The organism is Nocardia aurantiaca, from assembly GCF_009708175.1.
Lineage (GTDB): Bacteria > Actinomycetota > Actinomycetes > Mycobacteriales > Mycobacteriaceae > Nocardia > Nocardia aurantiaca.
The window spans coordinates 1-113,012 of sequence record NZ_WMBB01000017.1 but is presented as its reverse complement, the minus strand read 5'-3'; the positions used below and the strand labels follow the sequence as shown (position 1 = coordinate 113,012).

Sequence of the window (113,012 nt, the reverse complement as noted above, 5' to 3'; positions counted from 1 at the left end):
CCAGTGACGCGGCCACCGCTTCGGCGGTATCGCGGCCCACGTCGGCTCCTGTGTTCGTGCGCCGTGTCCACCCGTGGGTCCAGTCGGCCAGAGGTTCGATGTCGGATTCCAGTGGGGCGTCGTACTTCTTGTGATAGGTGGCGTGGTCGCCGATCACGTTGATCACCGGCATGTGGGCGCGCCGCGCATTGTGCAGGTTGGCCAGGCCGTTGCCCAGCCCGGCACCCAGATGCAGCAGTGTGGCGGCGGGCTTTCCGGCGATGCGGGCGTAACCATCAGCGGCGCCGGTGACCACACCCTCGAACAGGCACAGCACTCCGCGCATCTGCGGCACGGTGTCCAGCGCGGCCACGAAGTGCATCTCGGAAGTGCCGGGATTGCCGAAGCACACTTCTACACCGCAGTCGACCAGCGTGGTGATCAGTGCCTGCGCGCCGTTGGTCATTTGGTCGCCCCTCCATCAAACATCACACCGGGATTCAAGATGCCGGCCGGATCGAACACATTCTTTATCTGGCGCATCAGGGCGATCTTGACCGTATCCTCCAAATCCATGAAGTGCCGGACCTTGATCCGGCCCAGGCCGTGTTCACCGGAGATCGCACCGCCCAGCTCCATCGCCGCGGCGAAGATGTCGTGCAGCAACCGGTGCCGGGCGTCGTCGTCGGTGCAGAACACCGCCAGGTGCACGTTGCCGTCGCCGGCATGCCCACACCCCACCACTCCGCCGTTGGCTGCCTGGGCGAGTTCTTGTGCCCGGGTGATGAATTCGTGCATCTGGGCCCGCGGCACCACGGTGTCGATGACGTCGTCGGCGCCGGTGGCCTTCGCGGTCCAGAAGGACTTCTCCCGCGCCTCGATCAACGCGTGGGCGGAATTGCCGTCCAATACGTACACGTCTATCGCTCCGAGCGACTCCAGTAGCTCGCCGAGCATGGCCACATCGTCGTCGAGGCGATCGTGGTCGCGGTCCTCCACTCCGATGACCAGGTGCGCCTCGGCGGCATCCCGGATGCTGTCTGGGATTCCGAGATTCAGATTCTGCGAATAGCTCAGCGCGGCCAGGGTCAGCTTGTCGATGTACTCCAGGATGTTGGGATCCACGCCGCTGTGCACCACCGCTGTTACGGCCCGCATCACGGCGGGAAGGTCGGCGAAGGGCACGAGCAGTGTGGCCGAGTGCGACAGCTTCGGATAGAGCCGCACGGTGATCTCGGTGGCCAGCGCCAGCGTGCCTTCAGAGCCGATGATCAGTTGGGTCAGGTCGTAACCGGTCGACAGCTTGGTGATCTTGCCGCCGCTGTGGATCAGCTCACCGGTGGGCAAGGCGGCTTGCAGCCCGAGCACGTTGTGGCGGGTCACCCCGTACTTGACCGCGCGCATGCCGCCGGCGTTGGTCGCGACGTTGCCACCGATGCTGGCGCTGAGCTCTCCGGGGAAGACGGTGTACATCAATCCCTCTGCGGTGACGGCAGCCTCGAGGTCCGCCAACGTCACTCCTGGCTGCACGACCGCGACGAGGTTGTCGGTATCGACCTCGAGGATCTGGGTCATCTTTTCGAAGCTGATGAGCAGCCCATCGGGGCAGGGCCGCGCTGCCGCCGACAATCCGGTTCCTGAGCCGCGGGCGGTCACCGGGATCTGCAATCGGGTGGCGGCGGCCAGCAGTGCAGCTACCTGTTCAGCGGTCTGGGGGCAGGCCACAAAGCGCGGCGCCACAGGTTCGCCGACCAGCGCCTCGTCGTGCTGGTAATCGGGTCCGATCCGATCGCCGGTCAGTAGCTGGGGCTCCCCGACGATTCCGGCGAACTCGCGCGCGGGATCGGCTCCGGCCTGTGCTGCATCGGCGTCCATCGGCGACTCCAATCCTCTGCTACACGTTTGTGCATCGGATACGTTAACGTATCCGATTGGTTTCCGGTAGGGATCTTCGGCTGCCGACATCGAAACCGCTGGCAATACCTCAGCGGCATCAATCCCCCTGGCGATGGACACCGTGCTCATGAACGGTACGGCCGAACCCGGTGACACCGCTCTGCTCCTCGGATACGGGATCGGGACTGAGCTACGCCGCGAGCATCGTCACCGTGCCGACCGGCCACTCGGCACTGTGACCCATGCACGACTGCGGGAAGGGTCATCACGCTACGATGACGTATCCGATGCCAGGGCGAATCCGACTAGAGGCGATGGGTTTTCACCTCCAATGACGACACAGGCAGCCAAGTCCCCGGCCAAACCGGCGCGAGTAACCAAACGCCGCGCGCAAACCCGCGCCCGACTGCTCGATGCGGCCTACCGCGTCTTCGCCGACCTAGGGTTCGGCCGGGTCCGTATTGAAGACGTCTGCGCCGCGGCCGGCTACACCCGGGGCGCCTTCTACTCGCAGTTCGACAGCCTCGATGAGTTGTTCTTCACCCTCTACGACGAGCGCGCCATCGTGATCGCCGACCAAGTCACCCAAGCGCTGTCCGGCGAGGCCGGTGACCCCTCTCCCGACGCAGCCATCGATCGAATCGCCAAGACCCTGCTGCTCGATCGCGACTGGCTGCTGGTGAAGACCGACTTCCTCCTGCGCGCGGCCCGCAACTCCGATGTCGCTCAACGCCTCATCACACACCGAGGACTTCTGCGCGACGTCATCGAACAACGCGTCATCGCCACGGGAATCGACATCCCAACAACGCTGGGCTCAGCGGCGCAGGCCGCTCAGGCCGTCATCGCCGCCTATGACGGCGTCACTGTCCAAATCCTGCTGGACAACGATCTCAATGCGGCGCGAGCCCACCTGAAACGACTACTCGCCGCCCTACTTCTGCCCAGCCCTCACCAATAAGCTCACCATGTGGGACGGGGATCTGAGATGAGTGGGCCTGATGACGCCCAGCCGGACCGGTCTGCGCAATCTGTGGAACCAACGCGCTGGTGCGAGCCTTCCCTCGCGCCGGCGGCAGCTCCGTGAACGATCAGAACAAGGTGTCACGAACCCGCCCAGCTCGGCCCCACCGGTTGCCGCCTGCCGCGAGTACGCGACACCCTGTTCTAACCCCAGCGGGCCCGACCGACGCGAAGGCGAACCAGCGCCGTTACGCTGCGTCGGCGCGTAGCGCCTTCGGGACCGAGGAGCTATCACCGGGCGGGTACCTCCACGGCAACGCATTACGGGTGAACGCGATGAACAGCACTGACACGAAGACGACGGCGCAGGCAGCCTCGACAATCTGAAAGATCGCGAACTCGGCACCGCGTGGCATCTCCAAAACTGCGACTACCACAGAGAATGCCACCGCCGGCCCTCGGAACGCCGGCTTCGTCGCCCACGCGGCCAGCGGCGCGATCGCCCACAGCAGATACCAGGGTTGCACCACAGACGACAGCAGCACGATTGCACCCACCGACAGGCCGAGCGCGCCGATCGGGTGCAGGCGCCCGGTCCACGTGGCCACCAGCATGCGCAGGCTCAGGAACGCGGCTGCCGCCATCGCGAGCGGGCGCGTGAGGCTCAGCAACGCGGTGGTGTGATCACCCAAACCCAGGAGTACGCCGCCGAACCCGGTGATGATGCCCAGAGCCGTCGGAAGCGACAGCCAACTGCGTACCGCATTGGCCGTGCCGAGGGTGTAGATCCAGCCGAAACCGAGGCCACTACCCCAGCAGACCAACAGGGTGGTCAGCGCGGCGATCACACCGAGCGCTATCGCGACACGAATCACAGGCCCGATGCGCCTGCCCCACTGCCGAGCCAGCCCCATGCCGACGAACCCCAGCGCGATGATCGCCGGAGCCTTGACCATGGCCGCGAGCGTGATGAGCACTGCACCGAACCCCAGCAGCGCCCAGGCGCGCCTGTCCAACAACGGAGGTGAACCCGTCTCCATGCCAATGCCAGCGGGGAGCGCGCGCAGACAGTACTCCAGCCCGACCAGCATGAGTCCGAGCATCAGAGTGTCGTTGTGCACCCCGGCGACCAGATGGAACAGCACCAGCGGATTGGCCGCGCCGAGCCACAATGCGCTCACCGGCGCCACCCCGCAGCGGCGCGCCAATCGCGGCAACGCCCACACGATCAACGCCATCCCGCCGAGTTCGAGCAGCCGATGCGACCAGACCCCGAGCAGGATGTTGTCACCGGTGATCGCAGCGATCCCGCGGCCGATCCAGAGAAACAGCGGGCCGTATGGGGCGGGCGTCTCACGCCAGATGTTGGGCACGTTGTTGGTGAGCACATTGTCCAGGCCGAGCCCGGTTGCCGGACCCACCACGTAGGGGTCCATGCCGCGCTGCGCGATTTCGCTTTGTGCCAGATAGGAATACACGTCGTTGGAGAACATCGGCGGGGCGATGATCAGTGAAGTGACCCATAGCAACAGAGTGCGGTCGAGCTGAGAGCGGCTGATTCGGTGCGCGGGAGCCTTACCGGTGCCGCCGACCACGAATCTGCCCAGCAGCAGCCAGGCCAACACCACCGCGACCGTGCCGATCATGCACATTGCCAGCATGGATGTCGGCATCCGCGCGAACAATCCCGTCACCCGCACTCCCGACACCGGGTTCTGATGCACCGGCTGGGCGCCCACACCCAGCGCGCTGATCGCCATCAACACTGTTCCAGTGGCGCCGAGCATCTGGATCCGCCCGAACTGCACGGCTTCCGGGCGATCGAGCCCCGGTGTCACTGTTCGAAGTCCTGTTCAGTGCTGGCGCGCGGATTCTGTTGCAGCTGAACGGGACTGTGAATCATCGGTGTGTCTCGAACTCCTCGGCGGTACGGTTCTTTCAGCTCGTACTCGTCTTCAGCACGGGGGTTGCGGGATGGTCGGGGATTCGTCGTTGCCGGAGCGCGGTGTTCTGACCGCCGACGAGACGCGCTGGAAGATCGCGGTACGCCGCGCCCAGGTGATCGGCCCTCTCGCGGCATCGGACAAGGTGAGCCTCGCGGCCGCAGATCGAGCAGCCGCGGAGCTGGGGGTGACGCAGCGGCAGGTGTATGCGATGGTGGCGCGCTGGCGTGCGGGAGAAGGGGTGGCCTCGGATCTGTTGCCGCGCCGTTCATCCGGTGGCCGCGGTGGTGCTCGGTTGCCGGAGGAAGTGGAGGCGATCGTGCGCCGGGTGCTGCGCACGCGGTATCTGAGCAGGCAGAAGCGTTCGGTGGCGGTGATCTGCCGCGAGATTGGTCGCGAGTGCCGGATCGCGGGAGTACGGGCTCCCTCACGGGCGGCGGTCACCCGCCGGGTCCGCCGCTTGGAGCCGGTCAAGGCCACCGCCGCGCGCCAGGGCCGCGACGCAGCGCGCTCGCTGCGGGCCGTCGGTGGTGCGCCGGCGCCGGTGGAGGGGCTGCTCGAGCGCGTGCAGATCGACCACACGCCTGCGGATGTGATCGTGGTCGACGAGTTTCACCGGCTGCCGATCGGACGCCCGTATGTGACGGCGGCGACCGACGAGGCCACACGGTGCGTGCCGGGGTTCGTGGTCACCTTGGAGGCGCCGTCGGCGACCTCGGTCGGATTGTGCTTGGCGCACATGGCGATCGACAAACGCCCGTGGCTCGAACGCCTCGACGTGCAGGCTTCGTGGCCGATGAGCGGCAAACCCGCCGGGCTGTATGTCGACAATGCCGCGGAGTTCAAGAGCGAGGCCCTGCGCCGCGGTTGTGAGCAGCACGGCATCACCATCGACTACCGGCCGCCGGGGCAGCCGCATTTCGGTGGGGTGGTGGAACGGCTGATCGGCACCCTGATGACGATGCTGCACGAGCTGCCCGGCACCACCTTCTCCAACATCGGCGAGCGTGGCGACTACGACAGCGACGCCAAAGCCGTTCTCACCCTGAGGGAATTGCAGCGATGGATGGCGTTGGCGGTGGCCTGCTACCACGGGCAACCCCACGAAGGTTTGGGCGGGCGCACCCCGGCGGGAGTATGGGTGGAACGCGCCGCTGCTCAGGGCGTCCCGGTGACGGTGACCAACGAGACGGCGTTCGTGGTCGACTTCCTGCCGGTGATCCGCCGCAGCCTGACCCGGACCGGGTTCACCGTCGATCACGTGCAGTACTACGCCGACGTGCTGCGGCCGTTGATCGCCAGGCGCGGGCGCCTTGGCAGGTTCGTGTTGCGGCGCGATCCGCGCGATATCTCCCGGATCTGGGCGCTGCACCCCGACACCGGCGACTACCTCGAGATCCCGTATCGCACCTGGTCGCGTCCGGCGATCAGCGTGTGGGAACACCGCAGCGCGGTGGCGCGGCTGCGGGAGCAGGGCCGCGCCGAGATCGACGAGAACGCCCTGTTCGCGATGGTCGAGCAGATGCGGGCCATCACCGACACCGCGACCAAGTCCAGCCGCGCCGCGCGCCGCAACACCGCGCGCCACAGCCAGGTTCGCGCACGCACCCGCGCCCCGGCGCCACCGCCTCCGCCAGCCGAGACCGGCCCGGTGGCGGCGGTGCGGCCGTTCGAGGTGATCGAGCAATGGTGATCGGCGAACCGGTCGATTTGTCGCACCTGCATCCCTCGGCGCAGCCGCTCGCGCTGCTGCCGGCCGTCGAGCGGGTGCGGCACGTGCGGGCGGACCGGTGGATCGGCTACACCCGCGCCGGCGAGGCCCTGACCCGCCTGGACGAGCTGCTGGATATGCCGTCCAAGCAGCGGATGCCGAACCTGCTGCTGATCGGGCCGACCAACAACGGCAAGTCGATGATCATCGAGAAGTTCCGCCGCGACCACCCCGCGATCTCCCACGACGAGCGCGAGGAGATCCCGGTGCTGACGGTGCAGATGCCCTCGGAGCCGAGCGTGCTGCGCTTCTATGTGGCGCTGTTGTCGGCGATGGGCGCCCCGGTGCGGCCACGCGGAGCACGGCTGGCCGATGTCGAGCAGCTGGTGCTGCGGTTGTGCCGCACATGCGGGGTGCGGATGCTGGTCATCGACGAGCTGCACAACGTGCTCGGCGGGCGTGGCAACGTCCAGCGCGAGTTCTTGAACCTGCTGCGGTTCCTGGGCAACAGCCTGCGGATCCCGTTGGTGGGCGTGGGAATCCGCGACGCCTACCTGGCGATCCGCTCCGACGACCAGCTCGAGAACCGCTTCGCGCCCTTCGCACTGCCGCGATGGGAACCCGGCGGTGAGGCGTGCGCGCTGCTGGCCAGCTTCGCGGCCGCGTTCCCACTGCGCCGGCCCTCGCCGATCGCGACCGAGGAAATGGCCTCTTATCTGCTGACCCGCTGCGAGGGCACGATCGGCGAGCTCGCCGCCCTGCTCACCGCGGCCGCGGTCGCGGCGATCGAGTCCGGAGAGGAAGAGATCAACCAGCGCACCCTGCTGCTGGCCGGATACGCGGGCCCAACCGAGCGCCGGCGGGCCTTCGAACGCGAACTGGCATGAGCGCACCGGCCCGGTGGCCGGTGCACCCGCCGCCGGGTGAGCTGGAGTCGCTGTCGTCGTGGCTGGAACGTCTCGGGCGCCTCTACGAGGTGCCGGTGACCGAGCTGTTGGGCCCGAATCTCGGTGTGGTCAAGGCAGTTTCGGACCTGGACGAGGACCCACCGCCGGAGATCTTCCCCGCGTTGTCGCAGGCCAGCGGAGTCGAGGTCGGGCGGTTGCGGGCGATGACGTTGCCGGGGCAGGTGCCGTGGCTGTTCGACCGGTTCCCGCTGCCCGCCCGCGACGGAGAGGAGGCGTTCTATACCTATGTGCGTCAGGACTCGGTGCTGCTCGCGCCGGGCGAGGCCCCGCATTTCGAGGTGACGCGGCGACGGGCCTGGCGGGGGCCGTGGATTCCCGCGACCCGGCTGCGCCGATCCTGCCCGCTGTGCACGGCCGCACCCGTACCGCGCTGGTCCTGGACGTGGGATCTGCCGCTGACCATCGGCTGCACGATCCACCACACACGGCTGCTCTCGCCGGAGGAACGGTTGCACGCCGAGCTGTCGGAGACCGCCGTCGTAACGGAACCGATCGGCGAACCCGTTGCTGCACTGGACAACTACACCCACCAGGCCCTCACCACGGGGATGGTCGCCCTGCCGGGACGGCGCGTGCACGCGGGGGTGTGGTTTCGCCTGCTGCGCTGTCTGCTCGACGAGCTCACCTTGTCCACCGCGGCCCTGCGCAAGCACTCCGCGGCCACGCTCACCCACGTCTGGGAGGCCGCCGACCTGACTTACCGTGCTGGCCTGCGGATCTGGCAGCCCTACGAATGGTTGCCCTGGCAGCGGCAACATGACCTGCTGACCGCCGCCGCGCTCGTCGTGGACCTGGCCGCACGCGGGCGCCTGCACCCGCGCGGCACCCTCGGTGCTCTGCTGACTGCGCCCGGACCCGAGCAGGTCTACCCCGGCGATGTGCCCTACCAGCCCAGACCGTCGCGACCTCGGCCCCCTGGCCTCGCTGACCTGCGTCGGCCGGTCGAATTCGCGGTCCTGGTCGCCGAACTCGAGGACGCGGTGCGCACCGACGCCGAGACCGCCCGCCAAGTGCTGGGATTCCTGATCCACAACGACCCGAGCCCGGCCAACTTCGACCGGGAACGCGAACTGCTCATCGCCACCGGCATGCCGCCCCATTTCGTGCAGACCCGCACCGAGATCGAACGCCTGCTGGCTCTCTACGGCTATGAATCCGCCGAAATCGACTCCGCGCTCACCGATTTCACCCGCGAACGACGCGGACTCCACGGCCCGGCCGCGCAGCTGTTTAGCCCCGACGACCTCGTGCAACTATGTGCCCGCCTGAACCGATGAGCCCACCCGTCGACGAAACACCAAGACAAGGGATCTGGCGGTACCAGGTGTCACGCCGAGGCGGCCGCCGGGAGCTCGGTGGGCCCGGAGCGGGGCCGGGTACCGACGCTCGCTTTGTCGAGGTGGCCGTAGAGGGTGCCGCGTTTGACCCCGAGCATGTCGGCGATCTGGGCGACGGTGTGGCCGCCCTCGTCGTAGAGGCGCTGGGCGAGCTTGGCTTGGTCGGCGGTCAGTTTCGGCCGGCGCCCGCCCACGCGGCCGCGGGCACGCGCGGCCGCCAGGCCGTCGGCGGTGTTGGCCAGGATCAGCTCGCGCTGGTATTCGGCGAGCACGGCCAGCATCCCGAACATCGCGCGCCCTTCGGCGGTGGCGGTGTTGATGCCCTGCTCGATCACATGCAACCCCACGCCCCGATCCCGTAGTTCGGCACCGAGATTCACCAGATGCTGCAGCGAGCGCCCCAACCGGTCCAGGCGGGTGACGACCAAGGTGTCGCCCTCGCGCAGCAGCTGCATCACCAGATCGAAGCGCGGGCGCGAGGATTTCGCGCCGCTGGCGATGTCGAGATGGATGTCGCGCTCGGCCACCCCGGCCGCGCGCAAGGCGTCGGTTTGGTGGTCGGGATTCTGGTCGGGGGTGGAGACCCGGGCGTAGCCGATCAACATATGTCGAAAACTACTCGACGGCAGGGTTTTCCGGCGTTGATTTCCGACACGGCATTCCGACGCGATTCGGGCAATTTTCGGGATGAGTGTCGAGTTTGTCGGCAGACGATCGTTTACCGACACTGGTCGGCGACTTCGTGGCGAGCGATCAGCGGCAGAATAGTGCGTTCCGACAGCCTCTAGCGGCGCACGTGGGATGGCACCGGATGATCTGGATCCAGTGCGGGGAGGCCGTCGATGCTGCGTCCGTTGTCTCCGGCGATCCGTCCCGCGAATTTCTCTTCGGGCTGTCTGGCGTGGTGGGTGTCGAGGACCGGCCGTTCGCCGATGAGCTCGTAATACGGGACGGAGTATCCACACGCGTCGGCGATGCGCTCGAGGTGGACGACGATGACTGCGCGGATACCCGGATGGGTGAGTCCGAAATTCGTTCGTAGGTCTATGAATTCCGGGTCATCGGGTCGTACTACGCGCCCTGAGCCGAACAGTCGCAGGATCCGAGAGTTGCGGCTGAACGAGCAGAACATGATCGTGATGCGGCCGTTCTCGCGCAGGTGCGAGATCGTCTCCACGCCGCTGCCGAACAGATCGAGGTAAGCGACGGTGTGATCGTCGAGTACTGCAAAGGTGTCCTGATATCCCTTGGGCGACAGATTGACCCGTCCGCCCTGTGAAGGTGCAGTGGCGACGAAGAACATCGCTTGCGCTTCGATGAACTGCCGCAAGGGGCCATCCAGATGCGAGAACTGCTTGGCCATGGGCTCCCCTCCCAGTCGTGTTACTTGCTCAGCCTAACGGCGTCATGTCCATCCACCAGAGTTAAAACTCACCTGAAGTGAGAACGCGGAACGCGGCGAGCGAACCTCCTTACGCTGCGGCCCGACATGTGGTCGGGACGCCCTGGTTACGTCAGATCAAGCAATCAGCGGCAAAAGAGTGCGTTCGGTTGTCCAGCTCGGATAGGGCGGCTACGAAAGCTGGAGTACTCCGCGGCTGCCATCAACAGCGATGGTGGTACCCAAGGGAGCCGAGATAGCTGCCAGGTTCTGCAGAACATCGATCGCGGCGGCCCCATCGAGAATTTGCGCGGTGTTGTGCCCGTCCCGAGCCGTCGGGATGATCGTGGCTGTGCCGTCGAAGTCGTATTCGACCAGCAGCCCTTCCATGTGGCGGTTGTGCATGACCGGCCAGTCGAACACGAGATTGCCCAGGCTGTAGAAGATCGGCCGCCCTCGATAGACCTCTACCGGCTGAATCGAATGTGGGCCGTGCCCAATCACGATGTCGGCGCCTGCTCGGACAGCTGCGTGCGCAACGGTGTACTGGTAGTTGGCAACGACTGTGCCGGGAACGCCCCAATGCACGGAGACGACAACATGGTCGTTCTCGTTGCGGGCCTTCTCGACGTCGGCCACCAGTGCATCCAGTTCGTCGCTGAAGGGTGTGGTGATCACCGTGGGAGCGGCTCCGGGAACCTCGGCCACCCGAGGGTCAGGAATGTAGGAGGTCACCGCCCGCATGGGCACAATGCCGGGCCTGCTCGCGGTGGCCGCATGCTCGAACGGCCAGCAGATCGAGGAATACGCCAGGAAGGCAACGGACTTGCCCTCCCTCTGTACCACCGCAGGTCGGCGAGCTGCGGAGAGATCGTGTCCGGCACCGCAGTGTGCAATCCCGGCCCGATCGAGCACCTCCAAGCTCGCGACCGCCGCCGAGGCCGGGAAGGTCACGTTGTTCGCGCACGAGACGACATCGATGCCGGCCCAGGTCAGTGCATCCACCATCGCGGGATCGGCGTACGTCCAGTTCGGCTTGTGCGGGATCAGCGGGCCTTGCCCGCACAGCGGCCCTTCCAAGTTGACAAACCGAAAGTCGGCCTTGGCCAGCACATCTCGAATTCCAACGAAAGCACCAGCTGGATCGGTGCGCAGCTGGATGTTGACATCGCCCCCGAAGATCCCCTTCACAGCTACACCCCACCATACCGATACCCAACTCGCATCCGATGCACGGCATTCGGCATTTCAGGACGTTCTCTACCTCCAACAGCGGCATGCGGTTAGCCAGGACGACGACGACGGCGGCCGCGCTGAAGCGCACACTGCACATCACTGAATGCGGCCTCGAACATCGACAACTGGAGATTCCCGCAGGTCGGAGACCGTCGAATCTGTAACAGTTGCCGTGTACGCGCCAATGTCAACCTGTCGGGGGTTCGCAATACACTCCCGGGCCATGCGAATCGGCTACGGGCGAGTCTCCACCCGCGATCAACATCCCGAAGCCCAACACGACGCGCTCACCGCGGCCGGCTGTGAGGAGATCTTCATCGACAAGGCCTCCGGCAAGCTCGCCTCCCGCCCCGAGCTGACCAAGGCGCTGCTGGTCGCCAACCGACCCAACGACCAACTGGTGGTGACCAAGCTCGACCGGCTCGGCCGCTCCCTCGAGCAACTGGTCGAACTGTCGAAGACCTTGCAGGAACGGAGCGTGGACCTGGGAGTCCTGGATCAGGGCATCGACACGACAGGCACGTCGCCTGCTAGAGCTTTCGGATGATCCGGCAAGGATTTCCCGCAGCGAAGACCTGCGCGGGAAGGTTTCTCGTCACGACACTGCCGGCACCGACGACTGTATTCGAGCCGATCGCGACACCGGGGCAGACGATGACGCCGCCGCCCAGCCACACGTTGTCGCCGATGGCGATCGGAGTTGCTGTCTCCCAGCGCTGACGGCGCAGTTCATGGTCTTCCATCGGATGCAGGGCGGTCAGCAACTGCGCACGCGGACCGATGGATACATCATCGCCGATGACGACGGGAGCGCAGTCCATCACGATCGCGTCGTAGTTCAGGAAACTGTTGCGGCCCATTGTGATCAGATGGCCATAGTCACACTGGAACCTCGGCATGATCCACGAGCCCTCGCCGATAGCACCGAGCAACTCCGCAAGGATCGCACGGCGTTCGGAATCCTCGCCTGATCGAGTCGCGTTGAATCGGTCCAGCAACGCCTGACACGCACGGCGCTCAGCCACCAGCTCCGGATCGTTGTCCCGATACAACTCGCCCCGAAGCATGCGCGCTTTGTCCATCCCCATGACGCGATCCTGCCCGACTGGCCACACCCCTACCCCGACTACCTGAATACCGGCCCCTGCCAGTCCGGGACCCCAAGCCGGTGCAAACCAAAGATGTTCGACGACAATGGCATTCGGCCCAGCCCACGTCGGGTAGTGCTCGGCCGAGGGCGTCGGAGACCTGCTGATCCCTGTCAGAGCTTCTGCTGACCCCACGCCAGCCGCAGCACGCCGTTGCCGAACCACAGCGCGAACATCACGAGACCGGCGACCGGAGTCCACGCCAGGCCCAGCAGCACCGAGGCCGCCCCGAACCAGACGACCTCCAAAGCCACCCGCCGCCAACCGGTCTGCGGGAATCGGGGATCCTTGGCCGCACCGAACAGCGCCCATACCACGATGAACACCGCCGGGGCCGCCAGCCCCAGCACGATGCGCGCCGCGATCGGCGCCGGCACGGTGAATCCCCACCACGCCGCAGCGCCCAGAACACACAGTTCCAGCAGGAACATCAACAACAGGTTCGCGCCCTCGAACACCCTCATCGCCAGACCAACTTCAATACCGCAGGAGTCAACAACACGCGGATCACGGTGGCGTCCAACACCAGTGCCGCGATCATGCCGTAGGCAATGTATTTCATGAGCACCAGATCCGAGAACCCGAACGCACCGGTGACCACGATCAGAATCGCCGCGGCCGAGGTGATGACACCGCCGGTGTGGGCGATGCCGTAGCGGATCGCCTCGGGCGCGGCGGCTCCCGCCGCCCGCGCCTCGGCCATCCGCGACTGCAGGAACACCTCGTAGTCGGTCGAGAGACCGAACAGGACCGTCACGATCAGCACCAGGACCGCGAACATGAGCGGGCCCGGGGTGAAGTCGAACAGGCCCGCGCCGTGACCCTCCACGAAGATCCAGGTCAGCACACCGAGCGTCGCACCCAGGCTGAGCGCGCTCATGACGACCGCCTTGATCGCCAGCACCAATGACCGGAATGCCGCATACATCAACGCGACCGCCGCCGCGATCAGAATCGCCACCAGCAACGGCAGGCCCTTGATCAAGCCCTGGATCGAATCACGTTCCAGGGCAGGCACACCCGCGACCATCACGTGCACGCCATCGGGCTCGGGGATCGATCGCAGCGCCGCCATCACACTGTCGGCATCGCGCTTGTCGACCAGCCCGCTGGCCAGCACTGTCACCTGATCCTTGGTCGGCGCGGCCGGATCGAACGGCCCCGTCATCTTCGGACCGACAATCTGGTTGGCCTCGTAGCGAATATCGGACAGCTGCTGCGGATTCGCACCCACCACCACCAGCTTCAGCGGCTCGGTGCGGAATTGCGGGAACCTGCGATCGAAGTCCTGCTGGGCCACCCGCGCCGGATTGTCCGAGGACAGATACCGCTCGCTCAAACCCCCGAACTCGATGTGGCGGAACGGCAGAATCAATGGCAGCAGCATCAACACCACCGGCGCGATCACCAGCCACGGCTTGCGCATGGCGAACAGCGCCAGCCGCGAGAAGAATCCGGCATCGATCTGCTCGGCGGTACGGATACTGGCCAGCCGATGCCAGCCCCATAGATCGATGCGCCGCCCCACGATCGACAGCACCGCCGGCAACGCCGTCACCGACAGCACCGCCGCCAACAGCACCGAGGAGATGCCGCCCAGCGGCACCGAGCGCAGGACCCCGTTCGGGTAGATGAACAACGCGCCCAGGCTCACCGCGATGATCGCCGCCGAGAACAACACCGTGCGCCCGGCCGTGGCGACCGTGCGGGCGGTCGCCTCCTCCACGCTGCGGCCCGCCGCCAGTTCCTCACGGAACCGGGTCACCGCGAACAACCCGTAGTCGATCGCCAGCCCCAAGCTCACCAGCGTGACCACCGCCGAGGCGAACACATTGACCTGCAGATGATTGGTCAGCAGCCGCATGATGCCCTGGCTTCCCAGGATCGTCATGCCGCCGATCAGCACCGGCAGCAGCGCCCCCACCACCCCGCCGAACACGAAATACAGCAGGATCGCCACCAGCGGCAGCGCGATCAGCTCCGCACGGCGGATATCGTCCTGCATCCCGGTGTTGATGCCCTCGACCACCGGCTGCAATCCGGCCAGCTGCACCGTCGTCCCACCCGGTCCGGAACCGGTTGTGCCCGCATGGAATTCGTCCTTGATGGCCAGGTAGTTGTTCACCGTGTCGGTGCCGCCGTCCCCACGTAGCCCGATGCTGGCGAATGCGTGGGTGCGGGAGGCGTCGGCGAACCGGCCCATCAGCGCGTCGTCCCAATACGAGTCGATCTTCAGTATCCGGTCGGCGTGCTGGGTGCGCAGCCGATTCAATTCCGCCGCGACCGCATTACGCACCGGCTCGTCATCGACGGTCGATCCGGGCGGGGCGGTGTAGATGGCGATCAGATCCGCGTCGGTGTCGCGGCCGAAGGTGGAATCGGCCAGCTTCGACGCCGCCACCGACTGACTCGAATCGTCGAACCAGCCCTCCTGTGTGAGGTGATCACCCAGGTCCCGCCCGTAGAACCCGGACACGAGCACAACCAGCCCGAACATGGCGAACACCGCATACCGGAAGCGGTGGATCGAACGCCCCCACCGCGGGGATCCGGCCTCGCGCATCACCCGCAGGCCGCGGTCTTGTAGTCGGCCGAGCGCAGAATGCCGCACAGGTCGGTGCGCGAGATCTTCCAGCGCCCGTCCTTGTACACGAAATGCACCACCGTGGTACGCACATCGGAGCCGGTTCCGTCCTTGTCCAGGCTCAGCGTCGCGGTCAGGGTGCCGTCGTGGTTGTCGAAGACCGGGTCCTTGACCCCGTACACCGCGCGCGGATGGTCGCGCAGCGCCTTGTACATGTCCGGGATGGCGTCCTTGAACGCCTCGCCGTCCTCGATCAGCGCGGTCCGGTCACTGTCGGGCAGATTCGGGTCCAGCGCGCTCTTGATCTGCGCGTCCAGCTCGGCCGCGGACGGGATGGTCGGCCGGTTGGCGCTGCTCTGCGCGGCCGCGGCCGCCGAGGACGAACTCAGGGCCGCGTAGGCCGAGGAACGTGCCTGGGCCACCTTGGACTCGTCGTCGGAGCCACCGCCACACGCGGCGATCGACGCGCCGACCACGGTCAACAGGAGCACGGCGGCGGTCGGTCGTCGAAATCGCATCAACATCCTCGAAGGTCGAACTGCGGTTGTGTGCCGTTAGTTTGTCATGCGCTGCGCCCGAGGGGGATTGCTGTGTCACAGCAGCGCGTTCACATGCCGTCGATGACCGCGGCCAAACGGCTCAACAACGCCCGCACCGTCGTGGCCTCGCGCGGTTGCGCGGTCGGCACCGGCGTGGCCTGTGGAATCAGATCCCGCACCAGCGCCACCACACTGCGCTCGTCGTCGAGATCGATATCGGTGACCGGCGCCACGGCCACCGCCTCGATGTCCTCGGGCGCGGGCACGGTGGTCGCGAGATCGGGCCGATAGATCTCGAGGGTCAATGTCGCCCTGTGGGTCCGGAAGGCGAACGACCGCCCGTCCGCGGTGACCCCGAACCCGTGCGCGTAACGACCCATGGTCACGTCTTCGACGATGAAGCCCGAAGTGTGGTCGGCTACCAACTGATCTCCCAGATACGGCACGCTTTTGCTTTCCACGGTAACCGCCTGGACCGACAGTGCCACCGAAAGCCCATGTCACATCATGGAAATCGGTCCCGGAGACACGTGGCACGCCGTCGCGAAGACCCCCACTTGTCGGTCGCTGTGGCCGATCATGGTCAGATAAGAGAGCACGCATGATTTCGCTCGTCAGTTCGGTCAGTAAGGGAGTTCGCTGCATGCGCCGTCGCGGCTGGATCCGGTCGGCCCTCGCGGGGGTGGCGGCGGTGACCCTGCTGGCCGGGTGTTCCTCGCAGGAGGACAACGCCGACAACGCCACCCGGGACCCGGCGACCCCGGCCGCCGCTCCCAGCGCCGCGGCCGCGCCCACCGGACAGGTGAGCCCCAGCGCGCCGATCTCCCTGCTGCTCGACGAACCCGCCACCGGTGTGCTGGCCGCGGTCGTGGATTCCGGTGCCACCCTGCAACTCATCGACAAGGGCGTCACCCGCCCGGTCGCCCTGCCCGGCAAGGCCGCCGCACTGTCGCTGGGCAAGCCCGGGGAGATCCTGGTCGCGGTGCCCGGCAAGATCCTGCGCGTCGACGCCGCCTCCGGCGCGGTCACCGCGATCACGGTCGACGGCGACGTGCACTCGGCGGCGTCGCGCGCCGACGGGTCGCTGGTAGTGGGCCTGGCCAACGGCAAGGTGCTGCTGCTCGACGCGGACGGCACCGTGCGCCACACCATTTCGGGTCTGTCCTCCGCTGATGTGGTGGATGCCGCCGACGGCGCGGTGGTCGTGCTGGATCGTCGCCAGACCGCCGTCGTGCAGCTCGACCTCGCCTCCAACAAGCTCGGGCTGTCCCTGCGCGCCGGCGACGGAGCCACCAACATGATCGGCGACCACTTCGGCCGCCGCATCGTCACCGACACCGCCGGAGGGGAACTGCTGGTCTACACCGCCGATCCCTTGGTCCTGCACCAGCGTTTCCCGGTAGGCTCTTCGCCCTACGCACTCGCCTACGATCAGCGGTCCGAGACCGTGTGGGTGACGCTGACAGGCAGCAACGAAGTCGTCGGCTACGACCTGTCGACGGGTATACCGGTAGAGGTAGGGCGCTACCCGACGGTGCGCCAGCCCAACGCGGTAACCATCGACAGCCGCACCGGTGAGATGTTCGTGGGATCCGCGACCGGTGACGGTCTGCAACGGATCGGCGCGGACCAGCGGAAGAGAGGGCAGTGATGGCACGGGCCTCACGATCGGCGCACCAATCGCGCACATTACCGGAAGGCTGGGAGGAATCCAGCGACGAATGGGAATACGTGCCCCTGCGGTTGCCTCCCGGCGTCAGCAGGGTCACCGCGTCCATGCGGCTCGCCATTCACGCCGAATACGGCGGCTGGGAGCTGTCGCGGGTACGTGCCTACACCGACGGCAGTCGTCGAGTGTTACTGCGCCGCCGCAAGAGTTCCCTGCTATCCCCGACACCCGAGGCGGTGATGTAACCCCCCATGTATGAGCGTCTGTACCGTCTGCTGCTGAAGGTGATGTTCCTGCTGCCGCCGGAACGCATTCACCACCTGGCTTTCGCCGCCATGAAGCTCGCGACCCGGTTCGCCCCGGGCCGTGCGCTGACCGGCAAGCTGCTCGTGGCCGACGACCCGATCCTGCGCACCCGCGTGTTCGGCGTGGACTTCCCCGCGCCCCTGGGTCTGGCCGCCGGCTTCGACAAGAACGCCGACGGCGTCGACACGTGGGGCTCGCTCGGTTTCGGTTACGCCGAAATCGGCACTGTCACCGCCCAGGCCCAGCCTGGCAACCCCGCCCCCCGGCTGTTCCGCCTCCCCGCGGACCGGGCGCTCATCAACCGCATGGGCTTCAACAACTTCGGCGCGGCCGCCGCCGCCGAACACCTGGCCCACCGCCTGCCCGGAGGCGTCCCGATCGGCGCCAACATCGGCAAGACCAAGGTCGTCGAACCCGAGGACGCCGCAACCGATTACGCCCTCTCGGCGAAGCTGCTGGGCCCGCTGGCCGACTTCATCGTCGTCAATGTCAGCTCCCCCAACACCCCAGGCCTGCGCGACCTGCAAGCGGTGACCTCCCTGCGCCCGATTCTGCAGGCCGTCCTCGACACCGTCTCGGTCCCCGTCCTGGTCAAGATCGCCCCCGATCTTTCCGACGAGGACATCGACGCTGTCGCCGACCTCGCCGTCGAACTCGGCCTGGCCGGCATCGTCGCCACCAACACCACAATCCGCCGCGACGGCCTGCGCACCCCCGCCTCCGAAGTGGAACCCATTGGCGCAGGGGGCCTCTCCGGCGCCCCGGTAGCCGACCGCTCCCTCGAGGTTCTGCGCCGCCTCTACGCCCGCGTAGGCGACAAGCTCGTCCTGATCTCGGTCGGCGGCATCGAAACCGCCGACCAGGCCTGGGAACGCATCCTCGCCGGCGCCTCCCTCCTCCAGGGCTATACCGGCTTCATCTACGGCGGCCCGTTGTGGGCCAAGCACATCCACCGGGGCCTCGCCGCGAAACTGCGCGCTCACGGCTATTCCAATCTCTCCGAAGCCGTCGGCGCAGAACACACGACCCGCGCCTGACCGCTCCGGTTCATTCCGTATGTCCGGCCGTGACGTTGCCTCCGGTGGGAATGCGGATGCTCGGCCACCGCGCCGATTCCCGTTCCCGCGATCACGCGGCATACACCCCGGCCGATTCGGGCTGTGCGCGGTGCGGTCGATGACCGAGGTGCAAGCGGTCGAGCAGGCCGCACTCACCGCTGAACCGGCGCCCTGGACACCGAACCGCTGAGCGAGCGCGCCACGCTGTACATGGCTGCCGAGGCGAATTCGCCGGATTTCGTTCGGGCATCCGAGTCCGCATGGCGACGGTCGGTCACCTGGCGTGCGCGGGCCAGGATGGGCTCCGTCGCCCGGGCGATCGATGATTTCGGCCACCGGCGTGGCCGGTGTACCGCGCGACACAGTCGTAAAGATCTGGTTACGATGAGTGAGCCGCGCCACAGACGGCGCGTGGCCATCGCGTGATCGGGTTGGTCGTTCTCTCGGACGTCGGGGTGCGCGCGGTGGGCGCGCGGCGGGTGGCGGGGCGCAGCGAGAGGCAATCGGGAAAAGGGTTATGACGACTGACATCAGCTATGCGCACGCATCTGGGAAGACCGTTTATACGATTCCGCAGGCGTTTCAGGAGACCGTGACGCTGCGGCCGGGACAGGTGGCGTTGCGCACGGTCGGCGGGACACAGCAGCTCACGTGGCGCGAGTACGGGGAGCGGGTGCGTTCGATCGCGGCGGGGTTGGCCGGGCTGGGGGTGGGGCGCGGCGACACCGTGGGGATCATGCTGACCAACCGGCCGGAGTTCAATCTGGTCGATACCGCGGCGTTGCACGTGGGTGCGACACCGTTCTCGATCTACAACACCAGTTCGCCGGAGCAGATCGCGCATCTGTTCACCAATGCGGAGAACAAGGTGGTGATCACCGAACCGGGGTTCCTGGACGTGGTGCGCGCAGCCGGCGTGGAGCTGGAACACATTGTGCTGGTGGAGGGTTCGGCGGCGGGCACGCTGACCCTGGCCGAGGTGGAGGCCGCGCCGAAGCAGGATTTCGACTTCGACGCCGCCTGGCAGGCGGTGCAGCCCGACGATGTGGCGACGCTGATCTACACCTCCGGCACCACCGGCCCCTCCAAGGGTGTGGAACTCACCCACAAGAATGTCGTCGCCCAGATCGTGGGCCTGGTCGAGGGGCCGCTGACCGTCGGCCTCGACGACCGCTCGGTGTCCTACCTCCCGGCCGCCCATGTGGCCGACCGCATTTCGGGTCACTGCGCCAATCTGTTCACCGGTGTGCAGGTGACCTGTGTGCCCGATCCGCGTGAGATCGCCGCGGCCCTGCCCGACGCCCGCCCGACCGCGTTCTTCGGTGTGCCGCGCGTATGGCAGAAGATCAAGGCCGGAATCGACGCCAAGCTCGCCACCGAGGCCAGCCCGGTCAAGAAGGCCCTGGCCAACTGGGCGCTCGGTGTCGGTGCGCAGGCCGCCCGCGCCGACCTCGCGGGCACCGGCCGCGGCCCGCTGCTGGATGTGCAGCACAAGCTGGCCGACGCGTTGGTGCTGTCGAAGCTGCGCCACGCCCTGGGTTTCGACGAGCTGCGCGTCGCAGCCTCCGGCGCGGCCGCCATCCCGCCGGAAACGCTGGAATACCTGCTGGGCCTGGGCTTCACGGTGACCGAGGTGTGGGGCATGTCGGAAACCTCCGGTGTCGGCACCTACACCCCGCTGGCCAAACCCAAGCCGGGCACCGTCGGCGTCCCCCTGAAGGGCGTGGAGATTCGCCTGGCCGAGGACGGGGAGCTGCTCATTCGCGGCGGCATCGTCACTCGCGGCTACCGCAAGATGCCCGACAAGACCGCCGAGGCCATCGACGCCGACGGCTGGCTGCACACTGGCGACGTCGCCACCATCGACGGCGACGGCTATGTCAGCATCGTCGACCGCAAGAAGGAACTCATCATCAACGAGGCGGGAAAGAACCTGTCTCCCACCAATATCGAGAACTCCGTCAAGGCGGCGTCCTCACTGGTCGGCCAGGTGGTCGCGATCGGTGACGCCAAGCCCTACATCGCGGCGCTCATCGTCCTGGACCCCGACACCGCCGTGGTGCGGGCCAAGGCGCTGGGCACTCCGGATGCCGAGCTGAAGACCCTGGCCGCGCACCCGGAGATCGTCGCCGAGATCAAGGCCGCGGTCGCCGGAGCCAACGCCAAGCTCTCGCGCGTCGAGCAGATCAAGCGGTTCACCATCCTGGATCTGGGCTGGGAGCCCGGCGGTGATGAACTCACCCCCACCCTCAAGCTCAAGCGCAACCCGATCGCGGCCAAGTACGGCGCCGAGATCGCCTCGCTGTATCTGACCCCGCCGCCGGACGGCGTGGTCAACATGAGCTGATCCGGGGACGCGCGGCCACCGCGCGAACACGGATTAGACGTGGGCCTGGGCGAACAGTCCAGGCCCACAGCCGTTCTCATGGACCGTGCCACCGCACCGCCGCCGATCGCGTCACCCGAGCCAGCTGATCGCTCATCGCCTCGGCCATCCGCTCCGTCTGGGTGGGCTGTGGTCGGCGGTGCGGTATTCCACCTGAATGGTCGGCCGGTCACCGGTATTTCACGCCGGCTCGACGGGAAGGCTGCGCTCGCCCAGAAGGCTGGTGTCGCAACGGATCCGCGTGTCGTTCCCGCTGGCGTAGTGTCCGGCGACGGCGGCGAACGCCGCTTTGGGTTCCCATGCCATGTCCGGATAGGTGTCGCCGTGGCGGCCCTCCAGGACCTTGACGATGCCGAGGCTGGCGAGGTCGAGGTCGTCGCGGGGATCACCGCCGGGGCGGTGCGGGTGGCTGTGCAACGCGAACAGGAATACGAAGGCGCTGTCGACGCCTTCGGTATCGAAGATCTCGAGCAGCTCGCTCAGATATGCGGCCTGCCCAGCCTCGTCCCGGGCGTAGTGCCCGTTCAGCCGGATCGGGTCGCCGGTAGTGGCGTCGTATTCGACGATCTCATTGCTGCGCGGCGCCAGATCGGCGGCGCCCCGCCAAGTGGCCGTGCCGAAACCGGTGATCGCCAGCGGCTTTCCCTGCGCGACCAGGTCGCGCACGCCCGCACGGAACTGGTCGGCCACCTCGGCGGAGCGGATGAGCTCGATCGACATGATGTCGAACGGTGTCCAGTCGATCCGCTCGAAAGGTATGGCGCAGTAGGTCAGTTTGCCTCGGAAGGCTTCGCGGACCGCGGCCACCGCCTCCGCGAGGAAGTCGTCGAGGCGAGCGATCAGCTCGGCGAGTCGCTCGCTGCGAGCATCGGGGTTCCCGAGCAGGAACTCGAGCCGCTCCCAGACGGTGTCGCCGGGCAGGAATTCCCGGTTCATCAAGCTCAGTTCGACGCCGGTGACGAACACGACCTCGGCCCCTGTCTGCCGCAGCCGCTCGGCCCGTCGCGCGCACTCGGCGAACAGTGACAGGATCTCCGCGGTTGTCAGTTCCAAGGGATAGGGCGAGTACCACACCTCGAGCCCCAGCTCGGCGGCGCACCGGGCTGCCAATTCCAGCCGGTCGGCGTCGCCGCCGACGATGTGGACGGCAGTGCAATGCAGATCGTCCCGGATGATGGCCAGCTCCCGCCGGACCACCTCCGGGTCGAGGTCCTCCCGTGACGCCCGCCCGTTCCGGACGAAACCGGCGTCATACGTCATCCCCTTGCCGCGCATGTGCGTGATCCCTTTGTTGATCGGTTCGGTCGACGCCAGACTAGAGACAAACATGCGTGCACGCAATATTGCGTAAGTGCACATTTTTCGTGGCACGATCAGATCATGGCAACGAGACCGGCGGGATTGCGCGAGCGCAAGAAGCAGGCCACCCGCGAGGCACTGCGGGAAGCGGCGCTGCGGCTGGCCTTGGAACAGGGGCCGGACAACGTGCGGGTCGAGGACATCGCCGAGGCGGCCGGCGTCTCACCACGGACCTACAACAACTACTTCTCCAGCCGCGAGCAGGCGATCGTCGCCGCTATCACCACCGAACGGGAAGCGCGAGTCGAAGCGGCGGTAGCGGCTCGGCCGCCGGAGGTTCGCCTCGCGGACGCCGTCATTGACGCGATCGTGACCCAGTACACCGACCCGGGTGAAATCCCTCGCGAGGCCCTAACATTGATCACCGCGCACCCCTCGCTGCGCGAGGCCTTCCTCCGTGCCAGCAGCGCGATCTCGAAACCACTCGCCAACGCGATCGCCGACCGCCTCGGCGCTTTCGACGGACCGACCGCCCCCGTGCTCGCGGCCAGCGTGGCCGCCGCCGTCCGCGTCGCACTCGAACAATGGCTACAGCCGGCGGGCGTCGCGCCCGCCACCGCAGGCCTCGTGGTCGTGTCCGGCTCGCTGCCCGACATGCTCCGTGCCGCGCTCGCCCCGCTCGTCCCGGCACTCGACGCGGCCGAGAACCGACCGTCGCAACACCCCAGACATCAGTGAGGGATGTCTTCTGCCCCCAGATAATGGGCTGTTATCACGGCAAGACAGGGTCACCGCGTATTTCTTGCCAGATCCGCCGCTGTTGGCGTTGGTCGCGCCCGTGGACTGGCTCGGCGGCGAATCCTGTCGTGGCGGTGCGGCTATTACCACCGGAACTCTCGGGACGCCGGTTGTGCTACCCGGACATGATTGCGGCCCCGAACCAATCGCCCAGGGCCGCAATCATTTCCGGGTAAACGCCTACTTCTGCTCGTGGGTGCCGATGATGGTGGCGCGCCCGATGGCGTTCATGAACAGGTTGAATCCCAGGTAGGCGGGCGAGGAGTTCTCGTCCACGTCGAGCCGCTCGACACCGACCGCGTGCACTACCACGAAGTACCGGTGCGCGCCGTGCCCGGCGGGCGGGAAGGCGCCCGTGTACTCGTGCAGCCCAGCGTCATTGCGCAGGTGGATGGCTCCGGCGGGCAACGTGCCGCCCTTGCTGGCCTGCCCGGTCTCGAGGCTGGTGGTGGTGGCCGGGACATTGGCGAGGACCCAGTGCCAGAAGCCCGAGGCGGTCGGGGCGTCCGGGTCGTACATGGTGACCGCGAAGCTCTTGGTCTCGGCCGGGAATCCCGACCAGCTCAGCTGCGGGGAGATATCCCGTCCGCCCGCGCCGCCGAGCGCGCTGACCTGATCCAGATGCAGGGGCTTGCCGTCGCTGATATCGGTGGAGGTCAGGGTGAACTCGGGCAGCTGCGGCAGCGCGGCGTACGGATTGTAGGAGTAGTCGGGCACGAGCAGTCCTTTCGAATCGTCAGCTGTGCAACAGGAAGTGTTCCAGTACGCGGGTGCCGAATTCGAGTGATTCCACCGGAACCCGCTCGTCGACCCCGTGGAACAACGCGGAGAAGTCCAGTTCGGGTGGCAGCCGCAGCGGCGCGAAGCCGAAGCAGCGAATCCCCAACTTGGCGAAGGCCTTCGCGTCGGTGCCGCCGGAGAGCATGTAGGGCACGGTGCGCCCGGCCGGATCGTGGGCCAGGATGGCGTCGTTCATGGCATCGACGAGATGACCGTCGAAGGTGGTCTCGTAGGAGTCGAGCTTGGTGATCCATTCGCGCTCCACATCCGGGCCGATGAGCGCGTCCACCTCCCGCTCGAACTCGGCCTGTCGCCCCGGCACCACGCGGCAGTCGACGACGGCCTCGGCGGTCTGCGGAATCACATTGGCCTTGTAGCCCGCCCGCAGCATGGTCGGGTTCGCGGTGTCGCGCAGGGTCGCGCCGATGATGCGGGAGATGGTGCCCAGCTTGGCGAGCTGTCCTTCGATATCCGGTGAGGCGGGATCGAATTCGAGCCCGGACTCCTCGGCGACGGCGGCCAGGAATTCGGCGACCGAGTCGGAGACCACCAGTGGGAAGGTGTGGGTGCCCAGTCGCGCCACCGCCTGCGACAGGATGGTCACCGCGTTGTCCTCGTGCAGGAACGAGCCGTGCCCGGCACGGGCCTTGGCGCGCAACCGCATCCAGCCCAGGCCCTTCTCCGCGGTCTCGACCAGATACAACCGCCGCTCGCTGCCGTCGGGGCGCGGCACGGTCAGCGAGAACCCGCCGACCTCCCCGACCGCCTCGGTGACGCCCTCGAACAGGTCGGGCCGATTCTCGACCAGCCACTGGCAGCCCCACCGTCCGCCGTTCTCCTCGTCGGCCACGAACGCCCACACGATGTCGCGCGGCGGCACCGTGCCCTCGATCTTGAACTGGCGGGCCACGGCCAGCATCATGCCGACCATGTCCTTCATGTCGATGGCGCCGCGACCCCACACATATCCGTCGCGCACGGCACCGGAGAACGGATGCACACTCCAGTCGGCGGCCTCGGCGGGCACCACGTCCAGATGCCCGTGCATCATCAGCGCCCCGCGCGAGGAGTCCGCGCCCCGCAATCGTGCGAACACGTTGCCGCGCCCCGGCGCACCCGACTCGACGTATTCGGTGGTGTACCCGGCGTCCTCGAGTTGTTCGGCCACCCACTGAGCGCATTCGCGCTCGCCCTTGGTGGTTTCCGGTTCACCGGTATTGGAGGTGTCGAACCGGATCAGCTTGCTGACCAGGTCCACCACTTCCGACACGGCACGAGAGGTGTGGGTTTCGGCGGTTTCGGACACGTCACCTTTCCTACCACTTCCCCGGCGCACCGTCCCCCACCGCCGCCCGCACCGCTCCCGCCGCCGCAGGTCGACCGATAGCGCGGAATTGGAATCACCCTTCGCGCAAGGGTTCCCGTACCCACCGGACGTGCCCGTTGCCGTTCCCAGTCGGACTCGTCCGACGTTCGCGACCATTCGCACGAGCCGGGTCGTCGAGTTGCGCGCGCCGATGCCCGGTCGCCGAGACGAACGATCGGAGAGCCGGGGCGCGCTCAGCGCAGGAAGCGGATCGTGTTGGTCAGCGTGGCCAGCAGCGAATCCAGGCGCTGGTCGGCGATGCGGCGATCGAGGACCTCGAGGTCCAGACGAGTGGAGGTGGCCCACAGTTCGCCGATGCGGGCCTGGACATCGACATCGGTGGCGGCGAGCACCCACAGCAGCGGCGGCCACAGTCGAGCGGCCTGGGCCAGGGCGGGCAGCGTGATGAGGGTCGGGGTGTCGAGCCGGGCCAGGCGTAGGCCCGCGCGGCGGCGCACCTCGGCGGGGGTGCGGGCGAGGGGTTCGAGGACGCCGCGCCACACGGCCAGATCGCTGCTGCCGTCGACGGCGTCGACCAGGACCTCGGCGATCTCCGGCAGCACCGGGTTGAGCGCCAGGCGGGTCAGGGTATCGGGACTGAGCCGCCCGAAGAAGCGCAGCATGTCGTCGGTGGCGTCGGCGGCGATATAGGTGGCGATCAGGTCGGCCACCGCCGAGGGCGGGGCCACGTCGAAGAGGATCTCACCCACCGCGGCGATCACATCGGGGGTGCAGCGCGCGAACACCGACAGCGCGGCCAGCCGTAATTCCTTGGAGCCGTTGATGACCGCGCCCAGCAGCCGCGGCAGCCGCTGACTGCTGCCCGCGAGCAGCTGCCGCATCACCGCGCTGAGGGACTCCGCCGAGTACGCGTAGGCGGCCGAGTGGATGAGCCCCTCGTCATCGGGCACACCCTCCTCGACCGCCTGGATCAGTTCTGGTGTCGCATAGGCGAGGAACGGCCCGGCGGTGATGTAGTCGCGCCGGTTGAGCAGCTCGTTCAGGATCGCCACCACCGGCGCGGGCGGGGCGTCGTCGGCGAGCTGTCCGACGGTGCGCGGATCCAGATATGGCGCGCAGTCCGCCGCATAACCGACATTCAGCCGCAGCAGCGCCTCGATCGCTTTGGCCGGATACTTCACCCCGATCGCGCCGGCCGCGCGCCCGGTCATGGTGGGCGGCACCAGTCTCTGCACGATCGGAATCGAGATGCTCAGCGGGATGAGGGGGACCAGCCGGGCCATGCGCTCGAATACCGGCGCATGCCGGTCGAAGAGGTTTTCTGCCATGCGTTGTTGCAGCTCGTGCAGCCGATGCGGGCCGAGCCGTTCGAGGTGGGCGAGCCGTTCCGCCGGCACATGCATTGTCCGGGCCAGCAGGACGAGCTGGGCTCGCGTCACCAGTTCGGTCATAAGCCCGGCCGCACCGTGCACGCGTGGCAAACCGCGAATTCGACTGTGGCGGACATATTTTCCCCGTTTCCCCGGGCGACCTGCGCTCGGCCTCCGGATGTCGACCGCCCATCATAGAGGTGACTACCGGGCGAAAAGTGCAAAAAGTGCAGAGTCCCTGTACACCGTTAGGATGCGGCCATGAGTCAACCCGCGGGGTGGTACCCCGAGCGTCCCGGTTCACCTGTGCTCCGCTGGTGGGACGGCAGCCAATGGACGAATCACACTCAGCCCCAGCAGCAACCGGCCCCGCCCGCCCAGCAACCGAACCAGCCGCAGTCCGACCCGTACGCCCAACAGGCGCAGCGCGCGAACCAGCCCCACCACCCGAACCAGGCGCAGTACGCCCAGCAGTCACAGCCGTATCAGGTCCAGCAGCAGTTCGCACCGCAGCATCCCCAGCAGGCCTACGCCCAACAACCACAACAGACCTACGGCCAGCGCCCGCCGCACCAGCAGCCGGGGCAGGCCTACGGCCGGCAGCAGTTCGCCCCGCACAGCGAGGCCAGCCCCTGGGAGCTCGAGGTCGGCAGCGCCGGCAACCCGGCCGACATCCAGCGCCAGGTGCAGCAGCAGGCCGGGATCGCGCCCAGCCAATCCGGCGGCGGCACGGTGTTCACCGAGCCGGTCCTGGTGGTGAACCAGAAGGTAAAGTTGATCGAAATGGTCAACGAGTACAGCGTCTTCGACCAGCACGGCCGTCAGATCGGCGCGGTCGCGGAGGTCGGGCAGAGCGCGCTGAAGAAAGCCGTGCGCTTCCTGTCCAGCTACGACCAGTTCATGACCCACAAGCTGGAGATCCGCGACGCGCACGGCCAGTGCCTCATGCGAATCACCCGCCCGGCCAAGGTTTTCAAGTCCAAGTTCCTGCTCGAGCAGGGCAATGGCGCGCCGATCGGTGAGATCGTCCAGGAGAATATGATCGGCAAGATCAATTTCGCCTTCGTGGTCAACGGCCAGCAGATCGGCGGGATCCGCGCCGAGAACTGGCGGGCCTGGAATTTCGCCATCCACGACCACACCGGTCAGGAGGTCGCCCGCATCACCAAGACGTGGGAGGGCCTGCTCGAGACCATGTTCACCACCGCCGACAACTATGTCGTGCAGATCCACCGCCAGCTGCCCCAGCCGCTGCTGGCCATGGTGGTGGCCTCCGGTCTGGCCATCGACACCGCCCTGAAGCAGGACCAGCGCGGCTGGAACTGACCGCGCAAGCGACGCGCAAGCCGACGCGAGGGCCCGGCAATCGGCCGCCACCACAGTGATTCCCATGAACGAGACACGAGATGTGGTGGTGGTCGGGGCCGGACCGGTCGGGCTCATGCTGGCGTGCTAGCTGCGTCTAACGGGCGTGGACGCCCGGCCGCTTCCTCACCGTCGAACTCGACGGCCCGCCCGCCGACCGCACCAGCCCGGTCACCGCGCAGGAACTCGAGGACAGCTTCGAACGCGTCACCGGTGTGAAAGTCCAGATCTCCCAGGTGCTTTCGGCCACGCGGTTCACCGACAACACGCGCCAGGTCCCCGGCTACCGCAACAGCCGGGTGCTGCCGGCCGGCGACCGAGCGCCGTCGGCGCCGCCCAGCAGGGCGTCGGGGGACATCCTCCGTCGCCCCATCACCTTGTGGTTCGGGGTGGACGCTGGTATTTGATCGGATGGGATCCCGAGCGCCGGGATTGGCGGATTTTTCGTGCCGATCGGATGGTGCTGCGCGTTCCCCACGGGCCGCGCTTCAGCCCCCGGCACGTGCCTGGTGGCGACGTCGCCGCGTTCCTGTCCGCTCGGTTCAAAGGCTCCGACAGCACGAACGCCTGGCCTTGTCGCGGTGAGGCGGTCCTCGACCTCCCCGCCGCACAGGTTGCCCCGTTCGCCGGCGACGGAGTCGTCGAGGCACTCGGTCCCGCCCGAACCAGACTGGTGGCCGGTTCCTGGTCCTGGGCCGCGCTCGCCGCGACGCTGGCGCGTTTCGACACCGAGATCGAGGTCATCGGCCCGGACTCATTCCGTGATGCCTTCGCCGCTTTGTCCCGGCGCGCAGAGCGCGCCGCACGCCTGAAGACATAGCCTTCTTCCAGGCGTCGGAAGTACTCGCGTGGCGACAGTCTCAGCTCGGAGCCCGAAAGCGCGACGGCTACCGTGACTCGAAAATCCCGGGGGCCGTGGCCTTTCCGTACTATTGCCTGAGCTGCAAGGTTATGGTCAGTGTCGTCAACCGCTCACCCAGCCCGAGATCGGCGATGCGCTGCTCGATCGCATGGCGCTCCGATGCCGGCTGCGCCGACCACAGCTCCCCGATCCGCGACTGTGCATCCGGTTCGGCGGTGGCGAGGACCTTCAGCAGCGGTGGCCACAGGTGCGCGATCGTCGCCAGAGTCGGCAGGTGGGTCAGGGTCGGGGTGTCGAAATGTGAGATCGCCCCGCCGATTCGGCGTGAGATGCTCGCCTCGGTGCGCTCGGCCAGCTCCAGCAGACCCCGCCACACCGCGGCCTCGCTGCTGCTGTTCGCCGCACCCGCGACCGCGTCGATGGACTCCGGCTCGGAGATGATCGGATTGGCGGCCAGCAGATCCAGCGCCGACGGGCTCAGCTGCCCGATGAACCGCAGCGTCTCCGGCACCGCCTCGGCGGCGATGAAGGTCTGGGTCAGCTCGGCGATCTCGTCGGCCGAGCCCATATCGAACAGGATGTCGCCGATCGCCACGATCACATCGGTGTCACAGCGCGCGAATACCGACAGCGCCGCCAGCCGCAGCTCCTTGGACCCCTGCAGAATCGTGCGCACCAGCGTGGGAATCCGCCGCCCGTCGCCGGTGAGCAGATGCCGGACGATGACGCTGATGTTCTCCCCCGAATAGGAGTAGGACGCCGACCGGATCAGTCCCTCGTCGTCGTGCACGTCCTCCTCGACCGCGCGCACCAATTCCGGTGTCGCATAGGCCAGGAACGGGCCCGCGGTGATGTAGTCCCCGCGCCGCAGCAGCTCATTGATGATCTTCATGACCGGTTCGGTCGGCGCGATGTCGGCGAGCTGCCCGACGGCGTGCGGATCCATGTACGGCGCGGCCGCGGCGGCATAGCCGGGGTCGAGCATGGTCACCGCCTCGGCGGCCTTCTTCGGATGGTCCACCCCGATCGCGCCCGCCGCCCGCCCGGCCATTACCGGCGGCACCAACTTCTGCACCAGCGGCATCGAAATGCTCAACGGAATGATCGGCACCAGCATCGACAGCCGCGAGAAGATCGCAGCGTGCTCAGCGAACATCACCTTCGCCATGCGCTCCTGTAATTCGTGCAGGTGGGCCGCACCCAGCTTCTCGAGCGGCGCGAGCCTGTCCTCGGGCACGTGCAGGGTTCGCGACAGCAGGGTGATCTGCGCGCGGGTCACCAGATCGCTCATCGGCCCTATCCCAGCGTGTTGCCGAACATGATCTTCTTGGCGGCGGTGCGCAACGGCCATGGCAGGGCGCTGACGGTCTTGTCGACCGCCTCCACCATGGCGATGTTCTCGGTGCGCCGGGCCTGCTGGAAGACTGTCAGCAGATCGGCGATCTCGGCTTCGTTCAGCAGATCGAGCGCGGCCAGCGGCCCACCCAATTCCCGCTCCAGTTCGGCTCTGGCGCCCATTGATTCGTCCCCATTCTCCGGAATGATCCGGATCACCCCAGTATCCGTCTACCAATCTCTACCAGATCGCTGGTGGTGCGCCAGAGCGGTAAGGGGGCGAGTTCGGTCAATTGAGGTCGGCCGCAATCAAATCGGCGGCACGCAGAGCGAAGGCCATGATCGTGACCTGCGGATTGACGCCCAGCGACGTCGGGACAACCGACCCGTCGGCGATATACAGACCGGTCGTGCCGAAAACTCGATGCTCGAAATCCACCACCGCCTCGCGCGCATCCCGACCCATGCGGGCGGTTCCCAGCGGATGCGGGCCCATCATACGGAACTGACGCGGACTCAACCGGATCTCGGCGACGGTGCGAGCTTGATCGAGAGTGCGGATCGGCGGGGTCCCCGCGATCGGCAGCGCCACCGACTCCGCGCCGCCGCGCAGGAACAGCTCGGCCAGGCTCGCGCACGCATGCTGCAACGCGGCCTGCACACGCGGCGTCAGGTGATAGCGGATCAGGGTCCGCCCGCCCGGCCCGTGATGCACGCTGCCGGTGCCGGTATCGCGCACCATCGCACCGAATTGCTCGGTGCAGGACCAGCGATTCATCCACTCGGTGAGTCGCGCACCGTGGAAGGGCAGCGCGCCGGCCGCGAACTGCGGTGGGATGGACACGCCTTCGAAGGTGACCAGTGGATCGCCCAGCCCTTCCACCTGATACCCCTGCGGAATACCGGACCACGGCGATCCGGGTGTGGGCATCATGGCCACCGCGCCGAGGGACGGATGCACCGACAGGTGGTGGCCCAGCGCGGGCAGGGTGATGCCATTGCGGCGCAACAGCAGCGGCGTCATGAGCGTCCCGGTCGCGATCACCACCGCGCGGGAGCGGATCTCCAGGGTCCGCGGGGCGCCGTGCTCGTCCTGGCCCTCGGCCAGCACACCGGTCGCGCGACCGCCCGACAACAGGATTCGGGTGACGGTCAGGTTCGTGTACAGCTGCGCGCCGCCCTTCAACGCCCGCGGCACCCAGCTGACATTGCTCGAGCGCTTGGCGTCGGTCGGGCAGCCGTGCACGCACTGGCCCTGCCCATCGCAGCCGATCGCATTGCGAGGCAGCGGACCGTGCGCCGCGCCCAGGGCGTCCGCGCCCGCGGCGACGATCTGCGCGACGCGGCCCAGGTACCGGGGATCGGCGGTGCTGATCCCCAATTCGGCGGCGACCTCGTCCAGATACGGCGTGAACGCCTCGGGGGTGAAGTCACTCGGGAAGCCCAGATCCAGCCATTCCCGCAGCACCGCGTCGGGGGTGCGGAAGGCGGTGCCGGAATTGATGGCGGTCGTCCCGCCCACCAGCCGCCCGGTGCTCACGCCCAGCACGGTGTTGCCGAGCGCGAGGTTGTATCCGCCGTCGCGCCAATACTTCTGGGTGCGCTCCCCCAGATCCCCGCGGAACTGCGCGCGACCGGCATAGTCGCCCTCCTCGACCATGATCACGCCCAGGCCCTGCTCGGTGAGCCGGGCCGCGGCCGCCGCACCGCCCGCGCCGGTGCCGATCACCACGACATCGCAGTCGATCGCCTCCCGCCGCGACAGGCCGGTCGGGGTGGCGACATTGGCCATCCATCCGGGCCGCTGCTCGAGCACGGGTTCGTCATAGCGTGGCGCGCCGATCGCGTCCAGATAGCGGCGGTCGCCGAAATGCGCTATCCGCAGCGGAGTCTCGACGGCATCGACGGCGTGCCGTAGCGCCGCCCCGTGCCGGGCATCCTCCACCAGCGCTTGACGCTGCGGAACCGTCAGCGCCGCAACGCGTTTGCCGTGCTTGGCGCGCGCCGCCGCATCGAGACCGCGCAACGCCGCCCGCAGCCCGGATCGCATGAGCGGGGTCATATTGCCGATATAGGCGTCGACCCGATCGATCGTGCCGGTGTCGACCGGCGGCACCGACCCGCCGGGCTCGATGAGGACCTCGGCCAGCGCCGCGAGAGTCTCGCGATGGCCCGGGCCGAGGATCCCCTCCGGACTGCTGCCGTCGGCCAGGTCGGCACGCAGCGACACCCACGGCTGGAACGAGCGCAGAAAACTCGGATAGTCGTTGGCGAAGAACTGCATTCGCCCCCGCGCGACGTGCTCACCCTCGCACGAGAGGGTGGTGGCCAGAGTGGTGAGGCCGGCGTGCGCGCCGCGCAGCCGGCGCACGTCCTTGCGTCCGCTCAGCCGCCAGGCGCGGCCCTCGTCGTCGCGGAACTCGAGTTCGTAGCTCATCAGCCGTTTGGTGACCGGCAGCGCGATCAGGGTGCCGATCACCGCCGCGCCCTCGGCCCACGGCAGGGCGCGGATGGTGCCGGTGATGCGGGCGCGTCCATTGGTGACGAATCCGCGCGCGTGCCCGGATTCGCAGCGCAGATCCATGGCGACGTGATGCGCCTGCCCGGCGGCGTCGTAGAGTTCGCCGCGCATGGTCTCGAAGAAGGTCAAAGGCATGGCGGTCTCTCTCAGACGATCGGGGACACCGACGCAACCGGGTGCGGGACAAGGAATTCCAGCGCTCCGCCATGTGGGCTGCGCAGCTCGAAGGCATTGCCGTTGATCGGCGCGACATGCACGCGGACGGCGGCGGTCTTGGAGTTGAGGCAGTAGCTGGTGGCGCGCGCCGGATTGCGGTAGGCCAGGCACACCATCTGCTCGGGCTCGGCGTGCATGCGCAGTTCCGCGGTGCCGTGGCGGCCGCGCATGCGCAGCGTCCACGCCGGGAATTCCAGCCGGGGGCGCTGCCGCCACAGGTCGACGATGCGATCGAAGCGGAATTCCTCGTCACCGCGGCGGATGACCAGCATGGACAGCAACGGCGACGCGCGGCCCGCGAGCCGGGTGCGCCCCGAGGCGGCCTCCACCACGGCGAAGGGTTCGCCGTCGCGGGCATCGGTGAAAACGCATTGGCCCCAGGCGTATTCGGGGCTGTGCTCCCGGCCCCAGTTGTGGCCCTGCATCCCGTGCCAGCCGGTGAGATCCCAGCGCTCGCTCTGCAACTCCAGCCAACCCGTGCAGGTCAGCACCGGAAAGGGTGTCACCAGTTTATTACTCGGCACGGGGGCATCGAGCAACCGGTCGGTCGGCAGCAGCGACATGGGCTCGCCGAGACCCGCCACCGTGCTGAAACTCAGATCCCAGGCGACAGTCTGCGCGGCATCGGACAGCGTGCCGCCCGTCGTGCCGCCGCGCCCGGTCAACGACAGGGTCAACGGGCCGACGGCGATGTCCTGCCCGATCGAGTGCGTCTCGAATCGCGCCGCGTCCAACGGGATATCGGCACACCACGCGTGCGTGCGCCGCCCGTCGAAGACGCTGCACCATGCCTGCGCCAGCGCGGTCCCGTCGCTCGAGGTGAGCACGGTCGCCTTGATCCACACCGCCCGCGGCGACCGCGGGTCGTTGGCGCGGACGAACCACGATTCGACGTGATCGGCGCCCGCCCGCAGCCGCGGAGCGTTCTGTGCGATGGCGGTCATCACTTGGTGTTTCACCGATCCATGCCCTTCAGAGTTTCGGCTGCCGGCTGAGCATGCCCAGCAGCAGTTGACCGGCGCGCCCGTACCCGCGCAGGCGGGCCGCCGCCTGCGGCGCGATCGCGCTCGAGGCCAGCGCCCGCATGGCGTCCTCGAGCTCCGGCCCGTACGGATACCACCAGGGCCGCTTCGGCCCGAATACCGGACCGCGCGGCAGATCCACGACCTGCACCCAGCTCGCGTCGAGCAGCGCGTCCACCCCGTGCGAGCGCCCGAATCCCGACAGACCGACGCCGCCCCACGGCAGCTCCGGCGTCGAATACATCGTGGCCGCAACATCATTGACCGACACCGCGCCCGCGCGCAGCCGCCGTGCCAGCGCCCGGGCCCGCCCGGCATCTGCGGAGAAGACGCTGGCGGTCAGTCCGTACTCGGTCGCATTGTGCAGTGCCACGGCTTCGTCATCGGAGGCGAATCGCGCCACCACCGCCACCGGCCCGAAGGTCTCCTCCTGCCACACCTCGGTCGCCGTGACGCCCGGACCACTCACCACGGCAGGCGAGAGATGACGGCCGCGTCCCGGTTCTCCGCCACGCACCTGCACACCGTCCTGCCGTGCGCCCGCGAGGTGCCGCTCCCACACCCGCTGCTGGCGTTCATCGATTGCCGGCGCCAGATCCCGCCGGGCATCGATGCGCCGCAGCTTGTCCTCGAGCCGCACCAGAAACGCGTCGTGCAACGAGTCGTGCACGAGCACCCGCTCGATAGAGCAACAGGCCTGTCCCCCATTGAAGTTCGCACCCCACGCCACCGCCGAGGTCGTGAACTCCAGATCGGCATCGTCGAGCACGATCGCGGCATCGATCCCGCCCAACTCCAGCCCGACCGGGATCGGAAACCGAGCAGCCGCCGCCATGACCTTGCGGCCGGTGGCAACCGACCCGGTGAACAGCACCTTGTCCGGCCGTGCCGCGACCAACTCCGCACCGACGGCGCCGTCGCCGACCGCGAGTTGCAGCACGCCCGTTGGCAACCCGCAGTCGGAAATCAGCTCGACCAGCACTTCGGCCACGCGCGGGGTGAGCTCGGAAGGCTTGAGCACCACCGCATTCCCCGCGATCAGCGCGGGCAGCACCTGGCTGAACGGAATCAGGAACGGCAGATTCCACGGCGCGATCGCGACCACGACCCCGTAGGGCTGATGAGTGCGAATCGCCTTCCGATGCGGCACGGTCGCCGAGCTGATCCGGGCCTCCCCGAGCGTGGCGACCGCACTGTCGAGGTGGTGGCGCGCGAGCGCGACTGCCGGTACCACCTCGTGCGCCAGCGCCTCGGCGCGCGGCTTGCCGTTCTCGGCGACGATCGCATCCGCGATGTGATCCATCCGGTCGAACAGCAACCGTGGCAGCGACTCCATGACGTGGACACGCTCGGCAACCGTGCGAGCAGCCCATTCCGACTGCGCCTCACGCGCCCGGCCCAGCAGAGTGGCCGCGGCTACCACGTCCATGCCCTCACCGGGAGCCTCGCGTGGCGATGGCAGAGGGGGCGTCATACGCGTACCGCCTTATTGCGACAAGTAATCTTGGCCTGGTGGCCAAGTGGTCAGACCAATATATCGAGCCGAGTCCGAAACGCAAGACCAGGGCGTGCGCATCCTCCCTCGATCGCGGTGATCGCCCATTGAGGCGATGCCTTCCCGCCCGAGGGCGTTGGTGAACCGTAAAGGTGGTCAGCTCGTGTATGCGAACCTGATCGCGCCGATCCTCAGGCCGGATGGGGGCGGCGGGCTATGCGCTGGGCTGTGTCTGTCGCAGAAACGCGTCGAAGGACTCGGCCGCGATCGCCAGCAGCGCATCCGCTGCTGCCCGTGCCCCCTGGGCATCGCCCGCGATCACCGCATCGGCCAGCGCTCGATAACGATCGGTGCTGCCCACCTCACCGGCCATCAGTCCCGCCAACGCCTCGACCGCGGGTTCGTACACCGCCCGCAGATCGTTGTAGAGCAGCCGATACACAATGGAATCCGCGCCATCCACCAGGCGATCCCAGAAGGCGACCGCCGCCATCTGCTGCGCTACCGGATCCCGTTCCGCCGCAAGTGCTTCCACCGCCGCGTGCAAGTGCTCGGCCAACCCTTCCCCGGCCCGTTCGGCGGCCAGTCCCGCCACCTCCCGCCCGAGCGCCCGCCGCGTCTCCAGAATCGACCGCACCACCGCGTGATCCAGCTCCCCCTGCCGAATCAACAACCGTGGCAACATCTCCAGCCCCGCGTGCCGCCGAAAGTCGCGCACCGTCGTCGACCCACCCTGCCGCACCTCGACCAGCCCGGTATGCGCCAACCGTTGCAACGCCTCCCGCACCGTCGGCCGCGACACCCCCAGCGTCTCGGCCAGCGCCCGTTCCGCCGGCAGCGCCGCCCCCGGCGCCAACTCGCCGTCCAGCACCTCCCCCACGAGCTGCTCGAACACGGTATCCGGCACCGTCCGCCGATCGATCCGCTTGAACGCCATCCCCGAACGTTAAGTCTCCCTACCCAACAGGTCAAGCGGCCAGACCAGTGACCACCCTCGGCTCGATCCAGCGGATCGCGTCAACGATCTCGCGGCAATCATGCGCCGCCGACCACCCGCGGCCAGCGTCGTGAACCTCGCACCGCCCTACACAGGCTGCACTTCTTTCCGTCCTTCACAAAACCGTTCTGATCCGGCGTCACGGTGACGTTGAATCAGAACGGCTGCTGGATCACGGCCGTGGCGCTGCCATGGAACTTGCGGGGATGGCAAACAGTGACTCAGAACCGGAACCGCACGATGCGGGTGGACCGTTTCATGCCAGGCAGCAGGTTCAAGAGGCGGAACATCCGGCGTGTGTTCGCGGGCGCCTTGGCCATCAGGACCGGTGAGTCGTTCATCGGCGCCTCGTCGACGTATTCGAGCCGTGGGTGCCAATCGGCCAGCGCGGCCGGATCGTTGAAGCCGCAGTGGAACCGGGTGTCGTATTTGCGCAGCGTGGGGAACCATTTCGAGGCGCGCCATGCCCAGACCGCGACCGTATCGAACTGTATCTGGCCGGCGGGGAACGCGTCGACGACGCTGGTCAGCAACCGCCGAACATCGGTCTCGGTCAGGTAGGGCACCAGTCCCTCGGCGATCATCAGCACCGGCCGGCCACGGGGGATACGGTCCAGCCAGGTCAGGTCGGTGACACTGGAGCCGATCAGGGTGTAGTGCGCGCGCGGCGGCAGGAGTCGTTGCCGCAGTTCGATGACGGAGGGGTAGTCCAGGTCGTACCAATCGACGGTGGCGGGCGGGTCGATCCGGTATACCCGGGCGTCGAGGCCGCAGCCCAGGTGCAACACCACCGCGTCGGGGTGATCGGCGAGGAAGCTTCGGGCCCAGTCGTCGTGGGTCTTGGTGCGCACCACGACGGCGAGGCCCATTTGGCTGGTACCGAATCTGCGGTTGTCGTAATCGGGGTCGAGGCGGCGCATCGCCTGCTCGGCGTATTTGTCGCCGAGGATCGGGTCCGGCAGCCGGTTGTCCAGTGCTTTGGCCTTGAGAACGAGGCTGACGGTCTTCTGCACTCCGACGAGTTCGGCGCCTGGCATACCGGCGACGCTACTCACATTTCACGGTCGGACCCATGAGCAGAGCCTCTTGCCGATGATGCGGCGTGTCGCATCTGACGCGACCGGTGGAGGGCAGGTGGTTCGGCGGGCGCCGGACGGAGTCGGCTACGGGCGCGTGTCCACACTGACCAGAATCCCGACCCCCGACACGATGCGCTCGCCGCGCTCGACTGCGAACAGATCTTCCTCGACAAAGGTCTCCGCCGAATTCGCGACCCGACCCGAACGCGACAAGACGCTGTTCGATCCGGCGTGCTTGTTCGCGCCCGCGTGATCAGGTGGCCGTCCACGCTGGAACGCGGACGGCCGGATCGCTGGAGCCCATGGCGGCTGATAACTCAATGCCGCGGAGACCAGGCCGACGCTGGTGGCCAGGAACGAGATCACACTCACGATCCGGTAACCGAGGTTGTCGGTCAGTTTCTCATGAAAAGCCAAGGGCAGGAACAAGGTTGGGTTGAGCAGTGTGCCTGTGAGGACGAGCGTCGCGGCCCAAGTAGCCAGATCCGGTACGGCCGTCCCGACCGCGATCAGGATCACTCCCATGATCACGTAGTCGATGTGGGCCTGGAGTAAGCGGCGAGGGCTGACGCAACCGATGCGGCCGTACAGCTGTGGCATGGCGTGATCGGCGGCGATCACCCATCCGAACATCGCGCCGAATGCCAGCTCGAGCAATCCGATTCGTATCAGAGTGCTCATCCTCGGGCCTTCGTGTGGCGGCGGTACCAGCGCCGTCCATGCCAGCGCTGGTAATGCCAGGCCGCTGCGGGTAGCGCGCCCCGCGGATGCAACCAGAATCGGTCCGGTGTCTCCAAAACCGGTGCCGCCCCGCCTGGAGCGATCTCGGCAAGGACGACGCCTTCGCCGTCTTCGCGGGGGCGCTCGGCGAGCACTGTGCCGTCCGCTGCGGTGATCAGCGTTGACGCCTCGAAGTGGCCATGATAACGGGCGGGCATCCAGGGCATCGGGCATTCCAACTCGCCCGCGTGGCCTGCGTGCACGACCGGCGCCCCCACGTACTGCGAGAACGACGCGGCGGCCCGTCGCGCCGTGGCGGCGTTGCATCGCTCGAGGTACTCGAATAGCGGGCGGGGGCGCCAGAGCGGGACAGACCACCAACCCGACCCGGCCATCACAAGATCCACTCGGCCCCGCAATCGCCGGACGGTCTGAGCGCGCATGAGTTCCCAGCACACGGCCGCACCGACACGTAGGTCGCCGGCGGTCAGCACGCCGTCGTCCCGCCCGCCGATGTACAGGGCGTTCTCCCACATTGTCGGCAGGTCCTTGTCGTGGCGGCCCACGATCCCGGTCGAGTCGGCGAGCAGGTAGGCATTGCGTACGTGACCGTCGGTGTCGCGACACAGGAATGACCCTCCGACCAGTGCGTCGTAGCGGGCGGCGACCCTGGTCAACAGGTCGGTGGCCGGACCATCGGTCGGCAGTGCCGACTCGGCGATGCTGTCGAGGAATCCGACTCCCGTGGCGAAGAATTCCGGCAACGCGATGACCCGGGCACCGGCTCGTCCGGCCTCATCGGCCAGTCGTTCACATGCCCGCAGATTCGCTGCGACATCACCCGGTACAGCGCTCAATTGGATTGCAGCAGCCAACATTTCAGCGGACCTTTCCGCGGATTGGCACCAGCACCGTCGTCATTTTCGGACTTCCCGGGTGTCGTTGTTCGCCACGACGACGACCCGGGCGGGAATGGGGCCGATGCTGCGCATGCGATGTTCGAGCGAGGCGTCGAGATAGGCGCAGTCGCCGGTGTCCAGCACGGTGATGCTGCCGTTGTAGTTCAGTTCGATCGTCCCGGCGTGCACGAAGATGAACTCTTGGCCGCTATGGACCCGATGCCCGTCCGCGCTGAACTCTTCGGTCGGGAACACGATGAACGGAGACATCGTCTTGGCGAGCATCGCGGCCGCGACGGGCCAGTAGCGCTGTTCGCCGGGCGCGGTGGCCCGTTCGACAACGAACTGCGCCTCGGCGGCCTGGTCCGAGAACAGCTGACCGACATCGACATGCAGCGCCCGCGCGATCTTCATCGCGGCCGCGATGGACGGCATGCTGAGCCGGCGTTCGACCTTCGACAGGTAGCTCTTGGTCAATCCCGTCTGCTCGGCCAGCTCGTCCAAGGTCATCTGCTGCTGTCGCCGGACAGTGCGCAACAAGGTCACTACGACTCCTTCCTCGAACCAGATGATACAGCGTGTCATATGTGACCATTATTGACGAAATGACACAATGTGTCCTATCGTCAACCATGTGTCCTCGACCTGACAGGAGGAAGGTATGGCAAGCACATTCACCGACTCGAAATCAACTCTCATGGAGCGAGCGCGGGCGCAGATGGTGTCCGAGCTCGGGCAGGTGCCCTGGACCGCACGACAGAAAGTCGCGCTGACGTGTCGTGTCCTGTTCGATCACGGCCACGACTCGGGGCTGGCCGGACAGATCACCGCCCGCGCCGAGCAGCCGGGCACGTTCTACACCCAGCGGCTGGGCCTGGGATTCGATGAGATCACCGAAGACAACCTGCTGTTGGTCGACGAGGACCTGCGGGTACTCGACGGCAGCGGAATGGCCAACCCCGCCAACCGGTTTCACGCGTGGATCTACCGCGCCCGTCCCGACGTGCAGTGCATAGTGCACACGCATCCATTCCATGTCGCGGCGCTGTCGATGCTCGAGGTGCCGCTGCGGGTCTCACAGATGGATATCGCACCGCTCTACGACGATTGCGCGTTCCTGCCCGATTGGCCCGGTGTGCCGGTCGGCAACGAGGAGGGCGAGATCATCACCGCCGCGCTCGGCGATAAGAAGGCTGTTCTGCTCGCGCACCACGGACACGTCGTGGCGGGCGCCAGCGTGGAGGAAGCGTGTTCACTCGCGGTGTTGATCGAACGCGGCGCGGCCCTGCAACTGGCGGCCATGGCCGCCGGGACGATCGCCGAGCTGCCCGAGCGGCTGGCTCGTGAGGCCCACGACTGGACGTTGACGGCCAAACGCAGCAAGGCGAATTTCGCCTACTACGCGCGGCGTGCCTTGACCGGTCACCCTGACGCAATCAACCAGTGATCACCATGTCAGGAGCTGTTATGCCGAAAATCGAAGGCATCATTGCCTATCCGGTCACCCCGTTCACCGCCGACGACCAGATCGACGTCGCCGCCTTGCGCGGGTTGGTCGACAGGTTGGTATCGACTGGCGTCCACGCCATCGCTCCATTGGGCAGCACCGGTGAATCGGCATACCTCGACGAACGCGAATTCGACGCTGTCGTCGACACCACCGTGGCGACGGTGGCCGGCCGCGTGCCGGTCATCGTCGGGGTCTCCGACCTGACCACCTCCGGCACCATCCGCCGGGCCCGCTACGCCGAGACGGCGGGCGCCGACGCGGTGATGGTTCTGCCGGTGTCCTATTGGAAACTGAGCGAGCGCGAGATCGTCCAGCACTTCACCCGAGTGGCCGAGGCCGTGGGTCTTCCGATCATGGCGTACAACAATCCGGCGACCAGCGGCGTCGACATGAAGCCGGAACTTCTGGTGTCGATGTTCGAGACCATCGACAACCTCACCATGGTGAAGGAATCGACCGGCGATCTGAACCGGATGAAGGCGCTGGCCGAACTCAGCGGCGGTCGGTTGCCGTACTACAACGGCAGTAATCCGCTGGTGCTCGATGCCCTGACCCATGGCGCCGCGGGCTGGTGCACGGCCGCACCCTGTTTGGCCGCGACGCCATGCCTGGAGTTGTATTCAGCTGTACGCCAAGGTGAATCGGACCGCGCGAAGGATTTGTACCAGTTGCTGAAGCCGCTGCTGGAATTCATTGTCGCCGGTGGGCTGCCGACGACCGTGAAGGCAGGTCTCGACCTGCGTCGCATGCCGGTCGGGGATCCGCGCCCACCACTGCTACCGCTCGAGAGCGGTCAACGGGAAACGCTGCGCACACTGCTCGAGGCCATCGAAGGGCAGGAACCCCCTGTGAGCTGAAGTAACGAAAGAGCCGCCGAATTCGGGCGGCTCTTTGCTTGTTGGATCTGTCCTGGCCCGAGTCGCCGCACTCGCGTTGCCCGACGGGCAACACGAGATTCGGCACGGAGGCGGGGGTGCTGTCCCGCACGGCGCGCCATGCGGCCGGGGTCTGTCCGCCACCAGGTCTTTTGCGGGTGTTCATTCGGTGTTGGCGTCGGGGGTGCCGACTGTGATCCGTTGCCCTGCACGATCGGCCTCGTGCGCATCGTGCAGCTGGCTAACTTCTATGGGCCGCGGTCGGGTGGGTTGCGTACCGCGCTGCACCATCTGGGCGAGGGGTATGTCGCGGCGGGGCATGACGTGGTGCTCATCGTGCCCGGGCCGAAGCGGGCGGAGGAGTTGCTGCCCACCGGGGTGGTGCGGATCACGGTGCCCGCGGCCGAGATTCCGTGGACCGGTGGCTATCGTGCGGCGGATCCGCGCCGGGTGGCGGACACCCTCGCGGGGCTGCGGCCGGATGTGCTGGAGGTGTCGGACCGGCTGACCCTGCGCGGGTTCGGCCGCTGGGCCCGGCGGCGCGATATCGCGGGCGTGATGATCTCCCATGAGCGCCTCGACCGATTGCTCGGCCAGTTCCTGCCCGGTCCGATGGCTCGCCGCGCCGCCGACGCGGCCAACCGCCGCACCGCCCAGAACTACGACGTCGTCGTCTGCACCACCGAGTTCGCGCGCGAGGAGTTCCAGCGAATCGAGGTCGAGAACGTCGAACTGGTTCCGCTGGGCGTGGATCTGGACATGTTCCGTCCCGACCGCCACGATCACCGCCTGCGCACCGACCTCGGCGCCGACGACTACCCGCTGCTGGTGCACTGCGGCAGGCTGTCGGTCGAGAAGCGCGTGGATCGCAGCATCGCCGCTGTCGGCGCGCTGCGCCGGCGCGGCGTCGACGCCCGGCTCGTGGTCGCCGGCGACGGCCCCCGCCGTGACGCCCTCGAACGCCGCGCCAGCCTCATTCCGCCCCTCCCGAACGGCCGTCCCACCGTCCACTTCACCGGATTCATCGATGACAGAACGGCTTTGGCCACCCTGCTGGCCACCGCCGACGTCTCACTGGCCCCTGGCCCGCACGAAACCTTCGGCCTCGCCGCCCTGGAAGCCCTCGCCGCCGGCACGCCGGTCGTGGCCAGCCGCTCCTCCGCCCTCGCCGACATTGTCACCGCCGAAGCGGGCGCGGTAGCCGCCGACCATCCGCGGGCCTTCGCCGAGGCCGTCACCGACGTTCTGTCCCGCCCGCCCGCCGAACGCCGCCGGGCCGCCCGTCACCGCGCCGAGCAATTCACCTGGCCCGCAGCGGTTTCCGGCATGCTCGGCCTGCTCGCCTCGAGTTGAGGGGCACCCATCGGGTGAGCGGTGTGCAAGGCGCTCGCCTCGCTCATCCGATCGGCCTGCCGCGCCGATCAGTCGCGCGACGGGTCGGGCTGCCAGGGGATGTAAGGCCGCCCGGCCGCCTCGGCTGCGGTCTTCGACGAATTCAGCTGGTACGGCGTGATTCCGCCGGACTGCCACGGCCCCGCCGAACCTGCCGCGATCGCCGAGCCGGCCTTCGGGACCAACCCGATCTCGTTGCGCACCACCGTGATCGGGCGATCCGCGAGAGAGAACCAGTCCAGGTCGAGGAAGTCGTGGCTGCCCTGCGTGAGCGCCCCGCGCCGCATGGCATCACCGAGTCGTGCGGCCATGCCCGCGGTGCTCAAGTGCCCTTCATCGGCCTCGAACAGCCCCGCGCCCGCCCGCAGGTACCCGGTCTCGAACAGCGAGATCACCATGGCCAGCAGGCTGAACGCGCGCGGATCGTCATTGGCGCGGGCCATGAACGCGAATACCTCGATCTCGTTCTCGAGGGTGGTGCCATATCCGGCGAGCACGTGCACCCAGTCGTGCTGGGCCAGCAGTGGCGGCGCGGAACCGGGCAGGCCGGGGGTGACGAAGCCGCGGTCGCGATAGAAGTCGGCGACGCCGCGGCCCAGCGTGCCGACCGGCAGGTCCGACAGCTCGGCCCAGCGCCCGGCCAGCCCCGGATCGTCGGTGACCGCGCTCCATGAGCTGTCCAGGACCTCGGTGTGCAGCGCGTCCAGCCGCAAGGGTTCCGTATTGCCGAGATACCCGTTGCGCGTGAAGTCGACCGCGGCCAGATCCACCGCGCCCTCGGCATAGCGTTGGGCGACCGTGATCATGTCGTCGTCGACGCCGAGCGCATCGGCGAACTCCCGCAGCCGGTTTCCCGCCTCGGCGGGCAGCGGCCGTACCACCAGCGCCGCCAGCAGCATGGTCTGCACGATCCGCTCCCGGAAGATCTGATTGCGCCGCGCCATGCCCGCCGCGAAGTCGGCGGCCCCGATCGGCCGTAACTCGGCCAACTCCACCGCATGCCCTGTCATCGACAGGAACAGCGCCGGCACCAGCAACTCCTGCAGCGGTGTCAGCCTCGCCTCCCCCGCCGCCGCACTGACCACACCGCGCGCCAGGAACCGCACCTCGGCGGCATCCGGCGGCGTGAGCAGCACCTCGTCCATCTCCCGCACCCTCCGAAATATCAGGGACCCGAGCGGCCCGATTCATTCTCGCCGCGAAGCGCCGTCCCCGCGTGCCCATTTCACTGACGGCTTACCGCGCCCGCTCCCGGCCCGGTTCGACTCCGATCGCGCGGCCGGAGGTTTGTTGATCGTCGCCCGGAAGCGGCCGAACACGGTCAGCGGTCATCCCGGGCTGTGCGACTGAATTTCGCGTGAACACCGGCGTAGGGGCGTTGCCCGCCCAAACTCACCGACGAGATGCCGCGAGTCCGATCTGGATCGTGTACGCGCCCGGTCCGCGCGCGGGTGGCTGAACGACCGACGACAGCTTGCCGGAGCCGATAGGGCCGCAACCGCCGAAGATGCTTCGGCGTGAGCCGCCCGGCACCCCCGTCTTCGATGATTCCGGCAACTTATCGCGCAGATGGAGAATTCTATTCACATTTATAGCGCTGATCTCGCACAATCTTCATACTCACTTCCTGGCGGCGATCCCGCCGAAACCCCCGTCGAGAGATCCAGGAGTGCGGATGAAGATCGGAATTCCCCGCGAGGTGAAGAACCATGAGTATCGGGTGGCCTGCACGCCGGCCGGTGTGCACGAACTCGTGGCCCGCGGGCACGAGGTGTTCGTGGAGACCGGCGCGGGCGTCGGCTCCACCTTCGAGGACGACGCCTACCGCTTCGCCGGCGCGCAGGTGCTCGGCATCGCTGACGACGTCTGGGGCGCCGCCGATCTGGTGCTCAAGGTGAAAGAGCCCGTCGCCGAGGAATATTCGCGCATGCGCCAGGACCAGGTGCTGTTCACCTACCTGCACCTGGCGGCCTCCCGGGAGTGCACCGACGCCCTGCTGTCCTCGGGCATCACCTCCATCGCCTACGAAACCGTCACCGCCGTCGATGGTTCCCTGCCGCTGCTGGCCCCCATGAGCGAGGTCGCCGGACGCCTTGCCCCGCAGGCGGGGGCCTACCACCTGATGCGCAGCGGCGGCGGCCGCGGCGTGCTCATGGGCGGCGTCCCGGGTGTGCGCCCGGCCCGCGTGGTGGTGATCGGCGCGGGCGTATCCGGCCGCAACGCCATCGCCGTCGCGCACGGCATGCACGCCGATGTCACGGTGCTGGACTTGAACATTCACCGCCTGCGCGAGATCGACGACCTCTACCAGGGCCAGGTGCGCACAATCATGTCCAACCGCCTCGAGGTCGAGAACCTGGTGCGCGAGGCCGATCTGGTCATCGGCGCGGTGCTGGTGCCCGGCGCGAAGGCCCCCACCCTGGTCTCCAACGACCTGGTGGCCCAGATGAAGCCGGGCTCGGTGCTGGTCGATATCGCCATCGACCAGGGCGGCTGCTTCGCCGACTCGCACGCCACCACGCACGACGACCCGACCTACCGGGTGCACGACTCGATCTTCTACTGCGTGGCGAACATGCCCGGCGCGGTGCCTCATACGTCGACCGTGGCCCTCACCAACGCGACACTTCCCTACGCGGTCGCCTTGGCCGCCAAAGGCTGGCGGGCCGCCGTCGCCGCCGACCCGGGCCTGGCCGCGGGCCTGAGCACCCACAGGGGCGAGCTGCTGTCGGAATCGGTTGCGGCAGCACATGGTTACGCCGCGCACCCTCTCGCAGCCTAGGGCGGGCGCCGTCGCTCAGGAGGCGGCACGGCGCCCCGGCCGCACATGCTCGAAGATCAGGATCGTCTCGGTCGACGCGACGGCGGGATGCGCGCTCAGGTGCTCGAGCACGAAGGTGCGCAGCTCGCCGGAGTCGGCGGTGGCGACATGGATCAGGTAATCGTCGGCTCCGGCAATGAAATACACGTTTTCGACCTCCGGCAGCGCGGCCATCTGCTCACCGAACTCGGCCAGATGGCTGCGAGCCGCCGGGCGCACTCGCACCGCGATCATGGCTTGTAGATCGCGACCCAGGGCGGCGGGGTCGATATCAGCGTGGAAACCGCGAATCACCCCGTGCTCCACCAGGGCTCGCACTCGCCCCAGACAGGTCGAGGGCGCGATTCCCGCGGCCGCCGCGAGTGCGTTGTTGGTCATCCGCCCGTCACGGGCCAGCTCATCGAGCAACAATCGGTCGATGGCATCCAGCGGCATCGGCCGCCCCGCTCCACCTGTGACATTCGATCCTGAAGAAAGCTTCTTCATAGAGGAACTGTACCGAAAATCCTTCGCGCGGTACGCCTGAATCAATCGAATCTTCGCCTGCAGTCCGTGATCGCCCAGATGCGCCAGGTGGTCGCGCCGCGCTCATGGTGCCTACTCCGCTCCACCTGGTGCACCTGCCGCACGAAGTACCGCCTCGCGTCGCGGTCGTCGCCGCACGCCAGGTGCGCAGCCAAGGCTCGTTGCGCCACTTCCAGATTCAGCACCGGATGATCCCGGTGCGGCTCATCGCCCGGTCTTCCGCCCTGTACACTCGTCGCGTGGGTACTTTCTGGCACGCTGTCACGCCGCCGCCGGTCGCGTGATCGGGCGCATCGGCTGATCCTCGTTCGGCACCCCGGCTGACTCCTCACGGCAGCCTGGTTTTCGTCGTGCGCCCGTTTCGAATCCTTCCCCCATCGGAATTCGACGACGGAGTACTCGACAGTGCCCAATCGCACGACCACCTTCACCACGTCTCGTGCCCATTCCGCCTCCTGGCGTGGCAGTCTGCCCATCCTGGCCGCCGCCATTCTCTGGGGTAGCACCGGCACGGCGGCGTCACTGGCTCCGGCCGGAACGCCCGCCGTCGCAATCGGTTCGGCGGGCCTTGCCCTCGGCGGCTTGCTGCTGTTTCTGATCCGTCGTGGAAATCGACTGCGCCCCAGCACATCCGAACGATTGCTGCTGATGCTGGGTGCCTGCGCCGTGGCCGGATATCCGGTCACGTTCTACCCGGCGCTGGCACGTACCGGCGTCGCCGTGGCGACGGTAATCGCCCTCGGCAGCGCACCTGTTCTCGCGGGCCCGCTGTCCTGGCTGACCGGCGGCGGCAGGCCGACCACGCGATGGGCGCTGGCCACACTACTGGCCGTCATCGGTTGTGCCGTCCTGATCGCCGGACGGCAGATCGGTGTCCCGGCACCGGGCATCGATGGTCTCGGCGTCGTGCTCGCGGTCTGCGCGGGCCTCGCTTACGCCGTCTACTCGCTGATCGGCAGCATTCTCATCGCCCGGGGCCACTCGTCGGGCAAGGTCATGGGCACGATGTTCGGTGTGGCCGCTTTGCTGGTCCTGCCCGTCGTAATCGGCTCCGGCATAACCTGGCTGACCACTGCCCGAGGCGCGGCGGTCGTCCTCCATCTGGCCCTCTTCACGACGCTCCTGGCCTACCGGCTCTTCGGCTACGGCCTGCAGCACACGACGGTCGAATCCGCCACCACCTTGACCCTGGCCGAGCCGGCGGTCGCCGCCGTTCTCGGTGTGACCGTCGTGGGTGAGCGGCTTCCGATGTTGTCCTGGTCCGGCATGGCCATGCTCGCCGCCGGGTTGGCGCTTCTCACCGTCCCGGCGGCGAGGCGGGCTGTCAGTCCTTGAAGTACACGAGTTGGTGGCTGGTGGCCAGCGCGGCGCCCTGATCGGTCCACAGGTGAGCCGACTGGTCGAAGAATCCATTGCCGAAGTGTTGTGCCCGAGCGGTCGCGAGGACGAACCGGCCAGGGTCCGCGCGCGGGTCGATCTCGGCGTGGAAGTAGACGGTGAGCGAGACGGTGCCGGCGGGGACCATCCGGCCCAGGCGCAGCATGACGCGCGGGAAGAAGACATCGCTCATCGCCGCGATGGCCGGATAATCCAGCGCGCGAGCAGGAGCGTCCCGAACCCACAGGGTGGAGGTGGAAGTCGGTGACGGTGCGCCGTCACCGACGAAGGGACCACGGCCCGCCACGAACCGCATATCGTAATTCCGCAGCCACGCAGGCGATTGCGGCAGTTCCGCCACCTCGAGGGCGTCCGGTGCGGGCGCGTCGGGCGGGCTGATCTCGGTGTCGGACCACGTCGGACGGCGCAGCGCGCACACCACGGTCGCGGTCGTGGCCACGCTGTCGTCTTGCCGCATCGTCACCACCCAGTGCTGCGTGGTGCGATTGGTCCGCACAGGCTCGGCGTCGATGGTGAACGCTCCGGTGGCGACCGGACCCGCGTAGTTGACGGTCAGTGACAGCGGGCTGCCCGAGCAACGCGGGTCGTCGAGCACGGCGCGCAGCATGGTGGCGGCCGTGATCCCCCCGAATGGGCCCACCATATTCGAGTACTCGGGCGCGGTATGGCCGACGAATCGGCCTTGGCCCTCCGGTGTCAGCGCCGTGGCGATATCGAACGGGTGCTCGAGGGTTGTCGTCGACCCCAAGATGGTTCTCCTTCGAAGAGCATGCGGATTCATGTGCTCGACCGAGTGACCGGGGCACAGACCCCGCCAACAATAACGGTCGTTCTATTCGAAGGAGGTCGCCCGAGGCGGGCGGTCACACCCCCGTGATGTCGCGGCGATCGAACACCGGCAGAGCGGCGACGATGAACACGGCAGCGGCGACGGCGAGCCACAGGTAGCCGAGCCGCAGGCCCGCACCCATCGGCCCGACCGTGAGTACCTGGTGGAACGGCGACCACGGGCCCCACGGGCGCACGGCGTCGACGATCCTCGACGCCGCGTACAGCACGTACGCGCCGACGGCCAGCACGCTCGCCACCGCGAGGGCGATCAGTCGGCGGCCGGTGGCGGCGCCGACGGCCAAACCCACGGCTCCGAACGGGGCCGCCAGCACGATCATCGCCACCGAACCGGTTGCGGCAGCGCCGATTCCGACATGCATCCCGAAGATCGCCGAGAACGTGACCACGGCCGTGAACAGCACCGTGCCGAGCAGGATCAGCCCGCTGAACAGGACCGCGCTCTGTTCCAGCAGCAGCCGTATCGGTGTCACCCTGGTGACCAGCAGCACCTCGAGGGTGCCGGTCTCCTCCTCACCGGCGATCGCGCGGGCACCGCGCGACACCGCGAACACCAGGAACAGGATGGGAAGCATCACGCTGTACAGCTCGGTATTGAGAAATCCTGTGCCGGTGGTGAATTCGTCGATCGAGAACAGCTTGCGCAGCGATTCCGGATAGTTGTTCAACAGCTCCTGGAATCCGGAGATGTGTGAGATCGACGGCCACAGCGCCGACTCCAGCAGCACCAGCGCGACAATGCCGAGGCTCCAGCCGATCAGCCCGCGCCGTTGATCGCGCAGGCACTTCGAATACACCGTGCCGAACATCAGCGGTCCTGTCCGTAGTAGGTGAGGAAGACGTCTTCGAGGTCGGGTTCGTGGCTGACGATGTCGGCGACCCCGTAGGGCGCGACGAACTTCAACAGTTCCGCCGTCGACCCGTCCACCTCGACATGCATCGTGTGATCGGCGCTCTTGACCGACCGGACCCCGCCCACCGCGCGCAGCAGCGCCGGATCCGGAGGCTCGGCGGTGAAGGTGAGTTCGAGCCGCCGCAGCGACTGCGCGGTCAGCGCGGCGACCGACTGTATCTCCACGAGTCGGCCGTGGCGCAGAATCGCGACGGTGTCGGCCACCGCCTGAACCTCCGACAGCACATGCGAGGACAGGAACACCGTGCGTCCCGCGGCGCGGGCCTCTCGCAGCAGCGTCAGGAACTCGCGCTGGACCAGCGGGTCCAAACCCTGGGTGGGCTCATCGAGCACGAGTACGTCCGGATCGGTCATGAAGGCCTGCACGATGCCGACCTTCTGCCGGTTTCCGTGCGACATCGAGCCGATGCGTAGCGACGTATCCACGTCGAGGCGCTCGACCAGCCGCCGGAGCGTGGCGGGGTCCACGCCACCGCGCAGCCGGCCGATATAGGTCAGATACTGCTCGGCGGTCAGGTCCGGATAGGCGACGAATTGCCCTGGGAGATAACCGATGCTCCGCTGTGCGTCCGAGCGCCGGCGCACGGTGTCCGCGCCCGCGACGCTCACCGAACCGCGGCTCGGTCGCATCAGCCCCACCAGCATGCGGATGGTCGTGGTCTTGCCCGCGCCATTGGGTCCCAGGTATCCGAAGATCGACCCGGACGGCACCTCGACGCTCACGTCGGCGAGCGCGGGTACGCGACCGTAGAGCTTGGTCAGCCCTCGCATCACAATCATCGGCGGCATGATCCCAGCGTTGCGTCGAGCCGCCCCGCGCCAGCAGAGTCCAGCGAACCCCGCCGAACTGACAAACGTCACTTCAGCCAGGCGGGATCACGATTACGTTGCGGAATGGACCCACTGGTGTGTGGCTCAGGCGTTTTCCATGGCTGCCGGGCAGGCCAGGCGGGAGTTGAAGCGGGAGTAGCTGAAATACACGATCAGGCCGATCACCAGCCAGACCGCGAAACGGACCCAGGTTTGCCAAGGCAGTGACCAGATGAGGTAGACGGAGAAGCCGATGCCGACCACCGGAACCACCGGCATGAGCGGGAGCCGGAATTCGCGAGCCTCATCGGGGCGGGTATAGCGCAGCACGATCACCGACACGCTGACCACGATGAATGCCATGAGAATGCCGATATTGGTCAGCTCCGCAACGGTATTGATGGGCAGCAGTCCGGCGAGCATCGCCGAGCCGCAGCCCACGATCCAGGTCACCCGGGTGGGCACCCGGCGGGTCGGGTGTGTCTTGGCGAACCAGGCCGGCAGCAGTCCGTCGCGGCTCATGGCGTGCCAGACGCGGGTCACCCCCAACATGAAGGTGAGCACCACGGTGATGATGCCGACGATCGCGCCGACGGCGATGATGTTCGCGATACCCGGCATGCCGGCGGATTTGAACGCGGTGGAGAAGCCGGAGGTCGGGCTGATCTCGGTGTACTTCTGCATACCGGTCAGCACCAACGTGGCCAGCACATACAACACCATGGCGATGGCCAGCGAGTAGATGATCGCTTTGGGCAGATGCTTTTTCGCCTCGGTGGACTCCTCGGCCGCGGTGCTCATGGCGTCGTAGCCGAACACCGCGAAGAACACCGTGGCCGCGCCGGTCCACACCGCCCCGGCGCCGAAGGGGAAATACGGGTGGTAATTCGCGCTGTCGATCTTGAACAGGCCGAGCACGATGATCAGCAGCACGATCGCCACCTTGATCCCCACCGCGACGGTCTCGAACCGGCCCACGCTCTTGATACCGCGCGACAGCACCCACGCGCTGCCCAGGCAGAACAGGATCGCGAACACATCCACCACATGCCCGCCGCCGGTGCCGGAGGCCCCGAGCATCCAGTGCGGCAAGGTGATTCCGATCTGATCCAGCAGGAAGTTGAAGTACCCGGACACACCGATGGCGACCACCGCCGCCACCGCGACGTACTCGAGTAGCAGGTCCCAGCCGATGAACCAGCCCGCCAGCTCCCCCAGCGACACATACCCGTAGGTATAGGCGGACCCGGCCTTGGGCACCATGCCCGCGAATTCCGCGTAGCACAGCGCCGCGCACGCACTGGCCACGCCGGCGATCAGGAACGAGAGGAGGACCGAGGGTCCGGTCGTATTGTGAGCGACCGACCCGGCCAGGGCGAAAATGCCCGCGCCGATGATGCCGCCCACACCGATGGCCGTCAGCTGCCACAGGCCGAGGTGCTTCGACAGCCGCTCGTCCGTGGGGGTGACGTCCTCTACCTCCGAGATCGGCTTGCGGCGCAGAATCTGGCCGCGCAACTCCGCGAAAGACATGCGGGATCCTTTCGTTCCGCTGCGCATCGCAGTACCGCAGTAACGCAGGTCACACTCGAGCTGGCTCAACTAATCGGACCATGTCCGACGCTGTGATCGGGCGGTTGGTCGAATAAGATTCAGAATTATTGTCCGACCGGCCAACACGGCCTGCCCCGCGTCTCCCGCCGAGCCGCCCGGTAGCCGGATCGATTCAATGCTGTGCGCCCGCGGGGACGAGCTCGAGGACAACGCCAGATTCGCCGGACGCTCGGCGAGCCGACGCAGGAAGTAGCCGTACCACCGGTAGCCGCGGAGCACATAGATGCGCAGGCACGCCAGCCGTCGCCGCTTCCCGTCGCGGATGCCGTAGGCCGCCGGATTTGCCTCGGCGCGACGGTCTGGTCGATGCGAAAATTCCCGGAACCATGCCGTCATCGATTTGGCCTGGCACCCTTTTTCAATGAAGTGGTCAATCGTCCTGGTCTGGGTGCTGGCCCTGACGGTCGGATGCGCTGCGCGGACATCGGATTCGCCTTGGCGCGAACTGTCCCTGCCCCAACGTGGTGCGCGGATTCTCGAGTTCGCGCCCACGCCCGACGGCGTCCTGGCCCTGGGCTCGGTACCTTCCGGTGACGGGCGCGCCCCGGCCGCGTGGTCCTCCATCGACGGCACACAGTGGAAGACGGTCCCCGTCCGGCCCGACAGCCCGTATGGCGCACTGGCGGAATTGATTTCGGCGGGCGCGGGCGAACACACGACGGTGCTCGGCCGGGCTTTCGGTGGTGCGCACAGCAATCCGCGCATGACCATCTGGAGCGGGGATGTCCACGGCCTGACCGAGCACGCGCAGGTTATGGAGATGTTCGGTGGTCCGCACGCCATCGCGGTGACCGCCGCCGCAGCGCGGGGCGGCACAGATCTGCTGGTGGGCGGCTGGGATGGTCCCTCGGGCCGCTACGGCGCCGCGGTCTGGACTTCCGCGAACGGCGCGGACTGGCAGCGTCACGCGGACGATCCGGCGCTGTCCTCGGCCCCTGGCGAACAGACCGGCGTCGCCGGGGTCGGCACGGGTCCCGCGGGGTTCGTCATCGTCGGGGAAACGTTGCGCGACAGTATCCTTCGGCCGCTGGCGTGGACCTCGCCCGATGGCATCGAATGGCAGCGCCATGAGCTCCACGGCAGCGATGCCGTCGCCGCCCGCGTGGGCTGCGGCACCACCTGCACCGTTTTCGGTCAATCCATCGGTGCCGCCCCGCACGTGCTGTGCTGGCCGTCCACCGGCGCCGAGGCCGTTCCGGGCCCCGGCGCGCGGACCGTCGATGTCCTTCAGGTTCTCCCCACCGCCACACGCGTACTGAGCCTGGTAGCCCTTGATCACGTGGTGCAGCTGGTCTCGGTGGGCTCGAATTGCACCGACTGGCAACAGATTTCCCTACCTGCCATGGCCCCGGCGGCGCGCATGATCGCCCTGCCCTCCGGCCTGCTGCTGGCCACCACCGACGCCGACCGCAGCAGGCTGTGGCTGCGTGCCCTGCCCTGACGGCGGGGCAGGGGTTACCGCATCACCACTCGACGGGCAGCGATCGCACGCCGTAGACCATGGCGTCATACTTGAAGTCGATCTGCTCGGTCGGCACCGTCAGGCGCAGGGTCGGAATGCGGCGGAACAGCGTCTGCAACACCATGCCGAGCTCGATGCGCGCCAGCTGCTGCCCGATGCACTGGTGCCGGCCCGAGCCGAAGGCCAAGTGCTGGGTGGCATTCGGGCGTGTCAGGTCGAGGGTGCCCGGCTCGGGGAAGACCTCCGCGTTCCAGTTCGCGGTGGCCAGATCGAACACGATCGGGTCGCCCGCCCGGATGACCTCGCCGCCGACCTTGATGTCCTCGACGGCCACCCGGCGCAGTCCGGTGTCGACGATGCTCATGTAGCGGATCAGCTCATCGACCGCGTTGCCGAGCACCTGCGGGTCCTCGGTGTCGCGAACGACGGCCAGCTGCTCGGGCCGGTCCAGCAGCGCGATGACGGCCAGCGTGATCATGTTCGCGGTGGTCTCGTGCCCGGCGACCAGGATGCCGACCGTCTGCAGCGAGGCCTCCCACACCTGCAGCTCACCGTCGCGCACCAGCTCGGCCACGTCCGAGAGCAGATCCTCGCCCGGGTTCTCGGTCTTGGCCTCGATGAGCTTGTTGAGGAAGCCCAGCATCTCGAGGGTCGATTGCTGCTGCTCCTCCGCGGTGGCATTTCCGCCGAAGCCGAGTTCGGTGGCCTCCTGGAAGAACGCGTGGTCCTCGTACGGGACGCCGAGCAGTTCGCAGATCATCAGCGACGGCACCGGCAGCGCCAGCGCGGTCGCCAGATCCGCCGAATTGCCCGCCGCCAGCATGGCGTCGATGGTCTCGTCGATGTGCTTCTGGATATTGGGCCGCATGGCCTCGAGCCGCTTGGGGGTGAACGGCTTGGCCAGCATGCGCCGGTAGCGGGCGTGTTCCTGGCCGTCGGTATTGAACATGGTCCGCGGGCTCAGCTCCGCGACCGCCTTCATGCCCTCGTGGATGTGCGGGTAGGACGGGTGGTGGTTGTCGGCGCTGACCCGCGGGTCGGCGAACAGCTCACGCGCCTCGGTGTAGCCGGTGATCAGCCACGGCTGCTTGCCTTCCCAGGTCCGAACCTTGGAAATCGGCCCGGCGGCGGCGAGTTCGCGAATCTCCGCCGCGGGCACGAACGGGCAGCTCGCCGACCGACGACCGGGATAGAAGGTCGGTTCGGCGGTGGCCTCGGTGCTGGATTCAGACATGGTTCGGTCAATCCTCGATCTGTATTGCTTGGGCTGGGCAGAATTCGGCGGCCAGGCGCACGGCCGGAGCCTGCTGTGCCGCCGGATTCTCGTCGAGCAGCACCACGACGCCGTCGTCGTCACGCTGATCGAACACTCGATCGGCCCGCAGCACACACTGACCTGCTGCGATGCACTTGTCTTGGCTGACAGCGACTTTCATGCCGCAACCCGGCGCTAGCCGCGCACGGCGTGGGCGGCGCGCAGGTTGTCGACCTGCGCGCGCATCGCCTCGGTGATCGGACCCATCTGCGCGTAGCTGTTCCACGCCGTGTCGAACTCGACCTGGATGGTGAGCCGGTCACCGACGGTGAACACGGTCATCTTCGGCGGCATGCCCAGCGCCATGGCGAACATCTCGTCACGCACGCTCTCCAGGCCCGCGGGCAGCGGATGCGCGGGCACGCGTCCGACATTGGAGAAGCCCAGCGTCGGCGGCGCGGCGAAGAGCGCGCCGATCTCCGGATCCAGCTCGCGCTGCGAGGCCCGCAGGAACAGGGCCGGGAAGTGCGCGTCGAGCGCGGCCCGCATGCCCATCTCGACCATCCGGGCCAGCTCGACCGGATCGGCGTTTGCGGCCGCGAAGACCGGGGTGGCCACTCCGCCCACACAGTTGAGGACGTTCGACTCGGTCAGCGGCGGAACCAGTTCCGAGCGCACGTCCACCGCGTGCCCGCACACCATCGGCACCGGCGCGGCGTCGATGCCGAGGTGGGCGCGGACCACCGCCAGCGCCGCACCGGCCAGCAGACTGTTCACTGACACCTCGTGCGCGCGGGCGGCGGCGACGAGGTCGGCGGTCTCCTCCGCGGTCAATTCGATGCGCTGCAAGGCGATCCGGCCCAGCGGATCGGCAGTGGTGCCGTCCCCGTCGCGCGGCAGCTCCCGCGGTGCGAGCGCCGGGTCCGCAGTGGCGGCGATGGCGCGCAGCTGGGCGAGGAATTCGTCGACCTGCTCCTCGGTCAGGCTGCGACCCAACTGGTCGTCGACGCCGTCGACCAGCTCGGAATCCGCATCCGACACCGGCAGCGGCGAACCCGCCAGCTGGGCGGCATAGCGCTGCCACATCTCACTGACCAGGGCGAAGGCTGAGCGGCCGTCGGACATGCCGTGGTGCAGGATCAATACGATCTGGGTGCGGTCCGCCTCGCGCAGGACGCGCGCCTGGAAAAGACCGCGGCTCCAGTCCTGTTCGGCGTTCAGCAGCGCCAGGTAGGCGTCCTCGCCGCCCTCGGCGACATCGAGGGCCGGCTCGAAGTCCTCGCGCACCTCGAAGCGCGGGACACTGCCCGCCTCCGTGATCACCTCGGCCCGCAGCAGCACATGCCCGGCGGCCAGTTCGGCCAGCACCCGCCGCAGTACCTCGAGATCGACTTCTCCGCGTACGGTGCTGCTGATGAAGAGCGGCACATCGGCCTTCGGCAGGTTGCCCCACCGGATCTCTCGGTCGAAATGCCTTATCTCGAACAGAGATAGCGGGCGTTGTGTGGTCATCGTTGAACCGGCCTCCGTGCGTGATGCTTGCCGTAGCGACCATACACACGACGGGGACAATCTTCAGTGCCGATTGTCAGCGACCGGTATCGACCTCGAACGGCCGATTACCCTCCGGCACACAACTATTGCCCGTCTTGTCGCGATCGATGATAGGTGGACCGCGGAGACATCCGAACGGCGCGCCGAGCAGGTGAACCAGGCGGGTTGAGGGCCAGATCTTGATGAGGACCGGCACCACGAGACCGCGCAGCCGGCACGTCCACGGCACGCCGGCCATCAGTCCCGGATGGGGATGACGATGAAAAGGCTTCGAAATTAGAGGGATACGGGGTCGCGGACGTCGCGGGCTGCTCCCACAGTAGGTTGCTCCTCTCGCCTCGAGCATCCCCGTGACGAGCGCGGCGAGGAGCAGCGGATACAGCACCGATGATCTCGGCCAGTGATCCCGACCGCTCCGAGCCGATCCAGCGCCTCCCGCTGGCGTCCACCGCTCCGGCGAGCCCTCGTCTCCGTCAGCCATTCCGTTCGATCGTCGAAATCTCAGGGCGCGCAGCCATTTCGAGGGCTCGCCGCGCTGAAGTGCTCGCGGAGGGGGAAGACGGCCCGGCGGCCCGGACCGTTCGGCAGGCTGCCCAGTGGCGCACGTCACTCGGCCGGGGTGTCACAGAAACGGAGTCGTCGGCAACTTGTGTCCGTCGAGCGTCAACACCCGAGGAGTAAGCGATATGACCAGCATCGGCGTCATCATCGGCAGCACGCGCCCCGGGCGCAATGGCGGGAACGCGGCCCGCTGCGTCCGGGATCTCGCGGTCGAATATGCGGGTGAGGCAGCCGAATTCGAGCTGGTCGACCTGGCGGGCTACCAGCTGCCCCTACTGGACGAACCCACCCACCTCCGCATGGCCGACATCCGCTCCCAGCCGGCCCTGACGCTGCGCGAGGACTTCGTGAACTTCACCGAATTCCGACCCCAGCCGGCGCAAGCCGCCGCCCTGCACGGCCTCATCGACGAACTGCTGGCCTGGTCCCGCGCCCTCGCCCCACTGCACACCCCCGTCCCCGCAACCGTTTCGTAGCCCAAGGAGGCAAAACCCATGCGTATCATCGTCTTCGGCGCCAATGGTCCGACCGGCCGCCTGCTGACCGCCCAGGCCCTCGACGCCGGACACCACGTCGCCGCGGTCACCCGGCAGCCGGATTCGTTTCCGCTGCGCCACGATCGGCTCGAGGTGATCGCCGCCGATGTCCTCGACCCGGGGGCCGTGGATGCCGCGGTGGCCGGGAGCGACGCCGTGCTTTCGACGCTCGGAGCGCCGCCGAGCAAGGAGCCGATCACCACCTACTCCCAGGGCGCGGCCAACATCGTCGCCGCCATGCAGCGGCACGGCGTCCGGCGGTTGGCCGTGGTCAGCTCGGCCGGAGTCGACCCGCAGCCCTACTCCGACGGCGGGTTCTTCTTCAATCGGGTCATGATCCCCTTCGTCACCGGTGTGGCAGGCAAGTCCATCTACGACGACATGCGCCGCATGGAAGAGTTCCTCAGGGCAAGCGATGTGGACTGGACGGTCGTGCGCCCGAGCGGCCTTTACCATCTGCCGGCGGTCACTGACTACACCATCGTCGAGGGCTTCGCCGATGGCCGCTTCACCTCCCGCACCGACCTCGCCGCCAGCCTGCTGTCCCTCGCCGACAGCGACCGCTTCGTCCGCGCCACCGTCAGCGTCATCACCACCACCGACAACCCGCCCCTGTTCCGGTGGATTCGGCAGGAAGCCATGGCCAGGAGCTGAATCCGCTACGTGTCACTGGCCGCGGGCTTCGAACGCCGCGCGTCGATTCGGTTCCGGCTCTGCAAGATCGCCGGCCATGCCTGTCCGACCGCCACGGGGCCACGCCGGATTCGGATACCGCCGTCGGGCCTGGCCGGTCCCCGCGACGGACCGGAACGTCCACCGAGTCTCGTTGCGCCGGGGGTGGTTTCGCGACTCGAGCCGTTCCCGACGACCCGGTCTCTCCCCCGCCGACGATCCGGCCGCGGCGGTTGTGGAGCGGGATTCGCTGCGATGACGGTCATCGGAAACTACGGCACCTGACCGCCCCGCCAGCGCGTGAGCCCCATCCTGCGTGAGGTGCCGCGCCCTCGGCGGCCGAACCGAGCAGATCCTCGGCACCGGGATCGCGACGGTCAAGGCGGGCCTGCGCCATGTCCGCTTGGGCGAATTGTCCCCCGAGCCCGGCGAATCGCTGAAACCGACCACCGGGAACGGGCACTGCTCGACGGCTTCATCCCCGCCTTCGAGCAGTGCCGAGCCGGTCTGCTCGAACAGCCGGTGCGCTCGGGCTCCACCCTGGAAGCGACCCGTGCCGTGACCGGCAGGAGGGGCGCGTGAACTGTATCCACATGCTCGGCGCGTACGTGATGGGCGCGCCCCGACGACCGGCGGATGCTCCCCCACCACCGCCACTGGACGACCCGCCGCTCTCGAGTACCACTGGGACGCGGGCGTGTCCCGGCGGAACCGGACCGTGGCCCTGACCCCCGGCCGTGACCGGTGTATCCCGCCTGATCGCCGTCCACGATCCGGCTCTCATCGCGATGCTCGGCTTCCCGGACGTGCCCGCGCACTGACCGAATCGGGCGCTCGATCAAGAAACAACGAAAGCCGCTCAGCGCCCGCTCGGCCGTCGAATTTTAGCGAATTATCGATGCTAAAAATGCGCTTCATGGTCCGCGGGGATGATAGGACTTCCCTGCATTCGGGTAGATAAACATCGAAATAACTTTTGAATCACAACAGGTCAAATCGGACAAACAGCCCTTGCCGACCAGCGGTGTTCGTGTCACGGTATATCAGGGTTTGGCTCAGTTCAACTCACACCGAGGAGTTTCGAAATGAGTAGCGGACTTTCGTACGATGCATCACTCGAGAACGCCCTCGAATTTCTGAAGCTTCAGCCCGAAAGTTCTTCACTGTTCAGCCCCGCCAATTCCGAGAACCGCTCGCTGCATATCGTTCTCGTCGCTCCACCGTATTTCGACATCCCGCCGGCGGGCTACGGCGGTGTCGAGGCGGTCGTCGCCACGCTCGCCGACGAGCTGGTCGACCACGGCCATCGCGTCACCTTGCTGGGCGCCGGCCGGCCCGGCACGAAGGCCCGATTCATCCGGGTCTGGGACGAGGTGCTCACCCAGCGGCTCGGCGAGCCGTACCCGGAGATCGTCAATGCCATGAAGGCCTGGCAGATCGTCGAGGCGTTACACGCCGAGGACCCCGTCGACGTCGTGCACGATCACACCTTCGCCGGTCCAGGCAATGCGGCCGCATACCGGATGCTCGGCATTCCCACCGTCGTCACCGTGCACGGTCCGGTCGACCCCGACATGCGCGACTACTACCAGTCATTCGACCACAGTGTGCGGCTCGTGGCGATCAGCGATCGGCAGCGCGCGCTGGCACCGGATCTGAACTGGATCGGCCGCGTGCACAACGCGATTCGGCCGGAAGAGTGGCCGTTCCGTACCGAAAAGCTCGACTACGCACTGTTTCTGGGTCGTTACGCCCCCTACAAGGGCGCCCACCTGGCGCTCGAGGCCGCGCACGAGGCCGGGATGCGGCTGATCCTGGCGGGCAAATGCAACGAACCACCCGAGCGCGAATTCTTCGGCAAGTCCGTCGCTCCGCTGCTCACCGACACCGATGACGTGTTCGGCGAGGCCGACGCCACCGCCAAGCGCCACCTGCTCGCCGGAGCGCGCTGTCTGCTGTTTCCCATCCGGTGGGAGGAACCCTTCGGCATCGTGATGATCGAGGCCATGGTCTGCGGTACCCCGGTGATCGCACTGCGCGGCGGCGCGGTGGAGGAGGTCGTCGAACACGGCGTGACCGGATGGATCTGCGACGATCCGGCCGAATTGCCCGACGCCATCGCCCGCGCCGACGAGATCGACCCCTACGCCTGCCGGGAGCGGGTCGAAAAGCTCTTCGCCACAGACCTTTTCGCGCAGGGCTACGAAACGGCCTACCACCGGGCGATCGAGCTGGCAGCGGAGCGGGCGCCGCGACCCGCTGTCCTGCTTACCGGCGTGCGGGCGCCGACCACGTCGCGGGCCCTCAGCACGCAGGTGCCGGGCGGTCGCCCGTGAGCGTATTCAATGCCGGCCCGCCCGTCCTGATCGAGGGCGGCGCCGGCGTCGTCACACTGGTCGCGGCGGGCACCTTCTGCCTGTCCGACCAGCTCGGGGACATTCACCCGGGCACCGCCCACGGTTTGTTCTACCGGGACGCGCGCATCCTGACCCGATGGGAGCTGCGCGTGGACGGCCTTCCACCGGAACAGCTTTCGGTAGTGCTGCGGGAGCCGTTCCGGGCGCGCTTCGTCGCACGCAAACCGCCACCGCACGGTATTACCGACGCCACGGTGCTGGTACAGCGCCGGCGCATCGTGGGTGAGGGCATGCGGGAGATCATCACCGTGCGCAATCTCGGCGACGAGGACACCGCCCTGATGGTGACCCTCGCCGCCGAGGCGGATTTCGCGGATCTGTTCGCGGTCAAGGAGGGCCGGGTCAGCGGTGGCGGTGGCGAGTCGGCCGCCGCCGACCATGCGCTGCGCCTCAGCGACCGCGCTCAGCACGGTCGCGGTGTCGTCATCACCGCCACCGAGGACCCCGAGATCCAGCCGGGCTCACTGGCCTGGCGGGTGGTGGTCCCGGCGCACGACAGCTGGCAGACGGTGGTGCACTGCCAACCCATCATCGACCATCGCGCCGCCCCGATGAACTTCGACGACGGCGCCGAATACAGCCCGGCGGACAAGATTCGCCGCTGGCGCGCCACGACCACCACTCTCACCGCCAGCGGTGTCGGCCTCAACACGATTCTGCAGCGCACCGAGACCGATCTGGGTGTCCTGCGCTTGGACGACCCCGCCGACGGCACGTCCTATGTGGCCGCCGGCGCGCCCTGGTTCATGGCCCTGTTCGGCCGCGACAGTCTGCTGACCTCCTGGATGGCGCTGCTGCTGGATTCGGACCTGGCCCTGGGAACTCTGCGTCAGCTGGCCAAACTCCAAGGCGTCGAGTCGAATCCGATCACCGAGGAGGAACCGGGCCGCATCATGCACGAGCGGCGCTATGGCCCCGGCAGCGATCGGGTGCTCGGCGGCGCCGTGTACTACGGCACCGCCGACGCGACCCCGTTGTTCGTCATGCTGCTGGCCGAATGCCGGCGCTGGGGTATGGGCGCAGCGGCCGTCGAGGAGTTGCTTCCGGCGGCGGACGCGGCGCTGGCCTGGATCGACTCCGATGGCGACCTCGATGGTGACGGCTTCGTCGAGTATCGGCGCAAGACCGATCGTGGTCTCGCCAACCAGGGATGGAAGGACAGCTGGGACGCCGTCGGTTTCGCCGACGGCCGCCTCGCCGACCCGCCGATCGCCCTGTGCGAGGTGCAGGGCTACGTCTACGCGGCCCGGCTCGGCCGCGCGGAACTGGCCGAGGCGCGCGGCGATCATGTCACAGCGCAACGACTGCGCGCGCAGGCCGCGGACCTCAAAAGCCGTTTCGACGAGGCGTTCTGGATGCCGGACAGCGGCTGCTACGCCATGGCGCTGGACGGTGCGAAGCAGCCGGTCGATGTGGTGTCGAGCAATCCGGGCCACTGCCTGTGGACCGGTATCGTCCCCGACGAGCGCGCGGCGGAACTGATCGAGCGGCTCGGCGCCGCGGATGTGAACAGCGGATACGGTTTGCGTACACTGTCTTCCACCGCGCGTCGGTTCAATCCCATGGGCTATCACACCGGTTCGGTGTGGCCGCACGACACGGCCATCGCGGTGGCCGGTCTGATGCGATACGGCCACATTCCCGGCGCGCTGGAACTGAGCGTTCAACTGGCGAGCGGGCTGCTGGAGGCCATCCTGGAATTCGACGCCCGGCCGCCGGAGTTGTTCTGCGGCTTCTCGCGTACCGAATTCCGTTCCCCGGTGCCCTATCCCACCTCGTGCTCACCGCAGGCGTGGGCGAGCGCGGCGCCGCTGCTGCTCATGCGGTCGTTTCTGGGCCTGTCACCCGACGTTCCCGCGCGCACTCTGACGATCGCGCCCCGACTGCCCGAACGCGCGGGGGCGGTCCGGCTCGCCGATCTCCGCCTCGGTCCGGCCACGGTGACCATCGAGGCCTGCGGCACGGACGCGAAGGTCGAGGGGTTGCCGCCGGATTGGCAGCTGAACCAGAAATGAACAAACGCGGTTCCGGCCCCGGCCGGAACCGCCCTTCGTTCTATCTGCGGCGTCAGCTCCGCCGCCTTCAGGGCAGCAGCGGCTGGTTCCCGGGCGCGCCGGACCGCGACGGGTATCAGGACGCGGGCCTCGATCTCGACCTCGCCGCACGCGGCTACACCGTCGACTACGACTCGACCTTCGACACAACCGGATACGAGGGTGCGAGCACCGAGACGATCCCGGCGCGCGTGCGGCGGTACACGGTGCCGTGCGCGACGATTGTGTTGCATCTGTGCCGCGAGTCGATCGACACCGCGGCCCTGCCCTCGATCAGGATGGCGGGGACTCTGGCCCGGGCGATGGGCGAAGCAGGACTTCGGTCACACCGCAGAGGACTACAGTCGATGCTTTCAGCTACCTGATGCCCTACCCGAGCGCGCTGGGTTGCGGTGAGATCGCTTGTGTCAGTACTGCTTCCGACACCCTACGGAGGAAAAGATGAGTCTGCTTCCGGTTCACCGTCGGACGGGTACAACGTTGCCCGATCTCGAGGACATGTGGAACGCCGCCTTGATGCCATTCGGCGGATGGGCGCCGACGTTCGAAACGCATCTACTGCGCGTGGAGGACACTGTCGAAGACGGTCACTACGTCGTGCGTGCGGAGATTCCCGGCATCGATCCGGCCAAGGACGTCGAGGTTTCCGTGCACGAGGGACAGTTGACCATCAAGGCCGAGCGCACCGAGAAGAAGGAAGAGAAGGGGCGATCGGAATTCCGATACGGATCCTTCGAACGCACCGTCACGCTGCCGGCGGGCGCGCAGGACAAAGACATCGACGCCACGTACGCCAAGGGGATCCTGACGGTCAGCGTGCCGATGGAAGAGCAGCCCAAGGAAGTGACCAAGAAGATCGAAGTGAAATCGGGCGACTGACACAACGCACCTGACCAGGCCCCGAAAATCATCGCGATCATCCAGGCACCCGGCGGTCCGTGCCGGCCGAACGATAGCGGGACGTAGTGTCCGGGTGCGGTGATCGTGGCCAGGTCCGAGCTGCGGTCGGGGAAAGAGACGAACGGCCCTACCCTACGCTCAGTTCGACTCGATGAGACGACCCGACAACGAGCTCATTTCTGCCGAACCGGCACCGACTGAATCGCGAGCAGTCCAAGTGTCAGCTGACCGCCATGACGCGGGCCTGATCGCCGGTGCCGGTTTGGTGGTCTCCGAGCATCTGCTGGCGGTCTCGGCTTCAAAGCGTCACGGGCGGGTGCGGGATTCGTCCATGCGGTGGTCGTCCGGGGCGACAGAACGGATCCGAGGGGCAAGCGCTTGCACGGGTGAAGGTACCGATGCTGTTCCTGATCGCCGGGCGTAGCCACGCGACCGTAAGTCTTGACGTCGTCGGTATCCGAATCAGTAGTCCGGAGGAAATCATGAGCCATCCAGCCGATCCGAGCCCGACCGAACGCCACCGAGCTGCTCGCCATGCCGTGGACGAGCTCGGACAAGCCCGCGACGACCACGCTCTACTGCGGGTGCGGTGCGGTCGTAGCCACCATGTCGCGACCATTTTCGACACCGCGATCGGCGCGGTGTACGAGTCGTCGGTCGGCCCACACGCGCACGGACATCGTGATTTCGTCGACGAGGCCCACCACGCGGCCCACCACGGCACTCGCTACGTCGACATGCTCGACAGTGACATCCTCGCCGAGGATCTGGTGCCCGCCTACTGCGAGTGCGGCAGTTACGAACTATCCCGGAACGAGATGCGGCGCGCTATCGACGAGGGCCGGCACACGATCCAATTGAGCTGACCACGGCGCCGGGACGATTCGCCGCTCACGCGGCGACAGTATGGATGACTACGACGGTATCGAAGGCCAGAAGGTATCGAAGGCCATACCAAACTGGAAAGGACATGGCCCGACCATGACCGTGCTGCGCATCATCGCCGGCAGCGCCAACCCCGAGCTGGCCGCTACCATCGCGAATTACCTGGGCGCGGGCCCACCGGAGACCGTCCTGGACCGATTCCCCGACGGAGAATTGCTCCCGACGGTCGAAAACGTCGGCGGTAGCGACGTTTACGTCGTGCAACCCACCCCGCCTCCGGTCAACGACCACCTCGCCGAACTGCTATTGCTGCTCGATGCCTGTCAACGCGCTCGCGCCGCCCGCATCACGGCGGTGGTGCCGTATCTCGGCTACGCCCGCCAAGACCGGCGTACCCACCCGGGTCAAGCTCTCGGCGTCGCGGTGTTCACCCGGGCCATCGCGGCCGCGGGCGCGCACCGCCTGATCGTGATCGATCCACACACTCCAGCCCTCGAGGCGATCTGCCCCATCCCCACCGAGACGCTGACCGCCGTTCCCGTCCTGGCTCAGGAGATCGCCCTGTCCGAGCGAGTGGTCGTCGCCCCGGATGAGGGCGCGGTGAAACTGGCCGAGCAGTACGCGCAAGTGTCGCCGAATCCGCTTGCGGTGGTGCGCAAACGCCGCGAGAGCGGCACCACGGTCACGGCACTGGAGTTGATCGGCGACGTACGGGGCGCGTTGCCGGTGATCGTCGATGACATGATCAGCACGGGTGCCACCATCGAAACCGCGGTCGGACTGCTGCGCGTGCACGACGCCGCCCCCGATGTGACCGTGGCGGCCACACACGGCGTCTTCGCGCACGGCGCAGTCGGCCGTCTGCACCGCCTCGGGCTGCGGCACGTACTGATCACCGATACCATCGCGCACCGGAGTCTGCCACCGGAGTTCCAGGTGTGCTCGATCGCGCCGCTGCTGGCCGAAGCCATCGCGGCCATGCACGACAACGCCGCACTGCACCCGCCGGTGAGCACCGTGTGGAGTATCTCATGACCGTGCCGACAGCGCGGCGGCCGCCGCTGCCAGCGAGGACGTGAGGCTGTGTCCTACAGCGGCCCGACTCATGCCCTGGGCGTTATCGAAGGCTGATCAGTTCTCAGCCGTGATGGGACGAAAGTCATTCCAGCAGGTGACACGCTGCACTCACCCGGCCACCGCCGAAGGGCGGATCGTATGACTCGGCTCGAGCGCAGCTAGAAGGGAGCCGAGCCCGCGGTCGATTCCATTTCTGGCCGCATGCGGTGACCTCCCGGCGAACCCGGGGCGGGCAAAGTCCACGATCGGCGTGACCTTGTCCTCTTCTGCGAACGTCGGTGGAAAGCAATGGTGATGAAGTCCATGTCTTTCGAGCAGGAGGGTAGACCATGACTACAGCCAAGGAGATCATGCACCCGGGTGCCCAGTGGATCTCGCGTAAGGACACAGTCGAACGTGCGGCCCAGCTGATGAAGGAACTCGACGTCGGCGTGCTACCGGTCAGCGATGAGAACGAACGACTGTGCGGGATCATCACCGACCGCGATATCGTGCTGAAATGTATTGCCGTCGGCCATGATCCAGCGAAAACGACATGCTCGGACCTGTGCGAGGGAACCCCGCGGTGGATCGACGCGAACGCCGACGTCGATGAGGTGCTGCGCGCGCTGGAGAATCATCGGATCAAGCGGCTGCCGGTGATCGAGAACAAGAAATTGGTCGGCATGATCAGCGAGGTCGACATCGCTCGGCACTTGAGCGAGGACGAGATCGCCGACTTTGTGGAGCGTGTGTACGCGGGTCGATAGCGACTTCCGTAACGAGCACGACCCACGGCCGCCACGGAACCCTTCGCGCGCGAATATCTGCTGCGAGGCACTGGTGCGCTGCGATGCGTGCGGCCGCACGATGCAGGCCGAAGTGGTCAGCGGGATCATCTACCGCCGCTGCCGCGTCAAGACCTTCGCCGCCGCCAGTCCTGTGTCGGCCGAGCACCCACATACAGTTTCGGCCCCGACGACAGCTTGCCGTCGGGGCCGAAACTGGGTTCAGCATTGGTGTCCGGAGGGGGACTTGAACCCCCACGCCCTAATACGGGCACTAGCACCTCAAGCTAGCGCGTCTGCCATTCCGCCACCCGGACCGGTGGTGCTCAGCAAGGCTATCGGATCGGACCGTCTGGACCAAATCGGTCGATTTCCTGCATCTTTTACCGAGCATCTCGAGACGGCGGGAGTGGTTGCCGCCGGGCCGATTCGCGACCCGGCAGGCCACCCCCGACTCTCAAGCCTTCAGCGCCTCCAGCAGCGCGGCACGCTGGCGGGAGCCCAGGCCGCCGATGCGGCGGTCGGCGGGGATTTCGGCCTCGTCCATCAGCTTGGCCGCCTTGACCGGGCCGATGCCCGGCAGCGCCTTGATGACCGCCGCCACCTTCGTCTTCTTGACCAAGTCCTCCTTGTCGGCGCGCCTGAGCACGTCGGCGAGGCTGACCGACCCCTTCTTGACCTGCGCGATGAGTTCCGAGCGGGCCTTACGAACCGCGGCGGCCTTGGCCAGCGCCTCGGAGCGTTGTTCGGGGGTCATGGTGGGCAGAGCCATATGTCCTTACCTTTCACTCGTTCGCTGGTACGTCGCCGACGATTCAACATGACACCGGGCCTTCCGCAGGTACGACACACCGCGTGGACGTGGCCGACACGTCGAGCGACCGGCGAAATACGGGCACTGGGCACCGGTCGGATGGCCGGTACGGCACAGGTAAGGCTACCAGTAGTTTGCTGGATGGCGGAGCTGGCAAATTCGGAACGCCACGCGCGGATCGGTACTACGGTGAGCGCGAACATCACCGAGCACCGGCGGAAGGCGGGGCAGATGACGGGGTCGTACTCGTACGCCGATCCGACCACGACCGAACTATCGCTTGCGGACCGATACGACAGCGCAGACCCTGTGACCTGGAACGGAGCGCAGGTCTACCCGTTGTATTCGGAACTCGTCGGCGCCTCGCCCACCACGGTCCGGCTGGCCCTGCGCAGCGTTGCCCCGCGCCCAGACGTCCGCAGTCTCGGCATCGGGCTCGCCGTGGACCATGGACACGTGTTGCTGGACGGCCGCCAGCTCAGGGGGGTTGACGTGTGGAGCGATGCCATGGCGGCTGGCATCGAGCTCCAGGTGTGCCCCGAGGAAGGCGACGCGGCCATCACCCTGACCCCGGTATGGGTCGATCGCACCGAGGCCACGGTCTCCTGGATCGGTAACTACGGCATGCTCATCACCCGCGAATCGACCTCGACGGTCCTGCGATGCAGCACCGGCGTCGGCCCGCCCGACTTCGGCGAGCTGGTCGTGGAACTCACCACCGCCCTCACCCCGCCGCCCCCGGAACCGCAGGCCGAGGCCAGCCGCTACCAGAACGCCCTCTACGAGCTGGGTGTGGCCATGCAGCGGCGGGGCGATGAGGAGCAGGCCTGCCAACTATGGGCGCAGGCAGCCGAATTCGGGCATCCGGCTGCCGCGTACGACCTCGGCGTATTCCGCTATCGCCGCGGCGACTACAGCGAGGCCGAACACTGGTGGCGCACTGCCGCGACCCACGGCGATTCCCGCGCCATGGCCGGCCTCGCCGAGTTGCTCGCCCGCCGCGGCAGTGCCGGCGAAGCCCGGGCCTGGCGCGCCGCCAGTGCCGCCGAAACCCAGTCGCCCTGACCGCTTTCGACGTGTCGGGCAGGGGCGGCGGATTTGTAGCCCGCTCCGGTGAGGGAGTCGGCCTGCTTCAGTTCGGCGAAACCACCGGTGAAGACGACCTCGCCGCCGTGTGCGCCGGCGGGGGTCCGATATCAACGATATGGTCGGCGATCTGGATGACGTCGGGATCACGCTCGACGACCAGGACCGTATTTCCGTTGTGCCGCAGCGCTTCCAGCATGCGACTGAGCCGCCCGAGATCGCGTGGGTACAGGCCGACGCTGGGTTCGTCGAAGATGTAGGTCATCCCGACCAGCGTGCTGCCCGGATGCTTGATCATCTTCAGGCGCCTGCCCTCACCGCGGACAGGGTCGAGGTGGCGCGGTCCAGGCTGAGGAGGCCGAGTCCGATGTCGGCGACGCGCTCCAGCGCGACCCGGGTGGCCTCGACCAGCGGGAGGGCGGCCGGATCGTCGATCTCGCCCAGCACCTCGATCAGATCGGTGATCTGCGAGCCGGCCCAGTCGGCGATATTCCTGCCATTGATCTTGGTGGCCGGCCCACTTCAAGAGGCAGAGATAGGTGACTCAAATCACATGGCTTTCGCTGAAGGTCCGGGTCCAGCCCGGATTGCCGAACGGTCGCGCCCATCTACAGTGGCGGTCGATCGCGCGGCCGACATTGCCGCGCACGACACATGAGGAACGCATGATGAACACCGCGCGATGGACGGCCCTGGCGGCCGCCGCACTAGCCGTAGCCCTGTTGTCCGGATGCTCGGACGTCGAGAAAGCCCTCAACAAGGGCGGCGACACCAAGTGCAGCGACTACCTTGCCCAGAACGCCGACACCCAGCGCGTCACCATCACCAAATTCATCAAGCAGCAGACCGGCAGCGACAACGAGCCCGCCGGCACCCAGGTCGACCTCTCCATGGCCGCCGTTCAAGGCCTCTGCCAGGTCCAGGCCAACAAGGACACCCCCATCAAGAACGCCGACCTGGCCGGCATCCTCATCAAGAAGTAACGCGCCGAATCCCGCCCCCACGCACCCCATTTCGCCTGGCCCAGCCCCGATTTCCGTTTGGGCCAACCCCTCCGCTAATCTTGTGCAGCATCATCGGTCCGGGTGGCGGAATGGCAGACGCGCTAGCTTGAGGTGCTAGTGCCCGTATTAGGGCGTGGGGGTTCAAGTCCCCCTCCGGACACGTACTTACCACACGGGTGGTGGCGGCGGGGATTCTGTCGCCACCACCCGTTTCTTGTCGTCCCAGCATGGCTGGCGCTACCCGGCGCCAACGCCGCGAATCGACCGGTACCCGGTCATGAAGAATTCGATCCTGCTGCCGCACAATGTGTTTCAAGCCTTTTCGTCGAATACCGTTGCTGTGCCCGCGTTCTCATCACCGATGCCCGCTGCCCGCGCTGTCGTGCCGGGGCCGGCCGCGAGAGCGGATGGCGGATCGCTGAGTGCCGCCGAATACGGCGTACCGCGGCTCGCCGACCACAGTGTGGTAGCCGGATACTGTTCGATATCTCGATGGGTGCCGGCAACGACACCGTCGCGCGGATCGCATCCTCGCGCTGATCGTGTCGATCATCTCGATCATGCCGATGGCAAGCCATCGCCTCGCAGGCCGCAAGGATGCACCAGCTGAGCAGCCTCAGCCGGGCCGCGGCAGCGCTGGACCTGGAAATGAAGACTTTCGGCCTATAGCGGACTCTGGCTGATCGCAGTTAACCTGAATCATCGTCCTATTCCCAACGTCGTGAAGAGGACGTCGCTTCGGTCGAAGCACAGGTGCCGGAGCTGCTGGGTCGACGCAGTCGTGACAGGGCCTGGCGTCGGACCATTCTGTATACAGGGTCTGGTTCGGCAATTTCGCAGCGTGGCTATCGCTCGCCATGCAGGACCATGACATGGTCGGGGTCGAAAATAAAAGAAGCGCGTCATAGGGCGTTTCCGAGGGCGGCGAAGCGGGCTACAGCAGTCAGCCCACTGTCTGCCATCGCAGATTCCGCCACTCGGTCGCCGGAGCACCGGTGCCAATCATCTAACGGTTTCCTGGCTGCACTGGGCGCGCATCAATCCAGTCACTCGATATCGAGGAACGAATATGTCCAGCAAAATGATCAAGTTCGTAGCCGCAACCGCTATTGCCTTGCCGCTGGGCGCTATCGCAGCCCCGGTAGCGTCGGCTAGCTCCATTTCGACGACACCTGCGAGTTCGACATCGACCGCAGTTATTCCTGCCGAAGGATCAATTTCCATCTGCTTCCCGATGGGCAGTGTGGTCTTTTGTATCTGAGAACACCGGCTGACGTCTCGACGCGGTCGAAAACGGCTGCGTGAATATTGGGGCATCCCCGGATCCCGACTTCCTGGGGCCGGGGATGCCCCAATACCAGGTAGACATATCGAACAAATATGCGGTGACACAGCTGAACATTTGTTTCGAACGCGGACCGGACGGCTTGACAGAACGCCGTGCCACTTGCGCCGACCGTTGAGATCAAGTTCCCATATCGGGGCGGCTACGGGTCCTCACCCCGACATCACGGCAGGTCGCGCGCGTGTATTCGAGTGGACCTAGTGGACCTATATCGCCGAATGGCTCGTAGGTCCCCCGGCCACCCGCTCCAACTCGCTGGGGCATATGCGGCCCTGTTCCCCATTGTCCACGGCTTGCCGACGGCCGGCTGGCGGGCATGTGGAAGCGTTTCGCCGCGCCCGGATGGCCGGTCCGGCCGAACCGATGACCAAAGTCCACCAGCGCACTGCTAATGGACATAGCGACACGACATAACCGACGGCTTAGCTGGATCGTAGCCATTGACTCGCAGCGAAAGGACAGTCGCCATGGCCGAGACGCACACCACCAAGCGCACCCGCGCAGCCGAGCACACCGGGACGGCCGACAAGGCCGAAACCGCCGCGCCCGAGGCGACGACCGAATCCGGCGTGACTCAGCGTCGGCCCGAATCCGCCGCGAGCCCCGCACCCGCCGACACGGGGGCCGATCACGGCCTGCCTGTGCCCGTTCCCATGGTCGGCGTGCACATGCGCCGGGTGCCGATGCCTCCCGGTCCGCATGCGGTGGCCGGCGGTTTGGCACATGGCGCTTCATCGGTTACCTCATCGGTTACCGCGATGGCGCGCTCGGTGGCGCCCGATCGGGAGTCGGCGCTGTTCTACGGCGGGCTCGGGGCGCTCGCCGTGACCGGGTTGCTGTCCTGGCCCGTGGCCGCCGCCATCGGTACCGGGGTCTGGGTGGCGGGCCGCGCGCACACCTCCAAGCAGCCGAAATAGCCTGGTGCGAAACAGGGTTCGAGATGCCTGGCATCAGATGGGCCGCACACTTCGTGACCGGGCTGGCGGTGGACACGGTCCGCGCCGTAGGTAATGAGATCGCCGGGCGGCAGACCTGGTCGCGCGGGGAGCACGCCCATATCGAGGCCAAAGGTGTGCATCGTACCGATGCGCCGCCGGAATACGCAGCCGCGCTGCGTCATACGGTCGGCGCGCTGGACGGGGTCCGGTGGGCCGCGGTGAACGGTGTGCTGGGCGATGTCATCGTCGAGTTCGATCCGCGGCGCGTATCGGTCGCGCGACTCCGTGCGGCGGTGGCGGCGGTGGAGCGCGAATTCGGGATGGATCGGCAGCCGCGCGATCGGCCCATGCACCCGGGCGGTTTCGAGCCGGTCTTCGACGAGTTGCTCTCCCTCGGCGGCGATCTGCTCGGCGCGACGGTCGGCTTGGTCGGGCGGATCGTGCCACCGCTGGCGCTGCCGCCGGAGACGATCGCGGCGGTGCACGCGGTGGATCTGGTGCCCGGACTGCGGCAGGGACTGGAGGCCCGATTCGGCGCGGTCCGGGTGGACGTGGCACTGGCGCTGGCCGGTTCGGTGGTCTCGGCCGCCGCGCATACGCCGTTGTTCGCCTTGGCCGATGCCGGATTGCGGGCGGCGCAGTTGCCCGCGGCGCTGGCCCGCCGTCATACATGGGATGAACGGGCTCCGGAACTGGCTGCGCATGCCCGACAGGCGGCGGCCGCACCTGCGCCGCCGCCGGGTACCCGGCCGGTGCCACTGCCGCCCGGCCCGGTCGAACGGTATGCGCGCCAAGTGGGCATTGTCGCGCTCGGCGGCGCCGCGGCGCTGCTGCCGATGGCTGGAACGGCCAAGGCGGCACGCGCAGTGTCCTACGGGGCACCGCGCGCCGCACGGATGGGTGCGGCAGCCTTCGCCGCGGAACTGGGGCGGATGCTGGCCGCGCGGGGGATCCTCGTCCGGGATCCGGAGGCAGTGGACCGACTGGACCGGATCGACACCGTCGTCATCGATGCCGAGGTGCTGGTCACCGCGGACGGAATGCTGCATCCGCTCGCCGAGGCCATCATCTCCGCCGCGCACGCCGCGGGCCGGGTGGTGGTGATCACCCCGCGCGCCTCCGAGATGGCGGACCGACTGGGCGCGGACGACCGCATCGGCGGCGGACCGCATCTGGCCGCATCGGTGCGGCGGCTGCAGCGGGCCGGGCATGTGGTGGCATTGATCGCCAGTCACAACGCGTCCGGGTTGGCCGCGGCCGATTGCGCCATCGGGGTTCTCGCGCCCGGGCGGACCCCGCCGTGGGCGGCCGATATCCTGTGCGGGCCAGAGCTTTCCGATGTGTGGCTGCTGTTGCAGGCCATTGTTCCGGCCAAGCGCAACAGCGAGTTCGCGGTCCGGCTGGCATTGCTCGGTTCGTCCTCCGGCGCACTGCTCGGCCTCGTCGGACCGGCGCGCGGCGGCTATCGGCGCGGCTCGCTGCCGGTGGGGCTCTCGGCGCTGATCGCCGTGGCGGGCGGCATCTGGTCCGTCGATGCGGTGACGCGGCGCAGGCCACCGCCGATCGCGGATGTCACACCGTGGCACGCGATGCCGGTCGAGGAGGCCCTGGCGGCATTGCGATCCGGGCTGCCGGGTCTGTCCGACGAACAGGCCGCGGGCCGCCACACATCAGACGTCGATTCCGCCGAACCGAGTGAAACACTTTGGCGTGCAACCGTTTCCGAGTTCGACACTCCGCTCACCGCGCCGCTGGCAGCGGGCGCGGGCGTGTCCGCGGCCAGCGGCTCGGTGCTCGACGCGGGCCTGGTGACCCTGGTGATGGCGGGCAACGCCGTACTGGGCGCGGTGCAGCGGATCGCGGCCGGGCGGGCAGTGCGACGGCTCGCGGACATCGGTGCACTGCAAGCCAATCTGCGCCGCCGGAACGAGGTACACATCACGCCCGCGAGCGAGCTGGTCGCAGGCGATATCGTCCTCTTGCACGCCGGCGACGCCGTCCCGGCCGATTGCCGCTTGGTCGACGCCGACCACCTCGAGATCGACGAATCCAGCCTGACCGGTGAATCCCTGCCGGTGCCCAAGGATCCCGCGCCCGTGGACTCCGACCTGGTGGCCGAGCGCACCAGCATGCTGTACGCGGGCACCACCGTGGTGGCGGGAAGCGGCACCGCGCTGGTGACCGCAGTCGGCCGTGCGACCGAGGCCGGCCGCAGCGGTGCGCTGGCCGACAGCGGCGAGAGCGCGGCAGGAGTCGAAACCCGTTTGAACGCACTGACCAAGCTCTCGATGCGGGTCGCTGCCGGCGCGGGCGGCGCGGTGCTCGGCATCGGGCTGTTACGCGGACGAGTGGCCGAGGCAGTGGGCTCGGCGGTGGCGCTGGCGGTGGCCGCGGTGCCCGAGGGCCTGCCGTTCGTCGCCACGGTCGCCCAGTTGGCCGCGGCGCGACGGCTGTCGCACCGCAATGTGCTGGTGCGCACGCCGCGTACCCTGGAGGCGCTCGGCCGAGTCGATACGGTGTGCTTCGACAAGACCGGCACCCTCACCGAGGCGCATATCGAATTGCGCCGGGTCAGCGATGGATTCGAGGACGAGCCACTGGACGCGCTGACTCCGGCGCGACATGCCGTGCTGGCCGCGGCGTTGCGCGCGACTCCCGTCGATCCGCTGGGCCGCACGCCGCCACATCCGACCGATCGGGCCGTCGAGCGCGGTGCGCACGCCGCGCGGGTGGATCGTGCCGACGGCGAGCCGGACTGGGTCATGGTGCGAGAGTTGCCGTTCGAGCCGGGGCGCGGCTTTCACGCCGTGCTCGGCAGTACTGATGACCGTCACCTCATCAGCGTCAAGGGCGCACCGGAAATCGTGCTGCCACGCTGTACGGCCTTCCGTCGGGACGGCGGCGGCGCGCCGCTCACCGACGCCGTGGCCTCCGAGCTCCAGTTGGCCGCGGAATCCCTTGCCGAACAAGGATTCCGGGTGCTCGCGGTGGCAGAGCGGGCGGCCTCTCAACGCTCCGAACTGGATTCCGAGCGCATAGAGCGCCTGGAGTTCCTCGGCCTGCTGTGTCTGGCCGACCCGATCCGCCCGACCGCCGCCGCGGCGGTGCGAGACCTGCGCGCGGCCGGTGTGGACGCGGTCATGCTCACTGGCGACCACCCGCAGACGGCGGTGGCCATCGCGACCGAACTCGGTCTGCGCACCAGCGGCCGCGTCATCACCGGAACCGAGGTGGAGGCCAGCACCGAAGCCGAACTGGCCGCGCTGGTCGCCGAGACCGCTGTGTTCGCACGCGTCAGCCCCGTCCACAAGGCAGCCATCGTGCGCGCCCTGCGCCATGCTGGGCACACCGTCGCGGTGACCGGCGACGGCGCCAACGATGCCCCTGCCATCCGGCTGGCCGATGTCGGAATCGCCTTGGGCCCCAAGAGCACTCCCGCTGCCAAGCAGGCCGCCGACATCGTGGTGACCGATGAGCGCATCGAGACCATCGTCGACGCCGTGATCGAAAGCCGCGCGATGTGGCGTTCGGTTCGCGACAGCGTGTCCATGCTGGTCGGCGGCAATCTCGGTGAAATCGCCTTCACCCTGGGCTCGTCCATACTGTCCGCGCGACCGGCCCTCAATGCCCGCCAGTTGCTGGCGGTCAACCTGCTCACCGATCTGCTGCCCGCCCTGGTGGTCGCCGCGCGGCCACCCCGCGATGTCACGCCCGCCATGCTGCTGTCCGAGGGCCCGGACTCCGCCGTGGGCGCGGCCCTGCGCCGCGATGTCACCACACGCGCCCTGTCCACCACACTGGCAGCCTCGGCCGCCTGGCTCGCGGCCCTCGTCGTGTACCGGTCACGCCAGGCCGGCACCGTGGGTTTCGCCGCCCTGGTCGGCACGCAGCTGGCCCAGACAGCCCGCAGCGCGCACGGGGATCCGCTTGTGATGGCGGCCGGATTGGGTTCGGCGGCAGCCCTTTTCGCGTTGGTGCAATTCCCGCCCACCAGTTATTTCTTCGGCTGCCGTCCGCTGGGTCCGCTCGGCTGGGGTATCGTGGCGATCTCCAGCGTCGCCGGCGCCGTCGCCACCGGCACCTGGCAGGATCGCCGGAATCCGGAAAGTCTGCCATCCCAGGCACCAACGACCTCTCACGCCGAGACCGCCGACACCCCTGAGCGCGGACCCGACCGGAGTCCGCGACCGAACGGAGTAGTGCCTCACAACGACATGGTGCCTCAACCAGGTTCGTGACTCTTCCGTCCGGCGAACTTCGTCGGTGAGCATGTGGGTCAGCGCGGTTGCCACGGCGGCGTGAGCCGCGGCAGACCGACCGGTCGCGGCCTCGTCGGTTCGATCGAGCGTCGCCGACCAGATGGCGATCAGCTCGAACGCATCCGCGGTCGGGCGTGCGGTGGCTCGTCGCAGACGGCGTCCGGAATCGCGACCATCCGGCCGACCAGGGTGTGATCAGCGGACCCGCTGAGGTCAGCGCACCAATCTCCGCCGGCGACAGCACCACCTGACCGCACCGAACAGCGGATTTCGACACTCCGACACAGCGTTCGCCGGTGGTGGCCGGGTGGCGATCGTGTGAGCCCCTCACTACGGTGGGGCGGGCAATCGGAAGCCGGAACTGTGGGGTGTGTGCATGCCGTTGTCGACGGTCGACCAGGTGACGACCACCGATCAGGAGGCGCCGAGACGGCGCTCGATTCCGCTGGTCGTGGTGTGGATGGTAGCGATGCTGGGCGGGCTGGCCGGGTGGTACTACCTCGGCCAGGTGCTGGCCGCGCCGCGCACGATGCTGCACCTGATCGACCTCGGCACATACCAGATCGCGGCCGACCGGGTGACGCACGGAGTTTCGGTGTACGACACCCCACTTCGAGGGCATACGCGCGGGGTGTGGGAATTCGTGTACACCCCGTTCGCGGCGCTGCTGTTCGTGCCGCTGGTGGCGTTGCAGGGCTCGGTGTTCACCTGGGTCGGTGGACTCGCGAACTTCGCGATGCTGACCGGATCAGTGTGGGCGGCGCTGTCGGTGCTCGGCTACCGCCGCGAGCGGCGCATGATGATCGTGGGCCCGGCAGCCGCCTGTCTGCTGCTGTTGTGCGAGCCCATCCGCGAGACCATGGCCTTCGGGCAGGTCAATATCCTGCTGCTGCTCCTCGTCCTCGCGGACATGGCACTGCCGGATTCCTCCCGCTGGAAAGGCGCACTGACCGGCATCGCGGCCGGAATCAAGCTGACCCCCGCGTTCTTCATCCTCTACTTCCTGGTCACCCGCCGATTCCGGGCCGCCGCCACCGCAACCGGCGCCCTGACCGTCACCATGGTGATCGGTCTGGCCGTCCTGCCGAAGGATTCGCTGACGTTCTGGAGCGGCGCCTTCGCCGACCCCGCCCGCGTCGGCGTCCCGGAGAACCCGCAGAACGAGTCCCTGCGCGGCATGCTCGCCCGGACCCTCGGAGCGGTCGGCGGAATGCAATTGCTCTGGCTCGCAGCCGCTCTCGTGATCGCCGCAGTCTGCCTGATCCTCGCACGTCGTCTGTCCCTCACCGGCCGCGAACTTCCCGCCGTAGTTCTGTGCGGTATGACGAGCACCGTCGTCTCCCCGTACAGCTGGATCCACCACTGGGTCTGGCTGGCTCCCCTGCTGATCTATTTGGCCGATCTGACGATTCGTCACCGCACCGTCCCGACCGTCGCGGCTCTCCTGGTGACCTTCCTCGTCTGCTCGGGCGGCGTCTTCGATCTCCTGGACCTCCACTACGGCAGCGTCTTCGACCTCCCCAACCGCTCCCCCTACGCCCTGTTCGACCACAACGCCTACATCTGGCTCACCCTCGCCCTGTTCGCGGTGACCGCCTTCGGCGTGCCCCGGCCCGAGGTGAGTAGCCGAGATGAGTATTTCGGCAGATTAGTCCCCGCTCGTCTCTCCGTAGCCTTTCGGAACCGTAAGCCCTCCTAGGTCTGCTCCGATCGACGGCTACGCGGGGATTGACCTCGAGTGCGCTCGAGGTTGCACGCTGGAAGCATGACTCGACCAGCCGAATTCTGGAACACCGTCTACGACGAGGACACCGCCCCCTGGGTGATCGGCGAGCCCCAGCCCGCCATCGTGGCGCTGGAACGCGCGGGCGAGATCCGCGGCCGCGTGCTCGAGCCCGGCTGTGGCGCGGGCGAGCACACCATCCTGCTCACCCGCCTCGGCTACGACGTCCTCGGTATCGACTTCTCCCCCAGCGCAATCGAGTACGCCCGCGCCAATGCCACCGCCCAGGGCGTCCCGGCTGTCCGCTTCCAGGTGGCCGACGCGCTGACCCTCGGCGACCACACCGACTTCGCCGGTGATCCTCCGGGCTCCGCGCCCGCCTTCGACACCGTCGTGGACAGCGCGCTGTTCCACGTCTTCGGCACCGAACCCGAGGCCCGCGCCGCCTACGTCCGCAGCCTGCACGCGGTCTGCAAGCCCGGCGGCACCGTCCATGTCCTTGCCCTCTCGGACGCCGAACCCGGCTTCGGCCCTCGCATCAGTGACACGGTGATTCGCGAATCCTTCGACATCGGTTGGGAATTGGAGCGACTGGAGCCCACTCGCTACCGCGGCCGCGTCACCGAATCCGTCGCGGATCAAGCGGCCGGCCTCGAGGTGTCCCCGACGGGCCTGGTAGATGTCGCGGCCTGGATGGCACGCATCCGGCGGCTCTGATGACTATCTATCCACGTCATCAGGGATTCTCGAGGGTCACAGAGTGAGCAGCACCTTGATGGCGCGGCGTTCGTCCATGGCTTTGTATCCTTCGGCGACTTTGTCCAGGGGCAGGACGAGGTCGAAGACCTTGCCCGGGTCGATCTTTCGGTCCCATACGAGCTGGATCAGCTTGGGCAGGAACCGGCGTACCGGGGCGGGGCCGCCCTCGGTGTGAATGCCGGCGAAGAAGAGGTCGATGCCGCGGATGGTGACGTCGTAATTGACGCCGACGAAGCCCATGTACCCGCCCGGACGGGTGGCACGGATCGCCTGCATCGTCGATTGCTGCGTTCCGACGGCCTCGATGACCGAGTGCGCGCCGAGCCCTCCGGTGAGTTCCTTGATCCGCGCGACACCTGCGTCACCGCGCTCGGCGACGATGTCGGTCGCGCCGTAGAAGCGGGCCAGCTCCTGCCGTTCGGGGTGGCGCGACATGGCGATGATGCGCTGCGCACCCAGCTGCTCGGCCGCGAGGACGGCCATCAGGCCGACCGCGCCGTCGCCGATGACCGCGACCGTCTTGCCGGGCCCGACCCCTGCGGCGTCCGCGGCGTACCAGCCGGTGCCGAGCACGTCGGAGGCGGCCAGCAGCGAGGGGATCAGCTCGGGTGCCGGCTGGCTCGGTGTGGGCACGAGGGTGCCGTCCGCGTACGGGATGCGGGCCTTCTCGGCCTGGGTGCCGATGGTCTGGGCCACGAATTCCCTGTGCACACAGCCGGATTGGTAACCCGAGCGGCAGATTTCGCAAGTGTTGTCGGAGATGACGAACGAACCGACGACGAAGTCGCCGACCTTGATGTTCTTCACCTCCGAGCCGACTTGCTCGACCACGCCGACATACTCGTGGCCCATCACCTGGTGGTCGGCGGGCTCGATACCACGGTAGGCCCACAGATCCGATCCGCAGATGCAGGTCGCGGTCAGCTTCACGATCGCGTCGGTCGGCTCGATGATCTTCGGGTCCTCACGCTCTTCCACCCGGAGATCGCCGGCCTTGTACATCACTGCTCCACGCATATGCTGCTCCTCGCTGCTGGTCGGGCCAGGTTTGTCGTAAAGAAGTCGCGAGCTTGTCGAACGGAATCAGGTCGGTTTTCCGATAGAGGTCGACGTGACCGGTACCCGGGACGGCGTAGAGCTCTCAGGGTTCGGTGCGCTGGCCACGATCGCTTGCTGCTTGCCCCGAGCATCGAAATCCCTGGGCCGGTACAGGTCCGCGCGATGGTGATCCCGTACCGATTCTTGTACGACACCGCGATCCGGATGATGTCGGCGTCCAGCTCGAAAATGTAGTTGTCTGTCCATTTCCTTGCCTTCTCTGTGAGGCCCCAGCGGCCGGATACAGCCGGAAGGGCTTTCCAGAAGGACCCGCACGCTGTCCCGGAAAAGGGGATCGGTTATGCGCCGGGCGGCTGACCGCCGCCCGCCTCATCCATGGAACCGCAGGTGAAAGCTGGTAACGAGACACTGATGAGTGGTGTACCGACAGTGCAACCCTAGCGCCGGGTCCGGGCGTACGGCACTGATGCGGACAATCGTGACGAAGTCCGCGAGTTCCTCACCTCGCGGCGAGCCGAGCTCAGCCCGCGGGGCAGGGCTCCCGGCCGATACTCGGCGCCGCGTGCCCGGACTACGGCGCAGCGAAGTCGCAGCGCCGGCCGACGTCAGCGTCGGTACTACGCCAAACTGAACCCCGATATGGACGGCCGTTATTCGGGTCCAGGTCCAAACCTGGTGTGTGCGTCAGTGATCGCGCTGGGCCATCAGTTGGGCGAGGGCGGTCAGGTCGTCGGAGGCCAGATCGTCGGGCAGCGCCGCGAAGGCGGCGTCGAGGGCGTCAGAGGCCCGGCTCAGCGTGGAATGGCGACCGCCCGCCTCCTCGATCAAGTCCGCCGCCCGGGCCGCGCGGGACGCTGTCATGGGACGGCGGGCGTGATAGAGGCGGGCCAGGTCACGCCCGGCCGCGGTGCCCGATTCCAGGGCGCACACCACCGGGAAGGACTGTTTGCGGTGAATCAGGTCGCTGTGAGCCGGTTTTCCGGTGATCTCGGGATCGCCCCAGATGTCGATGTAATCATCGACGAGTTGGAAGACCAGCCCCAATTCGGTACCAAAGGTGTGCATGGCCGAGACCACGCGATGGTCGGCCCCGGCGCACAGCGCGCCCAGCGCGCAGGCGCAGCCCAGCAGCGCGCCGGTCTTCCCGGCGGCCATGGCGAGATATTCGTCGACGCTGACGGTCGGCCGAGTCTCGAAGGCGCAGTCGGCGTATTGGCCCCGGCACAGCGTGACGGTCGCCTGGGCCAGTCGGATGACCGCCTCGGCGGTCACCGTCTCGGGCACGCCGTCACACAGCACACCGAGCGCCACGGCCTGGAGCGCGTCGCCGAGCAGTGTCGCATTGGTCTCGCCCCAGATCCGCCACACCGTCGGCCGCCCGTGGCGGAACGGGTCGGTATCCATGACATCGTCGTGCACGAGCGAGAAGTTGTGCAGCAGTTCGACAGCGGCCGCCGCGTGTACCGACTCGCCGACAGCCCCGCCACACGCCGCGGCGGCGGCGAAGGTCAGGGCCGGGCGCAGGGCCTTCCCCTGCACGCCGTCGACCGCCGCACCCTCGGCGTCGCACCAGCCGAAGTGGTACCCGGCCATCAGATCCAGCGGTTCGGCCAGGGCTGCGACCGCCGACCGCAATACCGGTTCGATGGCGACCCGGGCCTCCCCCAGTCGCTGGCGGGCTCTTCGCTCGGTGGTGGCCTCGAGCGGACGGGATATGGAATCGGCGGCGCGGACGCAGGTTTCCTCATACCCGGCGAGGGCGGCCACGGCCGGGCGAGAAGGCCCCCATCGGTGTTTGCCCTCGAGGTGCTGTCCCACGGTGAATCGGATAGGTTTCGACGCTCGCATAATCGGCCCCGCTCTCTCGGACACGGATACCGCAACCACTTTTCGGTGGCTGGTCAGCCATGCTCAGATGAAGCTCATAGTTCCATCGCAACCTGAAACCCGGGGGTTGCCTGCGGATTTCGGCAACGGCGGCAGGTCTTCTGTTTCAGGTGAGTGGCAGGCCGTGCTCGAGCGCCTCCGCGGGTGCGCTCGTGTAGCGGGCCGCCTGATAGTGATAATCGTGGTTGGCGCGCACGTACGTGGTGTAGTTCCCGGCGGTGGCCAGGGCGTCCGCGCGCTCGCGGCCGGTAATGCCGGCGTCGTCGAGTTCGGTCGGCAACCGCTGCACCGCCTCGATCATGCGCTGGACGCATTCGGAGAGCATGTCGTTGACCAGTTGCAGAGCCTGAGCTCGACTGTGCCCGTGATGATACTGCGCGAGCAGCACCGAGTTGTACAGATAGCCGGAGGCCTCATCCGAGGCGACCGACAACACATCGTTGAACAGACCCATGTGCTCCACGGCCGCGGCGCGCAAGCTGCGCATGGCGGGTAGGTGCCGGATGGCCGCGCCGAGGTCCACGCCCTCGGCGCGCTCACTGATATCGAGAAACACATAGAGCGCCACGCCGTCTCGCCGGTGCGCGCGGTAGGTGTCGAGGTCGGGCAGGTTGCCGGAGAGGCGGCCGACGCTTTCGATGTAGTAGGTCCACAACCAGTCGCGGATTTCCTCACGCACGGCCACCCGCCACGTTGCCGACCGGCCGCGGCGCAATCTCTCCCACAGGTCCGCGAAGGCGACCGCCAGCACCCCGGAAGGCGTTGCCGTACCGTCCAGTACGTCCTCGATGGCGGAGATGGCCTCCAAACACCTGCTGGGATCGGGTATTTCGATATCGAACTGGTCGTCCACTATGAAAGCCCATGCGGTGTACTGGCTCAGCAGCGTGAGCTCATCGGCTTCCGCGCGCGGACACCACAGCGCGTACATTCGAGCCGGGCGGGTCCGTTCCATGCGACGGCGGGTGGGCTCGGTGGGCACCAGCCCGCATGCCTCCAGCCAGGACCACATGCCCGATTCGGCCTCCGGCTCCGCGGGGTTGAGGCCCGCGGCGTCGAACGGCATGAACAACTCGATCGCGTCCATACGAAACTACCTATCCCCCAACCGTTTTACCGAGGACATCGTAAACGATAGCGGCATTTCGGACGTTTGCACTCGCATATGAAATCCCACTTCATAGGATTCCGCTGGCCTGGTGGTCATCGATCGGGCAGAGGGACGAGGCGCTGCGCCCCGTCGAAGAGCGTCCGCTCGGCCGCCCGGGTGGCAGCCAGTGCCGCCAGCGTCGTGGCCGCGAGGAGCATGTACATCACCACGATCTGGTAGCGGATGGCCGTCAGCGGATCCACGCCCGCCAGAATCAATCCCGTCATCGCGCCGGGCAGACTGATCAGACCGACCACCTTCGTCGAGTCTATCGCCGGGATCAACGCGGTGCGCAGAGCTGAGCGCTGATTGGGCAGGAAGGACTGATGCGCCGAAAGCCCCAGCGCCAAGCGCGCTTCCACCGCATCACGAGCGCGACGCGCGTCTTCGACCAGGCGGCGCAGGGCGATTCCGGTCGACTGCATGGCCGAGGACACGATCATGCCGCCCACCGGCACCACCACCCGCGCCTGCGTGGAAATGATCCCGAGCACGATCAGCGCGCCCAGGGTGATAGACGCGCCGAACGCCACGCCGATGGTCGCGGACCGCCGCGCATGCGGCAGGCCGGCGCCGCGCCGCCCTGCCACCTGCCCGGCGATGACGATCATCAGAATCACCCAGCCCAGCGCGCCCGGCAATCCGGTGCGGCGGAAGAGGATCAGCAGAATCGCGCCCACCGCGATGAGCTGCACCCCGGCCCGGGCCGCGGCGATCAGCAGTTCGCGAGTCAGGTGCAGGTGCTGGCGATAGGCGATCGCCGCCGCCAGGGCGACCAGAACCAGAGACGCGCCGACGCCAGTCCAGTCGGGTACCGAAAGCCCCTGTGTCATGGCTGGTTGCCCGCTTCCGCATCGCGTGTGAGCCGCCCGCTCGCCAGCGTCCACACCTCGTCCGATACCTCGGCCACGAAGCCGGGATCATGGCTGACCAGCACCACGCTGCCGCCGGAACCGATATGCGCCCGGATCAACTCGCCGATCGCCGCCGCCGACGCGCCGTCCAGCGCCGAGGTCGGCTCGTCCAGCAGCAGCACCTGCGGCTCCACCGCCAGTGCCCGGGCCAGGCAAACCCGCTGCGCCTCACCTCCCGACAGCTCGGCGCAGCGCCGCGCGGCGAATCCCGCGGGCAATCCGACGACCGCGAGCAATTCGTCCACCCGATCCCCATCGACGGCCCGCCCCACACGGATCTCCTCGGCCACCGTATCGGTGAGCAGCACCGGCCGCTGCGGCACCAACCCCACCTGGCGTCGCAGGGCCAGCACATCGAGGTCGGCCACCGGGGTCCCGTCCAGGAGCACTCGCCCGCTGTCGGGCTCGCCGAATCGATTCAGCAATCGCAGCAGCGTCGTCTTACCCGCCCCGCTCGGCCCGACCACGGCCGCGCACTGCCCTGCCGCGAAGGTCGCGTCGGCCTCGATGAGCACCGAGGTCGAACCACGGCCGAGGCTGACCCGGTCCAAGACAATGCTGGGCACCGCCCCACCATGCCCCACCACCGATCGGCGGCGCGGCGCGGGGGCGACTACTCGGCAGCGGCCGCCGGAAGTCCGGTGCTCCGCCGCGACCCCTCGAGTATGCCCCGAGCGGCAAGGCCGTGATCGCGCTTCGCAATCCGAACGTGGGCTGTTGGTCTATCTTCTACGGTTCGTCCTCATCGCGGCGCGCCCTCGAAGGCGGCCCGAACCATTCCGCCAAGAATTATCGGATCGGTGAAGAAGCCGCGTGACCGGGTCTGTCTGTCTGAACGAGATCCATTGCATCCCCGTGTCTTTCGGAAACGGCAGATCGAACCATCTCCTCGCCGTACGCTGGCCCATCGTCCCTGAAGAGTTTTCGGCACCACTCGGAGGCCCCCATGCTGTCCCTGCAGGAGATTTCGGACCGCCTGGAAATAGAGGACCTCATGGTCCGCTATTCCCAAGCCGTGGACACCCACCAGTGGGAACTGCTGGACGAAATCTTCACCACCGATGCCCACATCGATTACACCGCCATGGGCGGACCCGCCGGTAACGTGGAATCCACCAAGAAATTCCTGGCCACCGTCATGCCCAATTTCTCCGCCTTCCAACACATGATCAGCAACTCCTCCATTCGTGTGGAGGGCGATCACGCCACCGCCCGCACCATGTGCCACAACCCCATGCTGGTCACCTCCGCCGACGGCACCCGCCGCCTCATGCTCTGCGGCCTCTGGTACCACGACACCTTCGTGCGCGTGGACGGCGAATGGCGGATCAGCCAGCGCGTGGAGGAGAAGAGCTACATGTTCGTCGCCTCCGACGCCATCCCCGCGAGCTGATCGAACAGCTCACGATAGCCGCGCAACGCCTGTCGCATTTCCTCGGTGTCGGCGGCATCGCCCCGCGCCCAACGGCTTTCGAGCTCCTCCCGGCGGCGCGCGCACCGGTCGGTCAGCTGCTCGAGGGCGTCGGCGACGAGTCCGTCGGCGCGAGTGACCGCGTCCTTGGGATCGTCGACGAAGCGGATCTGGATGTCGCGCCATTGCTCACGCAGTGGATTCCGACTGCTTGTCATGGGAGTTCCTCAATGCTGGGGTCGGGTCTGCCCGGACCGGTCGGCGTCGACCAGGTCGACGAACAGCTCGTGATAATCGACAATGGCCGTGCGCATGTCCTCGGTGGAGACCCCGCCGCGTTCGGCGCGTGCGGCGATGTCGTGGGCGGTGCGGAATCGGCTCAATGGGCGCGCGTGGTCCACAGAGAGGTCCGCAAGCTGTTGCTCGTAGCTCTCGCTCGGGTACCCGCGGTCGGTCATCGCCTGTGCGACCAGACGGTCCGCCGCGTCCAACGCCGCGGCCGGATCATCGACGAACTGCGCCTGCACCTGCGCCCAAGCGGCCTCGTAGCGGCGTGTTTCCTCCTCCGAGAGATCACGCAGCCTCAGCTCGTCGTGGCGTTTCTCGCGATCGGTCAGGTCCTGCTCGGCGATCCGGCGGTTCTGCGCCTGCTGCACGGTCCGGTCGTATTCCGGTCCGAATCGGTCTCGCAGACGCCGGCTGCGCATTCTCGGTCGCAGTATCACGGCCATCAGCAGTACGGCCACGATCACCACAATCACCGCAATCAGCACGGTCCATGCTGTGCTCGACATTCGATCCTCCTGGTCGAGTTCGTCCTTTGCGGACGCAATGCCTCGAAACCGGCGGATCAAACCTGGTGGGCAGCTCTCGCTTCAGCAGCTCGATCAGCGGGACGGACTGTCCATATCGTGTTCGAGCACCGTGCTGTAGTTGAACCCTGTAGTGGAATCCGAAGGATTCCCGCTGTGCGCATGACCTCGCCATCTGTTCGACGGCGCCATCTGCAGCACGGGGCAGGTCTTCGGGAGAGTCTGTGCAGCCCACGGGTGGATGCTCGGTGAGGCACGCGACCGCCGCTTCGCGGTGGGCCGGTGCGGCGATGCCATGGCGACGGTGGGCGCGCGCCGGCGACCGCACGCCTGCGGACCGCGTTGCGCGCGTAGTCGGAACTTCGTCACACGTATCGGTGCACACTGTGCCGCGAACTCGATTCTCTGCTCGGATCGTCCTTTATCGCAGCCGAATTCGGCGGCAGTGACTCAGCTACGTGTCACCAACTCGACACCAACCTCCCGCCAACCTTCGCGGTTCATAGTGACCCCCGTCACCGCAGACATGCGATCAGGAGCCGCGCCATGATCTACGCCAAACCCGGCACAGACGGAAGCATCGTCAGCTTCAACCGCCGCTATGACAACTTCATCGGTGGTGAGTGGAAAGCGCCGATCGAGGGCAGATACTTCGACAATCCCTCACCGATCGATGGCGAAACCTTCTGCGAGGTCGCGCGTTCGGGTGCTGCGGATATCGATATGGCGCTGGAGGCCGCCCACCGGGCGGCCGACGCCTGGGGTGCCACCTCGGTGACCGATCGTGCCAACATCCTCAATAAGATCGCCGACCGGATCGAGGCGAACCTGGAGAAGTTGGCCGTCGCCGAGACCTGGGAGAACGGCAAACCGGTCCGCGAAACCCTCGCCGCAGACCTGCCGTTGGCGGTCGACCACTTCCGCTATTTCGCCGGCGCGGTGCGCGCGCAGGAGGGCCACCTCTCCCAGATCGACGCCGACACCGTCGCCTATCACTTCCAGGAACCGCTGGGCGTGGTCGGACAGATCATTCCGTGGAACTTCCCGATCCTCATGGCCGCCTGGAAGCTGGCCCCCGCGCTGGCCGCGGGCAACTGCGTGGTCATCAAGCCTGCCGAGCAGACCCCGGTGTCGCTGCTGCTCGTCGTAGAACTCATCGCCGACCTCCTGCCGCCGGGGGTTCTCAACGTGGTCAACGGTTTCGGCGTCGAGGCGGGCAAGCCGCTGGCATCCAGCCCGCGGGTGGCCAAGGTCGCCTTCACCGGTGAGACCACCACCGGCCGGTTGATCATGCAGTACGCCAGCGAGAACATCATCCCGGTCACCCTGGAACTCGGCGGCAAGAGCCCCAACATCTTCTTTGCGGATGTCATGGCCGCCGACGATGACTTCCTGGACAAGGCTGTCGAGGGTTTCGTGATGTTCGCGCTCAACCAGGGCGAGGTGTGCACCTGCCCGTCGCGCGCGCTGATTCACTCGTCCATCTACGACGAGTTCATGGCCCGCTGCCTCGAGCGCACCAAGGCCATCAAGGGTGGCAACCCGCTCGACGATTCGACCATGATCGGCGCACAGGCCAGTAATGACCAGTACGAAAAGATCCTCTCCTACATCGATATCGGCCGCAAAGAGGGCGCGAAGGTGCTCACCGGCGGTGAGATGCGCAAGGTGGAGGGTTTCCCCAATGGGTACTACATCGAGCCGACGATCTTCGAGGGCCGCAATGACATGCGGATCTTCCAGGAGGAGATCTTCGGCCCGGTGGTGGCGGTGACCCGCTTCGACAACGAGGTCGAAGCGGTCACCATCGCCAATGACACGCTGTACGGTCTGGGTGCGGGCGTGTGGAGTCGCGACGGTGGCACCGCCTACCGGGTCGGCCGGGCCATCAAGGCCGGACGGGTGTGGACCAACTGCTACCACGCCTACCCCGCCCACGCGGCCTTCGGCGGTTACAAGAAGTCCGGTATCGGCCGTGAGAACCATCGCATGATGCTCGACCACTACCAGCAGACCAAGAACCTGCTCGTGTCGTACTCCGCGAAGAAGCTCGGATTCTTCTGAACCGCAACCGATTCCATGCCGGACGGACCGCACCGTCTGCGAGGAGCGTGATGACAGCAGGTTCCATATCCCGGGTGACCATCACCGAGGCCGCGGTGCAGGTGCTGCAGCGTCTCATCGACCACCACGGTCCGGTGATGTTCCACCAGTCGGGTGGCTGCTGCGACGGCAGCTCCCCGATGTGCTACCCCCTCGGCGAGTTCCGGGTGGGCGCGGCCGATGTGCTGCTCGGCCGCGTCTTTCCCGATACGGCGTTCTGGATGAGCGCCGACCAGTACGAGTACTGGCGCCACACCCATCTCACCGTCGACGTGGTCCCCGGCCGCGGCGGTGGATTCTCCCTCGAAGCCCCCGAGGGAGTCCGATTCGTCATCCGGTCACGCCTGTTCACCGATGCCGAGACAGCGGCGTTGGAAGCGGCTCCCGCTCCGCTGCGCGGCAACGAGCTGGCCGGGTGAAGGAAGGTGGCGCGGCCGGTTTCTCCGGGTCGGCCGCGCCATCGTAAATCTGAAAACCCTTATCGCGGAACGCGACCGGTGCCCAGCCACGCGGTCGTCGACAACGGCGTGCCCGGCACATAGTGCTCGCGCAGGTAGTCGATCATGACCTGCTGCTGGGCTGCCCAGGTGGCCTTGTCGGTCCGGCGCCGGGTCGCCTGCAACGGCGCACTCCCCCGGGTCAGCTTGTCCCACATCTGCTCGGCGCTGTCATAGCTGAACGACTCCGCGTGCGGCCGCAGCGTCACCTCGGTGAACCCGGCCGCGAGCAGTTCCTTCTCGAAGACGTTCGGATTCTCGAGGCTGTCCGGATTCGGCTGCGGCGCGGAGAATCCCGGAATCCCGGCCTGGAACGCCTCGAACAGCAGCGTCATCAACGGCGAATCCGTGATCGGCGCCCAGCTGGACACCACCGCGGTCCCGCCCGGCCGCAGCACCCGATAGAGCTCCGCGAATCCGCGGGCCCGATCCGGGAAGAACATGAGCCCGAACATCGAGAACGCGGCGTCGAAAGTATTGGTGGCGTAGCGCAATCGCTGCCCGTCGCCGACCCCGGTGAGCACATTGCCGATCCCGGCCTGCATGATGGCGCCCCGCAGCCGCCGGATCATCGCCTCGGAGAAGTCGACCGCGACGACCTCGGCGACTCGTGGCGCGGCCAGCAATGCCAGGACGCCGGGGCCGGTGGCCACATCGATGACTCTGGACCGGCGGGTCGGCTCGGACAACTCCAATGCGCGAAGCGCGAACGGCCGCATCATCTCCGATACGACATCGTCATAACTCTCAGCGACCTGGTCCCACGCGCCCGGTGCGGCAAGCGGATTCTCCGGCATTCGACCACCCTTCCGATGGGTACAGTGTACGCATACCGGCCGAGTGGTCCAGCCGGTGAACTCAGCGGCCCGGCAGGAACCGGATACCGCGGGCGGCGGCCATGAGGAGCGGCTGCCACGTGCTTTGCGGGAGGAAGGCCGGAGGGTCCAGGTTGAGCAAGCGCGTCACCACGATGGACTGCGGCTCGGTGAACTTCAGCAGGCCGTCGGGACCATGACGGCGGCCGACACCCGAGATGCCCATGCCGCCCATCGGCGCACCGGTGGTGCCCCACGCCGGGGCGTAGCCTTCATCGACATTGACCGTACCCGCGTGCAATTGTTCCGCGATGCGCTCACCCTCGGCCTTGCTGCCTGCCCACACGCTGGCATTGAGGCCGTACTCGGTGTCATTGGCGCGGGTGACGGCCTCCTGGACCGAGTCGACCGGGTAGATCGACACCAGTGGGCCGAAGGTCTCGTTGCGGCCGCACTCCATGGCATCGGTGACCTCGGTCAGGACCGTCGGCTCGAAGAACAGCGGACCCAGATCCGGGCGGGCATTGCCGCCGACGAGCACCTTCGCGCCCTTGGACACCGCGTCGGCCACATGCTTGGTGACAGTCTCCAGCTGCGCCTCGGAGATGAGGCTGCCGATGTCCTTCGAGAAATCGTATGCCGCGCCGAGTTTCGCAGCCTTCACCGCGGCCGCGAACTTCTCGGTGAACTGGTCGGCGACCGCGCGCTCGACATAGAGCCGCTCGATGGAGATGCAGAGCTGACCCGCATTGGAGAAGCAGGCGCGCACTGCGGCCTTGGCCGCCTTGTTCAGATCGGCGCCGCGAGTGACGATCATCGGGTTCTTGCCGCCGAGCTCGGCGGAGTAACCGATGAGGCGGCGGCCGCACTGCTCGGCCAGGGTGCGGCCGGTGGCGGAGGAACCGGTGAACATCAGGTAGTCGCAGTTCTCGACAATGGCCGTGCCCACCACCGTGCCTGGGCCGGGAACCACGGCGAACAGACCAGTCGGCAGTCCGGCGCGGGCGAAGAGCTCGGCATTGACCAGCGAGGAGTACGGAGTCTGGCTGTCGGGCTTGACCACTACGGCATTACCGGCCAGCAGCGCCGGAATCGAGTCGCCGACCGACAGCGCCATCGGGTAGTTCCACGGCGCGATCACGCCGACCACGCCCTTCGGCACCGCGCGCACCGAGGCCCGATTGACCACCGGGAACGCGCCCGGGACGCTGTGTGGAGCGAGCAGCCGCGGGGCCACTCGCGAGAAGTAGCGGGCCGCGAACATCAGGCTCATGACCTCCTCCTGGGCCGCCCACCGGGCCTTGCCGGTCTCGGCCTGGATGACGTCCATGAGGAATTCGCGGCTCTCGACCACCAGCGCCCGGTATCGGTCCAGTACCTCGGCGCGCTGCTTCGGGGTGCGCGCAGCCCATTCGGCCTGCGCGGCACGAGCTTTGGCGACGGCGGTGGCGACATCGGCGGCGGTGCCCACCGGCACCGAGCCCAGGGTCTCTCCGGTGAAGACCTCGATGATCGCTCGGGTCGCGTGGCCCTGGGCGGTATCCACGGCCGCGAACGAGCGCAATCGTTCGAATACCTCGGCAGTCGGCACCGGCATCGTCGCCTCCTACTTGCGAGTAACTTGCGGATACACACAATCTACGCCGCGGCGCCCGCACCGGGCCGGGACCGCGTTATCCGGGCCGCTCGGATCGGGTTTCCGATCGGAACCGCCAGTCCGGCGAATTGCCGGTATTGCCCAAATTATGGCTTCTACCTGCGAAATCTGTAACTGATCGAGACGGGCGAGCGAAGAACAGCCAGCGGCCCCCGGGCGGGGATCAGTGGCGGTGATGGCAGCACCGGCGGATCGGGCCCCCGATCCCGCGCACGCACGAGGGGTGTGTGCGCGGGATCATCTGAGAACCGTCCCGGCGTCGGTCGCACCCTGCCGGGCGCCACCGCCGATGTCCAGCGGGTGGGTTCCCTCCCTCTCCGCTGATCCCCGCCGCCACGCCCGAGAGTCGCGAATCGCGCTGCGCCGCCACCGATGTCGATTGCCAATCAGTAGCTGAACGATGGGTTGCCCTGCAATGTAGATGCATACATGAATTAAAAAGTCAATCTTGGTCCCGCTCAACGGGATCGATGAGGCGTATGTGACTTACGCCCCGTTACCTTTGCCCGATGTTCAGAGCGAGGCTCGGGGTCCGGACCCGCGTGCTCGCCATCGCACTCGTCCCGAGCCTGGCGCTGCTCGTGATCGGCGTGGGTGGCGCGGGGTACCTGGTGGTCGAGAGCAAGCACGCGCGGGAGTGGGCGGATGCGTTGTCCGCCGCGGCAGCGCCCACCGGAGACGTGATCGCCGCGGTGGAGCAGGAGCGCCAGCAGTCGCTGGCCCAGATGGGGGGCGCCGACGACGCCAGCCCGAAGGCGTTGGCACAGGCGCGAACCCGTCTCGACAGCGCGCTACAGGCCCTGGCACCGGTCAGCGCCACCATGCAGAAGACCAGCCCGAAGTCCGTCGGCGATGACGTCGGCGGTCTCACCACACTGACCCGTCAGCTCGCCGGACTGCGCACCCAGATCGACACCAATGCCGTGTCGATCTCCGACGTCTACTACTTCTACGGCAAGCTGCTCGAATTCGTCTGGATCGGCACCCGGCTCGTCGCCGACACCGCGCCCAATCCCGATGTGGCCCTGGAGATCGCCAACGGTCTGCAGGTCGTGCAGGCCGCCGAAATGCTCTCCCGCGAGGCCGCGGTCGCCGAGGTGCTGCTGTCGGGCGGCAGCGTGCCGCCCGAGCTGGCCATCGAATTCTCCCGGGTGGCGGGCACCTACCGGGTGAACCTCGGCGTGCTGGCCGGTGGTGACGGCACCACCGGTGACGTCGACATGCAGGCCCTCATGAACGATCCGGACTGGACGAAGATCGTCATGATGGAGAACGTGCTGCTGTCGCGGGCACTCGATCCCATGACCGTTCCGCCCGCGAAACCCGGGGGCACCACACAGGTCGCGCCGCTGACCTTCACCCCGCAGGAATGGCGCGACACCGTCTCCCGGCTCAATACGCAGATGCTGCGCCTGTGGGGCAAGATGAGCCGCCACAACGAGAAGCTGGCCGCTGACGCGGCCGACCGCGACGCCCGCGACTCCGCCCTCGTCGGTGGTGCCATGCTCGCCGTGTCGACGCTCGCATTTCTGGTGTCGCTGGTGCTCGCCAACCGGATCATTCGCCGCCTCAAGGGCCTGCGCAACGAGACGCTGGTGCTGGCCGACGAGCGCCTGCCCGAGATCATGGCCAAGCTGCGCGCCGGCCAGCCGGTCGACCCCGCCACCGAGGCCGCGGTGCTGGACTTCGGCCACGACGAGATCGGCCAGGTGGCAAAGGCATTCACGCACGCTCACGGCGCCGCCGTGGCGGCCGCCATCACCGAGGCCCGCACCCGTGAGGGCGTCAAGGCGATGTTCCTCAATATCGCCCACCGCAGCCAGGTCATCGTGCACCGGCAGCTGGAGATCCTCGACGCCGCGGAGGCGCAGCAGGAGGACCCGGCGTTGCTGGACATCTACTTCCGGCTCGACCACCTCGCCACCCGCGAACGCCGCAACGCCGAGAACCTGATCATTCTCGCCGGCGGCCAGCCTGGCCGGCAGTGGCGGAATCCGGTGCAGCTGCTGGAGATCGTGCGCTCCAGCGTCGGCGAGACCCTCGACTACACCCGCGTCAGGATCGCCCGGCTGCCGGAGGTGTCCATCGCCGGCAGCGCAGTGGCCGACCTCGTGCACCTGCTCGCCGAGCTGGTCGACAATGCCGCCCACTTCTCGCCGCCGCAGTCGCAGGTCGAGGTGCGCGGCAATGTGGTCGGCAAGGGCGTCGCCATCGAGATCATCGACCAGGGCATGGGCATGCCCGAGGAGGAGCTCGCGCGGATCAACGAGATCCTGCGCGAGGCACCGGACTTCGGTGTGGCCATGCTGCCCGATGACTTCCGGCTCGGCCGATTCGTGGTTGCCCAGCTGGCGGCACGCAATGGTATCTCGGTGCGGCTCACCGAATCCGACTACGGCGGCGTGCGGGCCATCGTGCTGGTGCCCAACAGCCTGGTCGTGCAGCCTTCCAACCGGACCGGTGAGATCCCGGTCGTGCCGCGGCAGCTCGATGCCGCCGAGCCGTCCGCGACCTCGATGGCGGTGGCCGCGTTGCCGCAGCTCCCCGCGGCGCCGGCGGTACCTCCGTCGATGATCTCGAGCTACGAACTGCCGGTCCTCGACTACGAAGCCCACGAACCCCCGGCCGCGCCGGGGGCTGCGAGCGCCCCTCAGCCGGAGCCCTCCGGGCCGTCCACCGGCTCGTCCGTGCCGCCGATCATGTCCTTCGGAGCAGCGACACCATTCGATCCGCCGACCAGCCCGCGGCCGCGGGGGAATCCTCCGGCCGCACCGATCCCCCCGGCGGAAAACGGTTTCCGTGCTCGCGAATTCGGACGGTCGCATTACACTGGCTCCGACACCCGGCCCGCGCTCCCGCGTCGGCGTCGGCAGGCAAGTCTCGCACCGGAATTGGCGCAGGAGCAGTCGACCGCCGAGTCGACGGCCCCCGCCACCCGTACGGCCGAGCAGGCCCGAGACCTTTTCTCCGCTATCGAGAACGGAACCAGGCAGGGCCGCAAGGCCGACCCCGGTTCGTTCGGGCCTGAGTCCCAGGCATTTTCGGAACGACAGGAAGGCGACGGTGACCACCTCAAACGCTGGTGATCTCAACTGGCTACTCGATGATCTGGTCGACCGGCTCGCAGGCGTCCGTCACGCGGTGGTGCACTCCACCGACGGGCTGCTGCTGGGCCGCTCCTCCGCCATGAGCCGCGAGGACGCCGAACACTTCGGTGCCATGTCCTCGACCCTCTACGGGCTCGCGCGCAGCGCCGGCGGCAGATTCGACGGCGGCGGCGTCCGCCAGGCGGTGATCGAACTCGAGCGCGCGGTGCTGTTCGTGACGGCCGCGGGCAGCCACGCCTGCCTGGCGCTGCAGGCCACCGAGCAGGCCAACCTCGGCATGGTCGCCTACGAGATGAACCTGACCGTGCAGCGCGTCGGCAACTACCTGTCCACCACCCCGCGCCACAATCTGGCCGGACAAGGCAACCCCCGACTGTCATGAGGCCGGGGCCGGAGCAACAGTGGTTCGACGACGCGGCCGGTCCGCTCGTGCGCCCCTACGCACGCACCGGCGGTCGGACCATGGGCGCGGCGCACGATTTGGACATGCTCACGGTGGTGGTGGTTCCCAATGCCGCCCCACCGCTGCGGCGTGTCGAACCGGAATACACCGAAATCGTGCGGTTGTGCCGGTTGCCGCTGTCGGTGGCCGAGGTCTCGGCCGCCCTGCGGTTGCCATTGGCGGTAACGAAAATCCTGGTGGGGGACCTCATCTCCGACAACATCCTCAACTTCCGGGCCCCGGCCTCCCCCGAGGCCGCGCCCGGTGACCTCAACATTCTGCGAGCGGTACTCGATGGCATCCGAAAACTTTGACTCCGCCGCGCCCATGGCCGCCTCGGTGAAAATTCTCATCGCGGGCGGCTTCGGCGTCGGCAAAACCACCATGGTGGGATCGATCAGTGAGATCGCCCCCCTGCGCACCGAAGAACTCATCACCGAGTTGTCCGCCGGCGTCGACGATCTGCGGGGCGTGGAAGGCAAGACGACCACCACGGTCGCACTCGACTTCGGCCGCATCACCATCGACGCGAACCTGGTTCTCTATCTGTTCGGCACCCCCGGACAGGACCGCTTCTGGTTCCTCTGGGACGAACTCGCGCGCGGCGCCCTGGGCGCGGTCGTACTGGCCGACACCCGCCGCCTCGACGGATCGTTCGCCGCGATCGACTTCTTCGAACGCCGCGGCGTCGCCTTCACCGTCGCCGTCAACTGCTTCGAGGGCGCGCCGCTGTACACCCCCGCCGAGGTCCGCGACGCCCTCGACCTGGACGACCGCATCCCAGTGCTGCTGTGTGACGCCCGTGACCGCGGCTCGTGCAAGAACGTGCTGATGACCCTGGTCGAGTACCTCATCGATCGCGCGGCCACCGCCGGGGTGCGCTGACAGCGCGCCGAAACGGTATCGGGCCCGTCCAGCGTCTGCTGGACGGGCCCGATGCGTATCGCGTTCTCTCGCCGCTCAGTTCGGCTCGACGACGGCGAAGTCACTGATCCAGCGGTGGGGGCCCCGGGGGCTGTTCGGCTCGCCCGGGCGGGTCACGCCGATGGCCTGCCAGCCTGCCACGGTCGCGGCGTCCACCTCGTCCGGGTGGTCGGACAGGAACAGGATCTGTGCGGCCGGGACGCCGATGGCGCTCGCGATCTTCTCGTAAGAGGAGGCTTCGCGTTTCGGGCCCGCGGTGGACAGGTCGAAGTGGCCGCTGATCAGTGGGGAGAGGTCGCCGCCACGGGCGAAAGCGAACCAATCCTTCTGGTTGCGAACCGAACCCGAGGAGTAGATGTAGAGCTCCAGACCGGCGTCGCGCCAGGCGCGTAGGACCGGAGGCACATCCGGGAAGAACTCGCCGTGCAGGGCGCCATTGCGGAAGCCCTCGGCGCAGATGATGCCCTGGGCGGCCTTGAGCGGCTCCGACTTCACGTCGGAATCGAGCCACTCGATGAGGATCCGCGCCACCTCGGCGGCGTCCGCATCCGGACGATCGGCCTGGGCGCGGGTGGCCTCGATGATGGGATCGGCGGCGCCGTCGATGTTTTCGGCCAGCCAGGCCGGGAGTCGGTCGCGGGTGTAGCCGTACAGGTCCTCCCGCACCGAACTGGTCGGGCTGGTAGTGCCCTCGATATCGAGAACGACCGCCTTGATCATGCCGGGGCCAGCAGCTCGTCGAGGGTCGGGAAACCGGACGAGATCTTGTCGCCGGTGAAATCGCCGATCCAGCCGTCCTCCTCCTCGAAGAAGCGCACGGCCACGAACTCCGGCTGGGCGCCCATGTCGAACCAGTGCAGGGTGCCCGCCGGGACCGAGACCAGATCGCCCGCGGTGCACACGGTGGCCAGCACCTCATCGCCCAGGTGCAGATAGAAGCAGCCCGAGCCGGCCGCGAAGAAACGGACCTCATCCTCGGCGTGACGGTGCTCGTCGAGGAACTTGGTGCGCGCGGCGAATGCCTTGGCGGGCCACTCCGGGTCGCTGTCATCGGGGTGGATCCGGGCCACGTCGATGAACTTGTAGCGGCCGTCAGCGTTCAATTCATCGATGCGAGCCTGGTATTCGGCCAGCAGCTTCTCGGTGGTGGTGGCGGCGCTGAAACCCTCCAGCAGCGGCCAGCGCTCGAAGATGATGCCGCGTTCGGCCAGCTCGGCGGCGATCACCGCGTCGTCGTCGGTGCGCAGGATGACGTTACCGGCGTCCTTGTCGGACATGATCTGCAACAGAGTCATAGGGGTTCCTTTCTCGGAACTAATTGTCGCCCACCGGAATCTCGCGGTATCCGGTCAAGGTGGTCAGCTCGCACATGGCCTCGAGGCATTCGGCGCGGTCACGCGCCTGCGCCAGGGTCGAGCCCCAGGTGGTGATGCCGTGCCCGGCGATGAACAGTACGGGCGGGGCGTCGGGGTGCTCGGTCAGGTACTTCTCGATGTCCGCGCCGATCTGCGGGACATCGGCGTGGTTCGGGAACACTGGGATGTCGATGAGATCGGGGCGCGCCGAACCGAGGCCCTTGATCAGCTCGTAGCCCGCGAAACGCGCTGTGGCGACGCCGGATCCAGCCGTCTTGATCGAGACCGCCGTGGCGTGCGGCGGATGGACGTGCACCACCGCGTCGGCGCCGCGGGTGCGATATACGGCGGTGTGGATGGTGGTCTCCGCCGACGGCTTGCGGCCGGACGCGTCGACCGGCTCGGAATCGACGACCGCGACGGCCACTATGTCCGCGGCGGTGAGCTCGCCCTTTGACAGCCCGCTCGCGGTGATGACGGCCGTATCACCCTGGCGCACCGAGATATTGCCCGCGGTGCCGGGCATCCAGCCGCTGGCGTAGAGGCCGCGCGCGATGTCCGCGATCTCGGCACCGGCGGTCGACGCCGCGGCGTCCGTCGCCGAAGACGAGGCCGATGTCCGCGCGGCGGCGGCATCCTCGAGCACGCCGTACTCGGTGACCACGGCGGTGACCAGCTCGGCCGGGGTCACGTCGAATGCCGGATTGAAGGTCGGGGTGTTCTCGGGAGCTGTTGCGACGCCGCCGAATCCGGTCACCTCGGCGGCGGCGCGCTGCTCCACCACGATGTCGGAGCCCCGCGCGGTCGAGATATCGCGGGTCGATTCGGGTGCGACCACGATGAACGGAATACCGTGATGCTTGGCGGCGATGGCCAGCATGTAGGTGCCGATCTTGTTGGCGACGGCCCCGTCGGCGGTGATCCGGTCCGCGCCCACGACCACGGCATCCACCTGCTCGGTCGCCATGGCCCAGGCCGCGGCGGAATCGATTGTGAGCCGGTGCGGGATACCGGCTTCGGCCATCTCCCATGCGGTCAGACGTGCGCCCTGCAGCAGCGGGCGGGTCTCGTCCACGATCACCTCGGCGAGCGCGCCGCGCTGATGCAGCATTCGCAGCGCGCCGATGGCGGTGCCCCATGCGGTGGTGGCCAGGCGGCCCGTATTGCAGTGGGTGAGCAGTCGCAGCGGGCGATCCGCGCAGAGCCGCTGAATCAGATCGGCGGCCTCGGCGGCGGCGGCCAGGTTCACGCGGCCGTCCTCGGCCAGCAGCTCGAGCGCCTCGTCGAGCATGGCCTGCACGCCTTCGGGCAGCTTGGCCAGCGTGCGCTGCACACCCCAGGCCAGATTCACCGCGGTCGGCCGGGCGTCCGCGATGCGTGCGGCCTCGGCCTCCACTTTCGCGGCGTCGACCGCGCCGTCGGCGGTGGCGGCCAGCGCCGCGATCACCACGCCGAAGGCACCGCACACGCCGATCGCCGGCGCCCCGCGCACGGCCAAGGTCTTGATCGCATCGATGACCTCGTCGACCGTCGTGATCCGAAGCTCCCGCACCTCGTGCGGCAGCGCCCGCTGGTCGATGGTGACGAGCGCACCGTCGGCCCACGCGATCGAACTCTGATCCATCTAGTTGTGCCCTCTTGACTGGAGAATTGCGGCAACGCCCACGGCCGTGGGCACACTCCACCGTATCGAACCCGTACCCGCGCCTGACCGGCAGGTTTCGGATCAGCGCAATCCGAATAGCCGGTTTTCGTGCGGGATGCCCCGCGAGAGGGTAGTGCGGCGCACCGCGGGTCGGCCTCGCGTACGGCGGGCATGCCGCCTTACTATCGCGGGATGGCGAGACCGCGTCGTACCCGCAAGATCACCGTGACGATGCCGGAGGACATAGCCGCCACCCTCGACGGTTGGCGCGACACCGGCCGCATTGCCTCGATCTCCGCCTTCGTCGCCGAATCCGTGAAGGCTCGCGTCGACCGCGCCGAATCCCTCGCCCGGCTCGAGAACGCGCTCGGGGGCCGACCACCGCTCGATCTGATCAATCGCGCCCGAGCCGTCCAGGGTCTGCCCCCGTTATCGGACGAGGAGGATCCCGGCGACCGCGTCGGCGCGGCATGACCCCCGCCGCCCCGACGCTGGGCGGCGTCGTTTTCGACACGGCCGCGCTGACCGCCTGGGCCCATCGCGTGGCGTATGTGCAATCAGTGGTGTGGGCGACCGCGGACGCCGGGCACACCATCATCGTGCCCGCCACCGCCCTCGCCGCGGCCCGCGCGCTGATTCCGCCCGGGCGACTCGATATCCTGTCGGTCCTGCTGGATCTGCCGAACACCGTCATCCAGCCGCTCGACCGCCCCGCCAGCGATCATCTGGGCGACACGCTCGCCGATCGGCCGGACGCCGACGCGCTCATTCCGGCCGGTCACGCGACTCTCGAAGCGGTGAGTCGGGATTGGCCGTGCTTGACCGACCGGCCCGACACACTGCGCACGCTGGACCCGCGCGTCCAGATCGACAAGTTGCCCTGAGTCTGGTTGCGGCCCTGGGGCCTTATCGCTCATACGCGTCCGAGTGCGAGCGTGACGTTGTGCCCGCCGAAGCCGAACGAGTTGCTCAGCGCGTATGTCAGCTCCTCATGTCGTGGCTTGTCGGCCACCACATCCAGCTCGGTATCGGGATCCGGAGTCTCGAAATTCAGTGTGGGCGGGACGATCTGCTCGCTCAGCGTCCGGAGGGTCAACATCGCCTCCAGTGCGCCGACCGCCCCGATGGAATGACCCAGCGCCGACTTCGGCGCGTACACCGAGGCATTCGGTGCGACCGCCATGATCGCCTTCGCCTCGGAGGCGTCACCGACCCGGGTGCCGGTGGCGTGGGCATTGACGTGGTCGATATCGTCGCCGGTCAATCCAGCCGTCGCGAGCGCCTTACGCATTGCCCGGGCGGCGCCGTCGCCATCGGGTGCGGTGCCGGTGATGTGGTACCCGTCCGAGGTGATGCCCGCCCCGAGGACGCGGCCGAGCATCCGCGCACCCCGAGCCCGCGCATGCTCCTCCGACTCCAGCACCAGCAGCGCGCCCGCCTCGCCGAACACGAACCCGTCCCGGTCCCTGTCGAAAGGCCGTGAGGCGCGCTCGGGTTCGTCATTGCGAGTGCTCATGGCGCGCATCATGGCGAAACTGGCGATCGGCACCGCGTCGATGTGACCCTCCACGCCGCCCGCGACCACGACGTCCGCCTCGCCGGTCGTGATCAGCCGCCAGGCGTGGGCGATGGCCTCAGCGCCCGAGGCGCAGGCCGAAACAGGCGCGTACACACCGCCTTTCGCGCCGATCTCCAGCCCGACGGTGGCCGCCGACCCGTTCGGCATGACCATGGGAACCGTCATGGGCGGCACCTTCCGGTATCCCCCAATCTTCATCAGCTCCACGGCGTCGACCAGCGCCTCACCACCACCGAGCCCGGTACCGACGGCGACCGCCAGCCGCTCCGGCTCGGCCTCCGGCGTCCCGGCTTCGTGCCAGACCTGCCGGGCCAGAACCAGCGCCAACTGCTGCACGAATGACATCCGCCGCTGCTCGATCCGGGTCAGCCGGTCCCCCGGATGCGCCGTCAGCCGCCCGCCTATCCGCACCGGCAGATCGTTGGCTGCCACGAAATCGTCTGTGAGCGTGCCTATCCCGCTATCCCCCGCCAGCAGCCGCGACCATGTGGATTCGAGGTCCGCCCCCAGGCACGTGGTGGCCGCCATCGCCGTCACCACGACGCTGCGCCGAGTTTCCGTACCAGTTGTTACACTCATGCGGATATGGATACCTGTAGCACCCGCTACAGTCAATCCGTGCCCCGTCCACTCGACCACGCCCGCCGCGCTCAGCTCCTCGAGGGCGTCATCGCCTACATCGCCGGCCACGGCCTGGCCGAACTGTCCCTCCGTCCGCTGGCGGAGTACCTGGGCACGAGCTCGCGAATGCTCATCCACTACTTCGGTACGAAAGAGGCAATGCTGGTCGCGGCCCTGGAGACCCAGCGGCCCGACATCGCCGCCCTCTTCTCCGGCATCGACTCCGCCGAGGTCCTCCGCGAGCGCCTCTCCGCGTCCTTCGCGATCAACACCGCAGGCCAGTTCGCGAACAGCCTCCCGGTGCTTCTCCAGGTCTTGGGTGCTGCCACCGTGCCCGGCAGCCCTTTCAAGTCGTACGCGATCGACGCGATCGAAGTTCTCATCACCGCGATGACGGAGTCCCTCAGTCGAATAGATCCCACCATCAGTGACCCTGAAGCCTCCGCGACCCTGCTCATCTCCGGCATGCGCGGCCTGATCCAGGACTGGTGGGTCACCGGTGACACCGCGCGAGTCCATCGCGCCGTGGATCTCCTCATAGCGCAGGCCGTCCCGACCCACGGCTGACCGCCGAGCACGCATTGGCGCAGGCAATCGCCGACAAGACCACTGCGCCAATGCGTGCTCGCGCGGTCAGGCGGGGGTGAGAGCGGGGCGATTGCGGACGATGGCCGCTCCGGCAATGAGGGACAAGGTCAGCAAGGTCATAGCGAAGGTCGTTGTGCCCGTCGAGATTCCGACGCGGTCACTCAGATATCCGGCGCTGACGGGGAGCAGACCCGCGGGGATGTAGCCGCCGATATTGAAGGCCGCGTTGGCTTCGGCAAGTCGGGCGGCGGGGACCGCGTGGCCGAGGAGGGAGAGGCCGCCCAGCTGACCCAAGCCCTGACCCGCACCGGCGAGCAGGGCCGACACGATCAAGCAGGTCGGTGATTGGGTGTGGACCGCGACCGCGAGGGTCAGCATGGCCAGCGCGGTTGCCGCGGCGGAGATCGTCATGGTCGCCGGGCGCGGCAGGGACCGGGCGGCGAACTGGGCGGCGGTGGCGGTGAAGAACATCGCGAAGGCCATGGCGCCGGCGATGATTCGGCTGGTGGCGCCGAGCAGTCCGGAGAGCAGGGCCGGGCCCAGAGACAGGACGAAGGATGTGGCGGTGATTCCGGGAGCGAAGACGGCGATACCGAAGAAGAGCAGGCGACGGTTGTCGCGGGGAACGCGGGGTATCCGGATCCACGATCCCGCGTCCCGGTGCGCCGGTCGGCCGACCGGCATGCGCAGGACGGTGATGAAAGCTGTTGCCAGCAGTGCGATCTCGACCAGGAAAACGGTCACCGTCGGGGCGGGAGCGGTCTCCGACAACACCCCCGACAACAGCGGGCCCACGCCCGCGCCGAGAACCATCGCCGTGGAGGCGAAGAGCGCACCGAGGTGCTTGCGCTCGGGGCCGGCGACATCGGTGACGGCGGCCATGCCCGCCGAGACCGCGGCGCCCACCGCGATGCCGGTCAGCAGTCGGGCGATCATCAGGGCGATCACATCGGATGCGGTCGCGAAGATCAGACACGCGGCCGCCGCGAGGATCAGCGCCGGAATCAGTACCGCTTTGCGGCCGAGCCGGTCCGACGCGACGCCGGACACCAGCAGCGATCCGAGCAGTCCGACGATGTAGAACGCGAAGACCACGGTCATCGTGCCCTTGGAGAACCCGAAGTCGCGCTGCCACAGCACATACAGCGGCGTCGCCGCGTTCGACAGGATGAAGACCGCGGTCACCGGCCACGCGGCGAGCCAGATCCACCACTTCGGGGCGATGCGAGTCCGGGCTCCGAGGTCGATCGGCCTCTCGGCCTCCGCTGGACGGGATTGTGTCGCAATCACTTCCACTACCTCCACTCATAGTTCGAATTGGCTCGAACTAGTTCGAATGGAGTCGAACATAGCATGCTGTACGATGAAAGTCGTACAAGCGCTGACAGTGAGGAGCCCGCCGATGCCGACGAAGCAGCATCCCGCGTCGAAGTTCGCGCTCCCCGAGCAGCCGGCCATCGTCCCGGACCCTTTGCCGGAGCCCGCGATCGACGAATTGCGTCTCGAAACCGTCATGGGCGCGCTCAGTGACCCGTTGCGACTGCGCATCGTCCAGAAGCTGCTGCTCGAATCCGAGGCGTACGACCACCCCTGCGGCTGGTTCGGCATCGACCGCCCGAAATCGTCACTGACGCACCACTTCAAGGCCTTGCGCGAAGCCGGTGTCACCCGGCAGCGTCAATATGGCCTGGAACGCCGCAGCCAGGTCCGCATCGACGATCTCGAGGCCCGCTTTCCCGGCCTGCTCGGGCTCGTCGCCGAGTGGCGGCCCGCGGACTGACGCCCGCTAGGCTGCCCGAATGCAGACGGAGTGGGAGCAGCGGCTGATCGACACGGTGGCGTGGGTGCGAATCGAGGACGGGCGAATCCTCTGCGCCCGACCACACGGCAAGGATGTCTTCTATGTCCCGGGCGGAAAGCGCGAAGGTGTGGAGACCGACCTGCAGACCCTCGTTCGCGAGATCCGCGAGGAGCTGACGGTCGAACTCGCACCCGAAACCGTGGCCCATGTCGGTACCTACGAGGCGCTGATCCCCGACGCCGTCGTGCGCATGGCCTGCTATACCGCCGAATACTCCGGCACGCTCGCGGCCAGTAGTGAAATCGACGAGATCGCCTGGTTCAGCTACTCGGATCGCCCCCATGTACCGCCCGTCGACCAGCTCCTTTTCGACGATCTACACGCCGACGACCTGCTCGCGCACGACTGACCAGTCTCAGCAATTAGAACATGTTGTTGACAGTGACCGACCGGCGGTCATCGAGAGACTGGTCCAAATGTAGAACATGTTCTAGTGTGGTGGGCACAACATTTCCAGTGTCGGAAAGTTCAGAGGAGCCCACCACACCATGCGTACCGAGATCTGCGATCGCCTCGGCATCGACGTACCCATTTTCGCCTTCACCCACTGTCGGGACGTGGCCGCCGCGGTCAGCAATGCGGGCGGTCTGGGTGTACTCGGCGCGGTCGGTTTCACCGCCGAGCAGCTCGAGGTCGAACTGCAGTGGCTCGATGACCACGTGCAAGGCGTCTATGGCGTGGACCTGGTCATCCCCTCCAAGTACGAGGGCAAGGGCGTCGAGGGCCTGAGCCCGGAGGAGCTGGAAGCCCAACTGGCCAAGCTGGTTCCGCAGGAGCACCGCGACTTCGCCGAGAAGATCCTCAACGACCACGGCGTGCCGCACCTGCCGCCGGAGGAGCACCACAACCAGCTGCTGGGCTGGACCGCCACCACGGTCGCCCCGCAGATCGAGGTGATCCTGAAGCACCCCAAGGCCAAGCTGGTCGCCAACGCGCTGGGCACACCGCCCGACGATGTCATCAAGCAGATCCAGGACTCCGGCCGCCTCATCGGCGCGCTGTGCGGATCGGTCAAGCACGCGCTCAACCACAAGAACGCCGGACTGGACTTCGTGGTCATGCAGGGCACCGAGGGCGGTGGCCACTGCGGTGAGATCGCATCCATCGTGCTGTGGCCGCAGGTCATCGACGCGATCGGCGATATGCCGGCGCTCGCGGCCGGTGGTATCGGCAATGGCCGTCAGATCGCGGCCGCCCTCGCCATGGGTGCGGCGGGCGCGTGGACCGGCTCGCTGTGGCTGACCGTGGAGGAGGCGAATGTGCCGCCCGCGCAGATGCAGACCTATATCGACGCCACCAGCCTGGACACCGTGCGCTCGCGCTCGTGGACCGGCAAGCCCTGCCGCATGCTCAAGAACGACTGGACCGAGGCATGGGAGCGCCCGGACACCCCGAATCCGCTGGGCATGCCGCTGCAGATGATGGTCGCCCTCGACGGGGTCAAGCGCGGCCACCGCTATCCGGAGCAGGCCAAGGATGTGAACTTCAACCCGGTCGGTCAGGTCGTCGGCATGATGAACAAGATGGAGCGCTCCGCGGACGTGGTCCAGCGCCTCATCGCGGAGTACCTGGAAGCCTGTGAGCGTCTGAACAAGCTCAACAACGCCTGATTCTCAGGGCAGTTCGGCGCGTCGGGTAGGGCTGCCCGGCGCGCCGAACTGTGTCCGGGCTTCGGCACAGGGCCGCGGGCTACCAGCTCGCCTACGGCGCCGGCGTTACTGTGGGCGGGTGGGGAAGCTGGAGCGGGTACTGCGGGCCGCGTACTACGCGGTGCTGTCGGTTCCGGTTGCCTTCGCACCCACAGGGGTTCGGGCCCGGCTGGTGCGGCGGGTGTTTCGGTCGCCGTTCGCGCTACGTGAGCCTGGAGTATGGCGGAGCATGGTTCACACGGTGCTCGCTCTCGCAATCGGACTGGTCGCCTGGTTCGCCGTCTTTCTCCTGGTCGTGGCCGCCGTGCGCGGAATCTTCTACCCGCTGATTGCGGCACACGACTATGAGCACTCCTGGGGCGGACCGACATTGGCGGGCGCGTGGGCGGTGCATTTCGCCGGTGGCGCGCTGCCGCTCCCACTCTGGGTTCTGCTGATCGCGGGGCTCGGGGTCCTGCAGCTACAGTTGACTCGACGGTTGCTGGGTCGAATCGGACCGTGGTGGCCGATACCGGTGGCGGTTGCGGTCTTCCTCGGGGCGGCAGCGTTCTTCATAGCCTGGCTGCATCAGATTTGATGCCACACGGCTGCCTGAGCACCGACGGAGAGCTCATGTTCGAACAATAGTTGTGAGACCGGTCTCCGAAAGGCCGGTATGGCTTGCTGTTTCGACCCCTGGATTGCCACGGTGTTCGAGACATGTTGCAAAAGAAGCCATCACGCGTCCGGAAACTGATCCGGCCTCTCGACATCGCGGCGTTGCTCGTATCGACCGTCATCGCACCGGCGGTGGCGAGCCGGCCGGGCCCCGAGCCCACACTCACCGATGAGGTGACGAAGGCCCGCACCCTGCTCGAGACGCTGCCCGGGCACAACCACGCTGTCGACAATGATTACTACCGCGAGAAGTTCGGGCCGGCCTGGAGCGACGACGTGCCCGTCGCAGGCGTGCGGAACGGATGCGATACCCGCATTATCTGCACTGTTCCAGGAGCGGTCGCATGATGTTCCCGGCGGTGCAGCGCATTTCGATAGGGCTTCGTGTGAGGGATATGAGCGACGGGCTTGCGGTCGCGTTTGGTGAGGCGCCGTGGTGAAGCGAGTGTGGTCCAGCTTTTCCGTGCGAGCGCGCCGTTTGCTTGCGGTTCTTGCTCCGCTCCTCGTCGCCGTGTTGGTCGCATTCTCGTATGCGCTGCTCGGAGAGCGGAAAGATATCGGCACGGGACCTGGGCCGGCGGACACTGCTGCGGCCTCGGCCAAGGACGTCACCGAGTTACTGCCGAAACTGGTAGTCACACAAGAAGACTCGATGAATGGTTACAGCCGTGAGAAGTTCCCGCACTGGGATACGAACAAGCCCGAACACGGGTTCGGTGACCAGTTTGCCCAGTATGGTCGGTGCACCACCCGAGTAGTCATGCTACTGAGGGACGCCGTCGGGTCGGTTCGCCTGGATCCGAAAACCTGTGAGCTGAAGGTCGATTCAGGGGCCGGATGGCGGGACCAGTACGGGGTTGCCGACCGCACGAGTGGACAGCTGAAGCCGTACAAATGGGTGATCGACCCTTCGGGTGTGGACGCCGATCACATTGTGCCCTTGGCCGAGGCCTGGCGATCGGGCGCCGACGCGCGTGATGAGGACACTCGTCGCCGGATCGCCAACGATGCGCTGAACCTCGTTGCCTCTGATCCGACTGCCAACAGGTCCAAGGGTGATCAGGATGCGGCGAACTACTTGCCGCCGGGGAACTTCCGGTGTGCCTATGTCTCCCGGTATGTCCAGGTCAAGATAAAGTACGCACTGACCGTCGATCCTGCCGAGCAGACCGCGCTGCGCACCGCCGTCGGCGACTGCGCCCGTCGAGGAGGGTTCAGATAACCGAGATCGTCGAGATCACCGCCGAGGCCGCGGTCATGACCGAGGAAGAAGGGACGGTGTCTGGTGATCTTGATGTCACCCTCGACGACTCGGGCAAGGGACTGGTGCGCTACCGCGGCACCGATACATGGTTGACGATCGGCAATCTCGATGGTGAGCGGCCCCGAACCTGGGCCACGATCAACGATCTCGTCGCAGCGATCGAAACGGAGATCGGCTCCCGTGACGCCACCGGGAATATCGTGCCCTTCGAGGCATAACAGCGGACGTAGCGTAGCGGCCCAGAAATCCTGAAGCTGGCCCTAGCCGCAAAGCAGCGTCTATTCGGCGGGTTTGCTGAGGTGGCGCTAGCTGGCGGGGCGGGTGACGCCGAGTTGGGCGGCGACCTGCTCGACGGTGATCTCATGCAGAATCTGCATGAGCGGACCGTTGCCGTCGATACCCGCGTATCGCCGCAGCAGCTCCACGCTGCTGCGGGCCGCGGGAAGACTCCGCTGCGGCGCGGCGATCCGGGCTACCGACTGCAGCTGGACGGCGACGGCGTCGCCCGCGAATGAGCTAGTCGCGCAGCGACCCTCGCAAGGCTTCGGCTCGGCTCTTGACCCCGTCCGTCATGCCGCCGAAGCCCTTGCGCAGCGCGCCGCCGAGCAGGCCGCCGACCACCGAAGCCAGCGGGCCATCGAGTTGGAAGTGCGAGTCATAGCGTGTGCGGTCGTCACCCAGATCGGTGACCAGGTGCGAGCGCTCGCTGCTGAGCAGACCCAGCGGCGCGGGCTTCATGGTGTAGCTGAACTCCCGGCCCGGAGTGTGCGAGCGGATGAACTCACGTTGCTTCTTGGGCGGACCCACCAGCTGCACCCGCATATCGATCGGCGACCCTGGTTCCAGGGTGGTCGTGCACTCCAGCACGAAGGGGTTCCATTCCCCGTACTTGTCCACGTCGGCGAGCACCTGCCAGACCAGTTCGGCGGGCGCGTCGATCTCCACGCTTTTGTCGATGACGAAGGCCATAGGGGAACAATACTGAAACCAGTTCTAGAACGTCGGGCGGGCCGTCACCGGCCGGCGCTACCGCGGTCTCACCTTCGCGGAGGATCCCCGCGGCGGCCGCTGACCATGGAATGCCGGTAGGCACAGCGACATACAGCCCAGGAATGTGCACCCCACCCCGGTACGGTCGAGCCATGACCCTCGCCGACCGCTATCCCCTCCTACACGCCCCCGCTCGCTGGGAGTGGGGCGGCCTCGACGTCCAATTCTCCACCGACCTCCCACCCGACCGCCTCGTCACCAATATCCACGTGATCTGCTTCGTCGGCGACCGCATAGTGCTGTGCCGGGACGATCGCGACATCTGGATCCTGCCCGGCGGCACCCGCGAAGCCGGGGAATCCATCGAGTCCTGTGTCATTCGGGAACTCGCCGAAGAAGCCGGCGCCGAACTGGCCGGCCCACTCCACCACTTCGGCGCCCACTACGCGACCACCGACCGTCCCGCCCCCTACCGACCCTGGCAACCCCACCCCCACAAAGCCTGGCTCTGGTGCACCGCCGACGTCACCCTCACCGGTCACCCCACCAATCCCGATGACGCCGAACACATCCTGGAGGTCCGCCCCTTCCCCCTCGCCGAGGCCATCGCCCACGCCGCCACCGACGGCCCCCACCTGCCCGAACTACTGCAACTGGCAGCCGAACTCCATCCCCGTGGATCCCTGGTAACCAGAGCGCAAACCAGCCGGCCATCGGTTTGAACGGAACGACTGCCGAGTACGGGCTCTCCAATAGCAGTGCGTCCCCATCGCGCCGGTCATTGCTGGATCTGGCAGGCCGAGGGCTGGGGGAAGATAGCGAGGCAGCCTGAGTCCGCGGCGTCGATCGCGACACCGCGACGGCAGCGATCTCGGCGAGAACCCGGGCGCCGGTGAGATCGGCGAGGCCGGGAAAGCTGGTGACGACCGCATAGTCAGGGTGCTTGCGGAACTCCTCCGCAGCTGCCTGCTCCAGGCCAACCCCATCGACCCCGAACCCACCCCAGATCCCAAGCCCGACTGCTGATTCCTACAACCAGCAGCAGCACAACCGGCCAGCGGCATGACCCAATTGTCCCGTCTCGGCAGTTGGCCGGTGAAATTCAGGCGGCGATGTCGAATTCGCCTGGAAATACGTGTTCAGAGCATGATTCAACGTCCGATGCTGCTTGGACTCCGGCTGCTGTGGCTTCCACCTGCCCGATCTCGCCGGGTACACCGCCCCGTCGCGCAATCCCGACAGGGACTGACTCGACAATCATCCGAAGGTGCCCGCTCGAAACGTCAGGAAGGCCGCAGGACGAGTTTGCGGTGCGGAGCCCCGTGCTGCAGCTGCCAGGCTCGAGTTGCCTGCTCGAGCGGGAACTCTTCGATGTCGACGACGAGTTCGCCTGCTGCCGCGTGGGTGAGCATCCGGTTGAACGCCGCGACGACAACCTCGTGGGGTGCCTCTCCGTTGCGGTAGGTCAGCATCGTCTTGCCTCGCAGGGCAAGGTAGGGAATCGTCGCCGCAAGCCGTCCGGCGCTGCGACCTACCCCGACGGTGCGACCTCCGGGCTTGGTCGCCCGCAGCGCAGCTACGAACGGTGGTCCCCACAGCGGGTCGTACACGAGGTCCGCGCCGCCGCGTGATGCGTCGAGCAACGCGGCGACATCCTCGTCGGTGCCGTCGTCGCCGAGCACGACGATCTCGTCGGCGCCGCGCCCGCGCAGCGACTCCAATGTCGCCTCGTCACGCCCGGCGGCAACGACCCAACCGGCACCGAGCAGCTTGGCCGCCTGGGTGGCGACTTGCCCGGCTGCCCCGGTCGCGCCGAGCACGATGACGGTCTCACCAGGTTGCAGTCGCGCAGTCGTCTCGAGCGGAATCCATGCCGGCTGGCCGGAGATTCCCGCGATCAGCACTGTCGCCGGGTCCATCTCGGCCGGAACCTCGATAACCTCCCGCGGGTCGACCAACGTGCGCTCAGCGAACGTACCGAACGGCGGTCGGGCGCGATGACTGTAGACAGCGCGACCGTCGAGCGCGACCACAGCCTCGTTGCCGAGTACCAACGGCACAGGGTTCGCGGTGCCCAGATGGCCCTCGGCGATGGCCACATCGACCGGATTCAGCCCGGCAGCAAGCACCTCGGCTTCGAGCAAACCCGGCACCGGTCGCGGGTCGGAGAACTCCTCGATCTGCGGGGCTGCCCCATAATCCCGTAGCACGAACGCTCGCATCCATACCTCCAAGTATCTCTATTCGGGATGATCCCATATTGATACTATATCGGGATGAGTCAATTGGAAGAGTGTCCTGCCGAGCGCGACGACTTGCACTGGCTTGCCTTGCGGCTCTACCGAGGGCTGGGCAACGCCGAATTGCCGGTGGTGCGCAGGCACGGCTTGTCGTTGTGGGGCTACGAGATACTCACCCTGCTGATCGAGCGACCGGCGTTGAGTCAGGTCGACATCGCCGCGGCGCTCGACCTCGACAAGAACAAGGTCGTTCGTGTGGTCGATGAACTGGAGGCGGCCGGTTTCGCCGATCGGGTACCCGACCGGACCGATCGACGCCGACACAACATCGCCGTCACCCACACCGGACGCGAGACCCGCGCTCTCGTGGAGAACGCTTTACGGCAGATCGAAGAAACACTGTTCAACACACTGCCACCTGCCCAACGAACCACCACCCGCACAGGCCTGCGGCACCTGGTCGCCGCGCTCGACGACATCATCTACCAGGCCACTCCGCCCGACTCTGAAGCGGAGACACTCGATGGAAAGCATGAAGCACCGACGACGAGGCCGAGCTGATCGCTCAACCTGACGCTGAGATTCGCAAGTGGATGATCACCGCCGGCAGCAGAGCCGTGATCATCCTCGCAGCTTCGGGTGGATCCGGTGGAGATCGGCTCGTATGGCAAGCGCGCCAAGACCGCACCGAGCATGTGCGGCTGGCTGCCCAGTATCTGCGCTGGCGGCCGGCCGGGCCGCTGGAGTCGAAGGAGCTGGACGAGTTCCTGCTGGCGCGGGCGATGGAGCACGATTCTCCGACGCTGCTGTTCCGGCTGGGCTGCGAATATTTGATCTCGGCTCGGGTGATCCGGCCGGGCACCGTGACGGTGGTGGAGCGAGTCGCACACGCCCGTCACCAGGCCCAGGCCGAGACTTACGATCGGCTCGCGCACGAGTTCACGCCCGCGCGGTGCGCAGAGCTGGACGCGCTGGTCACCGATCCTTACTTATGTAGTAGAGATCGATTCGGTGGCACTGACGCACTCCGGGTTCCGGACCCTGCGAGGTCTTACGAAAGGCTGTGCGCGGCGCTGCGGGTTGATCGTTCGGTGGTCGGGCCGCTGGGACTCCTTTGCCGATCCTGGACATGAAAGTCCTCGAGGGAGGCTGTGAGCATTGCGGTCCGAACCGCACGCATTCCTTCCGCTGATTCCGACAGAAGGACTGGCCGGTTCTAGATCGAGGGTCCGTGAAGTCGGACGGCACCCGCTACGTGAGTAAGGATGGTCGATATGGACGATGTGATGAAGCTGATCGGTGGCGTCGAGAAGCGGGACATCCGCATCGTCGACTACGACCCCGCGTGGCCGGTACGCTTCGCCGCCGAGCAGGGCCGGATCGTTGACGCACTCGGTGTCATCGCATGCCGCATCGACCACATCGGGTCGACCTCGGTACCGGGGCTTGCGGCCAAGCCGATCATCGACATCGATCTGAGCGTGCCCGACGTCGAGGACGAATCGGCGTATCTCGGCCCGCTGCTCACCACGGGCTATCAACTACGGGTCCGAGAGCGCGGACATCGTATGGTGCGCACCCCGCAGCGCGATGTCCATGTGCACATCTCGACGGTCGGCAGCGAGTGGGAACGGCGCCATCTGCTGTTTCGAGACTGGTTACGCCACGACACCGAGGACCGAGCCGCCTACCAGGAGCTCAAACGTGAGCTCTCACAGCGTGATTGGATCGACATGAACGCGTACGCCGATGCCAAGGGCCCACTCATCAGTGAGATGACCGTGCGCGCCGAAGCTTGGGCACTATCCGTCGGCTGGAGTCCGAAGAATTGAGCCCTACGCCGCCCAAGGGGCATCGGCAGCGGCGGACAAACCTGCGGTGATCGACCCCTGACAAATCTCAGGGCAGCGTCGACGGCGAATTCCACCGGCGGCTGCCCGCCGATAGTGAACTCGTCCGAGCCATCTCGGTCCTGGCGCGGGCCCAGCAGGACGCGGTTTGGCGACGCACCAAGGCCGGCAACGAGCTGCGCTCGCTGCTGCGCGAGTACTACCCAGCGTTTCTGGCCATCTTCGCCGGAAAGACGGCCACCAACCTCGCCAAACCCGAAGCCTGAGCGATCCTGGCGATCGCACCGACACCCGCCCACGCCGCCAAACTCACCAAAGCCCGTGTCGCCACGGCACTTCGCCGCGCTGGACGTCAGCGCGGTATCGACGCCCTGGCCGCGGAGCTCCTCACCGACCTCCGCGCCCCACAGCTGCGTCAGCCCTGGCCGGTCGAGCAAGCGATGGGCCGCCAGGCCCTCGCGCTGCTGGCCACCCTGGAAGCGGCCTGCAAAGGCGCTGACGACCTGGAACAGGCCACTGCGGAGGAGTTCCGCCAACACCCTGACCATGCGGTCGTCACCAGCTTTCCCGGACTCGCCGATCTCACCGGCGCCCGGGTCCTCGCCGAAATCGGTGACGACCGCACACGATTCGCCAGCGACCGAGCGTTGAAGGCCTACGCCGGATCCGCCCCGTTCACCCGAGCGTCCGGCAAAACCATCTCCATCACCCACCGGCGCATCAAGAACGACCGCCTGGTCGCCGCCGACTGGATCTGGGCCTTCTCCGCAATGGCCAGCGCGGGCCCTGCCCGCGAGCACTATCTGCGCCGGCGGACACACGGCGACCGACACACACCAGCGCTGCGCCATGTGTTCAACAAGATGCTCGGCCAGCTGCATCACTGCCTACTAACCGGCCAATCCTTCAATCGGGTCAAGGCTTTCGGTCTCCCAATCGCGGTCGTGAAGACCGTCGACCAGCTTGACGGCCGCGGTCCCGACGGACTACCCGGCACCAGCCGGGCCCTGGACTCAGTCTCCGACGACGAGATCGGCGCAACTCTCGAATCTCTCTGGGGCACAGCGGCAGTCAATACCTGGAACGCGCGCCGCGCTGCGGTCGCGAAATGGCTTTCCTGGTGTCGTGAGCAAGGCTGGGACGCCCCGCGGGTGCCGTCGTCGGCCGCGCGTTCGACCCCGCCGGACTCCGAGACACCGGTGCGCTCGCGGACCGCGATCGACCGGCTCATCTCCCGTCGCGACGTCCATCTGCGAGAGAAGACGCTGTGGCGGATGCTGTATGAAACCTGCGCTCGCGCAGAGGAACTGCTTCAGCTCAACATCGAAGATCTCGACCTGGCGGGCCGGTGCGCCCGGGTGAAGTCCAAGGGCGCCAAACCCCGCACCCGCCGCCGCAGCGCGGCCCACGCCGAACACGTCCTAGACACGGTCTACTGGGACGCCGGCACCGCCCGGCTACTGCCGAGATCGATCCATGGCCGCGCCCGCGGACCGGTATTCGTGACCCACCGCCGACCCGGACCAGGAAAATACCTCGCCGAACGCGACCTGTGCCCCGAGACCGGACTCGCGCGGCTGTCCTACGACCAGGCCCGCGATCTACTCGACACCGCCACTGCTACAGATGGGCCCGGCACCGGATGGTCCCTGCACGAACTCCGGCACTCCGGCCTGACACACCTTGGCGAAGCCGGCGCAAGCCTGCTCGAGCTGATGGCCAAGTCGCGCCACCGCGAAGCCGAGAACCTGCGCCGCTACTTCAAACCCTCACCCAGGCCATGCGCGAACTGACCAGCCTCATCGGCCCTGGCGCTTCCCGCCCCTACTGACCAGCGGCTACGTCAGTCGGGTGGCCCAGGGGAATCTCACCCCTGGGCTCCCACAGATCCGGGCGTAACAGTCTCCCGTTACCCGGCTCTTGTCATCCTGTTCGCCAGGCATGCGGTGTCCACTGCCAGTGCCGGAACAT

110 protein-coding genes, 2 tRNA genes and 4 pseudogenes (1 of these 116 running past the window's edge) are annotated in these 113,012 nt (G+C 67.3%); 60 read left to right on the top strand and 56 right to left on the bottom strand.

All coding sequences use genetic code 11. The features are described from left to right. A protein-coding gene (locus tag GLP40_RS29825; protein ID WP_154791338.1) for an acetolactate synthase large subunit crosses the window boundary here: on the bottom strand, nt 1–445 show its 5' end (the start). The gene continues 1,112 nt to the left of window position 1, outside the view; only the first 445 of its 1,557 coding nucleotides appear in the window; its start codon is at nt 443–445; its stop codon lies beyond the left edge, outside the window. Then, entirely contained in the window at nt 442–1,854 is a 1,413-nt protein-coding gene (locus GLP40_RS29820) for an FAD-binding oxidoreductase (protein WP_154791390.1), read from the bottom strand. Before GLP40_RS29820 ends, GLP40_RS29825 begins: the two co-directional genes overlap by 4 nt. A gap of 352 nt (nt 1,855–2,206) precedes the next feature. Between GLP40_RS29820 and GLP40_RS29815 the strand changes: the two genes are divergently transcribed. Continuing rightward, the gene (locus GLP40_RS29815) at nt 2,207–2,836 is read left to right on the top strand and encodes a TetR/AcrR family transcriptional regulator (protein WP_196054847.1); all 630 of its coding nucleotides are present in this window, start codon (nt 2,207–2,209) and stop codon (nt 2,834–2,836) included. 250 nt (nt 2,837–3,086) lie between these two features. Here the strand turns inward: GLP40_RS29815 and mptB are convergent, their stop codons facing one another. Further along, nucleotides 3,087–4,676, bottom strand: coding sequence for a polyprenol phosphomannose-dependent alpha 1,6 mannosyltransferase MptB (gene mptB / locus GLP40_RS29810; RefSeq protein ID WP_407671726.1), 1,590 nt, complete (start codon nt 4,674–4,676; stop codon nt 3,087–3,089). A gap of 136 nt (nt 4,677–4,812) precedes the next feature. Between mptB and GLP40_RS29805 the strand changes: the two genes are divergently transcribed. From GLP40_RS29805 to GLP40_RS29795, 3 genes are read left to right on the top strand one after another with little or no spacing between them, the layout of a single operon-like run. Continuing rightward, on the top strand, nt 4,813–6,474 hold the full coding sequence (locus GLP40_RS29805; protein WP_154791336.1) for a Mu transposase C-terminal domain-containing protein: 1,662 nt from the start codon (nt 4,813–4,815) through the stop codon (nt 6,472–6,474). Continuing rightward, a complete protein-coding gene (locus GLP40_RS29800; protein WP_154791335.1) occupies nt 6,468–7,379 on the top strand; it encodes a TniB family NTP-binding protein in 912 nt (303 codons plus the stop codon). Before GLP40_RS29805 ends, GLP40_RS29800 begins: the two co-directional genes overlap by 7 nt. After that, nucleotides 7,376–8,737: a TniQ family protein gene (locus GLP40_RS29795; protein WP_154791334.1), complete on the top strand. Its 1,362-nt coding sequence runs from the start codon at nt 7,376–7,378 to the stop codon at nt 8,735–8,737. Before GLP40_RS29800 ends, GLP40_RS29795 begins: the two co-directional genes overlap by 4 nt. 50 nt (nt 8,738–8,787) lie before the next feature. Here the strand turns inward: GLP40_RS29795 and GLP40_RS29790 are convergent, their stop codons facing one another. From GLP40_RS29790 to GLP40_RS29780, 3 genes are all read right to left on the bottom strand, one after another. Further along, nucleotides 8,788–9,402, bottom strand: a complete 615-nt coding sequence (locus GLP40_RS29790; RefSeq protein WP_154791333.1) for a recombinase family protein — start codon at nt 9,400–9,402, stop codon at nt 8,788–8,790. A gap of 179 nt (nt 9,403–9,581) precedes the next feature. Next, a complete protein-coding gene (locus tag GLP40_RS29785; protein ID WP_154791332.1) occupies nt 9,582–10,160 on the bottom strand; it encodes a pyridoxamine 5'-phosphate oxidase family protein in 579 nt (192 codons plus the stop codon). Between the two features lie 210 nt (nt 10,161–10,370). Beyond that, the gene (locus GLP40_RS29780; protein WP_328290809.1) at nt 10,371–11,369 is read right to left on the bottom strand and encodes a CapA family protein; all 999 of its coding nucleotides are present in this window, start codon (nt 11,367–11,369) and stop codon (nt 10,371–10,373) included. Between the two features lie 268 nt (nt 11,370–11,637). Between GLP40_RS29780 and GLP40_RS29775 the strand changes: the two genes are divergently transcribed. Further along, the gene (locus GLP40_RS29775; RefSeq protein WP_230330070.1) at nt 11,638–11,961 is read left to right on the top strand and encodes a recombinase family protein; all 324 of its coding nucleotides are present in this window, start codon (nt 11,638–11,640) and stop codon (nt 11,959–11,961) included. On the opposite strand, the gene GLP40_RS29770 is transcribed toward GLP40_RS29775, so the two are convergent. The 5 genes from GLP40_RS29770 to GLP40_RS29750 form a co-directional block, all read right to left on the bottom strand. Beyond that, on the bottom strand, nt 11,945–12,502 hold the full coding sequence (locus GLP40_RS29770) for a sugar O-acetyltransferase (protein ID WP_154791331.1): 558 nt from the start codon (nt 12,500–12,502) through the stop codon (nt 11,945–11,947). The genes GLP40_RS29775 and GLP40_RS29770 overlap by 17 nt on opposite strands. 173 nt (nt 12,503–12,675) lie before the next feature. Continuing rightward, nucleotides 12,676–13,026 (bottom strand): YrdB family protein, encoded by a 351-nt coding sequence (locus GLP40_RS29765; RefSeq protein ID WP_154791330.1) that lies wholly within the window; start codon nt 13,024–13,026, stop codon nt 12,676–12,678. Beyond that, a complete protein-coding gene (locus GLP40_RS29760) occupies nt 13,023–15,059 on the bottom strand; it encodes an MMPL family transporter (RefSeq protein ID WP_230330069.1) in 2,037 nt (678 codons plus the stop codon). The genes GLP40_RS29765 and GLP40_RS29760 overlap by 4 nt, the downstream gene beginning before the upstream one ends. A 65-nt stretch (nt 15,060–15,124) precedes the next feature. Beyond that, nucleotides 15,125–15,664, bottom strand: coding sequence for a hypothetical protein (locus GLP40_RS29755; RefSeq protein WP_230330068.1), 540 nt, complete (start codon nt 15,662–15,664; stop codon nt 15,125–15,127). 89 nt (nt 15,665–15,753) lie between these two features. Further along, on the bottom strand, nt 15,754–16,146 hold the full coding sequence (locus GLP40_RS29750; RefSeq protein ID WP_328290808.1) for a hypothetical protein: 393 nt from the start codon (nt 16,144–16,146) through the stop codon (nt 15,754–15,756). Between the two features lie 182 nt (nt 16,147–16,328). On the opposite strand from GLP40_RS29750, the gene GLP40_RS29745 reads away from it, so the two are divergent. The 4 genes from GLP40_RS29745 to GLP40_RS29730 all read left to right on the top strand — a co-directional run bounded on the left by GLP40_RS29745 (nt 16,329) and on the right by GLP40_RS29730 (nt 21,065). Next, the gene (locus GLP40_RS29745) at nt 16,329–17,336 is read left to right on the top strand and encodes a YncE family protein (RefSeq protein WP_154791327.1); all 1,008 of its coding nucleotides are present in this window, start codon (nt 16,329–16,331) and stop codon (nt 17,334–17,336) included. Further along, the gene (locus GLP40_RS29740) at nt 17,336–17,599 is read left to right on the top strand and encodes a DUF5703 family protein (protein WP_154791326.1); all 264 of its coding nucleotides are present in this window, start codon (nt 17,336–17,338) and stop codon (nt 17,597–17,599) included. Before GLP40_RS29745 ends, GLP40_RS29740 begins: the two co-directional genes overlap by 1 nt. A gap of 18 nt (nt 17,600–17,617) precedes the next feature. Beyond that, nucleotides 17,618–18,697 carry a quinone-dependent dihydroorotate dehydrogenase gene (locus GLP40_RS29735; RefSeq protein ID WP_154791387.1) on the top strand — a complete coding sequence of 360 codons (1,080 nt, stop codon included), beginning with the start codon at nt 17,618–17,620 and terminating at the stop codon, nt 18,695–18,697. A gap of 538 nt (nt 18,698–19,235) precedes the next feature. After that, entirely contained in the window at nt 19,236–21,065 is a 1,830-nt protein-coding gene (locus GLP40_RS29730) for an AMP-dependent synthetase/ligase (RefSeq protein WP_154791325.1), read from the top strand. Between the two features lie 219 nt (nt 21,066–21,284). Here GLP40_RS29730 and GLP40_RS29725 read toward each other — a convergent pair whose 3' ends face one another. Continuing rightward, complete coding sequence (locus GLP40_RS29725; RefSeq protein WP_230330067.1) at nt 21,285–22,379, bottom strand: hypothetical protein; 1,095 nt, start codon at nt 22,377–22,379, stop codon at nt 21,285–21,287. 126 nt (nt 22,380–22,505) lie between these two features. Between GLP40_RS29725 and GLP40_RS29720 the strand changes: the two genes are divergently transcribed. Then, a complete protein-coding gene (locus tag GLP40_RS29720; RefSeq protein WP_230330066.1) occupies nt 22,506–23,141 on the top strand; it encodes a TetR/AcrR family transcriptional regulator in 636 nt (211 codons plus the stop codon). Nucleotides 23,142–23,381: 240 nt separating this feature from the next. Here GLP40_RS29720 and GLP40_RS29715 read toward each other — a convergent pair whose 3' ends face one another. From GLP40_RS29715 to GLP40_RS29705, 3 genes are all read right to left on the bottom strand, one after another. Beyond that, nucleotides 23,382–23,918, bottom strand: a complete 537-nt coding sequence (locus tag GLP40_RS29715) for a YbhB/YbcL family Raf kinase inhibitor-like protein (protein WP_328290807.1) — start codon at nt 23,916–23,918, stop codon at nt 23,382–23,384. 19 nt (nt 23,919–23,937) lie between these two features. Further along, nucleotides 23,938–25,287, bottom strand: coding sequence for a M20/M25/M40 family metallo-hydrolase (locus tag GLP40_RS29710; protein WP_328290806.1), 1,350 nt, complete (start codon nt 25,285–25,287; stop codon nt 23,938–23,940). Nucleotides 25,288–25,541: 254 nt separating this feature from the next. Beyond that, nucleotides 25,542–26,759 carry a hypothetical protein gene (locus tag GLP40_RS29705; protein ID WP_154791322.1) on the bottom strand — a complete coding sequence of 406 codons (1,218 nt, stop codon included), beginning with the start codon at nt 26,757–26,759 and terminating at the stop codon, nt 25,542–25,544. A 180-nt stretch (nt 26,760–26,939) separates the two neighbouring features. Between GLP40_RS29705 and GLP40_RS29700 the strand changes: the two genes are divergently transcribed. The 4 genes and pseudogenes from GLP40_RS29700 (at nt 26,940) to GLP40_RS29690 (ending at nt 28,863) form a co-directional block, all read left to right on the top strand. Continuing rightward, the gene (locus tag GLP40_RS29700; RefSeq protein WP_154791321.1) at nt 26,940–28,004 is read left to right on the top strand and encodes a phospholipid scramblase-related protein; all 1,065 of its coding nucleotides are present in this window, start codon (nt 26,940–26,942) and stop codon (nt 28,002–28,004) included. 224 nt (nt 28,005–28,228) lie between these two features. Next, nucleotides 28,229–28,450 (top strand): annotated as a pseudogene (locus tag GLP40_RS29695) (hypothetical protein); the annotation flags it as partial. Next, nucleotides 28,420–28,491 (top strand): annotated as a pseudogene (locus GLP40_RS35215) (WYL domain-containing protein); the annotation flags it as partial. The pseudogenes GLP40_RS29695 and GLP40_RS35215, both read left to right, overlap by 31 nt. Nucleotides 28,492–28,545: 54 nt before the next feature. Beyond that, on the top strand, nt 28,546–28,863 hold the full coding sequence (locus GLP40_RS29690) for a hypothetical protein (RefSeq protein ID WP_456094009.1): 318 nt from the start codon (nt 28,546–28,548) through the stop codon (nt 28,861–28,863). Nucleotides 28,864–28,972: 109 nt separating this feature from the next. Here the strand turns inward: GLP40_RS29690 and GLP40_RS29685 are convergent, their stop codons facing one another. From GLP40_RS29685 to GLP40_RS29640, 10 genes are all read right to left on the bottom strand, one after another. Further along, a complete protein-coding gene (locus tag GLP40_RS29685; protein WP_154791320.1) occupies nt 28,973–30,196 on the bottom strand; it encodes a hypothetical protein in 1,224 nt (407 codons plus the stop codon). Nucleotides 30,197–30,201: 5 nt separating this feature from the next. Further along, the gene (locus GLP40_RS29680) at nt 30,202–30,423 is read right to left on the bottom strand and encodes a hypothetical protein (RefSeq protein ID WP_154791319.1); all 222 of its coding nucleotides are present in this window, start codon (nt 30,421–30,423) and stop codon (nt 30,202–30,204) included. Between the two features lie 106 nt (nt 30,424–30,529). Beyond that, complete coding sequence (locus GLP40_RS29675) at nt 30,530–32,896, bottom strand: GMC family oxidoreductase (RefSeq protein ID WP_154791318.1); 2,367 nt, start codon at nt 32,894–32,896, stop codon at nt 30,530–30,532. An 11-nt stretch (nt 32,897–32,907) separates the two neighbouring features. Beyond that, nucleotides 32,908–33,921 carry a hypothetical protein gene (locus GLP40_RS29670; protein WP_154791317.1) on the bottom strand — a complete coding sequence of 338 codons (1,014 nt, stop codon included), beginning with the start codon at nt 33,919–33,921 and terminating at the stop codon, nt 32,908–32,910. A 28-nt stretch (nt 33,922–33,949) separates the two neighbouring features. After that, on the bottom strand, nt 33,950–35,473 hold the full coding sequence (locus tag GLP40_RS29665) for an aldehyde dehydrogenase family protein (protein ID WP_154791316.1): 1,524 nt from the start codon (nt 35,471–35,473) through the stop codon (nt 33,950–33,952). A 235-nt stretch (nt 35,474–35,708) separates the two neighbouring features. After that, nucleotides 35,709–36,431 (bottom strand): FadR/GntR family transcriptional regulator, encoded by a 723-nt coding sequence (locus GLP40_RS29660; protein WP_154791315.1) that lies wholly within the window; start codon nt 36,429–36,431, stop codon nt 35,709–35,711. Nucleotides 36,432–36,712: 281 nt separating this feature from the next. Then, complete coding sequence (locus tag GLP40_RS29655) at nt 36,713–37,528, bottom strand: class I SAM-dependent methyltransferase (RefSeq protein ID WP_154791314.1); 816 nt, start codon at nt 37,526–37,528, stop codon at nt 36,713–36,715. 126 nt (nt 37,529–37,654) lie between these two features. Further along, nucleotides 37,655–38,191 carry a hypothetical protein gene (locus GLP40_RS34180; RefSeq protein ID WP_230330065.1) on the bottom strand — a complete coding sequence of 179 codons (537 nt, stop codon included), beginning with the start codon at nt 38,189–38,191 and terminating at the stop codon, nt 37,655–37,657. 56 nt (nt 38,192–38,247) lie between these two features. After that, a complete protein-coding gene (locus GLP40_RS29645; RefSeq protein ID WP_154791313.1) occupies nt 38,248–39,168 on the bottom strand; it encodes a carbon-nitrogen hydrolase family protein in 921 nt (306 codons plus the stop codon). Between the two features lie 39 nt (nt 39,169–39,207). After that, nucleotides 39,208–39,774, bottom strand: a complete 567-nt coding sequence (locus tag GLP40_RS29640) for a helix-turn-helix domain-containing protein (protein ID WP_154791312.1) — start codon at nt 39,772–39,774, stop codon at nt 39,208–39,210. A gap of 76 nt (nt 39,775–39,850) precedes the next feature. Here GLP40_RS29640 and GLP40_RS29635 point away from each other — a divergent pair, with 76 nt between their 5' ends. The 3 genes from GLP40_RS29635 to GLP40_RS29625 all read left to right on the top strand — a co-directional run bounded on the left by GLP40_RS29635 (nt 39,851) and on the right by GLP40_RS29625 (nt 42,927). Beyond that, nucleotides 39,851–40,636 (top strand): aldolase, encoded by a 786-nt coding sequence (locus tag GLP40_RS29635; RefSeq protein WP_154791311.1) that lies wholly within the window; start codon nt 39,851–39,853, stop codon nt 40,634–40,636. 20 nt (nt 40,637–40,656) lie between these two features. After that, the gene (locus GLP40_RS29630) at nt 40,657–41,556 is read left to right on the top strand and encodes a dihydrodipicolinate synthase family protein (protein ID WP_154791310.1); all 900 of its coding nucleotides are present in this window, start codon (nt 40,657–40,659) and stop codon (nt 41,554–41,556) included. Nucleotides 41,557–41,796: 240 nt separating this feature from the next. After that, nucleotides 41,797–42,927: a glycosyltransferase gene (locus GLP40_RS29625; protein WP_328290805.1), complete on the top strand. Its 1,131-nt coding sequence runs from the start codon at nt 41,797–41,799 to the stop codon at nt 42,925–42,927. A gap of 68 nt (nt 42,928–42,995) precedes the next feature. On the opposite strand, the gene GLP40_RS29620 is transcribed toward GLP40_RS29625, so the two are convergent. Next, on the bottom strand, nt 42,996–44,111 hold the full coding sequence (locus GLP40_RS29620; protein ID WP_154791308.1) for a hypothetical protein: 1,116 nt from the start codon (nt 44,109–44,111) through the stop codon (nt 42,996–42,998). Between the two features lie 530 nt (nt 44,112–44,641). Here GLP40_RS29620 and ald point away from each other — a divergent pair. Further along, nucleotides 44,642–45,748: an alanine dehydrogenase gene (gene ald, locus GLP40_RS29615; RefSeq protein ID WP_154791307.1), complete on the top strand. Its 1,107-nt coding sequence runs from the start codon at nt 44,642–44,644 to the stop codon at nt 45,746–45,748. 15 nt (nt 45,749–45,763) lie between these two features. Here the strand turns inward: ald and GLP40_RS29610 are convergent, their stop codons facing one another. Further along, on the bottom strand, nt 45,764–46,273 hold the full coding sequence (locus GLP40_RS29610; RefSeq protein WP_154791306.1) for an Lrp/AsnC family transcriptional regulator: 510 nt from the start codon (nt 46,271–46,273) through the stop codon (nt 45,764–45,766). A 444-nt stretch (nt 46,274–46,717) separates the two neighbouring features. Between GLP40_RS29610 and GLP40_RS29605 the strand changes: the two genes are divergently transcribed. Beyond that, nucleotides 46,718–47,647, top strand: coding sequence for a DMT family transporter (locus GLP40_RS29605; protein ID WP_328290804.1), 930 nt, complete (start codon nt 46,718–46,720; stop codon nt 47,645–47,647). Here the strand turns inward: GLP40_RS29605 and GLP40_RS29600 are convergent. The 5 genes and pseudogenes from GLP40_RS29600 to GLP40_RS34175 all read right to left on the bottom strand — a co-directional run. Next, nucleotides 47,637–48,458, bottom strand: a complete 822-nt coding sequence (locus GLP40_RS29600) for an acyl-CoA thioesterase (RefSeq protein ID WP_230330063.1) — start codon at nt 48,456–48,458, stop codon at nt 47,637–47,639. The two genes, GLP40_RS29605 and GLP40_RS29600, sit on opposite strands and share 11 nt — an antisense overlap. Nucleotides 48,459–48,573: 115 nt before the next feature. Further along, entirely contained in the window at nt 48,574–49,368 is a 795-nt protein-coding gene (locus GLP40_RS29595) for an ABC transporter permease (protein WP_154791304.1), read from the bottom strand. After that, a complete protein-coding gene (locus GLP40_RS29590) occupies nt 49,368–50,252 on the bottom strand; it encodes an ABC transporter ATP-binding protein (RefSeq protein ID WP_230330062.1) in 885 nt (294 codons plus the stop codon). Before GLP40_RS29590 ends, GLP40_RS29595 begins: the two co-directional genes overlap by 1 nt. Nucleotides 50,253–50,387: 135 nt before the next feature. Beyond that, on the bottom strand, nt 50,388–51,815 hold the full coding sequence (locus tag GLP40_RS29585; protein ID WP_154791303.1) for an amino acid permease: 1,428 nt from the start codon (nt 51,813–51,815) through the stop codon (nt 50,388–50,390). Nucleotides 51,816–52,046: 231 nt separating this feature from the next. Continuing rightward, nucleotides 52,047–52,166 (bottom strand): annotated as a pseudogene (locus GLP40_RS34175) (proline dehydrogenase); the annotation flags it as partial. Nucleotides 52,167–52,257: 91 nt separating this feature from the next. Between GLP40_RS34175 and GLP40_RS29580 the strand changes: the two are divergent. Beyond that, nucleotides 52,258–53,337, top strand: a complete 1,080-nt coding sequence (locus tag GLP40_RS29580; protein WP_154791302.1) for a hypothetical protein — start codon at nt 52,258–52,260, stop codon at nt 53,335–53,337. A gap of 22 nt (nt 53,338–53,359) precedes the next feature. Here GLP40_RS29580 and GLP40_RS29575 read toward each other — a convergent pair whose 3' ends face one another. From GLP40_RS29575 to GLP40_RS35175, 4 genes are all read right to left on the bottom strand, one after another. Then, nucleotides 53,360–54,604 (bottom strand): cytochrome P450, encoded by a 1,245-nt coding sequence (locus tag GLP40_RS29575; protein WP_328290818.1) that lies wholly within the window; start codon nt 54,602–54,604, stop codon nt 53,360–53,362. Next, nucleotides 54,600–54,794 carry a ferredoxin gene (locus tag GLP40_RS29570; RefSeq protein WP_154791300.1) on the bottom strand — a complete coding sequence of 65 codons (195 nt, stop codon included), beginning with the start codon at nt 54,792–54,794 and terminating at the stop codon, nt 54,600–54,602. Before GLP40_RS29570 ends, GLP40_RS29575 begins: the two co-directional genes overlap by 5 nt. A gap of 14 nt (nt 54,795–54,808) precedes the next feature. After that, nucleotides 54,809–56,125, bottom strand: a complete 1,317-nt coding sequence (locus GLP40_RS29565) for a phthiocerol/phthiodiolone dimycocerosyl transferase family protein (protein ID WP_154791299.1) — start codon at nt 56,123–56,125, stop codon at nt 54,809–54,811. 76 nt (nt 56,126–56,201) lie between these two features. Continuing rightward, nucleotides 56,202–56,648: a respiratory nitrate reductase subunit gamma gene (locus GLP40_RS35175; protein ID WP_154791298.1), complete on the bottom strand. Its 447-nt coding sequence runs from the start codon at nt 56,646–56,648 to the stop codon at nt 56,202–56,204. Nucleotides 56,649–56,853: 205 nt separating this feature from the next. On the opposite strand from GLP40_RS35175, the gene GLP40_RS29555 reads away from it, so the two are divergent. The 9 genes from GLP40_RS29555 (at nt 56,854) to GLP40_RS29515 (ending at nt 66,018) form a co-directional block, all read left to right on the top strand. Beyond that, complete coding sequence (locus GLP40_RS29555; RefSeq protein WP_154791297.1) at nt 56,854–57,204, top strand: NADPH-dependent FMN reductase; 351 nt, start codon at nt 56,854–56,856, stop codon at nt 57,202–57,204. A gap of 18 nt (nt 57,205–57,222) precedes the next feature. Further along, entirely contained in the window at nt 57,223–57,918 is a 696-nt protein-coding gene (locus GLP40_RS29550; RefSeq protein ID WP_154791296.1) for an NAD(P)-dependent oxidoreductase, read from the top strand. A gap of 1,103 nt (nt 57,919–59,021) precedes the next feature. Beyond that, a complete protein-coding gene (locus GLP40_RS29545; protein WP_154791295.1) occupies nt 59,022–60,272 on the top strand; it encodes a glycosyltransferase family 4 protein in 1,251 nt (416 codons plus the stop codon). Beyond that, on the top strand, nt 60,269–62,368 hold the full coding sequence (locus GLP40_RS29540; protein WP_328290803.1) for an amylo-alpha-1,6-glucosidase: 2,100 nt from the start codon (nt 60,269–60,271) through the stop codon (nt 62,366–62,368). The genes GLP40_RS29545 and GLP40_RS29540 overlap by 4 nt, the downstream gene beginning before the upstream one ends. Next, nucleotides 62,365–62,772, top strand: a complete 408-nt coding sequence (locus GLP40_RS29535) for a hypothetical protein (RefSeq protein WP_154791294.1) — start codon at nt 62,365–62,367, stop codon at nt 62,770–62,772. The genes GLP40_RS29540 and GLP40_RS29535 overlap by 4 nt, the downstream gene beginning before the upstream one ends. A 76-nt stretch (nt 62,773–62,848) precedes the next feature. Further along, nucleotides 62,849–63,286 (top strand): Hsp20/alpha crystallin family protein, encoded by a 438-nt coding sequence (locus GLP40_RS29530; RefSeq protein ID WP_154791293.1) that lies wholly within the window; start codon nt 62,849–62,851, stop codon nt 63,284–63,286. 503 nt (nt 63,287–63,789) lie between these two features. Continuing rightward, nucleotides 63,790–64,173 (top strand): alpha/beta hydrolase family protein, encoded by a 384-nt coding sequence (locus GLP40_RS29525; protein WP_154791292.1) that lies wholly within the window; start codon nt 63,790–63,792, stop codon nt 64,171–64,173. 115 nt (nt 64,174–64,288) lie between these two features. Next, entirely contained in the window at nt 64,289–65,227 is a 939-nt protein-coding gene (locus GLP40_RS29520) for a ribose-phosphate diphosphokinase (RefSeq protein ID WP_154791291.1), read from the top strand. 371 nt (nt 65,228–65,598) lie between these two features. Beyond that, nucleotides 65,599–66,018 carry a CBS domain-containing protein gene (locus GLP40_RS29515; RefSeq protein ID WP_154791290.1) on the top strand — a complete coding sequence of 140 codons (420 nt, stop codon included), beginning with the start codon at nt 65,599–65,601 and terminating at the stop codon, nt 66,016–66,018. 247 nt (nt 66,019–66,265) lie between these two features. On the opposite strand, the gene GLP40_RS29510 is transcribed toward GLP40_RS29515, so the two are convergent. Both GLP40_RS29510 and mihF read right to left on the bottom strand, forming a co-directional pair. Continuing rightward, nucleotides 66,266–66,353, bottom strand: a tRNA-Leu gene (locus tag GLP40_RS29510). 140 nt (nt 66,354–66,493) lie between these two features. Beyond that, nucleotides 66,494–66,808 (bottom strand): integration host factor, actinobacterial type, encoded by a 315-nt coding sequence (mihF, locus tag GLP40_RS29505; RefSeq protein WP_154791289.1) that lies wholly within the window; start codon nt 66,806–66,808, stop codon nt 66,494–66,496. Nucleotides 66,809–66,991: 183 nt separating this feature from the next. Here mihF and GLP40_RS29500 point away from each other — a divergent pair, with 183 nt between their 5' ends. After that, nucleotides 66,992–67,915 carry a tetratricopeptide repeat protein gene (locus tag GLP40_RS29500; protein WP_230330061.1) on the top strand — a complete coding sequence of 308 codons (924 nt, stop codon included), beginning with the start codon at nt 66,992–66,994 and terminating at the stop codon, nt 67,913–67,915. Between the two features lie 67 nt (nt 67,916–67,982). Here GLP40_RS29500 and GLP40_RS33420 read toward each other — a convergent pair whose 3' ends face one another. Beyond that, nucleotides 67,983–68,234 (bottom strand): hypothetical protein, encoded by a 252-nt coding sequence (locus tag GLP40_RS33420; protein WP_196054844.1) that lies wholly within the window; start codon nt 68,232–68,234, stop codon nt 67,983–67,985. Between the two features lie 2 nt (nt 68,235–68,236). Further along, nucleotides 68,237–68,383 (bottom strand): hypothetical protein, encoded by a 147-nt coding sequence (locus tag GLP40_RS33415; RefSeq protein ID WP_196054843.1) that lies wholly within the window; start codon nt 68,381–68,383, stop codon nt 68,237–68,239. A 221-nt stretch (nt 68,384–68,604) separates the two neighbouring features. On the opposite strand from GLP40_RS33415, the gene GLP40_RS29490 reads away from it, so the two are divergent. From GLP40_RS29490 to GLP40_RS29465, 6 genes are all read left to right on the top strand, one after another. Beyond that, a complete protein-coding gene (locus tag GLP40_RS29490) occupies nt 68,605–68,919 on the top strand; it encodes a hypothetical protein (protein WP_328290802.1) in 315 nt (104 codons plus the stop codon). 96 nt (nt 68,920–69,015) lie between these two features. Further along, nucleotides 69,016–69,100 (top strand) — tRNA-Leu (locus GLP40_RS29485). Nucleotides 69,101–70,752: 1,652 nt separating this feature from the next. After that, nucleotides 70,753–71,202 carry a hypothetical protein gene (locus GLP40_RS29480; RefSeq protein WP_154791287.1) on the top strand — a complete coding sequence of 150 codons (450 nt, stop codon included), beginning with the start codon at nt 70,753–70,755 and terminating at the stop codon, nt 71,200–71,202. A gap of 23 nt (nt 71,203–71,225) precedes the next feature. Beyond that, nucleotides 71,226–75,461, top strand: a complete 4,236-nt coding sequence (locus tag GLP40_RS29475; protein WP_154791286.1) for a cation-translocating P-type ATPase — start codon at nt 71,226–71,228, stop codon at nt 75,459–75,461. A gap of 397 nt (nt 75,462–75,858) precedes the next feature. Continuing rightward, nucleotides 75,859–77,181, top strand: coding sequence for a glycosyltransferase 87 family protein (locus GLP40_RS29470; protein ID WP_154791285.1), 1,323 nt, complete (start codon nt 75,859–75,861; stop codon nt 77,179–77,181). Nucleotides 77,182–77,247: 66 nt separating this feature from the next. Further along, nucleotides 77,248–77,922 (top strand): class I SAM-dependent methyltransferase, encoded by a 675-nt coding sequence (locus tag GLP40_RS29465; RefSeq protein ID WP_154791284.1) that lies wholly within the window; start codon nt 77,248–77,250, stop codon nt 77,920–77,922. Nucleotides 77,923–77,958: 36 nt separating this feature from the next. Here the strand turns inward: GLP40_RS29465 and GLP40_RS29460 are convergent, their stop codons facing one another. From GLP40_RS29460 to GLP40_RS29435, 5 genes are all read right to left on the bottom strand, one after another. Then, nucleotides 77,959–78,981 carry a zinc-dependent alcohol dehydrogenase family protein gene (locus GLP40_RS29460; protein ID WP_230330060.1) on the bottom strand — a complete coding sequence of 341 codons (1,023 nt, stop codon included), beginning with the start codon at nt 78,979–78,981 and terminating at the stop codon, nt 77,959–77,961. A 726-nt stretch (nt 78,982–79,707) separates the two neighbouring features. Continuing rightward, nucleotides 79,708–80,739, bottom strand: coding sequence for a polyprenyl synthetase family protein (locus GLP40_RS29450; RefSeq protein ID WP_407671732.1), 1,032 nt, complete (start codon nt 80,737–80,739; stop codon nt 79,708–79,710). 277 nt (nt 80,740–81,016) lie between these two features. Beyond that, nucleotides 81,017–81,997, bottom strand: a complete 981-nt coding sequence (locus GLP40_RS29445; protein ID WP_154791282.1) for a terpene synthase family protein — start codon at nt 81,995–81,997, stop codon at nt 81,017–81,019. Nucleotides 81,998–82,113: 116 nt separating this feature from the next. Next, nucleotides 82,114–82,893 (bottom strand): ABC transporter permease, encoded by a 780-nt coding sequence (locus tag GLP40_RS29440; RefSeq protein ID WP_154791281.1) that lies wholly within the window; start codon nt 82,891–82,893, stop codon nt 82,114–82,116. Then, nucleotides 82,890–83,540, bottom strand: a complete 651-nt coding sequence (locus GLP40_RS29435; protein WP_328290800.1) for an ABC transporter ATP-binding protein — start codon at nt 83,538–83,540, stop codon at nt 82,890–82,892. The genes GLP40_RS29440 and GLP40_RS29435 overlap by 4 nt, the downstream gene beginning before the upstream one ends. A gap of 380 nt (nt 83,541–83,920) precedes the next feature. On the opposite strand from GLP40_RS29435, the gene GLP40_RS29430 reads away from it, so the two are divergent. Beyond that, the gene (locus tag GLP40_RS29430; RefSeq protein ID WP_154791280.1) at nt 83,921–84,367 is read left to right on the top strand and encodes a nuclear transport factor 2 family protein; all 447 of its coding nucleotides are present in this window, start codon (nt 83,921–83,923) and stop codon (nt 84,365–84,367) included. Here the strand turns inward: GLP40_RS29430 and GLP40_RS29425 are convergent. Both GLP40_RS29425 and GLP40_RS29420 read right to left on the bottom strand, forming a co-directional pair. Further along, nucleotides 84,328–84,603 (bottom strand): hypothetical protein, encoded by a 276-nt coding sequence (locus GLP40_RS29425; RefSeq protein WP_154791279.1) that lies wholly within the window; start codon nt 84,601–84,603, stop codon nt 84,328–84,330. The two genes, GLP40_RS29430 and GLP40_RS29425, sit on opposite strands and share 40 nt — an antisense overlap. Nucleotides 84,604–84,612: 9 nt before the next feature. Then, a complete protein-coding gene (locus GLP40_RS29420) occupies nt 84,613–85,179 on the bottom strand; it encodes a hypothetical protein (RefSeq protein ID WP_196054842.1) in 567 nt (188 codons plus the stop codon). 564 nt (nt 85,180–85,743) lie between these two features. On the opposite strand from GLP40_RS29420, the gene adh reads away from it, so the two are divergent. Together adh and GLP40_RS29410 are read left to right on the top strand one after the other, a co-directional pair. Continuing rightward, nucleotides 85,744–87,261 carry an aldehyde dehydrogenase gene (adh, locus tag GLP40_RS29415; protein WP_154791278.1) on the top strand — a complete coding sequence of 506 codons (1,518 nt, stop codon included), beginning with the start codon at nt 85,744–85,746 and terminating at the stop codon, nt 87,259–87,261. Between the two features lie 50 nt (nt 87,262–87,311). Further along, nucleotides 87,312–87,719, top strand: a complete 408-nt coding sequence (locus GLP40_RS29410; RefSeq protein ID WP_154791277.1) for a DUF779 domain-containing protein — start codon at nt 87,312–87,314, stop codon at nt 87,717–87,719. A gap of 59 nt (nt 87,720–87,778) precedes the next feature. Here the strand turns inward: GLP40_RS29410 and GLP40_RS29405 are convergent, their stop codons facing one another. Then, nucleotides 87,779–88,594, bottom strand: a complete 816-nt coding sequence (locus GLP40_RS29405; protein ID WP_154791276.1) for a class I SAM-dependent methyltransferase — start codon at nt 88,592–88,594, stop codon at nt 87,779–87,781. Nucleotides 88,595–88,655: 61 nt separating this feature from the next. After that, a complete protein-coding gene (locus GLP40_RS29400; protein ID WP_154791275.1) occupies nt 88,656–90,209 on the bottom strand; it encodes a succinic semialdehyde dehydrogenase in 1,554 nt (517 codons plus the stop codon). 569 nt (nt 90,210–90,778) lie between these two features. Here GLP40_RS29400 and GLP40_RS29395 point away from each other — a divergent pair. Genes GLP40_RS29395 through GLP40_RS29380 form a run of 4 tightly spaced genes read left to right on the top strand, consistent with a single transcriptional unit; the run spans nt 90,779 to nt 94,703 of the window. Continuing rightward, nucleotides 90,779–93,355, top strand: coding sequence for a sensor histidine kinase (locus tag GLP40_RS29395; protein WP_154791274.1), 2,577 nt, complete (start codon nt 90,779–90,781; stop codon nt 93,353–93,355). Continuing rightward, nucleotides 93,333–93,758: a roadblock/LC7 domain-containing protein gene (locus GLP40_RS29390; RefSeq protein WP_040857697.1), complete on the top strand. Its 426-nt coding sequence runs from the start codon at nt 93,333–93,335 to the stop codon at nt 93,756–93,758. The genes GLP40_RS29395 and GLP40_RS29390 overlap by 23 nt, the downstream gene beginning before the upstream one ends. Next, entirely contained in the window at nt 93,755–94,132 is a 378-nt protein-coding gene (locus GLP40_RS29385) for a DUF742 domain-containing protein (RefSeq protein WP_154791273.1), read from the top strand. Before GLP40_RS29390 ends, GLP40_RS29385 begins: the two co-directional genes overlap by 4 nt. After that, nucleotides 94,113–94,703: a GTP-binding protein gene (locus GLP40_RS29380; protein ID WP_154791272.1), complete on the top strand. Its 591-nt coding sequence runs from the start codon at nt 94,113–94,115 to the stop codon at nt 94,701–94,703. Before GLP40_RS29385 ends, GLP40_RS29380 begins: the two co-directional genes overlap by 20 nt. 75 nt (nt 94,704–94,778) lie before the next feature. Here GLP40_RS29380 and mtnC read toward each other — a convergent pair whose 3' ends face one another. From mtnC to mtnA, 3 genes are read right to left on the bottom strand one after another with little or no spacing between them, the layout of a single operon-like run. Then, nucleotides 94,779–95,462 carry an acireductone synthase gene (gene mtnC, locus GLP40_RS29375; protein ID WP_154791271.1) on the bottom strand — a complete coding sequence of 228 codons (684 nt, stop codon included), beginning with the start codon at nt 95,460–95,462 and terminating at the stop codon, nt 94,779–94,781. Continuing rightward, the gene (locus GLP40_RS29370) at nt 95,459–96,037 is read right to left on the bottom strand and encodes a 1,2-dihydroxy-3-keto-5-methylthiopentene dioxygenase (protein ID WP_154791270.1); all 579 of its coding nucleotides are present in this window, start codon (nt 96,035–96,037) and stop codon (nt 95,459–95,461) included. The genes mtnC and GLP40_RS29370 overlap by 4 nt, the downstream gene beginning before the upstream one ends. A 19-nt stretch (nt 96,038–96,056) precedes the next feature. Continuing rightward, nucleotides 96,057–97,721, bottom strand: a complete 1,665-nt coding sequence (mtnA, locus tag GLP40_RS29365) for an S-methyl-5-thioribose-1-phosphate isomerase (protein ID WP_154791269.1) — start codon at nt 97,719–97,721, stop codon at nt 96,057–96,059. A gap of 213 nt (nt 97,722–97,934) precedes the next feature. Here mtnA and GLP40_RS29360 point away from each other — a divergent pair, with 213 nt between their 5' ends. Next, nucleotides 97,935–98,216 carry a ribbon-helix-helix domain-containing protein gene (locus tag GLP40_RS29360; RefSeq protein ID WP_154791268.1) on the top strand — a complete coding sequence of 94 codons (282 nt, stop codon included), beginning with the start codon at nt 97,935–97,937 and terminating at the stop codon, nt 98,214–98,216. Continuing rightward, the gene (locus GLP40_RS29355; protein ID WP_154791267.1) at nt 98,213–98,626 is read left to right on the top strand and encodes a hypothetical protein; all 414 of its coding nucleotides are present in this window, start codon (nt 98,213–98,215) and stop codon (nt 98,624–98,626) included. The genes GLP40_RS29360 and GLP40_RS29355 overlap by 4 nt, the downstream gene beginning before the upstream one ends. Before the next feature lie 29 nt (nt 98,627–98,655). On the opposite strand, the gene GLP40_RS29350 is transcribed toward GLP40_RS29355, so the two are convergent. Further along, a complete protein-coding gene (locus GLP40_RS29350) occupies nt 98,656–99,900 on the bottom strand; it encodes a KasA/KasB family beta-ketoacyl-ACP synthase (RefSeq protein WP_154791266.1) in 1,245 nt (414 codons plus the stop codon). Nucleotides 99,901–99,939: 39 nt separating this feature from the next. Here GLP40_RS29350 and GLP40_RS29345 point away from each other — a divergent pair, with 39 nt between their 5' ends. After that, on the top strand, nt 99,940–100,509 hold the full coding sequence (locus GLP40_RS29345; RefSeq protein ID WP_328290799.1) for a TetR/AcrR family transcriptional regulator: 570 nt from the start codon (nt 99,940–99,942) through the stop codon (nt 100,507–100,509). 66 nt (nt 100,510–100,575) lie between these two features. Here GLP40_RS29345 and GLP40_RS29340 read toward each other — a convergent pair whose 3' ends face one another. After that, entirely contained in the window at nt 100,576–101,820 is a 1,245-nt protein-coding gene (locus GLP40_RS29340; RefSeq protein WP_328290798.1) for an MFS transporter, read from the bottom strand. Between the two features lie 112 nt (nt 101,821–101,932). Between GLP40_RS29340 and GLP40_RS29335 the strand changes: the two genes are divergently transcribed. The 8 genes from GLP40_RS29335 to GLP40_RS29300 all read left to right on the top strand — a co-directional run bounded on the left by GLP40_RS29335 (nt 101,933) and on the right by GLP40_RS29300 (nt 106,476). Beyond that, nucleotides 101,933–102,310 carry an ArsR/SmtB family transcription factor gene (locus GLP40_RS29335; protein WP_154791264.1) on the top strand — a complete coding sequence of 126 codons (378 nt, stop codon included), beginning with the start codon at nt 101,933–101,935 and terminating at the stop codon, nt 102,308–102,310. Between the two features lie 19 nt (nt 102,311–102,329). Beyond that, complete coding sequence (locus tag GLP40_RS29330) at nt 102,330–102,740, top strand: NUDIX hydrolase (RefSeq protein ID WP_154791263.1); 411 nt, start codon at nt 102,330–102,332, stop codon at nt 102,738–102,740. Between the two features lie 139 nt (nt 102,741–102,879). Beyond that, nucleotides 102,880–104,001: an NAD(P)H-dependent flavin oxidoreductase gene (locus GLP40_RS29325; RefSeq protein WP_154791262.1), complete on the top strand. Its 1,122-nt coding sequence runs from the start codon at nt 102,880–102,882 to the stop codon at nt 103,999–104,001. 118 nt (nt 104,002–104,119) lie between these two features. After that, nucleotides 104,120–104,617: a sensor domain-containing protein gene (locus GLP40_RS29320; protein ID WP_328290797.1), complete on the top strand. Its 498-nt coding sequence runs from the start codon at nt 104,120–104,122 to the stop codon at nt 104,615–104,617. 83 nt (nt 104,618–104,700) lie between these two features. Beyond that, nucleotides 104,701–105,045, top strand: coding sequence for a hypothetical protein (locus GLP40_RS33410; protein WP_196054841.1), 345 nt, complete (start codon nt 104,701–104,703; stop codon nt 105,043–105,045). 85 nt (nt 105,046–105,130) lie between these two features. Further along, on the top strand, nt 105,131–105,919 hold the full coding sequence (locus GLP40_RS29310) for an HNH endonuclease family protein (protein WP_328290796.1): 789 nt from the start codon (nt 105,131–105,133) through the stop codon (nt 105,917–105,919). Between the two features lie 35 nt (nt 105,920–105,954). Beyond that, a complete protein-coding gene (locus GLP40_RS29305) occupies nt 105,955–106,179 on the top strand; it encodes a hypothetical protein (RefSeq protein WP_154791261.1) in 225 nt (74 codons plus the stop codon). Between the two features lie 81 nt (nt 106,180–106,260). Continuing rightward, nucleotides 106,261–106,476 (top strand): excalibur calcium-binding domain-containing protein, encoded by a 216-nt coding sequence (locus GLP40_RS29300; RefSeq protein ID WP_154791260.1) that lies wholly within the window; start codon nt 106,261–106,263, stop codon nt 106,474–106,476. A 1-nt stretch (nt 106,477) separates the two neighbouring features. Here the strand turns inward: GLP40_RS29300 and GLP40_RS29295 are convergent, their stop codons facing one another. After that, a complete protein-coding gene (locus GLP40_RS29295) occupies nt 106,478–106,930 on the bottom strand; it encodes an SRPBCC domain-containing protein (protein ID WP_154791259.1) in 453 nt (150 codons plus the stop codon). Nucleotides 106,931–107,103: 173 nt separating this feature from the next. Here GLP40_RS29295 and GLP40_RS29290 point away from each other — a divergent pair, with 173 nt between their 5' ends. Continuing rightward, a complete protein-coding gene (locus GLP40_RS29290; protein WP_154791258.1) occupies nt 107,104–107,673 on the top strand; it encodes an NUDIX hydrolase in 570 nt (189 codons plus the stop codon). Nucleotides 107,674–108,234: 561 nt separating this feature from the next. On the opposite strand, the gene GLP40_RS29285 is transcribed toward GLP40_RS29290, so the two are convergent. Continuing rightward, nucleotides 108,235–109,173 carry a quinone oxidoreductase family protein gene (locus GLP40_RS29285; protein ID WP_154791257.1) on the bottom strand — a complete coding sequence of 313 codons (939 nt, stop codon included), beginning with the start codon at nt 109,171–109,173 and terminating at the stop codon, nt 108,235–108,237. Between the two features lie 54 nt (nt 109,174–109,227). Between GLP40_RS29285 and GLP40_RS29280 the strand changes: the two genes are divergently transcribed. The 5 genes and pseudogenes from GLP40_RS29280 (at nt 109,228) to GLP40_RS29260 (ending at nt 112,834) form a co-directional block, all read left to right on the top strand. Continuing rightward, the gene (locus tag GLP40_RS29280) at nt 109,228–109,752 is read left to right on the top strand and encodes a MarR family winged helix-turn-helix transcriptional regulator (RefSeq protein ID WP_154791256.1); all 525 of its coding nucleotides are present in this window, start codon (nt 109,228–109,230) and stop codon (nt 109,750–109,752) included. Nucleotides 109,753–109,815: 63 nt separating this feature from the next. Continuing rightward, nucleotides 109,816–110,202: pseudogene (locus GLP40_RS29275) on the top strand (DUF4158 domain-containing protein); the annotation flags it as partial. A 263-nt stretch (nt 110,203–110,465) separates the two neighbouring features. After that, nucleotides 110,466–111,023 (top strand): GrpB family protein, encoded by a 558-nt coding sequence (locus GLP40_RS29270; RefSeq protein ID WP_154791255.1) that lies wholly within the window; start codon nt 110,466–110,468, stop codon nt 111,021–111,023. Between the two features lie 101 nt (nt 111,024–111,124). Further along, nucleotides 111,125–111,307 carry a hypothetical protein gene (locus GLP40_RS35170; protein ID WP_407671731.1) on the top strand — a complete coding sequence of 61 codons (183 nt, stop codon included), beginning with the start codon at nt 111,125–111,127 and terminating at the stop codon, nt 111,305–111,307. 174 nt (nt 111,308–111,481) lie between these two features. Further along, nucleotides 111,482–112,834 (top strand): transposase, encoded by a 1,353-nt coding sequence (locus GLP40_RS29260; protein WP_230330058.1) that lies wholly within the window; start codon nt 111,482–111,484, stop codon nt 112,832–112,834. Nucleotides 112,835–113,012 lie beyond the last annotated feature (178 nt).

Bases quoted from the DNA above. Each gene is read 5' to 3' on its own strand.
- GLP40_RS29490 (WP_328290802.1), top strand. From the start codon at position 68,605: ATGAACACCGCGCGATGGACGGCCCTGGCGGCCGCCGCACTAGCCGTA.
- GLP40_RS29380 (WP_154791272.1), top strand. From the start codon at position 94,113: ATGGCATCCGAAAACTTTGACTCCGCCGCGCCCATGGCCGCCTCGGTG.
- GLP40_RS29640 (WP_154791312.1), bottom strand. From the start codon at position 39,774: ATGACACGCTGTATCATCTGGTTCGAGGAAGGAGTCGTAGTGACCTTG.
- GLP40_RS29480 (WP_154791287.1), top strand. From the start codon at position 70,753: ATGGCCGAGACGCACACCACCAAGCGCACCCGCGCAGCCGAGCACACC.
- GLP40_RS29770 (WP_154791331.1), bottom strand. From the start codon at position 12,502: ATGGGGATGGACAAAGCGCGCATGCTTCGGGGCGAGTTGTATCGGGAC.
- GLP40_RS29525 (WP_154791292.1), top strand. From the start codon at position 63,790: ATGAGCCATCCAGCCGATCCGAGCCCGACCGAACGCCACCGAGCTGCT.
- GLP40_RS29295 (WP_154791259.1), bottom strand. From the start codon at position 106,930: ATGGCCTTCGTCATCGACAAAAGCGTGGAGATCGACGCGCCCGCCGAA.
- GLP40_RS29585 (WP_154791303.1), bottom strand. From the start codon at position 51,815: ATGTCTTTCGCGGAGTTGCGCGGCCAGATTCTGCGCCGCAAGCCGATC.
- GLP40_RS29325 (WP_154791262.1), top strand. From the start codon at position 102,880: ATGCGTACCGAGATCTGCGATCGCCTCGGCATCGACGTACCCATTTTC.
- GLP40_RS29675 (WP_154791318.1), bottom strand. From the start codon at position 32,896: ATGCCTTTGACCTTCTTCGAGACCATGCGCGGCGAACTCTACGACGCC.
- GLP40_RS29775 (WP_230330070.1), top strand. From the start codon at position 11,638: ATGCGAATCGGCTACGGGCGAGTCTCCACCCGCGATCAACATCCCGAA.
- GLP40_RS29730 (WP_154791325.1), top strand. From the start codon at position 19,236: ATGACGACTGACATCAGCTATGCGCACGCATCTGGGAAGACCGTTTAT.
- GLP40_RS29680 (WP_154791319.1), bottom strand. From the start codon at position 30,423: ATGGGCGCCAGAGCCGAACTGGAGCGGGAATTGGGTGGGCCGCTGGCC.
- GLP40_RS29260 (WP_230330058.1), top strand. From the start codon at position 111,482: ATGGGCCGCCAGGCCCTCGCGCTGCTGGCCACCCTGGAAGCGGCCTGC.
- GLP40_RS29570 (WP_154791300.1), bottom strand. From the start codon at position 54,794: ATGAAAGTCGCTGTCAGCCAAGACAAGTGCATCGCAGCAGGTCAGTGT.
- GLP40_RS29630 (WP_154791310.1), top strand. From the start codon at position 40,657: ATGCCGAAAATCGAAGGCATCATTGCCTATCCGGTCACCCCGTTCACC.
- GLP40_RS29460 (WP_230330060.1), bottom strand. From the start codon at position 78,981: ATGCGTGGAGCAGTGATGTACAAGGCCGGCGATCTCCGGGTGGAAGAG.
- GLP40_RS29465 (WP_154791284.1), top strand. From the start codon at position 77,248: ATGACTCGACCAGCCGAATTCTGGAACACCGTCTACGACGAGGACACC.
- GLP40_RS29280 (WP_154791256.1), top strand. From the start codon at position 109,228: ATGAGTCAATTGGAAGAGTGTCCTGCCGAGCGCGACGACTTGCACTGG.
- GLP40_RS29590 (WP_230330062.1), bottom strand. From the start codon at position 50,252: ATGATTGTGATGCGAGGGCTGACCAAGCTCTACGGTCGCGTACCCGCG.
- GLP40_RS29515 (WP_154791290.1), top strand. From the start codon at position 65,599: ATGACTACAGCCAAGGAGATCATGCACCCGGGTGCCCAGTGGATCTCG.
- GLP40_RS29740 (WP_154791326.1), top strand. From the start codon at position 17,336: ATGGCACGGGCCTCACGATCGGCGCACCAATCGCGCACATTACCGGAA.
- GLP40_RS29705 (WP_154791322.1), bottom strand. From the start codon at position 26,759: ATGACCGAACTGGTGACGCGAGCCCAGCTCGTCCTGCTGGCCCGGACA.
- ald (WP_154791307.1), top strand. From the start codon at position 44,642: ATGAAGATCGGAATTCCCCGCGAGGTGAAGAACCATGAGTATCGGGTG.
- GLP40_RS29755 (WP_230330068.1), bottom strand. From the start codon at position 15,664: ATGCGATTTCGACGACCGACCGCCGCCGTGCTCCTGTTGACCGTGGTC.
- GLP40_RS29335 (WP_154791264.1), top strand. From the start codon at position 101,933: ATGCCGACGAAGCAGCATCCCGCGTCGAAGTTCGCGCTCCCCGAGCAG.
- GLP40_RS29610 (WP_154791306.1), bottom strand. From the start codon at position 46,273: ATGAAGAAGCTTTCTTCAGGATCGAATGTCACAGGTGGAGCGGGGCGG.
- GLP40_RS29440 (WP_154791281.1), bottom strand. From the start codon at position 82,893: ATGACACAGGGGCTTTCGGTACCCGACTGGACTGGCGTCGGCGCGTCT.
- GLP40_RS29700 (WP_154791321.1), top strand. From the start codon at position 26,940: ATGAGTCAACCCGCGGGGTGGTACCCCGAGCGTCCCGGTTCACCTGTG.
- GLP40_RS29405 (WP_154791276.1), bottom strand. From the start codon at position 88,594: ATGCCGGAGAATCCGCTTGCCGCACCGGGCGCGTGGGACCAGGTCGCT.
- GLP40_RS29270 (WP_154791255.1), top strand. From the start codon at position 110,466: ATGGACGATGTGATGAAGCTGATCGGTGGCGTCGAGAAGCGGGACATC.
- GLP40_RS29550 (WP_154791296.1), top strand. From the start codon at position 57,223: ATGCGTATCATCGTCTTCGGCGCCAATGGTCCGACCGGCCGCCTGCTG.
- GLP40_RS29385 (WP_154791273.1), top strand. From the start codon at position 93,755: ATGAGGCCGGGGCCGGAGCAACAGTGGTTCGACGACGCGGCCGGTCCG.
- GLP40_RS29350 (WP_154791266.1), bottom strand. From the start codon at position 99,900: ATGAGTGTAACAACTGGTACGGAAACTCGGCGCAGCGTCGTGGTGACG.
- GLP40_RS29620 (WP_154791308.1), bottom strand. From the start codon at position 44,111: ATGGACGAGGTGCTGCTCACGCCGCCGGATGCCGCCGAGGTGCGGTTC.
- GLP40_RS29410 (WP_154791277.1), top strand. From the start codon at position 87,312: ATGACAGCAGGTTCCATATCCCGGGTGACCATCACCGAGGCCGCGGTG.
- mtnC (WP_154791271.1), bottom strand. From the start codon at position 95,462: ATGATCAAGGCGGTCGTTCTCGATATCGAGGGCACTACCAGCCCGACC.
- GLP40_RS29580 (WP_154791302.1), top strand. From the start codon at position 52,258: ATGAAGTGGTCAATCGTCCTGGTCTGGGTGCTGGCCCTGACGGTCGGA.
- GLP40_RS29595 (WP_154791304.1), bottom strand. From the start codon at position 49,368: ATGTTCGGCACGGTGTATTCGAAGTGCCTGCGCGATCAACGGCGCGGG.
- GLP40_RS35175 (WP_154791298.1), bottom strand. From the start codon at position 56,648: ATGGCTGACGGAGACGAGGGCTCGCCGGAGCGGTGGACGCCAGCGGGA.
- GLP40_RS29745 (WP_154791327.1), top strand. From the start codon at position 16,329: ATGCGCCGTCGCGGCTGGATCCGGTCGGCCCTCGCGGGGGTGGCGGCG.
- GLP40_RS29370 (WP_154791270.1), bottom strand. From the start codon at position 96,037: ATGACTCTGTTGCAGATCATGTCCGACAAGGACGCCGGTAACGTCATC.
- GLP40_RS29520 (WP_154791291.1), top strand. From the start codon at position 64,289: ATGACCGTGCTGCGCATCATCGCCGGCAGCGCCAACCCCGAGCTGGCC.
- GLP40_RS29470 (WP_154791285.1), top strand. From the start codon at position 75,859: ATGCCGTTGTCGACGGTCGACCAGGTGACGACCACCGATCAGGAGGCG.
- GLP40_RS29305 (WP_154791261.1), top strand. From the start codon at position 105,955: ATGACCGAGGAAGAAGGGACGGTGTCTGGTGATCTTGATGTCACCCTC.
- GLP40_RS29805 (WP_154791336.1), top strand. From the start codon at position 4,813: ATGGTCGGGGATTCGTCGTTGCCGGAGCGCGGTGTTCTGACCGCCGAC.
- GLP40_RS29330 (WP_154791263.1), top strand. From the start codon at position 102,330: ATGCAGACGGAGTGGGAGCAGCGGCTGATCGACACGGTGGCGTGGGTG.
- GLP40_RS29395 (WP_154791274.1), top strand. From the start codon at position 90,779: ATGTTCAGAGCGAGGCTCGGGGTCCGGACCCGCGTGCTCGCCATCGCA.
- GLP40_RS29555 (WP_154791297.1), top strand. From the start codon at position 56,854: ATGACCAGCATCGGCGTCATCATCGGCAGCACGCGCCCCGGGCGCAAT.
- GLP40_RS29725 (WP_230330067.1), bottom strand. From the start codon at position 22,379: ATGCGCGGCAAGGGGATGACGTATGACGCCGGTTTCGTCCGGAACGGG.
- GLP40_RS29290 (WP_154791258.1), top strand. From the start codon at position 107,104: ATGACCCTCGCCGACCGCTATCCCCTCCTACACGCCCCCGCTCGCTGG.
- GLP40_RS29425 (WP_154791279.1), bottom strand. From the start codon at position 84,603: ATGACAAGCAGTCGGAATCCACTGCGTGAGCAATGGCGCGACATCCAG.
- adh (WP_154791278.1), top strand. From the start codon at position 85,744: ATGATCTACGCCAAACCCGGCACAGACGGAAGCATCGTCAGCTTCAAC.
- GLP40_RS29355 (WP_154791267.1), top strand. From the start codon at position 98,213: ATGACCCCCGCCGCCCCGACGCTGGGCGGCGTCGTTTTCGACACGGCC.
- GLP40_RS29445 (WP_154791282.1), bottom strand. From the start codon at position 81,997: ATGGACGCGATCGAGTTGTTCATGCCGTTCGACGCCGCGGGCCTCAAC.
- GLP40_RS29785 (WP_154791332.1), bottom strand. From the start codon at position 10,160: ATGGCCAAGCAGTTCTCGCATCTGGATGGCCCCTTGCGGCAGTTCATC.
- GLP40_RS29685 (WP_154791320.1), bottom strand. From the start codon at position 30,196: ATGAGCGATCTGGTGACCCGCGCGCAGATCACCCTGCTGTCGCGAACC.
- GLP40_RS29545 (WP_154791295.1), top strand. From the start codon at position 59,022: ATGAGTAGCGGACTTTCGTACGATGCATCACTCGAGAACGCCCTCGAA.
- GLP40_RS29790 (WP_154791333.1), bottom strand. From the start codon at position 9,402: ATGTTGATCGGCTACGCCCGGGTCTCCACCCCCGACCAGAATCCCGAC.
- GLP40_RS29430 (WP_154791280.1), top strand. From the start codon at position 83,921: ATGCTGTCCCTGCAGGAGATTTCGGACCGCCTGGAAATAGAGGACCTC.
- GLP40_RS29420 (WP_196054842.1), bottom strand. From the start codon at position 85,179: ATGTCGAGCACAGCATGGACCGTGCTGATTGCGGTGATTGTGGTGATC.
- GLP40_RS29475 (WP_154791286.1), top strand. From the start codon at position 71,226: ATGCCTGGCATCAGATGGGCCGCACACTTCGTGACCGGGCTGGCGGTG.
- GLP40_RS29285 (WP_154791257.1), bottom strand. From the start codon at position 109,173: ATGCGAGCGTTCGTGCTACGGGATTATGGGGCAGCCCCGCAGATCGAG.
- GLP40_RS29530 (WP_154791293.1), top strand. From the start codon at position 62,849: ATGAGTCTGCTTCCGGTTCACCGTCGGACGGGTACAACGTTGCCCGAT.
- GLP40_RS29400 (WP_154791275.1), bottom strand. From the start codon at position 90,209: ATGCCGGTGCCGACTGCCGAGGTATTCGAACGATTGCGCTCGTTCGCG.
- GLP40_RS29765 (WP_154791330.1), bottom strand. From the start codon at position 13,026: ATGAGGGTGTTCGAGGGCGCGAACCTGTTGTTGATGTTCCTGCTGGAA.
- GLP40_RS29655 (WP_154791314.1), bottom strand. From the start codon at position 37,528: ATGCCAGGCGCCGAACTCGTCGGAGTGCAGAAGACCGTCAGCCTCGTT.
- GLP40_RS29665 (WP_154791316.1), bottom strand. From the start codon at position 35,473: ATGACGCCCCCTCTGCCATCGCCACGCGAGGCTCCCGGTGAGGGCATG.
- GLP40_RS29360 (WP_154791268.1), top strand. From the start codon at position 97,935: ATGGCGAGACCGCGTCGTACCCGCAAGATCACCGTGACGATGCCGGAG.
- GLP40_RS29815 (WP_196054847.1), top strand. From the start codon at position 2,207: ATGACGACACAGGCAGCCAAGTCCCCGGCCAAACCGGCGCGAGTAACC.
- GLP40_RS29795 (WP_154791334.1), top strand. From the start codon at position 7,376: ATGAGCGCACCGGCCCGGTGGCCGGTGCACCCGCCGCCGGGTGAGCTG.
- GLP40_RS29800 (WP_154791335.1), top strand. From the start codon at position 6,468: ATGGTGATCGGCGAACCGGTCGATTTGTCGCACCTGCATCCCTCGGCG.
- GLP40_RS29670 (WP_154791317.1), bottom strand. From the start codon at position 33,921: ATGACCGCCATCGCACAGAACGCTCCGCGGCTGCGGGCGGGCGCCGAT.
- GLP40_RS29660 (WP_154791315.1), bottom strand. From the start codon at position 36,431: ATGGCGTTCAAGCGGATCGATCGGCGGACGGTGCCGGATACCGTGTTC.
- GLP40_RS29635 (WP_154791311.1), top strand. From the start codon at position 39,851: ATGGCAAGCACATTCACCGACTCGAAATCAACTCTCATGGAGCGAGCG.
- GLP40_RS29820 (WP_154791390.1), bottom strand. From the start codon at position 1,854: ATGGACGCCGATGCAGCACAGGCCGGAGCCGATCCCGCGCGCGAGTTC.
- GLP40_RS29645 (WP_154791313.1), bottom strand. From the start codon at position 39,168: ATGTTGGCTGCTGCAATCCAATTGAGCGCTGTACCGGGTGATGTCGCA.
- mihF (WP_154791289.1), bottom strand. From the start codon at position 66,808: ATGGCTCTGCCCACCATGACCCCCGAACAACGCTCCGAGGCGCTGGCC.
- GLP40_RS33420 (WP_196054844.1), bottom strand. From the start codon at position 68,234: ATGATCAAGCATCCGGGCAGCACGCTGGTCGGGATGACCTACATCTTC.
- GLP40_RS29565 (WP_154791299.1), bottom strand. From the start codon at position 56,125: ATGACCACACAACGCCCGCTATCTCTGTTCGAGATAAGGCATTTCGAC.
- mtnA (WP_154791269.1), bottom strand. From the start codon at position 97,721: ATGGATCAGAGTTCGATCGCGTGGGCCGACGGTGCGCTCGTCACCATC.
- GLP40_RS29760 (WP_230330069.1), bottom strand. From the start codon at position 15,059: ATGTTCGGGCTGGTTGTGCTCGTGTCCGGGTTCTACGGGCGGGACCTG.
- GLP40_RS29535 (WP_154791294.1), top strand. From the start codon at position 62,365: ATGAACAAACGCGGTTCCGGCCCCGGCCGGAACCGCCCTTCGTTCTAT.
- GLP40_RS29500 (WP_230330061.1), top strand. From the start codon at position 66,992: ATGGCGGAGCTGGCAAATTCGGAACGCCACGCGCGGATCGGTACTACG.